Source organism: Paenibacillus sp. FW101-FHT12H11 (genome assembly GCF_058790355.1).
In genome coordinates this window covers 58,728-174,070 of record NZ_JBYTCO010000003.1, presented here as the reverse complement: position 1 = coordinate 174,070, position 115,343 = coordinate 58,728, and the positions used below count along the sequence as shown (strand labels likewise).

Sequence of the window (115,343 nt, the reverse complement as noted above, 5' to 3'; positions counted from 1 at the left end):
TGCAATTTCATGCTCTTACTCAGTTGAAAAATATCCAGAGAAGTTTAAGCTAACACGATGAGGGAAACAATTAAGAAAAATATATCGTATTTGTAGGTGGAAAAATGACAAAAGATCAATTACATGATATGCAGGAATCGCATGCACTTTTTGAATATCAACTATGGATAAATGAAAGTCTGTTTACTTGGACTTGGTGGTTTTTACTTGGAATGATCATTATCCCTTGGATCGTTCTCATAAAACTTATAGACCGCAAACGAGCGCCAATTATTTGGTTTTTTGGATTAATCGTGCTGATTATTTCAATTATTACAGACGAATTTGGTGCAGACTTTGGTATTTGGATCTATCCTACAAAATTAATACCGTACTCTATTTTCGAGTTACCTTTTGATTTTTCGATCGTACCCGTAGCTCAAATGTTGATTTTTCAATATTTTTCGACTTGGAAAACATTTTCCGTTGCATTATTCTTGCAAGCTCTTATTTTTGCATTTATTGGCGAACCGTATTCTATCTGGCTTGATGCTGTTGCTTATTATGGTTGGAACTTCTATTATTCGTTCATTTTCTATATGTTGACCGGAACTCTTACTAGAGCATTCGTCCTAAAGTGGATTCCAAAAAAAATCAATTAAACCTTATATTTTCAAAATTTAAGCTAATGACTTGAATAATTCAATTCGACAAATTTTCAAAGCGTTGATTTTTTTATTATTGAATGTTGGATGAATAATATTCATGTTAACGATGCCATACGTTTCGATATCCAAGGGTTCCATACAGAAGCACTCAATGTTATCAAAATACAACCCACCTGTGCTATGCCGGCTTTTACAGCATGAGCGCATGGGATTCCTTTGCTTGTGCAAAATCACAAGCACCATGCCCACAGGCAGTTCAGTACTTCATAACCGCAGGGTTGGTTGGGACTTTTGGTGTTATTCACTCCAGTTTCTTTCCATATTCTGTAATACTTAGCAGATTATCAATGATCATATTAATGCTGTTAGCTTCGAGTATTTATAAAAATAAATTCCTTACTATCACCCAACAAGGAAAAAGCCCAAAAGAGTAATCATTTCCTTCGGGCTTTTTTTGATTTAATTAGATTTTTAATATCTGAATTAATTTGATCAAAGATTTGGCGATGGATCCACTCATCATCATCAATATCTATATGTGACGCTTTCAATTTGACAACTTTTTTTGGCACCAGGCAATTTACTGATCTAATAGCTCCACTCCATGTTTTTAAGTATACTTCATTAATATTCTGCGCCCCAGGTACATTCTGATATCCGCATGAAATACCATTTTGGGGTGAAGTACAAGGAATACTACCTATGCCTGTGCATGGTTCCCCACCATTTATGCCATTCTTCTGATACCAATTAATCACTTTTGATCCTATTGGCACAGCGTTTGGAGACATAATATTGGAAGCACCATAAACAGGATCAATAAGCCCGATAAAATCCGGTTTAACAGCAGTAACTCTTGATAACTTAGATGCTGCCCAACCACCTAATGAGTGGCCTATGATTGCTAAATAACTTGGTTTATTGGTCCTGGAATTAATTCCTTTTTTTAAATCACTCATTAAAGGAGCACCAAAAGGATCACTATCTCTGTTTTTATTCCAACTTATTTGAAAAATATTATTTGAGGGTACTCCCAATGTTGCAAGCCTAGTACGGAGTGTATTTCTTAAACTTGTCATTCCGTTAGGACCAGATACGCCTCCACCCCGACCACTAATACAAGCAATGACTACATTCTCAGCAACATTATTCTCTTCTGGTTCAAAACATAATACGGTTTCTATTCTACTATCATTAAATTCAACTGTTCCATAATCAGTGCGCCCAGGGGGAATAGGAAGAAATATTCTTTTTCCTGTAATAGACGTTGGGGTAACAACATCTTTCCTAATATAAAAAATTATAAAGTTATTATCTGGTTCCCGTAACTCCATAAAAACCCAATTTAGTTCACAATCAGAAATTTTATTATAGATTTCTTCGGGACTGTACTTATTTGTGAGAGATTTCGATTTCCTTAGTCTAACTCGAGGACTTAATAGTGGATTACTTTTTCCATGGCGCTTACGCTTGTTCATTAATTTTTTCAATGCTTTTCGCAATCTTTAACGGTCAGATGCTTATCATATGTTCTAAACTTTTTGTAAGAATGATGAAATTGCGGAAGTTTTATTATTTTCAGGTAATAAGAAAAGCCCGGGGGAACAATTTTCACTTTTTATAAAAATTGATCAGATTAATAATCCAATATAATGACTGACCATGATTAAGAAAATGGAAGAAAAATTAAAATACTTTAAGTTGTACTCTAAAACTATCACCATTCCTATTAATCTACATATTTATGTAGTATCAATAATAAGGAGTGGGTAAAATGATTCAAAATATACTAACCATTAACGAAGATTTTGAAGATGATACAACTGCCCCGTGGCTATCTAGAAACACTAGGCTAATTACTGTACAATCTAATACTGGTAAAAAGCATATACGATTTCAAGCCCCAGTAAGAGGAAGCGAGACATCTTATCTAGCTCAACGAGTAACACTAGTTCCAAATCATGCATATAAAATTACCTTCTTTGCCAAATCAAAATCAAATACCGGAAAGCTAAGAGTAAGTCTAGTTGGTTCTTTTGATCCAGGAACATTAATCCCTATTAAAAAAATACCTTCTAGTTATAGAAGATTTACTGTGATCATTCCAGCATTTGCAATAGGAGAGAAAACAGATTTTGATTTAGAATTTCGTATAATTAACAGTAGTACCACAAGCATAATCTTAGATCTCGATACTGTTTCTTTGACTCAACTCTAATCCTTGGATCCGGAAGCATTTCAGTCGGAAAAAGTTATTAAACTTAAGGAACAAAGTTGGTAACTTGAAGTTACAACACCGCGAAGTATCTTCAAATACTTTCATGATGAAAAAAGACAATACAAGAACTTGATTCTTTTACAGGTACTTATATCAATCGGGTATATTAACACTTTGTTCTAAGTTGACATTTTAAACCTACGGATACAATTAAAAAACGCCTCACCCTTATCGTGGGTAAAGCGTTTTTGTCTTTTCATGAAAATTATTTCTTATAAGCCGTTGCCGCCCTCATCTCTTGGTGAGATGGCATTAAAATGCAATGGCCTATTAGTAATATATTAAAATAAATTTAATTTGACATAGGCTGCTGTGTATTCCAAAAGAATAACACGAAAAATCCACCTTTCGTACGACGAGGACAAAAAGGTGGTCAGAGGTTGAGTTTGACAATAATAATATATTCCTGTTTTTTTAAACGTTTCTCTGCAAGAAGCCCATTTTTGTTAAACAGTTCCAAGCAGCATCATAAAACACATGACTTCAAAATGCGTACTCAAAGCGGCGGCGTTTTTTTTCCCAATTGCATCCAGCCTTCCTTCGAAGGACCATATATCGCAGGTATAGGCAAACCAGCTTGACGCATAAGAATTGTAATTTGTCCTCTATGATGAATAATGTGTTTAATCAATCCCATAAAAATGGTAGCACTCGATTCCATTCTCCCGAATGAATTTTGTATTTGTTTTAATGAATCATCTGTCCACTGCTCCTTAAGGGCTATCACTACATTAGAACTTATTGTTTTAAAGTTTTTAGCTATTTCATTCGCAGAGGGTACTTCGTCTGAATTTTGCACCTTATCTAACGGAAGTCTAAACTCAGTTAAATAATCAGGGATATTCGTTACAAAATGCCACGCAATTCTCCCCAACGTTCGGCCGTCAGGATACACTTTCTGTATCAGCGCTTCATCTGTCAAACTGTCTAAAATTATCTGGGTTAAAGCTGCTTCATTTTTCCATTCTGTAATAAAATTCTCAACTGTGCTATACATCTTTAATCATCCCCTTGTTGCTTTAATAATGAAACCTAATTACTGCCTATTCCCGTCATTTTGTTGAGCAAGAAAATCATTCACAACTTGATAAAAACCATCTAAATCATCAGAGTGAACACCATGTCCACATTCGTCGAAAACTACAAGCTTAGTGTTAGGTCTTCGAATTTCCATCTGTTCTGCTTGTTTGATGTCAAGAAAAAAGCTTTTTTTACCATGAATCAGTAAAATAGGACATTTAGAAGATGACCAATCTTCCCACCAAACCCCATTTGATTGTGGTACGGAAACTTGAAGCCCCTTTATATCTGTACGGAACCCCCATCCCCGTTCATCCTCGAACACGCTTTCTGAAAAATAATCAATTGCTCGAAGCCCTACACTTCCAAGTGAATCTCTTAGTTCTTTTAAGGAAGCCGATCGATATGGAAGCTTATCGGCAAATGAAAAGTCCGCGTTTATTTCCGCACCGATATCCTCAACGATAATAGCCTCGACCCATTCAGGATAACGAGCCGCGAATTGATAAGCATTCAACCCACCTAGCGAATGCCCCAGTAGCGTTACAGGTTGTCCCCCGAGTTCATTTTGAATCAAGTTTAATAAGTCATTGATGTAATCATTTCTTGCGTACTCCATACCAGAAGGATGTTCACTCCAACCGTGTCCACGCTGATCTACAGCTATAACCCGCCAATCTTTAAATTTGACAGCCAGCTCCGAAAATGTTCTCGCATTAGCCATATAACCATGTAACATAACAAGCACTTTATTTCTTTCTCCACCAAAGTCAAGGTAGGAAAGCTCAAGATTATCTGATTTAAAATATTTTCTTATTGCCGGAATACTATCGTGCAAAATCTCCATCGTTATTCTCTCCCTTTATATAATAATCTTCTTAAAAACGAATTAGTGATCCATACTTTCGGAACGTAATGTAGGTGTCCCTATCACGCCTTGTTTCCTTCCGTATAAACAAGCAAACAAGGCGGAAAGCGCCATAAATAGAGCGCTGGATGTTACGCCAAATTCCAAACCGTATCGCTCGACAACCCAGCCTCCAACCAAGGGACCAATAATTTGCCCAGCTGCAAAAAAAGCGGTGGCTACGCTAAGGCATACCGCATAGATGCTACTTGGTGCATAACGGCGAAGAAGGGCGGTCGTCATCAACGGTGGGGTAATAAATGAAACCAACCCAATAATTACTGCGCCTAATGAAGTAAGGAGAATACGATTTGTGGTTACTCCTAATACACCAATCGTACCTAATGCTAACCCAAATGCAAGCGTATACCCGCTCGGCCATCGGTCAATGGCTCTGCCTCCAATCCAACCGTTGAATAAACCTGCAGATCCGATACCTGACCAAATTAGTCCAGCATAGATGGACGGAATTCCTTTATTCACAAGATAGGGAACCAAAAAAGTGAAATAAATGATATATCCCCAACCAAAGAAGAAATAAGATCCGAGTAAAAATAAAAATTTATTTGGACTAAACATGAGTCTGTATACACTCACTTGTTCTTGTTCCCGTGAATTCGATTCAAGTTGTGTGAATAGGGTACTCTCAAATCTTTCCTTTCTTGTTACCAACTCAAAGCCCACTGTACTAAGAATACCGAATATGCCCATAGCCAGCCAAGCATAGCGCCATCCATCCAAATGAGCAGGCTCTATGATATATGGTGCGAATAAGCCTGTAACTAGAATACCGGCAGATCCACCTAACCATATTAGACCTGAAGCTATTCCTCGTTCAGAGGGTTGAACGGCGTCCGTAGCAATAGACAAGACCAACACCGTTGCCAAAGCTGAAAAAAAACCAATCATGAACCGCCATAGTCCTAGTTGAATGAAGTAATCACTAGACGAAGAGCCTATCATGGCCAATCCAAGAAACAAACAAGAAATTCTATTGATTACATGCTTTTTATGCTGAATACGGGAAATAAATAGCGGTATATAGAGGGTTCCAAGCAAATAACCTATAAAATTGACGGTTGCTAGTATGCCTAATTCAGCGTAGCTTCCCCCTATCTCCCTTTGAATCCCTGGTAAGAACAATCCATAGGATAGCCGCGAAAATCCAAGGATTAAAGCAAATAATAGTGATGCCCATAAAGTGATCCAATTGAATGCCGATTTATAACCTAACCCCATAGCATCCCTCCTGCCTAAAAATTGTTCTTGTAACTATTGTAAGTTGGCATCAAAGTTTTGTAAAATTGAATTATCTGAATTAATTGTTCATATTTATTAAACTAAAGGATGAGGAACATGGATCTGCGAGCATTAACAACATTTGAAGCGATTTTGCGTCTTGGAAGCTTTCAGAAAGCTGCTGAAGAACTCCAATTTGCCCCCTCTACAGTAACACTTCAAATTCAGCGTCTTGAAGCTGATCTTGGGGTCACTTTATTCGTTCGTGATGGCAAACGCATGGTTGCTTCTGAAGCCGGCCGATGGCTCTACCAGGAAGCATCTGCTTTGCTGAAAAAAATAGGATCCATGAGACAAACGATCTCAGATTTCGGTACGGGGGATGGCGGAGCCATTCGTTTTGCCGCTATTGAACCTATCGCGAGTCAAACGATAGCGACTATCGTAGCTGATTTTTGTAAACTTCGTCCGCTAGTGCAGTTATCTATGGAGATTAGCGGTAGTAAATCTATCGCAGAAAGAGTTCGATCCGGTGAATTGGATTTCGGTATATGCGCATCTCCATCAGTAAACCTCATGTTGGAGTTTGAGCCGCTTATTGAAGAAAAATTGGGGGTATTGATGAGAACTGATCACCCAATGGCTAATCAAACTTGCTTCGAAGTGAACGACCTTGCCGGACTAACCATTCTGCTTAAAGAGCAAACCTGTATTTATAGAGAAATATCAGAAAAAATATTATGTCAAACTGGCCAAAATCCTTCTTTTGGTATAGAGGTGGGAAGTTTTTCGGTGATTCGGCAAATGGTCAAAGCTGGTCTCGGTATCGGAATTATTCCTATGTATAAAGGTTTGGAACTAGAAAGAACCTTGGTCATCAGACCTTTTGTTGATATAGATCCCACTGTCGCAATTGGCCTGGTTTATAAAGATAGCAACATCTTGGGAAGGGCATCATTATTATTAATGAATGCCTTAAGGGAGGTTAAAAAACAAAAATGATTTTCATTAGTGGTCGTTCATGGCTATGAGCACCTTAATTTCATTGAACTAACGTTCCCCCCCTACTAGCTGGTTTACTTTAACGAAAGCAGGGAACAGCAAAAGATAATTGATTAATTCTTCCATCTCAGTAGAATGCATGTTGTAATCTCCTTGCTTTTGTTTATTGATCTCACACTGGCCAGCATTTAGGACCTATAAATGAGTCCTGGGCAAGTTTACTACTCCGCTATTATCTCCGCAGTGGGATCGAGCAAGCGGCAGTCCCATCCCATCCCATCCCATCCTCACCTTAGGCATAGGCACTAAACTGACTGGGTAAGACGTCACTTTCGCACCATCCCCTCTGGGCGAAGGTTGATTCGATTTAAACAAAGCGCCGGACAAACCTTGACGATAGTGAGTAATAGATTGAAGCACAAAACAATTATAAAAACCAGAAATCTAGAGCATTCTTTTGTTCTAAATTTCTGGTTTTTATTCAGAGATATTCACAAAACAAAAAAAATTATTAACATTTTTGTAAGTCTAGTGCATAAATAAAAAACCGGAACCCCTTCAGGTCCCGGCCCTCATCCTATCCAACCTCACTCAACTTCCCATCCTGAAAATGCACAACCCGCTTCGCCTGCTGAGCAATCGCCAGATCATGCGTAATCAAAACAATCGTCCTCCCCTGCTCATTCAACCTCTTAAAAATCTCCAAAATCTCAACACCCGTCTTCGAATCCAGCGCTCCCGTCGGCTCATCCGCCAGAATAATTGCCGGATCTCCCACCAATGTTCGAGCAATCGCAACTCGCTGCTGCTGGCCACCTGACAGCTCCGAAGGCAAATGCCTTCTGCGTTCCACTAAGTCCACCGCTTCCAATGCCTGCATGACAAGCGGCTCCCTTTCACGCCGACTCATACCTCGGTAAATGAGCGGCAGCTCCACATTCTCATACGCATTCAGCCGAGGCAGCAGGTTAAAATTCTGGAAGATGAATCCGATCTTCCGATTCCTTATTTCAGCTAACTGTGCATCCTGGAGCCGATTAATGGCCTTTCCGTCCAGCACATAATCCCCGCGATCTGCTAGATCCAAACATCCGAGTATGTTCATCAGCGTCGACTTCCCCGACCCGGACGGACCCATGATCGCCACGAACTCGCCGTGATCGATATCTAATGAAACATCATCCAGCGCACGAACAGTTTCCCCGCCCATCACATAGCTCTTACTCACATGCTCAATCTGGATTAAGGTCATCCTCTTCGCCTCCATTATCTGAAAACAAATAAATGAAGTATGCGATTCATTAGATACGCTCGACCAACCTTACCGCTTCGCCTTATAAAACTCGTGATACAGCTTCATGAGCGCCCGCTTCTCAATCCGTGACACGTAGCTTCGGCTAATGCCCAGCTCCTTCGCTATCTCCCGATGCGTCCGCTCTTCCCCGCCTAGCTCCAACCCGAACCGCCCGACGACGACTTCCTTCTCGCGATCATCCAAAATCTCTAAGTTCCGATAAATCTTGCTCTTCTCTATTTTGAGCTGCACTTTATCTACGACATCGTCAGCTTCCGTACCGAGGATGTCAATCAAAGTGATTTCATTCCCCTCTTTGTCCGTTCCGATGGGATCATGCAGAGATACATCTTTCCTCGTCTTCTTAAGTGAGCGAAGTTGCATAAGTATTTCGTTCTCGATACAACGCGCCGCAAATGTTGCCAGCTTTGTCCCTTTGTTCGGGGAGAACGACTCAATGGCTTTGATCAAGCCGATCGTTCCGATGGAGATCAAGTCCTCCAAATCTTCTCCGGTGTTGTCGAATTTTTTGATAATGCGAACACATGCACTTCTGTCTTAATATTATTTACTCTTACAATTGGCTAAGTTTTGATAAATGCATTAATTTTAATTGCCACCCCTCCTTCTTACGGTTTTCCTTTTGTATTGTCATTAATGTATATCTTCTTTTCACATCGATAACTTTTCTAAACTTATGTATCTCTTGTTTCCGAATGAAGCCCCTAGCTGAAAATTCAAGGATTTTTATACTGTCTGCTCTAGCAGTTCTCAGTACAGTTTCAATCCCTAACTCGTCAAAAACTTTATCTGTTCTGTAGGTTAAAGGTGATTCTATAATCGAGAGTACACCGTGATCAAATGAATGTTTCTTGGATTTTTTCCATTCAGTTGAGAATTGTGCTTTTATCCTCTCCTTCTCCCAATTTATTTTTAGCAATGAGTACTTCTCATAAGCTTCTTTCCAGAGTGCAACTTTTTCTAACATACTGGTTTGTTCTAGATTGTAATCAAATAACTCATTAGTTTCTAGGTTATAGTTCTTTCCTGGGGAAAATTTCAAATATGATTCTCTTGGATATTGAAGGTCTTTTAATCTTGTTTTTTCCTCAGGCATTAGTTCATCTTGTCTAATGAAAGTAATAAATTGTAAAAGCCCTACATCATTAAGTAATATATTTATCTCCCTCTGATTATAGGAATATTGTTTGATAGTCTCGAACTCGCCAACAACTCCGATCTCCTTCCATACTATACGTTTTAAATTTAATTCATCTTGCTCAGTTCTAATCATATTTTTTAATACCCTTAACTTCTCCTTTTCACATTTAAGTTTCATATATAAACCTTCATGAATAAATTTTTTTATTTCTGCTAAGCCCATTATTCTCCATCCCTTTCTATAAGCTTAAGTCTTGCAAATTATTTTGATAAACCAATTATGCTTTGTTGTATCTTAGAAATCGTAGCTTCTTTAAAATAATATCGTTTTCTCCCATCTTTCATATGTAATATAAAATCTGCCGCGATGCCTTGCTCGTGAATTATTTTCCATAACCTTTTTTCACCTATCTTTAATCTCTTCATTACATCTTGAAAGAAGAATCCAACATGTTCTTGTCTTTTTCTTTTTATTAACTCTAAACAGGCTTTTATCTCGCATTCTTCATAATAATTATCTGCCAGAGTATAACCCTGAGTTGTTCGTATTGGCTTAAGATATCCAGATAATGTAAACCTAATAATATCTACTATTGTTAGATGACATGTCGAATATTTAGTAAGCGCATCATAAAAATTAATAGAGGATTGGTTAACTTCTGTCACAATTCTGCCCAAGCAGCAATCTACTAACTTTCTTACCTCTTCGATCTGAAATTTATTAATTGGCGAGTTAGTAGATTGAATTGGTGTTAAATAACCTGGATCTACAATTTTAGAAATTGAGTGTGAATTAACTCCTAAAATTAATCCAACCTCCTTTCTTGATAGGAGGGCCTGCCTATTATTCAAGTATTTCTCAAGTGTTTTTTTATCTATCAGATACCTTGATTGTCCATCTATTATATTTGTTTCGAGCTGCAACTCCTGGTTATTATTTAGTGCATGAATTTTGTCATAGGCAATTCCCGATATTGCTCTTACTTCTTCTCTTCGAATCATTGTTCTTTTATCTAACAAATCTGGATCTTTCTTAAATATTGAAAAATCCCTTCTAACACGCCCTCTATTGACTTGTTCTATAAAAAATGAATTATATGCCTCATGGATATTAAAAAATATTTGATCACTAAATAGTTCTTCAAATTTTTTCAATCTCTCGTATCTGGATTTTCCTTTACTACGAGATAAGAAATCATTAAGCATTATATAAAAGTGATTTGGATAATCCGAGAACATCCAATGTACATTTGCCAAAGCAACTGCTAAATTATATCCGCTTTTTTCTCCTTTTGATCTATTATAGAAAAGCATTAAGATTTTATCTGAGGAAGTTGTGTAGTTTTGCGCTCCATTAAGCAAATGAAAGCTATGGAAAGCCAGTTTCATAAAATGAATAATGTTAAATCTCTGAATTACAGATATCTCTTTAACCCATAACCCTTGAATTAGCAGTATTTGCGACTCTAAGAAATTACTATTATCAATACGCAATTCATTAATGTTACTGTAATCAAATAAACATTTGACGCATTTTCGTTTTATAAACGAAGTCATGTCAATTACAGTTCCACACTGTGGGCACTGATCTACTAGTTTGACCTTATGTTTTAAACATATACAAATCGGCAGTATTTGCCATGTAGTTCGATGATAATACTTCTCCTGAATACATATAGGACAAAATTTCGTTTTATTTTTCATTATAATTTTTGAATATAGATCAAACCCAAAATAATCAAGTAATTTGTAGCCATTGCTAGTTTCATAATAAACTTGTTCATTTCCATTCAGGCTCGTGAGCTTTCTTATTGCAATATGATCAAACTCGTTATTGTGCGCTTGATATGTAGTTAAACCTAGATACTCACTAAGAAAAGAGGTATTAGGGTAATAGTTTCGGTATGACAATCTATAAAGAAACCCCGAAAGGCTTTCATCTCTATACATACTAAGTTGATTTTTTAGGTGTTTTAATTGAGTACTGTTACTAATCATTTTTTAGCTCTCTTACGTTTTTTCAATTGATGCTTTAAAAACCTAATCTTCTCCTGATAATTACTTATATCCCGCTCATCCAAGACTTTTTCTTTATTGATTTTATAAGCTATCGTAAGACTGCTATCTTTCAACAAAACTAGAATATACTCGTCATCATAACTGTCAACATAAATAGAAATTTCATTAGAGATTATTTCACCTGGTAGATACCACTGCTCTTTAATCGCAATACTACATGTATAGAACTCACCATTAAAAAACAGTCCGTTTTCAGTTATCACAGCTTTTTCCAGTGGAAATAAATCAAATAACTTTTCCACGATCAACACCTCCTATTAATCTATTAATATTAATATCACCAAAAAGAAGATTAATAATACATATAAGTAGTAATTTATATATAATACTATGTTTCTTCACGTGTTTGACAACATATATCTTGTCTACACTTCAATTAGAGGTGTAGCTAATGGCAGATCCTACATTAAGATTAATTGGTGAACGTATACGAGACTTAAGGAAACAAAGAGGACTTTCACAGGAGCAATTAGGTGAGTTGGCTGACTTTCACTATACTTATATTGGTGGAGTAGAGCGCGCGGAAAAAAATATCTCAGTTCTAAATCTTGCTAAAATAGCGATTGCCCTCAATGTTGGACTTTATGATTTATTTGAATACACAAGGCTTAATAGCCGTACCAAAGATAAATCCGATGATTTAGAACATATTGTTAATCTTTTACTTTCCTTAAACTCAAGTGAAGTTAAAAAAGTAAAGAACATTCTAATGGAAATGTATGATTAAGAGTAAAAAAATGGCGACTGCTCTCAGTCGCCATTTTTTTGCTTCTTTTAAATACCAATTCAAAAATTTTACCAATTACTTTTTATTTAACGCTTGCTTAATAATTTCATGATGTCTATATTTCGAGACTTCTTTATTACTTTTATATGTATTAAATAGATTTATCACATGTTCTACATCTGATTTCAAGAAAAATGGGGAACTCTTAGTACCACTCGAAGGGTAATATACATCAAACTGCCCTGCTTTGAAAAGCTCAAAACCCAGTTGTTCAATTACATTGTATCTGTCCATATAATCACTTTTGTTATTACTTAAAGAACTAATAGCCATTGTCACATCTTCTTTTAAATATAACTGATCCCAGTAGAGAGTACTCGATCGAAAAACAATATTAACATTCATTCTTTTCAAGTGCTCCTTTAAGGTTTTACTACTCCAAATGCTTTTTTCTAAGAAATCACGAACAGTAAGATATTCACTTGCTTCTTTATCAAGTTTTTCTATTATATCGAGTTTGTAACATTCCTCTTCAAGTAATTGCTGCATTGGAACTAACTTCATCTCACATATCAATTTTACTGTGGTAACGCTGGTTCTCCATCTCATAGCAATAGAACTCAAGGAAATATACTCAATTTTACCATTATAATTAGAAAGCTCTAATTGCATTTTTTCTATGTAATTTTTATGAATCATTTTAAGTTTAAGTCTTGGGTGAGATTGAATGACTATTTGGTGTTGAGATATATATGTATGAATTAATTCATCAGAAATACTGAAAATTTCTATGAAATCTTCAATGAATAAGAAATTATGATCGAATTGTAGTTCTTCAAAATGAATGTTCTTAATGCCTTCCCCTCGTAGTGAATTTGTCAAAACACTTTTTATTGTTTTATTACTAATTAAATTTACTAACTTAGACATAAAATCTTTAGTCCTATAATACGAACCTTTATAATGCATATTTAAAAAAATTACTAATTTAGACGGCCAAGACGAAAGTAAATCAAATGCAAGTGACATCATTTGAAATTGCTTCACTACGTCATGGTAATAACCACTTGATGCAAAACGTTTTTTCTCGGCTTGGTTAAAATTTATACAAAAAAGATTAGTTTTTTCAACCAAAATGTATGAAAGCCACTTTGCTAAAAATATTTGTTCTCTAATATTTAGAGAATGCTGTAGAAATGGCGAATTAATCTGCTTAAAATCCCCATCCGCATTTAAGTAATGCTGATCTCCACCGACTTCCGAGATAGGAATATTCTTTAATATGTTATTACATAACCCACATTTTCCTTGTACTACATCTTTAACTGTTATTTTGTTCTGACAATTTGAACAGTACTCAATCATAAATGCTAAGTGTTTGTAACAATAACTATAGTGAGTAAGTGACCAATTCGCTCTATGATATGTCTTTTCTTCTAAACATGTAGAGCAGAAACGTGTAAATAAACTATTTTTCCACCCTGGAAGGGTTAGTCCTGAAAGAACCCAGTTATGGGTATTTAAAAAGTCATCAGTTATTATATGATCAGATAATACGAATATTTTATTAAGATATTCCTCAATCTCCTCTTCGGTCGATTTATGTGTAAGAGTACCTATCCCTAGCTCATTAACTTCGCGGTAATTAACTAAGGCCAATCTGCTCAGGAATCCCTCCAAAGATTCATCAGGATACTTTTCAATTAAATTACGTAATAAACGCATGTTAATCACTCATTTCTATGACAAAAATAAGGTTAGACGATAATATATCGTCTAACCTTATTTTTGTATAATTATTCATCATGATGTATAAATTTATCTTTCCATGGAATTCTGCAACAATCCGTCCAATGAATTCTGGAACAAATCTAAAGAATTCTGGAATTTGACAAAAAACTACAAAATTTGAAACATTTACAGTTTTTTTGAAAAATCAAAAAAAAAAAACCAGGGGCTCCCGCCCCCGGTCCTCTTACGAGCAGCGACTGTAGCCGCAGTTCGCGCAATTCTTGCATCCTTCGCTGTTAATCAGCGAAGCGGAACCGCAAGACGGGCACAAGTCCTTCGTCGCGGCGCTAGCAGCGTTGCTGCCATGAGCGCCAGGCGCGGCGTGCCCGCTAGAAACAGCCACCGGTGCCGGAGCTGGCGCATCCAGCACTTCACTCGTCGCGGTCACGTAGTTCCGCGCGTCGTCTTGCTCGTTCATCACTTCGTCGTGCTGCTCGAGCGCTTTGGCAACCGCGTCAGCGATCGACTCGACGCGGTTCGTGCCAAATCCAATGGCGCCAGAGCCGCCAATGCCTTTCAAGTGCTTCACGAGCAGCTTCACTTTGTCGCCGTGGTCGCCGTAACGCAAGAACAACGAGCACACGCGGCCTAGTGCTTCAGACATTGCAAAAACGTCTGATCCGGCTTTCCCCACGTTGAGGAAAATTTCACTCGGCGTTCCGTTCATATCATTAATCGTAATATATGCCATGCCGAATGGTGTATTCACTTTATAGGTTGCGCCTCGCAGAATTTGCGGACGGCGCTTATACTGCTTATCGAAAACTTGCTCTGTTTTGGCGTCAACATTCACCGCAAGCTTGCCTGAAAGATTCGTTAAGCTGGCTTCTTCTTTCACAGCCTCCGCAGCTACAGCAACAGGTGCTGATTCTGCCTTCTCAACTTTCTTCTCCTCTTTCTTATCAGAACTTGTGCTAAGAACTTGAACATCCCGGCTTCCATCACGGTAAATGGTGACGCCTTTACAACCCAGATCGAAAGCCAATTCATATAACCGTTTGGTCTCTTCAACAGTGAAATCGGATGGGCAATTCGCTGTTTTGGAGATCGAACTGTCAACCCATTTCTGGATCGCTGCTTGTGCGCGAATATGATCTTCAGCCGTCAACGTCATGGATGTTACAAAATAATCCGGTAATTCCTGATTCGGATTGGCGTCTTTCCATTCTTGAGCAATCGGTACATATTGTTTATCAAAGCCAAGACGGCTTTGGCGGAAATATTCAAAGGCAAAATACGGCTCAATCCCCGTCGAAGTGCCAACCATGGTTCCTGTGCTTCCAGTTGGAGCCTGCGTAATAACCGTTACGTTGCGCATACCGTTCAGCTTAATGGCTTCGCCAACTTCCGGGAATACCTTGGTCATATTTTTCATAAAGCCGCTTTCCAGGAACTTATCTGCAATAAACGCTTGGAAAGATCCTTTTTCAGAGGCGATTTCCGCTGATGCCAGATAAGCTTCTCTTGCCATGAATCCGTAGATTTTGTCCAAAAATACTAAAGATTCCGGACTGCCGTAACGAATTTTCAACTTAATCATGAGTTCCGCCAAGCCCATTGATCCTAAGCCTACGCGGCGTTCCTTCTGTTGATTCTCACGGTTTTCTTCGAAGTGATAAGGCGTTTTGTCAATGACATTATCAAGGAAACGCGTCGAGTAACGAACAACCGTCGCCAGATCCGCCCAGTCGACATCATGTTTCTCTGCATCATAAAATTTGGATAAGTTAATCGCCGACAAGTTGCAAACTCCCCAAGCCGGAAGCCCCTGCTCCCCACACGGATTCGTACAAATAATCGGATTGAAATACCAGCTATTCGACATTTGATTATAGTATTCCATGAACACAACACCAGGCTCAGCCGATTTCCAAGCGGACTCAATAATCGTGTGCCACACCTCACGGGCTCTTACTGTGCGGTACGGCTTGACGGCTTTGCCAAGCTGTTTCCAAGCTTCCAAATTGCCGTCCCATTTCTCGTTATATTCAGGATCCGTCGTATCCGGGAAGACGAGTTCCCACTCCAAATCTTCCTTCACAGCCTTCATAAATCCATTGCTTACGCAAACAGATAAATTGGCATTGGTAATTTGGCCCATCGTTGACTTCACCGTGATGAAATCTTCCAGATCTGGATGCCAGTCATTGATCATCAGCATGAGTGCGCCACGACGGCTTCCGCCTTGCTCAATCAGACCTGTTGTATAGCTGAACAAGCCGCCCCATGATACAGCACCGCTCGAAGAGCCGTTAACTCCTTTGACAACGGAACGGCGTGGGCGAAGCGAAGACAGATTGATCCCCACACCGCCGCCGCGTGACATGATTTCCGTCATTTCCGAAAGTGTGCTCATAATGCCGCCACGGCTATCGTGAGGAGATGGAATCACATAACAGTTGAACAGCGTTAATTCATCACTTGCATCCGCTCCTGCCGCAATCCGTCCGCCAGGAACAAGTTTCCAATCGTCCAAAATATATCTGAATTTCTCCGTCCATTCCCTGCGTTTCTCAGGTGTCGTTTCCACGGAAGCCATGGCTCCGGCCAGACGGTCCCACATTTCTTCCGGTGTCTTTTCTATGTTTAATGTAAGTTTCTCAACTGCAGATTTGACTGTCTCGCCACTGCGTGTTCTTACTTGCACGATGTCGCCTTCACGGCTAATAATTTCGCCTACTTCTTTGGCTGGGAATTTGGGATCATCCTTCGTCAATACGAGTACGGTGTCCCCCACTTTAGCAAAGCTCGTATCCGCATTCTTAAGTGCGTAGCGATCCAAAAATATTTTCTCGCTTAACCCTTCCAGCCTCTTACCTGATTGCGAAATCCCCATTGATAAATGCCCTCCCAATAAGCTACAGATTCAGCTCCAACTAAATTGAAAATTACAATATCTGGTGTGAGAAATCCATTATACAACACTAGATATGGACCTTCGAATGGCCAAAGGACCAATTTTGTTTAATAAGACAAGTAATGATCGCTTTAGCTAGATTTTCCTCGAAATCTCTCTTTATTTTATAGAAAGCGAGCTGGCGGTTCGTTGCTTTTGACGATGGCGTGTTCCTCTGCTAACCTATATTTAGGATACCACAATTCGCTCATTTTTAGAACATTTGTTCGTTATTTTTTTCTAAGGAGATGTCAAAGACATGTATTTTTATAAAAATGAATTTTTGAAAAAAGCGGACATTCAACTCTCGCCCGATGATCGCGGTTATTATTTTGGAGACGGTATATATGAAGTTTTCCGTGTCTATCAAGGTAAGCTGTATGAGCAGGATGCCCATATGCAGAGGCTTCAAAGAACCGCAAGCGAGGTGCGGCTTACACTCCCTTTTACCATCGAGAAAATCGGGCAAATTCTCATCGAGCTGGTGGACAAAAATAAGCTGATCGATGGCACCGTATATCTGCAAATCACCCGAGGCGAAGCTCCACGCGCGCATCCGTTTCCGGCTCAGGCAGAACCGATCATGCTGGCCTACTGCACGGAAGTGCCGAGACCGACGGCAACCATACATAACGGGATCAAAGCGATTACTTTTGCCGATATTCGCTGGTTAAGATGCGATCTCAAAACACTCAATCTGCTGCCCAATGTCATGGCCAAGCAAGCAGCGCTCGATAACAACGTGCAGGAGGTTGTGCTGCATCGCGAAGGTACGGTAACGGAGTGCAGCGCGTCAAACCTGATGATGATCAAGGATGGTGTGCTTTATACGCATCCTGCGAATCATTTGATTTTGCACGGAATTACCCGAGCAGTCGTCTTGCGTTTAGCCAGAGGTTTGGATATGCCGGTTAAAGAAGAAGCTTTTACGACGGAACAGCTTATGACGGCTGACGAGGCCTTTATCACAGGAACAACGGTAGAAATAACGCCAATTCTGGAAGTGGATGGCCGCAGGATTGGAGCCGGCACGCCAGGTGCACATACGCGCAAGCTGCAGGAGGAGTTTGTTCGCACGTTCTCATAATCAGCAAAAAACCTAAGGCATCTGCCTTAGGTTTTTTAAATCCTCATCATCATTATCGCCGCAAGTTCCACTCATCCGTCCCATACTTCTCTTGCACAAGACGATTGGTCAACTCGATCTCAAACGGTGTCAACGAGTCCTCAACCAGCTCCACGCCTAAACCGAGACCAATTTCACGGCGGAACGCTTCTTCAACTTGCCGCAAGGTAACGGCCTCTTTCCCCTGTGCCCGCAGCAGCTCGTTAATGGCCACCGCTTTTTTCAAAAAGCTCGTCTTCATCCGCTCCGCCACCTTCTCGTTAGAGAAACGCAGCATACGGAACAGTTGGTCCGTATCCATATCGAGCAGAATCGAGCCGTGCTGCAGCACGACGTTCTTTTGCCGTACCTGCGCGCTGCCGGCGACTTTACGCCCCTCAACCACGAGCTCATACCAGGACGGAGAATCGAAACATGCAGCCGAGCCCGCAGAGGCATATTTCTCTTTCTCCTCATCGCTTGCCAGCTGCACCATCTCGGCGTTAAGTCCTAACGCGCGGAAACCTTGCAGCAGCCCTTCGCTCAGGACGCGGTAAGCATCCGTCACATTTCGGGGAATACCCGGATAATCCTCGGCCACAATGATGCTGTAGGTCAGTTCCTTATCATGCAGAACCGCTCTGCCTCCTGTCGGACGGCGTACGAAACCAATCCCTTCATTCGCCACGGCCTCCTGATCGACCTCAGTTGCTTTTTGGAAATAACCGATGGACAGCGTTGCTGGATTCCATCCATAAAAACGCACCGTAGGAGGGACGATTCCCTCGCTATGAGCGGTCAAAATCGCTTCATCTAAAGCCATATTTTCAGCAGGAGAACGATCTCCCGTATGTATAAATCGCCATGCCGTCATCGAAATCTTCATCCTTTCTTCCCAACCATGCTTGTCAAAAGACAACCTCTATCATACCACATAACCGCCTTAAGTTACGATTCCGCTCCCTCTCCAAGCTCCCACCCTGATTTCCTCATCTGTTTTACCATGGAAAAAGTTATGAAAGCGCCTCTTATGGACATACTAACACGTATTCGGCGTTTAGCGCCCGTGCTTCATACAAGCTTAGGTTCACGAAGTCAGTTTTCTTACGAAAACTCTTAGGAGGGCACAACCATGCGTCAACATGAACAGCAAGAGAACATTCGCCCCATTCATCATCGGTTGGACATGCACTTTGAGAGGGACTGGTTTACTGAGCTGGATCATCGTGTGCGCGGAGGAGGGCCGTGGGACGATTGGACTTTGTACCAGCTTGCCTACGAATCGGAAGAGTCGGGGCTTATTTCTACATTTGATGAAATGCAGTGCCTCCCTCATTTGGGGCAGCTTGAGCCTATGGCTCATCAGATCGATACTGCGAAGCGAGTGCTTAATGAAATGCGCGGTCGAGCCATCTTGGCCGATGAGGTGGGACTCGGGAAGACGATTGAGGCTGGGTTGATTTTAAAAGAATACATGATCCGCGGATTGGTCCGCAAAACCCTTATCCTGGTGCCGGCATCCCTTGTCCTGCAATGGGTTCGTGAATTAAACACCAAATTCGGCATACCTGCCATCGCCCATAAAAAAGCGTACATGTGGCAGCAAAGCGACATTATCGTGGCGTCCATGGATACCGCCAAACGCGATCCTCACCGGGAAATCGTGATGGGTCTGGAATACGACATGCTGATTGTTGATGAAGCTCATAAATTAAAAAATAAAAAAACGACCAACTACACTTTCGTTAATGAGCTGCGCAAAAAATATTGCCTGCTGCTCACCGCCACGCCGGTTCAAAATGATTTGAAAGAGCTCTATAATCTCATCACCCTGCTCAAGCCCGGCCAACTCGGTGTTCACAGCTCCTTTAAATCTAATTTTGTTGTCGGCAAAAGGATTCCGAAAAATGAGATTCAGCTGCAACAGGAGCTATCCAAGGTAATGATCCGAAATCGTCGCGGCGACGGCGGTGTTCATTACACCAAGCGGGTGGTGAAAAATATCCCGCTGACGCTTTCACCGGACGAGCAGGCGCTCTATGACGGCGTCACCAATTTCGTCCGCACACGGTATGCGGAGAGCTCCGGTGATTTAAACAGCATGCTTTCGCTCATCACACTTCAACGCGAGGTCTGCTCCTCCAGGGATGCCGTCTTCATCACGCTCGTGAATTTGTTCAAAAAAACAGCGGAAGATTCGCCTGTACGCGCCAAAATATGGGAGCTTGTCGAGCTGATCCGCAGCATCAAATCGAATAGCAAAGCGGAAACCACCATGAAGCTCGTGCAGGAAATTAATGATAAAGTTATCATTTTCACCGAGTATCGCGCTTCCCAGGAGTATCTGCTCAACTATTTGAAAGAGCATAAAATTACAGCAGTCCCCTATCGCGGCGGCATGAACCGTGGCAAAAAGGATTGGATGATGGATTTATTCCGCAATCGCGTACAAGTGCTTGTTGCGACGGAAGCTGGCGGCGAAGGAATTAATCTGCAATTTTGCCATAACATGATTAATTTTGACCTGCCGTGGAACCCGATGCGCGTGGAACAACGGATTGGCCGTGTGCATCGGCTTGGCCAGACACATGATGTGAACATCTATAATCTATCGACAAACAATACGATTGAAGAGCACATCCTCTCTTTGCTGCATGAGAAAATCAATATGTTTGAGATGGTTATCGGGCAGCTCGATACGATTTTGGAGAAAATCGAAAAGAAAGGATCTCTTGAAACTTCCTTATTCCGCATGGTGATGGAAGCAGGGTCACGCGAGGATATTCGCAGGAAAATTGACGAGCTGGGTCATTCCTTTACCGAAATCAAAGAAGAAATCGAACACAATCCCGTGTATGGAACTGAGTTTCAACATATCCTTGATGCCGTAGGCGGCGCGCAAAGCGGTGAGGTCAGATCATGAACAAACGAAACGTTCATACCTTTGTCATGCGGTTTCTTGAAGCTTATGATTGCACCATTCTGGAGAAAAGCCCGTCTTACGTCACAGCCAAGCTGTCTCCGGAAGCAGATCGGGAAATGACGGGCCGACCTTATTATTGGAGTTTCGTGGAGCGAACCGGGACGCCTGCCGAAACCATGACCTATAAATTCGTATTCGACCCGGAACAAATGAGGCTCGATGCCAAGTCCAAGGCTGCACCGACAGCTGTGAAGAGTCCGCCCAATCCAGGCGCGCCAGCCTCACCGAACCAGGAGCAAGCGCCTGACGGCTCCTCCGACAGCATTCTGGGACGTTATTTCGGCTTCGTTCCGACAACAATTACAGCGCGTATTCCGCAAGATGATGTCACTTTTGGCAGCAGAAGGTTAGAACAAATGTTCGGAATTGTCCGAGAGCGCGGGAAATACGTTCATCTGTTTGAGGAACCGTTTCCTACGGGAGCCACCTATCATGCTGCGCTCGTATATGATACATGGTTTTGCATCAATTACAAGGTTGAACTCGCCTGTGACCGCAAACGAAGTGAAATCCACTCCCTTGCCGTTCAATTGAACAACGGCGAGATTCGCGAGAATTTTCATAAACATCTGCTGACCAAAGGTCTTTCTCCGAAGCTGCCGGCGAATAGTCATATTTTGCCGGATACGATATCGCTGATCAAAGCCGTGAACCTGCTGGAAACGACGCTTGAACGCAAAATTAGCGCCTATGACCATAGATGGGCGGACGAGGCGAATGAGCAGCACCGCAGCGAAATTGACCGTGTCGAATCCTATTACAACGGCCTTTTGCTAAACGCAGAGCCCGATAAAAGAGATGAAATCGAAACGCAATGCCGCAACCGCCTAAGAGAAATAGACTGGCAGCATAAGCCGCGCATCGCCGTTTCTGTCATCAATTGCGGATTGTTTCATTTAACCGCAGGGCGATCGCCTAGGAACTGACGATAGTCGCTAAAACCTCGCAAATTAACGCTGCAGGTTCTAACAATCTTTTTATAGCATAAGAATTACAATAGATTCATACAAATGAGAAGTTAGCGATAGGCAGGTGAACATGGATGAAGCTGTGGACTGCATGGACAGCAACTTGCTTCATATGTATTGGCAGTCTCTTATTCATACCCTCCCAAAGCTCAGCGGGCGATAATCCAGATCGGACAAGCCTCGCACAGCCTGTAGGACAACCCGCAGCTACCAGTCAAGTAGCTGAAACTGCAAAGCCCGTACCGGATTTGCGAAGCGAATCCACTTTATCGGCCACGGTTGAGAAGTGGCGGGTAGCGCTCGCTCGCGAAGAAGGGTTCCATAACTGGCAATCAGCAGCTTGGAACAGTTACCCGCTTGGTCCAGGGACACATGGCTGGGTCGTGATTCTCACGGATCATGGCGAGGATGTCGGCTATATGATCGTACAGTCTGTAGAAAATGGCTCCTTCCGATTAACGGAATACGGGACAGGCAAGCACCCTCTTTTCAGTTTGACCACGCTGTATCGTTCCATGGTACAGCAAGAACTCATTCCGGCAACACTTACTTATTCTGATTTTATCGCCAATGAAACGATCGTCAAAGACCGCTTATATATGGACGGCTTAACCGCTGTTTGGAGAATCAACCTTGATAATCAACTGTACTATGTGGATGCCAAATCAGGTGAGGTACTCCCTTTAAAAGATGACCCGACGCCAAAGCTTGGGGCCGATGATAGTACACTAATGACAACGGAATTAAAAGAAGCAAGCACCATTATGCATCCAGCCTTTGATCCTTATGAACGGATGCCTTGGATTGTCGGCTCGCCGCTGCCTATGACTGGACTGAGCGAACTCCAAAGCGCTCTTGCCGCCAATCAACATCTGACCTTTGTCACCGAGCTATACGATGGTCAGGTTACTCTGCCACTGGCCGTATTAGGCTATCAATCATGGCAGGATGGGTTACCTTATCTGGTTCTGGATCACGAAGGACCAAGATACATTCAACTGCCTGCCGCTCTTGCAATAGGGCATATTTATTAAATGGAAAAAGGACTCCCCGTCAAGTAGACGATTCTACTTCTCGGGCAGCCCTTTTTTTGTGACTTTTTATTTTTTGGTTCTAAACTGGTCAAACAACATCCGGGCTGCCAAGGGCAGCATGCCAAACCAACGCGTCTGCCAATGCTCCCGCTGCTCTTTATGCATCGCTTTTGCTTGTTGGCGAACATCTCTTGGCGTGTCTATAAACGTCACGACCTGCTGTGTTATGTACTTGACCAAGTCATCGCTTTTGGCCATACGCCCACCTGCCTTTTTCTCCCTATTGTAACCAGAGAGCCCCGGACTTAAACGGTAAGACAGGTGGAAGACATGGATTCAACTGACTCTTCCGCCGCTCTCCGAAATAATTTTATCCGCAAATGACTTAATCGTACTACAGCCGAGCAGCATCGGTTTATTATCGCACTGCAACAGCAAGGTCTGTGCGTTCATGTCCCAGGCGTATTGGAAACCAACGTTCATTCCCACCACGGTAATCATGAATTTTCCCGATGCAGCATTAGGAATGGTGAAGCCTTGTTTTTTGCCTACTTGTTGTAACGAACGAAACACTGAAGATGAAATCCCTCTATACGTCCAAGCATTGCAAGCCGCCATAGGTCAATCTCCTCTCTCCCCATATAGGATCACTAAATTGTATGAAGAGAGGGCTTAAATCGTGCTTGTTTCAAAAAAATCAGTCCGGCGCTGCATGCTTCCAAACCCGCTTCTAACCTCGTCCTTGCTGCATATATTAAAATAACTAGAGAGAAAGGGGTGCATCGAATGTGGGAAGAGATGCTCCTGACTGAACAGCTCAACATCCACATGGATAAAGCCAACCACATGCTGGAATTGAAGCTTCGAGACCACGAACAGGAAGATACGTTCTCCACAGTTCAGCTAAGCCATGCTGAGCTCATTTTACTTCTCCATACCCTGCTGGAAGTGAATCGGTGTTTTCGCGGGGATATCCCATATTTTCACAATTAAAAAGCACCTTCGATTCCCGCTAGCGGGTGTCGAAAGTGCTTTTTTCATAGCGATTCCTACCTCTTAATCACGGCTAACTCCAACAATGGAAGCCAAGAAGCGCAAGATGTACAAGAAGAGATTGATGAAATCCAAATAAATATTAAGTGCAGCGAGCGGAACCTCTTCGGCTGATACGCCATTGCGGTATTGAGCCACATCATACAACACCCATCCGCTGAAAATCAGAATGCCTAGCATTGACCAAATCAAATTCGTCATCGAACCAAAATTAACGAACATGCCAATGACACTCATTAAGACAAGGCCAATCGTTCCAGCGAACAAAAAGCCGCCGAGGAAGCTAAAATCACGTTGCGAACGGTGCGCGTAGAAGGCTAGTCCGCCAAAAATCGCCGCTGTCGCGAAGAATGCTCCCGACACCACATTAGCTCCGAGCATACCCCCGTATGCCATAATCACTGGATATAAAGTTACACCGGAAATTGCCGTAAAGGCATAAAGGAAACCATATCCGATATTTTTGCCGCGAATCCGAATCACGATGGCTGCCACCAGCATGACCACTTCGGCAATGACGAAAAGCATGATCATTGAAGGCGGAACGACCATAGCGCCGACTAGTGTCCCCAGGAAGGAAACCAAGAGGGAGATGGCAAATGTTTGAAGCACATGAGCAAAACTGCCTGAATGAGAAACCGTAACCGTTCTATCCATGAAACTGTCAACTCCTTCTATTAGAAAACATGTACAATCTATACTATGCATTATACCTAAACTTCATGAAAACCGCTATACGCCTGGACTTTAGGCATTATTTGAATGCGGAGATCATCTTTAGGAATATACGTTTCAAATGCGCTCGAAGTTTCGCAGGAAATCGCAGGATCAGACGCGTGCCCCAACCGTCATAAGTTCCGCCGACTTCTGCCGCTAGAACGAACAATTCTTTGGTTACCGCATTGACGGTCGGAACATCCAGCGTGTGTAATTTGCTCAAGTGAAGCACGTAGGGCTCCACCTGACGTGTCGTATCAAATTCGGAGACAATGATCCTGTAGCCAAGCGCGCCCACTTTGCTTTTCATCGCATCCATCCGGGTTGAATCCGGAAAATGCAGCCAATGCTGAACTTCCCTGGCCTTCTCCAGATTATCCCCCCGACGCTTCAGCGCATAGGCGATCTTGGCATTTCGCATCCACTGCTCTTCCAAGGGTGAAGGCGCCATTTCTTCCAGATAGAAGCTCCAGTCTGCGTCCAAATTCATCAAGAAATAATAACGGAAGTTAGGAAAATCCGCCAGTACCCGCTTCATTTCCCGCTCCCAATCCCAGTCATCCTTGGCGTAAAAGTACATTTCCATTTTATTATTTGAAGAAATGCGCCCGGCGTAAAGGGCATATCCCTGATCTTTCATCCGCGAAATAAGCTTATCTTCGAGCTCATAAAAGGCTTGCTGCGCCTTTGGAGTTGAGCTGTCCGAGAGGTCCCACAAGCTATACATATTAAATACGATTGTAATTCTTTGTCCATATCCTATGAAAGGAGCTTTCTGCTTCAAAGCAGTGTTCATAAAGACTAGAACCTGCTCCCGATCCCGGATGCGTTCGAACAAATTCCAATCTTCTTCCATAGGATGACCCCCTATTTCCTTCCAAGATAATATTTATTATATAAGTCTTAGGCCTAGCTGCCTACCCATCTGAGCATGATTTCCTAGGAAATAAAAAAACAACCCCTTCAGAACCTGAAAGGGTTGTTGCGGTTGATGCGATCAAGAGGACTCGAACCTCCACGGGGGTAAGCCCACACGGACCTGAAACTTGCGCGCTAAAGGGAAGCAAGCGGAAGCTATGTTCCTTTAGAGGAACCAAAAAACCACGAAAAGCCTATAAAATCAAGGGGTTTCGGCGTTTCACGCCACCCTTCCCTAGTGCCACAAGGCGTCTCGTAAATTCATCAAAAAGTGACTGAAATTGCACGTTTGAGAGAACTCGGAGAGAACGATACTCGAATCAGCCCTGCTCCACTACCATCGACAAATTATAGCGGAGCAAGAAATTAAATACCTTTCTTGTGTAAGAAGCCTAATACAATCGCTTGATTAGGTTGTTTCCCTAGTTGACGATTCTTATATAAGAACTTTTCACTAAGTAACTACGATTCTTGTATTTTTACGCACATATGATAAAGCCGTGTATTTTTACCTGAACGATTATGCGTAGTTGTCATGAATCTTATATCAGAGTATGAATAATCTTTATCAGCATTTGTATCAGAAGAGACAAGCATTACTGGATATTCACGTGTTTTAACGTAGTTGCAATACCTATCCCAAAAAGACCCAAAATCTTTAACTTTAACATATGACAAACATACATTGAATGCATTTCCTGTTGTATCGTAAGAATATATCTTGTCAAGATGAACATCAAGATAATTAGTATTTAAGCTATCCAAATTAAGGGCTTCAATAATAGTAAAAGGCATTCTATCGTTTTCAACAAAAATATCAATTTCGCCAGATGATTTACCACTAGCAGAACTTCCGCGTCGAGTTTGGTCTTTTATGCGATATCCGTTTGTCTCCAGTAAATCTGTAATAAAGTCATTACGCTCATCTTCTGTAGTGCTAACGTAAAGCTTACGTGCTTGAAGTTTGATGCAAGCCAAGTAAAGATCACGAATAAATAAATCGGTTAGTGACTCTGTATTTTGTGGAGGCTTGAAGAAAATCTCGTTTGTAATATTTATCACTTTTATTGCATAAATATTTTTACCTTCAATACTAAGTGTACCAAATTCTATTATTGGTTGCTCAGCTAACAAACTGAGTGCCCGTTTAATAGGTTCATCTAATATGAACCCATTACTTATTCCATTAATAGAGTAATTATCTGTATTTTTGCTTACCCCGATTACAATGTAGCCATACCCCTCTGTCATGTTTGACAGAGCAGCAATAAACAAAGCCAAATTTTGCGGTCTGAATTCTACGTTTCTACAAATAAGATTTTTTGAATCAGGGGATTGTAGTAATTGCTTTACTTCATTAATGTCAATCATTTTTCTCTTATGCTCCTAAGTGGAATCTTGTTAACACCAGTCAGCTTTAATATTTTCCCAAATGTAATTTTTTGCGGCTCGCTCTTATCATCTTCAACCCATAATTCACAATCCTTTTCATAGTCAAGCATATCCAACTCAGTATCATAATATAATATTATTTGACCATAATCAGACGGTCGAGTAATTAAATATATTTCAGTACCGTGTTTTTTTATTACGAAGATAGTATTACTAATTCTGATTGGATCTGAAACGTCATATTCCGATTTTTTCTTATCTAAAAATTCAAGGATTTTATTCTTGGAGCGCTCAAGAATATCTTGGACATAGCTGAATAATTCTGAATTGCGTTTAGAATCATGAATAAATTCTGGGCCAAACACATTATTTGCCAGAGCACGATTTAAATCTTCTTCAGTTGAAATACCCCATTGTGCAAGAATTTCCATTGAAATCTCCACCGTTTTACTAGAACTACTTTCAACATTTGAGCGAGATAATATCTGCTCTAATTCTTGCACTCCAGAAACACCATATTTCTCTAATATGTCGTTGTATTCTTCAATTTTCGACATATTTTCAGCAATATCATTATCATTATAAAACCAATGTAAATTAGTTGATAATTCTTTGAAGCACTTTTTTACCTTTTCATTAGCCAAATTTTCTCTAAGCCAAAGATACGTTTTATTAAATACTTCTTTTACATCAATATCGTTGTGCCCAATGCTGTTTTTATTTTCTTTCACATACTGTGTGATTTTCTCGGAAATATTCTCTAGGTAGACAGTTCTATTTTCAGGCAGATCTAAAATAATGTCTTTTGATAACAATGTTTTACGTACATCATATCCAGCATATTTAGATGCATCTTTAAGGATTTCATCAATTTCACCTGAATCCAGTGATAATTCTGCTCTCATTTTGAAATTTCCATATTGATCAGGCAATATAGCAATCCGATCCAATAAACCATCTTGCTCATATTTCACCAAAATTCGAACGAAATTTGACACCCACATCATCGCCTCATGCTCACTGGCAAAATTAAAACTAGAGGCAAAGATTCTTATACTTTCATAGGAGCTTATGTCCTTGGTTATTTTTTCCCTCCAGAATTTCAATGCCAATTTTAATAGCTCTTGTGAATGTTTCGATACACTATTCCTTATCCAGGCATCTTTACCTTGTAATTCATAAACAAGATCTAAAAAGTCATTTTGTTCGCTATTCTGTTTAGCTTGAAGAGAAATAATGCTCTTATAAAAGTCTTCTGCTGAAGGATGTGATCTATGCAATTTTTTTAGAATCTCTGAGAAAACATCATCTAACGTGAGTTTTTTTAAATTAGCAAGGAACTCACTATTAATTTCTCTATCCAATAATTCAATTTTAAAATCGAAATTTAATACAGTAGATATGTCTTTATAAATTTCATCAATACCGCAATCAAGTGATACCTCATCTAAAGTACGAAATTCACCGTATTGATTTGGCAAAATACGTGGGCTTCTGCCAAGGTTGTTGGTATACAAATATTCATTAGAATAGAATAATGCTAATAATTCATTTAGCCAGTCAGTTACATTACCATTAAGATGTTTTGATAACTCACTAATATTTTCAAATGCTTCTACTCGGTTAATTAAATCTAATAAACCGTAATTTCGGCATTCTTCCCATAAAGAATTGTACCAACACTCTAATTCTTCACGCTTTGTAATCATATGGGGAATGAGTTTGCTTGATAGTGTCCATACTTTTGCCCTGAGAGTTTCATCTAAATCTTTTGGAATGAATACACCTGTACCGCCCCATTCATCTATAAGAGGCATTTTGCCAGCATTATGTGTAGAAATGAGAGGAATTTCTATGATATGAGACTTTAGTTTATTAATTATTTCTTGCTCAAACCACTCTTTAGATAGCCAATCCTTTGCAGGCTGTTCAGGGATTTTAGTAATGTTGTAGATTCCCTCATATTCTTTTTCTAAAAAGTAGTCCACTATCTTAACATAAAATAGTGAAGCTTCCATTAATATTTGCTTATTTTCAGCTATTTGTTTATGTACTTTATCCGTTAAATGTATTCCGTTTCGTGGTTCTGTTGGATTAAACTTAGGACTGTTTACTACAACAGGAAATGAAAAATCATTTGTTCCTAAGAGAGGAAAGTCGCAAAATATTTTGGGTAATTGAGTATCGTACTTTGTTGTAAAATTGTTACCTGCTTGCTGTTCGACTTCTACTGCAACAGATAAGTCATTCGTTCCCAAAACAAAAATATATCTATCTTTTGTCATCCCCTTTGTTGCAATTACAACATTTGTCACACTCGCATCTTCAAGCTCAGTTTCAATCATTCTGCCGCGGCTAATTTTTTGTATATATTGACCGCTTGTTACTGTGATTGAACCTATCTCTGGAACAAATGCAAATACGTAAGGTGCAGCAATAAGCAGATTCTTCAGACCTTTCTTTGCTGTTGACACTCCAGATTCGTCCAAAACATAGGTGAAGCAAGTATTGAAATCTTCGTCATTTATTGTTTTGTCAGTAGTTATGGTAGTATTCTTATCTAACTGCGAACAACTTTCTTGTATGGCACTAATTATTGATTGCTGATCCATACCAGATCGGTCTAAAATAACATTAAAAGAACATGGTGATTCACCAGCATCCTGCAGATATCCAGAAACCCTAACTTTTTCTGAAAGCAAGTGAGTAGTTAAAAAGCCTGTTCCAAATTTCCCAGTAGTCTTCTTATTTTTTTCATTAGTTATTGTGCGATCTTTTGTTGACACTTGTTCTATAAGAAAAACAATATTTTCTGTCGAGAACAGTTTACCATTATGTTTGAATTCAACAGTCTTATTGCCTTCGTCAAAGTTTATAATTATGTCAACCATCCCACTTGTGTTAACAACGTCTTTCGCATTTTGTATAAGTTCCCAGATCCATCTATAAGAGGTTGTCTCATCATTCTTCAATTTTAACTCAGTCAGCATATCAATTATTTTATTTGCAGCTTGTGTCTCTTGGGCTTTATTTCGTAAATTACGTATTTTCTGCGAAAACTCCATCATTTCACTATCACCTTCAACTATTCAATTGGATTATTGCTCACTGATTCAGAAATATTGTCAACCGGAATAAAACCATATCTCCCCACACCAATTACTTTGCTAAAGTGAATATAGTTCATGTTATCCTGTACTTCTTTAATAGGGTCTATATTTTCAAAAATGATTACCTGAACATCATTTCGAAGTTTAGATAAATTTTTGAAAAAGGCTTGCTTCATGTCTAACGATATATCTTCTTCACTACTGCTTAGTGTTGTTTGATTGAGTCTTTCTTTGTAAGTAGTTAACGGAGAATCTAAAATAATCAGCCCAGGATGCTTGAGTCCAATACTTCTTGTATATTTCATAATAGCAATAACAAAAGCAGCATTTAATATTGCCCGATAACCTTTTCCATGATTTTTTCTTTTCTTACCTGAAACAATTAACTCCTGATCATCATAATCTATGCTTACACTTGTTAAATCAGGGTAGTTCCATCCAGCAAGTAACTCTTTCACTTCTGTAGCAAAATCATCATAAATTTCTGTTGTTATTTCATTAACGAATTTCATCTTCTGATTCTTTTTAGACAACTCCCTCATAATATCTAACTGGCTAGTTTGATACTCAGCAATACGACGTTCATTAAGTTCAATTTCTTGAAAAATCTTTTTTATGTTCAACAAAGTATCCATTCTTTCTTTCGTTAATACTGCAACTGGCTTTAATTCACGCTGAATAATGACCTCAATTTCCTTAATTCGTTGACTTAAAAGTTTAACTTTTTCATTGTTTTCTTTATTCTCATTTTGTAGATTTGTTAATGTTTCTCTAAGATCAATTAGCTGAGCGTTAATTTTATTACTTTCCTCAGAACACGCAATTTGTAAATCCTCTAAGTAAAAATCATGATTATGCTCAGTAGTTTTTGAGTTGAAAGGATTATTGCAAACAGGGCAATTTGAATCAAATAATTGTGAGATATAGTGATCCCCTTCAATAAGAAATTGAAGTCGATCTAAATCAGAAAGATAGCTTTTTTCAAGCAATCTGAATCTTTCTAATAGTTCTTCAAGCATTAAAATTCTTGATTTTATTTCTTGTTCTTGAATCCATATTTCTTTCTTTTGTCCCATCCTAAGATTAATTTCTTTGCTATTATTTGATAATGTACTCATTAATTTCTCAATCTCTTTTGTTAGTTCATTGGCATCATAGTCCTGAATTTGTGCGCCTTTTTCTTTCAATTCCATTTTCAATTTCTGCAACAAAGAGCTTACAAACTCCAACTTTCCTTCGAGTCGGGTTCTGTATATCTTAGGGTCTTCTATCTCTTCTCCATGATTATCGTCTACGCCTGTTAGAATAGTCTTAAATGCAGACTGTTCAGTCGTTTTATTAGAGGGTATACCTGAAAAAATAGGCACTTCCTCTGATATAATTTTTTCCTCATTAAGCATCATTAGAGCAACAAGATTTCTAAAAGAAAAAGATACTTTGGTTCCTCTTGCATTTTTCCTTAAAAGCATATCTTTGATTCCCGTTAAGGATAAGAGAAATGTTGATATATTGTCCTTGTCATCCTTATCATGCTTAGCTTTCAGTTTCACACAATTCTGCAGAAATGAAATATCATCAATTTTTGACTCATAGACAAAAATTGATGAATCACCAATTTCACGCTTTAATGTATAGCTTTCTCCTTCGTATTTCTCAAGTTCAATAAAAATAGTTGAATACCCAATACTTTCATCTATTTCTTTTGGTTCATCTTTACCACCAAACATATAGTTTATTAATTGAAATATGTAAGTCTTCCCAGTATCAGAAGCACCTGAGATAACATTAAGCCCTTTTTTGAGTACGATACTAGCATTTCTCTTATTTTTTCCTGTAAGTCGGATTTCCGAAATAAAAAAACCCTCTGTATTCATTAGTTGTCCCCCCTTACGAAAGCTTCTTTTACAAATTCTCCACCCCAGCGATCAATATTTTTCATTATAAAATTTTTGAGTTCCACATCAGTATAATTAGAGAATTTGTCGATCAGTAATTTATTCACATCCAGAAGCCGTAGCATATAGTTAGACTCAAAATGTTGAAGAAACGCTTTAGAGTAAGGTGTTGCTCCATACAAAATTCCGCTTTTTCCATATTCGATGTTAATAAGCTTTTTGCTAATCATTAAGTGAAGCCCTTGGCTTACTAAATCTCGCTTTATCAGTATTTCACCAGATCGAGATGGTGTTGAAGGATGCAGACTCTCAAATTCTGGCTCAACATCACCATAATGTGTTAATAGATAATCCAAATAAATCAACCTTTGAATATCTATAGCTTTATTTTCTAATCCTGCTAAAATCACTAAGCATCGAAGTCCAGTTTCTAATGGAGTATTGAATAGGTAGGTTTCTCTACTTAATTTTACCTCGTTCATTTTCTCACCCAGTTCAGAATGTCATTGTTCGCCAGTTGATGGCAAATTCCACTTCTATCACTTCCATCAATGTAGCTAATTAGTACATTGCTTGTAATCTCCAATTTTCTAGCTTCTTTTATTGTTTCCTTAACACATACAAAGCCGTCAGCATGAGTATCCTCTGCAGTGTCTATTACTCCTCTATAAATTTCATCCTGCAACTTTTCAAAGGGCTCGTCATAAGGCAACTCATCTCTAGCAAATCTTCTAAGTGATTCTGCTTTATAATAGTCTTCCCGCTGTCTATTAAAATGTCGATGCAGCGAGCTGTAGCTTTTCAACTCCTCAACACCAGCAATCTTTTTTCCAAGGTGATCTGAATATGCTTCAAATAGTTGTGAAACATATCTTACTTCTTCCGGTTTTATTGAAGGCCCTGGGGCCTCCGACTGAGGTCTAGGCTTATTTAACCCACCACCAAAACGATATTTATAAAAAGGTGTGCTGCTGTACTGTTCTATCAATTTCTGAGGAGGACAGTGATTTATTATTGAAAAGTCAAACTTTTGGATATATTCCAGCAACTCATTAGTTAAAGAAACTTCACTTACATTCGTAATCTTTCTCTTGCATTTATCTTCCCAAGCTGAGATTAATCCAGCATTCAGACGAGTCGGATACTCGATTAATTCTGATAAAGAAGTTCCCAAACCACAAGAAGAAATCAAATAGTACTTTCTTGGAATTGTATATTCTTTAATAAACGTGTAGTAGCATAGTTTCCCCAATTCTAACCATACATCACTTGGATAAAGCGGATGGTCATAATGCTTACATTGATAATTATCCCAGACATGATTCGGGGAATCATTATTTACAAATGCAACTATATCCCTTCCCTTATCACCTGCCGAGCCTGAGCGATACACAGATGTATACTCTTTTTTCAAATATCCATCGACCCATTCACAAATCATATCCTCAAATTGATCTGCTGAAAATGTTCGTAATCTATCTATAGGGGGGATAGGCAACCCAAAAAGAATATCGTAATTATCCGGCTTTTGCGGTAATTTGAATGGTTTTAATTCACTTAGAGTAGTTTCCATATAATCACCTTTCAACAAGAAATGCTACTTCATTAGGATATTCTACATTTTCCAAGCATTTCCTCCCTTTTCCGCAAAAATGCTGGTCATTAACTCAACTTCCGCAGGGCGAAAATCGACTTTGATCCTTTTTGTTGGTAGGTTATTGGCGGTTAGATAGTCCAATTGCAAAATAGAAAAACACCGCTTTGTATGGCAATGTGAGAGTATCGAGCTACCACTGCCTGACCGAAAGGTGTCTTCCATCTTGATAACCGAGCAACCTGAATGTTTTACCAGATGATTGTTTTCAGCGGAGGCTAGCTTGTTCGGGAAAGCCCTATTACTCCACTGGGATACAGGATACAATTGAACCAGAACGTTATTCCACCAAAAATAGGATTCCTTTTGCTCCACTGAAATACGAAAGTTCTACCCCTGAATATGAGGTCTGCCAAACAACACTTGCTTGTCCGAATCAAACAGATTGCGGTACACTACTTGTCCCCGGCTTGAGGAAGCATCTACAACTTTGCCATCCCCCGCATAAATTCCAACGTGGGTAATATCCATAAACCTACCATTTCGCTCATAGCTCCAAAATACAAGATCGCCAGGAACCAGGTCTGCCGCGCTTACTGTCAGGCCATTTTCTACGCAAAATCTTGCTTGTTCCGCTGCGGTTCGCGGCAGGTTAATGCGTAGCTGTCGATAAACCCACTGAACGAGATAGCTACAATCTGTAAAGTCATCCTGTCCGGCCTTCGGTTGACTGTACGGATCACCTAAACGAGTTAGCGCCAATTTGACGACTTCACTGCCTATTTCTCCCTCGGGCAAATGCTGCCCTATATCCGCAAGCTGTCCCGGCGTCAAGCCGACATCCGTTTCTTTACCGAGCATCTCAAACATGAGTGGCCGAAACTCCCCAGACATCATTTCTCTCATGATGTCCATCTGTTCATTAGTAAAGTGGTAGGAGTCAGCTTGTTGCTCCGCAGTTTTGCTCGAAACGGTAATATGCAAAATGTGTTCATAACTGGTAGTCGTCTCTTCGCTGGTACTCCCATCTTCATGCTCTACCGGAACGGTTTCCGTATGTTCGATCGTTTCAATACGGGATTCCAGTTGATTCATGTCCCAAAACACCGATTGGATGATCCCGATCCTTGTTGCATCAAGTGTTGCTACATCCATTCCGTTTTCTGAATCCATGACAGTCTTCACGGCAAAAACGGCTATAATATCCATCCAATTATCTATTCGCGTGTTATCCGCGCTGCCGGGATAATGAAACTCCACCCGGTCTACACGGCCAGAGGACTGCTGTATTTCTGCCAGTCGGTCGGCATACTCAATGTCCAGCTCTTGAACGATTCGGGAAAGCGGCTTTACATCGGCATCCGTATTTTCGCCGGATACAAAGATACTGAAAGGCGAGGAAATGACAGCAGCTATTGCCATAACAATGCACAATAATACAATAACGGAACTACTGATTCCCAAAAGCGCGGCTACTCCTTTGACAAGCAAAGCGGCTGCTTTTACTACCATTTTAATGATCCGAAGATTTAATCGCGCTGCAGCTTGTGCCCTTTGAATGGAGCGGCGGGCAGTCATCGCCATCTGTGCAGTCCGCTGCGCTGTCCTGGCGCTATTCATTTTTCCTTCCGCTTGATAATCAGAGTGGCTTTTAGCCTGTCCTAGCCGTTGTCCCGTTTTTATAAATGGCGATAATGTCTTAAATTTCCTTTCTTTACGTTTGATCGTATGGCTTGCTTGCTTTGATATAGCGAAGGGGATTCGGGATGACGGTGGCCTGAAATGCCGCTTCCTCATGCTTACGGACGTTAGCGCTTTTGGACGATTCACGCGTACATTTGCTGAATGAGATGCCGCGGCGGCTAATGCTCCTTTTTTCCCGGCCGGTTCTTGATCTCTACCTTCCCGATTTAGAATTCGGTTAGTAAAGCTATTTTTGCGAAGAGGATGCAAAAGCCGGGCATTGACCCGGCTCCGTATAAAGCGTTGTTTTCTTGATTGATGGTTAGCTGACAAGAGATATTTCCCATCTACCGGCTTGCGGAGATGCAACCTACGGGCAAGTCGCAATTGACGTGTACCTGAAGGCTTAGTAATTATAGCAGCGGGGTTCTGTATCGATACCGTATCCCCTTCTGACTTTGCCCGCCTTTTTTGAATGAGCCTTATCAATCTTTTGCTAGCAACCACGCCCATACCAATTTGAAAACGTACCGTTTTATCTATGGCCGATGCAGAATGGTGCTGCGCATATTCATTTGGAGATTGTGAAATCGTCTTGTCATTGTCTTTATGCTGTTTTGTGCGTGCGCTCGAATGTTTTACACGATCCATCAAGTTTGGCAGTTTGTCCAAACGTTTAATGTCTTTCACAACAGTCCTCGTTTTAATATCCTTCATCTATTCCACTCCCTTAACTAGTTGACATTCAGCGAACTTGTTCGTTCAGCCGCTTGAAATTCTTCTCCTGGCTTCGGCAATAATCCGGATAACGAAGTTGAATCGCTTCAAAAAAATAGGGAGCGTAGCTGCAATCGAATAATTCGTGGGGAGTAGAGTAGCGTTCCCCACCTTTTTCCGTCCAGCCATTCCACAGATTAAAAGCAAGCCTGCACACGCGGATAGAACTACCGGTTTGCCACGAGGCTGCGAGACCTCCGGGCTTAATGCCCCCATTAGAAAAATCAAACAAATCGCGGATATGACTCCGAGTATCGCGGGAAATACCTAATGTGTAGAAAAGTGCCCGATGATAGCCGTCGCTGCATTTCCTTTCATCAAGCATCCGATAGTAGAAACTTTCGTGTTCAGCATCTCGAAATCGAATCGGATTCATTGTTACCTGCCCCCCTCATGGAAAATGAGCGGCTGGTTATAACCAGCCGCCGCCTACATAAAGCTCTTTACCTATCTGTTCATTTTGGCAAGAAAATCGGACCCTTTGACCTACCGCAATCACATTTTTTTGAGAAACTGCGCCATTTGTTTTAAGCCGCGTTCAATAGATTTTCGTACTGCCCGTTCATCAACTTGCTCAGCTTGGGCAATCGCTACTTTGCTCATGTCTAAGAAGAAGTGAGCATAAATTCGTCTGAACGATTTTTCCGGCAATCGACACATAGCCGCATAAAGCTGCTCATTGGAAAGCTTACGCTCGTAATATTCCTCCGGGGAAATCGAAAGGAAAAGAACATCTTGTTCTATACCGTCGTTCCGATCAAGCGAGTAATAAGCGCGATGACGATAGGTGCGCAATTTATATGCACTTTCGTTTAAGTCGAAACGGCGGATTTCTTGTGCCACTTCATCATCTAAGTCGATCCATACATCCGTTTTGATAAAGGGATACATGTCCCGCAAATTAATCCTTTTCATATTCGTCCCTCCATTTTGGTTTGTGGGCAAACCAAAATGGAGGGGGAGAGCGACAGCCAACGCTCCCTTTAAAACGATTGTTGATTTTGTTACATAAATAAAAAAGACCTTGCCGCTCAGCAATCCAATGCTGATTTGCAGCCAAGTCTGATAGTAATATCCATCGTTGAGGCGTTATGAGCCATACGAATAGTAAAAACACATAAAAGGATCGTGGTTTGACATTGCATGCAACGTGGGGCACATAATATCAATTTCCCTCCTCACATGGCAACACCATTGCGAGAGGAATAGCCAGTCTGTTTTATGATGGTGTTGTCCTACGTTTTAGTTCAAACGCTCCTTTTTGACTGTCCCGTATCACATGCCTTCAGCACTCGTCACTGTAATAGCTACCTTCTTTTGGGTTTCAATCAGAAAATAAAAAAGAGCGCTTCGCTTCTTTTTGCTGATCATCACAGCAAAAAATGAAGCGGCGCTCAATGGCTGGAATGCAAAGTAATGCGCATAGCATAAATACAGATGTATCCAGTTCAGGATGCATTTCTACCTATTTCTAAAAAAACAGATTAATAGGAACCGCATCATCGCCCTCCTTTCATCGGTATGATTGTACGACTTAATGCGGAAACATGACGAAACCATGGAACAAGTTATGCCCGTTTCGTCAATCCTTGCTTCACAAACATAAAGGACAGCCGATGATCTTGTAGGCTGCCCTTAAGCTTGCTATACTATCATCGTATCAGGAAAATCGTGCATATCGGGTGCACAATTCGTGCAAAACAAGAGCAAATCTAGTGCAGCGTTCGGTGCATGTTCGGTGCAAGAAAGATTCACGGCATCTCATCTCTTGGTGAGGAGTTAATCGTACTCGGAGAGATTGAACTGACTGCTAAAAATGGGGGTAGACCCTAGAGCCTGTTTGAAAAGATGGGGGATTGAGGTGATATTCTTCAATTCACGAACCATAAAAATAGAAGATGCGTATGTGCATCTTCTGAAGTAATGATATGATCAGTCTTCTCCAAAGGAATCCAGTTCCAACAGGACCGCCCGATCTTTGATTTTTCGATATACTTTATGCAGAATTCGCTTCCGATGATAAAAGAACGCGCGGCGGGAAAGTGCAATGCGATCTATAATGACCGAAAGCGCCAGTTTATCCAAATATCGTAGACGAACGAACAAAATTTCCTCTGTGGTGAGAGCCGAGAAAGCGTAATCGATCAATCCGATTCTCGATAATAGCAACGGGATTTCATGTTCAGTGATCTCTATCCGATGAATGACCGTACGCAACAATGGTTCTTGTTTTCTTCCATTGCCATGATTCACCCACTCATGCAAAGCCCTCGTTAATCCCGGAATATGCTTAAGCTCTGCCTGCGCATATTCCAACCTTGCTTTCCAATCACTATAGGACATAAGCCATGCTTCAACTTTTTCATAGGGGATGGACTGTTGAGTAAGATTCATCAAACACCCTCCCCAATTCCAAGAAATACTACAACTCTCCTTCCGCAAAACTGCTGAATGAAGTGCAAATCAATCCATGTTAATAAACATAATTCACGCTCCGTTTCTAATTGATCCATGACGATCATCCCTTCATTGTTATATTGGGGACAGCCGCATAATTACGTAAGTTAAAGGCACCATCCTCTTCATTTTACGAGAGCCTGTCCCATTTTGATTTACTTCAGACTCCGATTCACGACAACAATCTCCAGCATTCATCTTTTTTCTCTCCACCTCCTTTGGTACGGGATAATATTCCTATTTTCCCTTAGATTACCCCTTCATTTTACCTATTATTAGTTCGAATGGGGAGGGTGATCTTTTTGTCACCCTCTGTCATGATAATTTTGTCGAAAATCCCCGAATTTTCCCAAAGCTTGTTTCAATTTCAGTCCCATTAACTCACGTAGCATAGTGCTGATCATACAGACCTCTTCGTTTCGCCTTCTCAGCAGCTTCTCGAATGGATCGGGTGTCGAATTTACGAGTGATATGCCGAACGTGCGATTTTAGGGTGTTCGAAGTAATGCCAAGTAATTCTCTGATAATTGTCTGTCGATAGCCCAAGCCTATGAGTTGCAAAATTTCTTTTTCCGTAGGTGTGAGCATGCAATGCAATTCTTTTCGCTTTATAAGCTCGATCTCACTACGGATTATCGTCGCGACATCCGCATGGAGAGAGGACTGACGTCGGTGAGCTTCTCTGATCGCAACCGGTATGTCCATATAGTTGGACTTTGTAATATAATTGACCGCTCCGGCAACAACTGCATCGACCATGACTTCCGGATCATGTATCGAAGAAAGGACAATAATCGGTAACTCTTTATTTCTGAGAATCTCCGCTGCGGCGTCCAGCCCGTCTCGTTTGGGCGAATTCAAAATCATTTCCAAGATCATTACGTCTACGTCTAATTGTACACTCGCTCGAATCGCTTCCTCTTTTGTCGAAACGATGTTAGATAAATAAATATCTGGCTCGGATTCAAGCAACATAGCGAGTCGCTGTTGCCAAGCTAGGTCACCATCCGCCAGTAATACTTTGATACTCCCGTTCCTACGGATCATATCTTTTATCTCTACAGAAAAGCTTGTTTGTTTGTTCATAATCGATCACCTCTTTTATTTTCAAATGACAAAAAGACACGCCCTCTCACTGGCGTGCCTGCTTGTCATCTTGGTGTGGTTTGAGAGGGTAACCCGGCGATCATTGCACTAGTGCAGAAGACCCGTGGCTTTGCGTCCCTGTCTTTCGATCAGGTTTGCCTTTTTTCCTAGTCTATTCGACATATTGAATTAATTTATTTTACCATATTTCAATAGATGCCAAAAAGTTTGCTTGGTGTCAACCTTAGTAACGTATGTTCGAACATAGCGCAACCCACTTCTTCTTTCGGGGGTCTCGCCAACATTTTAACGAAAATATACGCTAAGCAAAGGCGAAGGCGCTGCCAACTTACCGGCAGCGCCTTATTGTTTATGCCGAACATGTTCAACTCAACTCGAGCTGCAACAGTTCGGCCCTTCACGGCTCAAGCCTTGATGGCACGTATCGCGGCAGACACCAGGTATTGTTCGACATTTGCGCCGGGAATCCAATCCTTGATGAACGTCTGGGATTCGTCTTTAGGTTCGATCTCAATTTGGGTAAACCCGCTTTGCGCAAGCATGGCTTCCAACTCCCCGATAGAGGAAGCTCCTGAAATACACCCTGAATAGATACGGTCGATATCCTGCTTGATTTCTTCCGGAAAATCGGCTGTTGCCACGACATCCGATATGGCCAGTCTGCCGCCGTCACGCAGCACACGGAACGCCTCGTCAAACACCTGCTGCTTCGATGGGGACAGATTAATGACACAGTTTGAAATAATCACGTCAACCGAGTGGTCCTGAACCGGCAGATGCTCTATCTCGCCCAACCGAAATTCCGTATTGGTAAATCCGCTTTTACTGGAATTTTCGCGGGCGCGGCTGACCATTTCCGGTGTCATATCTACACCAATGACGCGGCCGGAAGCGCCCACCTGACGGGAGGCAAGAAAGCAATCAAACCCGCCGCCGCTGCCCAGGTCCAGCACGACTTCTCCCGGTTGCAAAGCAGCAATGGCTTGCGGATTGCCACAGCCGAGGCCCAGATTCGCCCCATCTGGAACGGCTGTTAATTCTTCTGACGAGTAGCCCATTTTAGCGGAAACATCCGCGGCCGAACCACAGCAATCATTGGCTGGCGCTGGCTTACAACAGGACCCCGCCCCTACGTCCTGTAAGGCGATTTCTTTATACCGATTCCGAACGTTTTGACGAATTTGATCATTACTTACTTGATTCATGAAAGTTCACTCCTTAGTTTTTTATACATCAACAGCAGCTCGTAACGCAGCAAGCCGTTGGTGTTGCACGAATGATTGGCCGTCGGTTAAAGAATCGGACCGATTGCTTTTGCATAGCGTCTGACCATTTCCACGCTTCTCTAGCAGATCGTTCGATTTCCCTTTGGCGTTGTTTCATAAGCATTTCCGCAGCAAACCAATTGAGGTTCAAGTCGGTCCCATCCTTTTATCAAAAAATGTAAGCATTCAGTGTTTAAGGTGATGCAAAAGCTTTTTAACAACAAACTGCGCGTCCGGCCCCCCCCCCTTATGGTAGCAGAAGCAAAGGAACGCTGCCCTTCCAGCCCCACATAATAAAGTCCCGGAACGTCGCTTATGCCTGCTTGATGTAACGGCCTTCCTTCCGAATCCAGCGCGCCAATCGCTTGAAGGTAGGGAAGATACGGCCGGTAGCCTGTCGCAAAGATCACCGTATCTACCGGCTCTTTTGTCCCGTTCGGCCAAATCACGCCATCCTCATAAAAGGATGTGAACATCGGTTGTTGATCTGGTTTTCCTGCCGCTACTTTTTCTTTGTACCCGCCCGAATCGTTCACCGCACTTGAACTCGGCGCGGTTTTCCCGAACCGCCAAAAAGGAAAGGTGTCAAACCCAATCAGTTTGATCCAAAAATGCACATCCTGATCCAACAGCCTCGATTTCATGAATTGGATCGGCCGGAGTACCGCTAAAGACGTCTTGCTCACCTCGGCCAGCTCAACTCCGATCTGTACGGCAGAATTGCCACGCCCGACCACCACTACGCGTTGATTGCGAAATGGCTCCGGATTCCGGTATTCGGAGGAATGAAGTGTGCGGCCTTGAAACGCCTCCTGCCCCGGTAAAACTGGCGTATAGGGATTGTGAAATGAGCCGGCCGCATTAATGATGGTGCGTGCCCGAAACGTATCCCCTACCATCGTACGGACCGTAAACCCTTCTCCATCCCTTTCGACCGATGCTACGCGTTGATTGGTTCGGACCGGCAATTGAAATTTTGCCCGGTAATCCTGTAAATAACGAATGACTTCATCACGCTTGGGATAGCCATTCGGATCGCCGGGGAATGTCATGCCTGGCATCGACGAGAAACGTGCCGGAGAGAACAGTTTGAGACTATCGTAATAACGCGGCCACGAGCCCCCCGCCTCGTCGCCCGCGTCCAAAATCAGATATCGAAGTCCTTTCTTCTGTAGATGATAGCCGGAAGCCAGACCCGCCTGCCCCCCTCCAATGACAATCGTATCCAATACCTCATTCATACCCAACACCCTCCGATTTATTTGCAAAATGCAAGTATTAGAGAAAAGAAATCACCCGATGGGGGTGGAACAGCAAAGGCTGGATTTTGACATAGCTTCATTCAAAAGCTTAATGGAGCGAATGACCGTTTCTTTTTCAAAATCGTTCATGTGAGAGAAAATCTCTGCTAAATAAGCGTTACATTGCTGGTCAATCGTTGTGGCTACATATTTGCCTTCTGTCGTGAGAGAAAGCACAAATACCCTTCGGTCGTTGGGATCGGGCGATTTTTTCACTAAGTTCATTTTGATTAACGATTGGATTTGTCGGCTAAAGGTCGTTATATCGGTTCCTAACGCCTCGGCTACCTGCTGAATGGACGGTTGATGCTGACGATCGATCTCGTAAAGAATATGGCTTTGCACTAAGGAAATATCGCAGCCACCGGCGGTGCAGCAATTTTTATTGAGAAACCCAAAACGGCGTGTCATGATCTGAAATAGTTCGCGAACATTTTCCACTGTGATTCACCTCATGTTTCAGTTATACAATATATATTTGCAAATTGCAAATATTTTTAATCGCACAAAAAGAAAACCACTCGGCTGAGTGGTCTCTTGCTTGCTTATTTACCGGGATATAGTTGGTGCAAACATTCTCTCTGTGATGGCTTAATATCAATGATGTTGCGAATGCTCTTTGCCTTGGCCTCGGCTTCGTCAAGCGTATCGCTTAATCCCAAGGCAAGCAAGGTGCCAGCGGCTACCGTACCGGTCCGTCCCTTTCCTCCGCCACAATGAAAAGCAACTTTCTTGTTTTGGTGATAAGCTTCGGTGACGGCCTGGATCGCTTGACCGAAGGCTTTTTCTTGCGGCATAGCGGCATGATCTGCTAACGGAATTTGAATCCATTTCGCACTCGCCGCTGGATAGGTGCATTCCGTCGCTTCGCCGCGAAGATCCACGATCACGTCGATACCTTCATTTTTTACCATCGATTCCACATCAGTTGCCGCGCCCATGAAAATTTTATCCGGAATCAAAGCATGGTAGGTTTTTTCAGACGCCATAGACTATACTCCTTTTTTAAACGATCCAAACTCAATCGGAACCGGGGCCGCTGGCGGCGCGCAGCAAAGGGACAAATCCCTGGCTTCTCCGGCGGATTCGAATTCGGAATCTTCTTTTGTGTAGAAAATCTCCCAAGCGTTGCCGTCCGGATCATACACCCAAACTTTATCCTGCACCGCATAGCAACATGTGGTATTCATCTCGTCAATCAGCAGCAGTCCGCTTTGACGAAGCCTCTCCCCTATGGCCAGCACTTCTTCCGTATTATTGACTTGGAAGCCCAAGTGATTCAGTACACCCTTTTGTTCGAAGGGGCGCACATTGAGCGAAAAATGCAGCGCCGGTTCTTCTAACTCGAATTTGGCGTAATTATCTTTAATCTTACTCGGTTCGGCCCCAAAAAAAGCGCGATAGAACTCCAGAGACTTGTTCAGCTCCGTACAGTTTAAAGCAACATGCATTCGTTTGATCATCGTCGCCACCTCATTTCCCTTCTTTGACGAATTGTTCAATCCGGCTCTTAATCGAATCGCGAACGGTGCGGAACTGGTTCATGATTTCTTCTTCGGTTCCGGTTGCTTTTGCCGGATCATCAAAACCCCAATGCCATTTCGTTACGTTCTTGTTGGAGATCACAGGGCAATGCTCGTCGGCGTGGCCGCATAAGGTAATGACATAATCGGCGCGATTCAAAATGTCCGGATCGATCACATCGGAGGTGTTTTTGCTAATATCTACCCCAGCTTCTTGCATGACTTGCACCGCACGCGGATTCAGTCCGTGTGCTTCAAGACCTGCGCTTTTGACTTCATATTTGTCGCTGCCTAGCGCGTTTAAAAACCCGTCCGCGATTTGGCTTCTGCAAGAATTTCCGGTGCACAAAAAATAAATTAACGGTTTTTTCTCCATGGTGAACAATCTCCTTTTGATTTCAATTCATTAATCGCCTTGATGAACTCTTTTCGCTTGTTTACTTCCCATAAAAGACTTCATGATCATTGCAACCACCACCAGGACGACCACAATCACCGCAATACATAGCCATACATTCACCTGTAGCGTCTGGAGAACATAAAGCCATACATAAAGACCGGTGAGCGTTATGAACAACGTGGGAATGGTTAACAAGATGCCGACTTTAAAATAATAGCCCCATCTGATTTTCACGTTTTTTGTGGATAGTACATGCAGCCAAAGCAGCGTGGCCAGGGAGCCGATTGGCGTAATTTTCGGCCCTAAGTCCGAACCGATCACATTCGCATAGATCAGCGCCTCACGAATGAATCCATCGGTTTGTGTACCTTGGATGGCCAACGCATCAATCATGACCGTTGGCATGTTGTTCATAATGGACGACAGGATGGCTGCAATAAAGCCCATCCCTACGGTAGCCACAAATAACCCTTTGTCTGCGACCGCTTGAATGACGCTGCCCAGTGCATCCGTAAGTCCGGCATTGCGCAAGCCATAAACGACCACATACATGCCGATAGAGAAGATCACGACAGCCCAGGGAGCGCCTTTTACCAGTTTCCAAGTATGAATCGCAGGGCTCTTTCTCGCCGCGAACAAAAAGGCAATCGCTGCAACCCCGGCAATAATGGATACAGGGATCGAGAAAAATTCGCTAATAAAATACGCAACAAGCAGCGCGGTTAAAATGACCCAAGATAACTTAAACAGCCGCATATCCTTGATGGCTTCCTTCGGCCTTTTCAGTTGCGTGAGATTGTAATTGTTCGGGATGCTTTTCCGGAAATACAGATACAGCACAATGAGGCTCGCTATGACGGAAAAGAAATTCGGAACAATCATGCGGCTCGCGTATTCCGCAAAACCGATGTTGAAATAATCGGCGGATACAATATTCACCAAGTTGCTGACGACAAGCGGTAAAGATGCCGTATCGGCAATGAACCCACTCGCCATAATAAACGGTAGGATCATCTTTTCATCAAACTTAAGCGCCCGGACCATGGCGAGCACAATCGGCGTAATAATCAAGGCCCCGCCGTCATTGGCAAACAGCGCGGCAACCGCCGATCCAAGCAGGATGATAAATACAAACATGAGTAGACCGTTTCCGCGTGCCAGCCGCGCCATATGCAAGGCAGCCCACTCAAAAAATCCGATTTCATCCAGCACCAGTGAGATTAAAATAATGGCCACAAACGCCAAGGTGGCATTCCACACGATGCCGGTTACGGTGCCGACGTCAGCGAAGCTGACCACGCCAAATATTAAAGCAAGGATCGCTCCGACACTTGCCGACCAGCCGATGTTTAATCCTTTCGGTTGCCAGATGACAAAAAGCAACGTTACCAAGAAAATGAAAATCGCTACATAAACCATATGCGTCCTCCTGAACTACGTACAGCAATCATTGGTTTCGCAAACGACAGGCTCAATCATCGCCGCTTGCGAAGGAATTTCCTTTAGAATATCCAAAATATAAGGCTTGTCTTCCAGGCAGAGCGAATAATAAACCCATTGCCCCCTGCGGGACTCTTTGACCAAGCCCCCGTCCCTCAGCTTGCGCATATGCTGACTGATATTGGGCTGGCTTGTTTTCAAAATGTCCACGATCTCGCACACGCACAGTTCCTTCACCTGCAACATGGCTACGATAGTGAGCCTGTTCCGGTCCCCTAATAGCTTCAAGGCATCCGCTACTTCTTCTAGTTTGCTCAACTGCTTCACTCCTTTTAAGCGACGGGAATGTCCATCCCTTTTAACAACCCAATCACTTTCTCCCGAATCTCGTCACGCGCTCTCTTCACGTCTTCCAGGCTGCCGCCGTCTACGGCCAACGGGTCAGGGATGTTCCACTCGACGTTCATGATCTTAAACGGTACGATAGGACAGCGCTCCACAATTTGTTCGCACAGCTTGACGATCGCATTCGACGCTAGAAAAAATTTCATATCAATTTTTTTGCAAACATGCTGGGAAAGATCGATGCCTACCTCACGCATAGCTTCAATGGTGTAAGGATGCACTTCTTCGGATGGATTTAATCCAGCACTCTCCACCACTACATGATCCCCGCCATAAAACTTGGCAAAAGCTTCGGCCATCTGACTTCGGCACCGATTTTGCCCGCAAAGGAAATAAATTCGTTTGACTTCCCGTTTCATTCTCCCACACTCCCCTACCCGCTGTAAATAGCCATATAATTATTTGCTTATTTCTATTATGATCATATACGCCAATTGTTAACGCAGTATCAACGTTGAAAAGAATATTTTAGATATGTTTGATAGATAATCAAATATACATTTGAATAATCGAAAAGTTTGTTGTATGATAACAATCAAATACTCGTTTGATTATAGAGGTGAGAATATGAGCGGTATGAAAGAAAAGGACTCATGTGAAATTTATTGTTATGACGAACCTAAAGTCCGAAAGGTACAACATGCACTTGAAGGACAAAATATTCAAGGCATGATAAAGATGTTTAAGGTTTTAGCTGACGAAACCAGAATGAAAATCGCTTTTGCCCTTTGCGAAGAAGATGAATTATGTGTTTGTGATGTGGCTAACATTATCGGTTCTTCGTTGGCAACAGCTTCACACCATCTTCGCACCTTAAAGCAGCTTGGCCTAGCCAAATACCGCAAGGATGGCAAATTAGTTTTTTATTCGCTAGAAGACGACCATGTTCGTCAATTGGTACAGCTAGCTTCTACTCATTCGCGGGAGTTGATCACCAATGGAAAATAAAATTGAAAACACAGAAGATAAAAACGTCTACAGAGTTCAAGGCTTTACCTGTACGAATTGCGCAGGCATTTTCGAGAAAAATGTAAAAGGTTTGCCTGGCGTTAAAGATGCTCAAGTCAATTTTGGAGCATCCAAGATTACCGTTTATGGAAGTACCACAATGGAGGATTTAGAAAAGGCTGGAGCTTTTGAAAGCCTGAAAGTCACACCTGAAAAACAACGGACGATTGAAAAGAAAAAGCCATTTTGGCAAGAGCATTGGAACGTGTTGGTTTCTGCCGTATTGCTTGCGGCAGGTTATTTTCTAGGTGAGGGAAGTATCTTATCCGCAGTCATTTTTGCGGCTTCTATTCTCATTGGCGGTTACGATCTATTCAAAAAAGGGCTTAAAAATCTCTTCCGGCTTCAGTTCGATATGAACACCCTTATGACGGTGGCCATCATCGGTGCCGCGGCGATCGGCAAATGGGGCGAAGGCGCGACGGTTGTGATCTTGTTTGCAATTAGTGAAGTTTTGGAACGTTACTCTATGGAGAAAGCGCGTCAATCCATTCGTTCCCTGATGGATATTGCACCGAAGGAAGCTCTGATTCGACGCGGTTCCGAAGAAATTACGGTAAGTGTCGATGATATACAGGTTGGCGACGTCATGATTGTAAAGCCTGGTCAAAAACTCGCAATGGATGGCGTGGTTATTAAAGGGACATCAACCATTAACCAAGCTGCGATAACCGGCGAATCGGTTCCCGTAACGAAAACAATTGATGATGAAGTTTTCGCAGGCACATTAAACGAAGAAGGATTGCTTGAGGTCAAAGTAACGAAGCATGTCGAGGATACTACAATCTCGAAAATTATTCACCTTGTTGAAGAAGCACAAGCCGAACGTGCACCTTCACAAGCGTTCGTTGACCGATTTGCGAAATACTATACGCCCGCGATTATGATTTTGGCATTAGGTATTGCCGTTGTTCCCCCTCTGTTCGTCGGCGCTGATTGGGGCGATTGGGTATATCGGGGATTAGCGTTACTCGTCGTCGGCTGTCCTTGCGCATTGGTCATTTCGACACCTGTTTCGATTGTTACAGCTATCGGAAACGCGGCGAAAAATGGCGTCCTTATCAAAGGCGGCATACACCTTGAAGAAGCTGGTCGCCTTGCCGCAATCGCATTCGATAAAACGGGTACGCTGACGAAAGGATTCCCGGAAGTAACAAATGTCCATACTTTCGGAACGAAAGACGAAAAAGAATTGCTTGCCATCGCGGCAGTTATCGAAAAAGGTTCGCAACACCCGCTCGCTTCCGCGATTGTTCGTAAAGCTGAAAATCTCGGAGCCGACTTATCCCTCACCGTTGAGGATTTCCAATCGATAACTGGAAAAGGCGTTAAAGCAAAAGTAAACGAGGAATTGTATTACGTCGGTAGTCCAAAACTCTTTGCAGAACTTCGCTCCGATATGAATGTTGAAACGAATCAACGTATCGAAGCTCTACAAAAACAAGGGAAAACGGTTATGGTCTTGGGAACGGAACAACAAGTTCTTGCCTTAATAGCCGTGGCCGATGAAGTGCGCGATTCCAGTAAAGACGTTATTAAGCAATTGCACGAAATTGGCATCAAGAAAACGATTATGCTTACGGGTGATAATCAAGCAACCGCCGAAGCTATCGGGAGCCGGTTGAATGTTACAGACGTTAAAGCCGACCTCATGCCGCAAGATAAATTAGATTACATTAAGCAGCTTCGTAAAGACTATGGCAATGTCGCAATGATTGGCGATGGCGTCAACGACGCGCCCGCGCTTGCGGCTTCAACGGTTGGTATCGCTATGGGAGGCGCGGGTACGGATACGGCGCTTGAAACGGCGGACATTGCACTTATGGCTGACGACTTAGGTAAACTCCCGTATACGATTCGGTTAAGCCGTAAAACCCTTGCGATAATAAAGCAAAACATTACGTTCTCGCTCGGGATTAAACTTGTCGCTTTGGCTTTGATTGTTCCTGGATGGCTTACGCTATGGATGGCTATTTTTGCAGATATGGGAGCTACCCTAATTGTTACTTTGAACAGCTTACGTTTGTTAAAAGTGAAAGGGAAATGATCGCCTATGAATAACCCTTGGAATAAAGTGATTTATCGGGTATGGGCACCCTTTATGATTATTTCTTTAATTCCGGGCCTTTTCTAAAGGCTCGGAAAAAGATTTTTGAGGACGTCGACATTAAAGCTAACAGCCAAATTCTTTTTGTGGGCGTCGGGACAGGTGCAGACTTGCGGTTCATTATGGGGAAAGATATTTCTGTAACTGCAATCGACTTGTCACCCGAAATGCTTGGCCGAGCTAAGAATCAATATTACTCTCCTAACGTTACTTTCATGGAAATGGATGCACAAAATTTGACCTTTTCACCGGAATCATTTGATATGGTCATTGCGAATCTGATCTTATCTGTGGTCCCTGATCCGAACCAATGTTTTCAAGAAATGATTCGGGTTACGCGAACTGGGGGACGTATTCTCATTTTCGATAAGTTTGCCCCTCCATCTCGGGAGTTGCCTGTAATGAAGAAAATTCTTCGCCCCGTCGTAGCATTGATGGGTACAGACATCGGTCGTCATTTTGAGCAAATCATTATGCCGTACGAGAAACAAATTCGAGTGGAAGAAGATGCATCAGCCCTATTTAACGGTATGTATCGAAAAATCATAGTTCGTAAACATCAAACTTAACTAGGTATCTCCTAGGCCAAGGTATTGAGGGGGAAATGTCCCCATGTACTTTACGGGTGGTGTCAGCTTTGTTTGCTGGTACTACCCCATCATTGGCCGCCGCGGAACTGACGATAGCTTAGAACGGCTCATTGATTTCCTCGTATTCCTTCACTCGCCGGTAAAATGTAGGCTTTTTCATACCGATCCGACGTATAGCGTCCGTCGCGGTAATCTGGCCTGCTTTCCATTCCCGGTACGCCTCCACATTTTCCATCGATCTCCTGCTTGGGTCGGCCGAATACAACAGCCCTCCTCTCGGGGAACCTCGATTCCTTCCGCCTGCCGCTGCCGGTTCTTCTTCCGCTCTTGCTCGGCCACATAGCTAATACAACCAAAATAAAATTATTTCGGAACTTTAAGGAAATAAATAAAGATGTCTTGACTATGTATCATGGTACAGGGTTTACACTTATGAGGGAGGTGAACCATGAGGTATCATTCAGGAGATATATCCAAATTATGTAATGTGAATAAAGAAACGCTTAGATATTATGAACGAAAAGGTCTGATTGCTGAACCTGTAAGGTCGGATGCAGGTTACCGGCTTTATCCGGAAGATGCGGTAAAACGAATCATGTTCATTAAACGTATACAAGAGCTTGGTTTTACGTTATCTGAAATTGATAAATTGCTTGGTGTCGTTGATAAAGACGATGTGAGATGTGCGGATATGCACGATTTTGTTGTTCAAAAACTTGAAGATGTTCGGTTGAAAATAAGAGACCTTGAGCGAATCGAATGTATGCTAAAAGATTTAAAAGACCGCTGTCCAGATGAAAAGGCAATTCATGAATGCCCAATCATCGAGGCGTTAATTGACAATGAGGAGGAAATCCTGTGAAAGACAATACAAAGAAAATGGGATGGGGCTTTTTAGCTCTGCTTTCCTGCCCTTGCCATCTCGTTTTGATTCTTCCTCTGCTTGCTGGCACAACACTGGGTGCGTATTTTGCAGCCCATCAAGGCGCCGCTAGTGCTATTTTGGCTATTCTATTTGTGATTTCCCTTTGTATGGTATTCAAAAGGACGAATATACAAGAAAAAACCGATGTGACACACGATTGCTGCTCAGTACCAGGGCAAAAACGAGGTGAATGATTTTGAGAGAAAAACTAACGAGCTGGGGGGCGGTATTATCTGCCTTTCTTGCTGCCTCGGACCCTTAATTCTCATTCCACTCGGATTATCCGGTTTGGCAGGTACACTCGCGATTATTTCAATCAAGTACCAGATGTTTTTAATGATCACGGGTACGGCAGGCGGCAGCAATGAAAATCATCGGCAGCAGTGCAAACTGCAAGTACAACTGTTGCAAATCAATCGGCGACGTTCACGGTCACGGGATTAGAATGTTGCCCACCTTCTGTGATTCAAGATTTAATTTCAAGGTAAACGGAGTCAGCAAAGTAGAAATTGAACCTAAGGGAAGCACTGGAAAAGTGACGGTTTCCTTTGATGATCTGAAAACCGATGTAAAGCTAATCCAATCATCGGTTACAAAATATGGGTTTGATGTAATGGGAGGATAAAAAATGAAAAAATACCGAATCAACGTTCAAGGCATGACATGCAGCGGCTGCGAAGAACACGTAGCAACCGCACTTAAAAACATTGGAGCCGCCAATATCGAGACGAGTTTTCACCGTAATGAAGCCACGTTTGAATTGCCCGATGACGTTATGATCGAAACCGCCCAAAAAGCCATTAACGAGGCAAAATATCAATCCGGAGATGCGGAAGTGATAGAAACTCATGATGCTCCGGTTCTCGGCGATGAAGGCGACTATGATTTTCTGATCATCGGTTCCGGTGGAGCAGCTTTTTCCGCAGCGATTCAAGCGGTGGAATATGGCGCAAAGGTCGCGATCATTGAGCGGGGAATTGTTGGCGGAACCTGCGTAAATGTTGGCTGTGTTCCATCAAAAACGCTGCTTCGTGCCGGTGAAATCAATCATTTAGCCAAAAGCAACCCATTCTTGGGACTAGCCACATCAACAGGAAAAGTAGATTTGGAAAAGTTGGTCGAACATAAAAATGAACTGGTAGCCAGTATGCGAGAACAGAAGTATGAACATTTGATTGGTGAGTACGGATTTGAACTCATTCGAGGAGAGGCAACATTCGTAGATGAAAAAACCATTGAGGTAAGTGGACGACTGGTTACAGCGAAACGATTTTTAATTGCCACAGGAGCTTCTCCGTCCATTCCGGATATTCAAGGATTAAGGGACGTGGATTATTTAACAAGCACATCACTACTTGAGCTCAAACAATTGCCTAAAACGGTTGCCGTCATTGGCTCAGGCTATATTGCAATGGAATTGGGTCAACTCTTTCACAATCTAGGGTCAGATGTTACGCTGATGCAAAGAAGTCCTCGCATTTTGAAAGAGTATGACCCTGAAATTTCCGAAGCGGTGACAAAGGCTTTAACGGAGCAAGGGATTCACTTGATTACCGGTGTAACGTATGATCGCATAGAAGCAAGTGGCGATCTAAAACAAGTGCATATTTCCGTAGATGGCGAAAAGAAAGTCATCGAAGTCGAGCAGCTGCTTATTGCAACCGGTAGAAAACCAAATATTGAAGCACTAAACCTTAATGCTGCGAACGTAAATATAGGTTCCAAAAGCGAAATCGTCGTCGATGATTTTTTAAACACTTCGAATCCTAGAATTTATGCTGCAGGCGATGTGACGATGGGGCCGCAGTTTGTATATGTGGCTGCTTATGAAGGTCGCATCGCGGCCGATAATGCAATAGGCGGCTTAGAGAAAAAGGTAAATCTTGAAGCTGTTCCAGGTGTTACGTTCACTTCTCCTTCCGTTGCTACTGTAGGACTCACGGAAGAGAAAGCCAAGGCAAAAGGGTATGAGGTTAAAACGTCCATTCTTCCTTTGGATTCGGTGCCTAGAGCACTTGTTAATCGCGAAACAACCGGCGTTTTTAAATTAGTGGCTGATTCCAAGTCGTTAACGGTGCTTGGTGTTCATATTGTCGCTGAAAATGCCGGAGATGTAATTTACGCTGCGACACTTGCAGTCAAGTTCGGTTTAACGGTCGAGGATCTACGCGATAGCCTAGCACCGTATTTAACGATGGCTGAGGGATTAAAACTAGCAGCTCTTACGATCAATAAAGATGTATCTAAATTATCCTGTTGTGCTGGATAAGATATTGGCCAAGCAACCTTGATCGTAAAGACAACTGTTCTCAACTGATCGTTTATCGATAATGAAAACCAGTCAAACACTAATTTTCGTGTTGACTGGTTTTTGCATTCAACCGACTGCAATTATATTACCTCTTCGTTTCAAGCGCTTTGGAGTCCTCCAAAAAGCGACTTTCTTAGCTTCTTATGGACTCTCGGGTTCCGTTTTTCTAATTACGTGTCTTTCCATATCTCTGCAAACTTGGTCAAAAATCAATGTCAATGGCTGTTCCGATATAAAATATCTGGATAGGAAATCAAACCAAAGATTATCGAAGGAAACGGCAATTCCGCCGTAAAAATCACGAACCGTTAAGTACTGGTCCCATAGCTTCACTCGGAATTTTTCCAGTTCAGCACATCGCCCCATAGAAATTCCGTATCAAGCAGCAGGGCCGTCGTTGGATTTTGTAGCAGCTTTCTCTCTTTCTTCAACCAAGCCTTGAAAATACTTGGCCCGTTCCAAATGAAACCCGCGCAACTGTTCTTGATAATGATGCAGGTTTCATATGCCATTCGTACATTTGTCTATAATAAGTGGCATTGTCTTGCGTGTACATCGGCATCGCATAGTGGACGAAATGATTCAAAGGAAATTCCCTCCTCGTGTGTTTGAACGTCTTCGTATTTCCACATTAGTCTATGGAGGGATACCTATAACGAGCACGGCATTGGCCTAGAGTAACCAGATTTACGGTACTGATACAACCGAATTTGCCATAGTGCCCATTTCGAGCATCGTAATATCAATGGTGACGACATCCGGCCGAATATTCCTGTAACAGTTGGACGGCTTCTTCCCCATTCTCTGCTTCTTTAAATTTATATACTTTAAATAAAGTTCCTACATGAGTGAGTACAGAATTTTTTCTACTGCGTCAGTTTAACCAAGAATTGCTACTTTAAGCAATTGAAAAGATAGAACACCGAAACAGCCTATCCCCAGAGTGGGATAGGCTGTTTTCGCCTTGTTTCAGCTTGCCATAGCTCGGCAAGCTTTTGCACAGGAGAAACAAGCATCGGCACAGCGCTGACAGTGTTCATGCTCGTGCTTTTTGCACTCATTCCCGCATGCTTCGCAAACATCGGCACAAATCCGGCAAAGCTCCTTCACATAGGAACTGTGATGGGACATCGCTTGCGCAGCAAAGGCACAAATGTCGGCGCACTCCCGATCCAACCGGATGCACTCTTTCATCCCCTCAAGGTGATCTTCATTCAAGCAGGCGTCATAACAGTGATTGCATGCCAGCATACACTTTATGCATTCATCAATGCAATGTTGAAATTGCTCATGTGACATGGGTTGTTTTACCTCCAATTTGAAATTTGTACCTTTTATGTTTTACCCAAACGAGCTGCGATATACTACAAACGAGTTTTTCTTAAAGCAAGCCTTACCGCTATATAAACGGCGACACCTATGATCGCGGCCATGAACAATGCACAAAACAGCATCATGACCCATGACCATCCGTACATCATCCCCATCATAATCAGACACCTGCTTTCTTTTGGAAATTTGTGTTCGACCTGATAATCAATGCTTCATGCCCGGCATATAGCCGCCGGTTGTGCCCTCACTTGGTTTAGGGGACGGTTCTGTCTTTGTATTTCCGCCGCCATGCCCGCCATGGCCTTCTCCGGTCTCCGATACGATCTCCAGCATGGAATCGATCTCCCCTTGCGCCACGGCGGATAACGAATCCTCGCTCCCCGTTAACCAAGCATGATTGTAAGGCCCTTCCGTTGGCTCCTTTTTATATTTCGGTTGAATCGACATGACATAGGACATCACCGTATCCGGCAGTTTGTCTTTGTCCGTCCAGAGAAGCGGTGCATGTTTGCCTAAATGCGAGAATGGAGCTGCCGCGAGTGCCAAGGCTGCGGAATCTTTATTGACGAACGAAAAGTTATGACCCGGGGTTGTAATCCCCCAACCAAAACCGGTTGTGGAATCTTTATACTTCGCGAAGGCAACGGCATTCGCATATGGATCGTTGCCCGCAATACGAACCACTTTCCCGTACTGACCCAATTGTTCTTGGACTTTGGCCGAAATAATCGATTCTGGCCCGAGCAAATAAATATTGGCTTTTCCGCCCCGTTTCTTTAAAGCATCCACGGTTTCTTGCGGAACCTCATCCTTTTTAACATAAAGTAGCGGCTCAGGCATATGAGAAATCCAATTCACTGCTGGCATTGAATATTCTTCGCTGTCCATAGAACCAATGATGACCGAAGGCGGATTTTCCATCGCGACAGCGGTATAATAAGCATCTACGGCTTTGGCTACGGCCGCCGGGTTGCCCCCTGCAATCTTGTCCGTCTTATATCCAAGCGCCTTTACCTGCTCCTCTACCTTGGGGTCAAGATCCCCGACCAATATAACCTGGGTTCCTTTATTCATGTCCGTCCCCATTGGTTTTAGTCTTTTCAATTCGTCCAGCGTTACATCCGGTACACTGTCTTTATTCACAAACAGAACTGGACCGTTATTCGGGTGATGAATCAAATCTGCACTAACGAGGGTCGTTTGCCAATCTTTCGGGTTCGCCAGAATGACGCCTCCGGGACGGTTCGCATCACTGGTTGCCATCCACAGCGTTTTTGAAACCAGCACCGCAGCTTCCACCGGCTCACTTGTATTGATGCGCGTCGTGTTTTTTGAGGCAATCCACGGCAAAGATACCGCACTGGCTGGGCTTTGTGCCGAACCAGTTTGCTGGCCCATGTTGTTCATATCGTGTGGAGTGGAAGAATTGGATTTGTTAAAGCATCCGGTCAGGGCCAGTGCTGTAGCCGCCGAAATAATACCGACTTTCAAGCTTTTTTTCATGCTTAAAAACCTCCTATTTTCGGTTGATAGTTTTGCCTTTATCTGCAATTTGTATCCATGTAGCGCCGCGATCGGTAGAAAGAAAGACATCTTTTGGCTCCGTTGCGATGGCCAGCTCTTTCGGATTCGCTGGATTCTGGACAACATAGGTGATCGTATCCTTGCTTGGCGTCTGAATCACCAACGATTGCTTGCTCTCTATATTAATTTCAATCAGCGAAGCATTGGGGCCGGAGGTAGCTACTAGTACGTTACCGGAATCCGTGAAAGCCAGGGCCGAAACCGGTTGTTCCGGAACCAATGCGGTAAACCTCTGGCCGTAATCCTTCGACAGAAAGGCACCTGTTGTCGTGCCGACGGCAGCAATTGCTGCATCAGAAGGGTGAGCTGCGATTGCCATCATCTGCCCTTGGAGCCCGGTTGCAGGACTGCTTGTCCAGGTTTTCCCCTCATCCTTGCTATAAAACAGCCCTGCCTGTTTCATTTTGGTGTTAGGTTCCGGGTTCACCACGTATAGCACATGCGAACGATACCCGGCTGTCATACCGTGTAGATCGACTTCTCCCTCAAGTGCCAGGACCGTGATGGTTTTCCCGTCATTCGTACTTTTCACAAGGCCTAATGGATTTTTAAACTTCGAACCCGGTGCTGGATGGCCGCTGCTGTAAAATCCGTCATCGACAGCGGTGAACCCCATATAATCGTGCTTCACCCCCGGACCTTCACTCCATAAACCATCTGCATATAACTGTAGTCCGTTGTGAACGGGAATGAAAAGCCGTTTTCCGTCTGCGGAGTAACCAAGGCCATGTAGGTGCATAAAAGTGGTACTCGCATTGGAATTCGGCCCTTGCTCTGCCTTTTTCGAGCATGCCGTGGTCCCGATCAAGAGTACTGCCGCTAGTGCAAGCATCGTCATCTTTTTCAAAAAAATTACCCCCATATCTAAAAAAGAGACCTGAATTCAGTGTCCCCCATGTATTTCCAAACCATTCGATAAAAATGCAAGTCATATACAGTGTAATCGATACTTTTGAAGATTCGATGTAGAATGCTTGCTCTATTGTCTTTTGGGAATCCGAATTGTAAAAGCGGCACCTTCCCGGTTCTCGGCCGAAATTTCCCCGCCGTGGGCTGCAACCAACTCCTTGACGATGGTTAACCCCAGGCCGCTGCCGCCGGTCTTCCGATTGCGGGACTTATCCGCCCGGTAAAATCGCTCGAACACATAGGGCAAGTCCTCCTGTGGGATTCCCGTTCCCGTGTCTTGAACTCGGATCCAAACATGTCCGCTGTCTTCACTACCCTCAATTCGCACTTCTCCGTGTTCAGGAGTAAATTTCAATGCGTTGCTAAGCAGATTCACAAGCACCTGAATCATGCGATCATGATCGACAAAAACATCAATATGAGGACTTACGGAACACCGTAGATGAACGTTTTTTTCACGATAGGCAGCAGCAACCAGTTCTTCGCCTCTCTCGATGATGGCCGTCAATGATTCTTCTTTTCGCACCAATTGAAAACCGGGGGACTCCACATGCGTCAAGTCTTCCAACTCGGCTACTAGCTGCGTCAATCGTTCGATTTCTTCGTAGCAGGAATGGATACGCTCCGGCGTAGGCTCCCAAATCCCGTCTTCTAGGGCGCGCATATGACTTTTGAGCGTAGCCAAAGGGGTTCGTAGCTCATGCGCGATGTCTTCGGTCATCGTGACGCGCAGTTGCTCATGCTGCTGCAACTGCTCTGCCAGCGTATTTAGCGATGCGCCCAAGTCTGCAAGCTCATCTTTCCCTTGAATGTCCACTCTCGTACTCCATTCCCCGTCCGTCATGCGTTCCGCGACTCGCTTCATATGAATGAGAGGAGCCGAAATTCGTTTGGCTACATAAAAACCGAGAAATACGGCAAGTACAATCGCAACTAAACACGTCCAGATGATCGTTTGCATCAACGCTTGTTCCAAATGATAATTCAGTTCGGGTAATTCGTGCGTCATACCGGCTTGAGCTTGATACAAGGAGAAATGATAGTGTGTCGTCAAAATGACGCTAATGGTTGTAATCAGGACAATGCCAGCAGCAATCCCGATAATAATCAGAGCCAAACGGGTATGCAGACGCTTATTCATGTTGTTCCTCCTGCAAACCGATAGCCGGTTCCATACACCGTCACAATATATTTTGGGGACTTGGGGTCGCCCTCTATTTTTTGCCGGATATTTTTTACATGCTGATCGATCGTTCGGATATCACCGTCAAAATCATAGCCAAGCACGCGTTCTACAAGCTCCTCTCGTGAAAAGTGACGCTGCGGATGCTTGGCCAGGACAAGCAGCAGCTTATATTCATTCGGGGTCAGGTTCACCGGTTGGCCGTCGCGGAATACTTGCTGCTTTAACGAATCAATGATAAGTTCCCCTTGATTAAAGGCCAGGCGATCCGCAAGCAAATGATATTCGTCCGTACGCCGCATAATCGCCCGAACCCGAGCCACTACTTCGCGTGGGTCAAAGGGCTTGATCAAGTAATCGTCGGCCCCCATGGATAACCCCTTAATCCGATTGTTCTCGGAAACCTTGGCGGTAAGCATCAAAATCGGAACAGAATGGATTTGACGAATCGCTTGGCAAACCTGCTCGCCCTCCATATCCGGAAGCATAAGGTCCAGGATGACAAAATCAATCGATTCGTTTTGCACGCGCCGAATGGCCTCGCTGCCCGTTTCGGCTTCAACGGTCTGAAAACCGTCTTTTTTCAAATAGGATACAACCACATCCCGAATTTTCGATTCATCATCGACGACCAATATCGTTTTCATGACCATCCTCCGCGAATAACGCCTCTATGTATCACTTTACCCATGACTTATGTAGAACTGATGTAGATGCAGAGATGCCGTGCAGAAACAACAAAAGGGCGACCCTAATCAGCCCGAATCAGTCCCCTTTTCCTCTATAGTATTCATCAGTCGGTTCCTTTTTATAAAGGGATTCCATCCAGCGAAGCCATACTCGATAGCCTGCGTATACAACCACCAGAAAGAACATGTAAATGAACAGCGTCCGTAGCATAACGGGCCAGTTTGAATCCAACTGACTCCCCATGAAGGCAAACACAACCATGACCGGTACTTTCCCGACCGCAGTGGCCATAATAAAACTTCCAAAGGACATTCGGAAGAGAGCCGCACCGATATTGACGATTACCGCGGGGACGAATGGTAGCAGGCGAGCCAGTATGACCGCAAAGAATGCATTACGCTCCAGAAGGAAGATAAACCGTTCTGCTCCTTTCACCGAAGCCATGAGCTGACGGCCTCGTTCCTGAAAAATCAACCGAACCGCCCAAAAGGTCAAGGCTGCCGCGGTGGTTGAACTGACCACATTGATCAAACTGCCCCAGACCGGCCCATACGCGGCCCCGATGATTCCGGCTACAATCCCAAAAGGAACGAGCGGAATCATCGCAAGAAGGATCGCAGCCCCGATCATCCATGGAAGACGCTCCACGCCTCCAAGAGAGAGCCATGAAAGCAGAGATTCCTTGAAGATTATGACGGCGGCAATCACGACCCCATAAAGAAGAACAACCAATCCTTTTTTCATCATGTTTCCATTCCGTTCTCCAAAGGAAAGCTGCGTAAGCCCATTTATTTGATCCCCACAACCAGGAGTGATTCCGATGGCCCTTCAAATCCTTCTGGCCCTTCGAATGTCTGCAGCGCACGAACAATTTCCATATGCATCTTTTTGCGTTCTTCCTCACTGAGCCGTTTAATGATTTCACCCAGCGGACCGGCGGATACGTCTTCTCGCCCACGACGGCTAAACTCCACAGCCGAAGCATAGCGGTGAATATGCGGGACAGCCTGCACCGTTACATCCCGGAAGCCCACTGTCTGAAAGGCTTCTGCCAGTAAGTCGGGGTTACCAAGTGAGAACACGCCTGGTTTTTTGCCGCCTTCCATAATCGGGATGCCTGCATATCGTGAAATGATAGAAATCGGCAGGGACAAGGTCGGGTTCTTATCCGGACTCGACCATACGAGTGCCGCGAATTTACCGCCCGTTTTCAACACCTCTCGGATACCCGTCAAGGCTTGCCCCAGCTCTGGAACAAACATCAAACCGTGACGGGATATAGCCGCATCAAAGGTGTCTGTCCGCAAATCTACATGCTGGGCATCCATGACATGCGTTTGAATATTAGTGAGCGTCTCTTGTTTCGCGATCTCGGCAAGGACCTGCAGCATGGTCGCTGAGATATCGGTAGCAACAACATTTCCTGCCGGACCGATCATCCGGGCGGCCATGAACGTCTGGTCCCCCATCCCCGCCGCTATGTCCAGAAGCTGCGTTCCTTCCCTAACGCCAGCTTCCCGCAGCATAAGCTCCGTCGCTTCCCCTAGAAGCCTTTCTCGATCGTCACTGCTTCGATTCCAAGCCGCTACTTGCCCTGCGGTTTCCCATGATTTTGATCTTTCTTCATTTTGCTCGGACGCCACGATAGTACCTCCCCTTATGAATGCTCCTAACATTCGGATTAAGGCAACCACTCTTTAGTCACGGACACAAATAGCAGCCTGCGCGAGACACCTATAAGTTCTTAGCCTACAAGGAGTTTGCTTATTTCATTCAAGTTCTCGGCAAAACCGACAAATACCTTGTCTTTAATGACGATGGTCGGTACGACCTGCTTTCCTGTCAGCTCCAGAACTTCTTTCGCATATTCGATATTTTCTTCACAATTGTAGTCAACATAGGGAACTTGATGCTCATTGAAATAGCGCTTGGCAAAGTGGCAGTCGCTGCAGGTCGGGATCGTGTAAATTTTGATCGGATCTTTCGGATCGATTTGCGACATGGAATTTCTCTCCTTTACGCGACGATTTGTTTCAACTGCTCCATCGTGATCCGATCCACGAATTTGCTGAACTTCTCTTTTCCTTTTGCTTGTTGCTTATAAAAATCAATAAGCGTGGATACAACAGGAACAAGTCGTTCCTCTGTTATGCCGGAGACAAGCAACCGCCCCGTCGCAGCTTTGATGCCTTTAGGTTCTCCTCCAACGTAAATATCGAACGTATCCCGCATTTTGACGACAGCGATATCTTTCAGCAGCGGTTCACTTGTGCCCAGCGCACAGCCTGCGTAGCCAATCTTCAGCGGCGTGGGCGTCGCGATGCCAGCGATCGCCCGATTCAAGATGCGAGCCGTCTCCAGACCGGCTTCTTCCGCACCTTTGCAGAAGTTGCAGGCGATCAGGCTCTTGGTCGCAAATCCGGCCGGATATACTTCCAGACCGGCACGCTCCAGTTCTTCCTGGATGGCTTCTCGCTCATCAAGAGGCACTTCCACGTAAAGCTGCTTGAACGAGGTCATTTCAATTTTGGCGTCTGAACCGACAACCGTACCGATCTTGGCAAGTTGATCCGGCGTAAATAGGCTTCCCCCGACTTGAATCGCAGGCGATACCGCCAGTTTCGTCTTATCTCCCATGATCATTCTCCTCTTCGATCCGTTATCTCACATTGACGACGAAGGGGACGGTGAACACCTCGCCATTGTGCTGAAATTGTCCCCAAATTTTGAACGTGCCGCTTTGCGGAAAAGAAGTCGCGAATTTCGCATCCGGCCCGGTCGCTTTCTCGTCGATCGGATGAACATGAAGATACTGATTCGCATCTTCCGAAAGAATTACGACATGGCCAACCGCACCCAAATAAGGCTGCAGATTATTGATCCCCTTCTTCGTCTTCGCGTCGCGAATGTTGAAGGTCAATGTCACGTCTTCTTTCGGTTTGGCGGCACTCATAGAGAGCTCAATTTCCTTGCCATCGACTTCTTTCACAAGATTTGCGTCAGCTGCAATCGCGGCATGCTTGCCTTCTTTGCCTTCCACCTTCACCCACTCGCTGAGCGTTGTATTGGCCCCGCCAGTCGGAATAAAATCCGCAAACACTTTGTACTCACCGCCAGCCGGGAACGACGTATTCACCGTAAATGTGCCGTCACCCTTAAACTCGGGGTGAATGTGGTTAAAGAACGATAAATCGTGATTGACGATAATGAGATGAAGCAATTTCTCGTGATTGACATCATATTTATTGACCGGTTTCCCGTCCTTATCCTTCACTTGAATGGTCAATTCCGTTTCTTCATTTGCTTTTGCGGCGCCTGCGGGGAAGGCAAATGATGCTTGAAGATTCTCCGCAGCAGGCTTCGCATCTGCGCCATGGCCGCCGTGGCCGCCTCCATGATCCATCTCTCCCGCCTCCTTTTTCTCGTTTCCTGCAGGCTTCTCGGCGTTCTCTTGCCCGCTGATGGCTCCATGACCGGCATGATTATTTCCGCCTGCGGGTTTCTTATCCCCTGCTTTGCCGCATGCGGCCAATATGCTTAACACAAGTACCGCCGCAGCGACGAGGATGATTTTCTTCTTCATGGTTTATATCAACTCCACTTCATTACAAGTTCGATGCAGAGCGTACTTTGACACGCTGCAGACGCAAGGCGTTAAGGACGACGGACACGGAACTGAGCGCCATCGCCGCGCCCGCAACCCAAGGGGCCAGCAGTCCAATCGCGGCAATCGGAATGCCGAGGGTGTTGTAGCCGAGCGCCCAGAAGAGGTTTTGGCGGATGTTACTCATCGTCTTGCGGCTCATGTAGATCGCATCCGGAATGCTCGTCAGATCGCCGCGCATCAAGGTGACGTCGGCGGCCTCCATGGCCACGTCCGTACCGGTACCGATCGCCATGCCGATATCTGCCATCGCCAGCGCGGGGGCGTCATTGATGCCGTCGCCGACCATCGCCACTTTCTTACCCTGCGCTTGCAGCTTCTTCACTTCTTCCGCTTTGCCTTCTGGAAGCACTTCGGCGCGAACATGATCGATGCCGACTTGCCCCGCAATCGCCCGTGCGGTGCGTTCGTTGTCTCCCGTGATCATGATCACCTCTATGCCCATTTCTTTCAGCCGCGTTACAGCCTCTTTCGATGTTTCTTTAATCGTATCGGCCACCGCGACGAGACCCGCATACGCTCCGTCAACCGCGATCAACATCGCCGTTTTTCCATCTTCTTCAAGCTGCGTCATCCGATCAAGCGCCTGTTCAACCGAAACGTCATATTTCGCCATCAGCTTGCGCGTACCGGCCAGAACCTCTTTGCCTTCAACGACGGCACGAATACCAAACCCTGGAATCGCCTCAAACTGTTCCGTTGCCGGAAGCTCGATGCCTTTAGCCCGGATTCCGGCAACGATCGCTTCCGCAAGCGGATGCTCGGAATCCTTCTCGGCAGCGCCAACTAAGCGGAGAAAAGCATGTTCGTCTATATTTGCGGCGGCAACATCCGTAAGTTCCGGTTTCCCCTTCGTTACGGTGCCGGTTTTGTCGAGAATGATCGCATCGATTTTGTGCGTGGATTCCAGATGCTCGCCGCCTTTGAACAGCACGCCAAGCTCCGCGGCGCGGCCGGAGCCCGCCATAATCGATGTCGGTGTAGCGAGCCCCAGTGCGCAAGGGCAGGCGATGACCAGGATCGCAATCCCTTTCTCCAGCGCATTTGCGAAATCGCCGGGTGTCACCCAGAAGTACCAAACCAGAAATGCGGCAACCGCAATCCCTACGACGATCGGCACGAAGATTCCGGAAATGACATCCGCTACCCGTTGAATCGGCGCTTTCGAGCCTTGCGCTTCTTCCACGACCTTAATGATTTGGGCAAGCGCGGTTTCCTTGCCGACTTTGGTCGCTTTCAATCTCAATCTGCCGTTTTTGTTGACGGTAGCACCGATCACGCTGTCTCCGGCTTTTTTCTCGACCGGGATACTTTCGCCGGTCAGCATCGATTCATCGACCGACGAACTTCCTTCCAGCACTTCCCCATCCACCGGGATCTTCTCCCCCGGTTTCACCACCACGATATTGCCGACGAGTACGTCTTCGACCGGAATCGTCATTTCCTGCCCGTCCCGAACAACGAGAGCCGTTTTCGCCTGAAGGCCCATCAACGTCTTGATCGCTTCAGATGTACGGCCTTTAGCCAGCGACTCGAACAGCTTCCCGAGAATAACGAGAGTGATGAGGACCGCGCTCGTTTCGTAGTACATCGATGGACCGTGATGCGCCATGCTGCCCATTGAGGCCCATTCAATTGTTAAGTATAAGCTGTAAAAGTATGCAGCTGACGTTCCGAGCGAGACGAGTACGTCCATATTGGCGCTCTTATTCCGGAGCGCTTTGAACGCGCCCACATAGAACTGTTTGCCAATGTAAAATTGAACTGGTGTAGCCAACGCCAATTGAAACCACGGATTCATGAAGAGCTCCGGCATCCAGATCCAGGATAAGAACGAAAAGTGGCTGACCATGGACCAGAGCAGCGGCAGCGAAAGAACGGCGGAGATGAGCAGTTTGCGCTTTTGTTGTGAAATGGCTTTCTCGCGATGCTCCGAAGGATTGGCTTCGTCTTGCTTCGGTATCGCTTTATAGCCCAGCTTTTCCACGCGTTGCTGCATATCGGAGATAGATACATCGGCCGCGTTGTACTCGACCCGAGCGGTTTCCATCGCGAAGTTAACGGAAGCGTTCGTGACGCCGGGCAATTTTCCAAGGCCTTTCTCAATCTTATTCGCGCAAGCCGCGCAGGTCATGCCTTCCAGTTTGAAATCAACGACTTCTTTTGCCGTACCGTAGCCGAGTTTTTGAATGCTTTGTTCCATTTGCGCGACATTTACTTTTTTCGGATCGTACGTAACCGTCGCCCGTTCCAGGGCAAAGTTCACGTTCGCTTCCGTCACGCCTTCGAGATTATTGAGTCCCTTCTCAATCCGGTTTGCGCAAGCGGCGCATGTCATACCGGTTAATTGCAGGGACGTTTGCTCCGTTTCCAGCCTGACTGCTTCCATCACGAACACCTCGTTTCTTTTCCGATTCGTTACACTACGTCGTATCCTTGTTCTTCAATAGCTTCCTTAATGGCAGTTATCGTCAGTTGGCTTTCATCGTACGCTACAGCTACCGTTCCTCCCGAGAGATCGACTTTGCCGCTTGCCCCAATTGTTTTCAAAGCCCCTTCAATCGAATTGACACAGTGTCCGCAAGACATACCTTCAACTTTCAACGTTACATTTTTCATGGATTCATTCTCCTCGTATAGTATGTTTTGAAAGCTTTTGAAGGCTAGCTTCCAGCCCCCGAGGGAGCTGGAAAACGCCTTCCAAATTCCCAGTGCTTCGTTCTTTGAAAATTGAAATGGGACTGGACTTTCCGGCATGCCTCTGGACAATGGAACGTAGGGTCCATTCGGGGAAATTCTTTTGTCTCCTGTAGCATCGTCTACATCCAAAGTCTGTTTCTCCGGTACGCGTCTGAGCTTCTGACCCGCTGGCCGTTCCCTTCGACACCCCATGCCCGGCTTAGCAAACCGGGGCAGCTCATGGACCGAAGCGTGTTCTTATAGGCGAGGGTGATTGATCTGCGTGTGCGCCGGAGGCATCCCGGAGCGTCCATTCCCTGAATCCCCTATAGAGAGGAGGAATTCTATTTTGAAGCTGTTTGTCGGTATTGACGTCAGTTCGCAAGAACTGGAAGCGTGTTTCATGAATTCGGATGGCGACAAGCTCGAGACGCTCACCGTAAAAAACAATCTCGAAGGCGCATCCTATCTGCGTGATCGTATTGTTGCTGCAGCGGACAAGCACGTGTCATCCGAGATCCATATTGGTCTGGAAGCGACATCGGTCTATAGCTGGCATCCGGCGATGTACATGCATCAGGATGCCGCGCTGCAGAAGCGCAAAGCCAAAGTCTTCACCATCAATCCGAAGCTGGTCAGCAAGTTCAGGGAAGCTTACTCGGATCTGGATAAGACCGACCGCCTCGATGCCTGGGTCATCGCGGACCGCCTTCGTTTCGGCAGGCTGACGACCACCGTCGTCATGCAGGAGCAGTACGTTGCGCTCCAGCGCCTGACGCGCATGCGGTTTCACCTGATCCACAACCTGACCCGCGAGAAGCAATATTTCTTGCAAAACCTGTTCTACAAATGCAACGCCTTTACCACCGAAGTGGAGAGCTCCGTATTCGGTCATGCGCTCATGGAGATGCTCTCCGAGAAGTATAGTCTCGATGACATCGCGACCATGGAGGTCGCTGATCTAGCTGACTATCTGCGGGACAAGGGGCGCAATCGCTTCCCTGACCCCGAGAATGTCGCGCGCTGCATTCAGAAAGCCGCTCGCGCCTCGTACCGCCTTGGGAAAGTCGTCGAGGATTCCATCGACCTGGTGCTCGGCACGTCCATTCAAGCGATTCGCAGCATCCAGTCCCAGCTGAAGGACCTAGACAAGGCCATTGAGCGGATTCTGGACGGCATCCCTGGCGCCAAATGCTTGCGTTCGATCCCGGGCATCGATCGGGTGTACGCCGCCGGCATTCTCGCGGAAATTGGCGACATCGACCGCTTCGGCGATCAGGCCGCTGTAGCCAAATACGCAGGCCTGACCTGGCGCAGGCACCAATCTGGACCGTTTGAAGCCGAGGATACGAAACGCATCAAATCCGGCAACCGATTCCTTCGCTATTACCTGGTTGAAGCTGCCAACTCGGTGAAGAACCGCGATGAAGAATTCGGCGCGTACTACCGGAAGAAATACAAGGAAGTACCCAAGCACCAACACAAACGCGCCCTCGTCTTAACGGCAAGAAAGCTTGTGCGTCTGGTCGATGTGCTGCTACGCAACGGCCAACTCTATACGCCGCGAAGGAAGGTGACGCCCGCGAAGGATTAACGCCTCCTTTGCTAAAGTCCATGCAATTTCCCAGTTAAAATCTGGAATTATGCTTGATTTTCGACTGGGTTTGATTGGATGTGCCTATTTTTCGTGACTGATACGCTTTACAGCCAAGAAAATTTCCAGATCTAACGGATCAGGGGCTTGACATCATACCGCTGGACTTTGACTGTTTATTGGTTTTTATTTCATCAGCTTTTGAATGGTCTGCAGCAGCTCATCTACGACTTCGGCATCGCCTTGTTGGATGCGCTCCACCACACACTCTTTAAGGTGTCCTGTTAAAAGAACTTTTCGCACGCCGTTTAGTGCAGCTTGGATGGCGGCGATCTGATTTAACACCTGATCGCAATAAGTGTCTTTATCAATGAGGCCTTTCACACCGCGAATTTGCCCTTCAATACGATTTAGGCGAACGGTCAGGTCCGACTTTACGGCAAGTGAATGGTGACTTCTTCGGCCATCTTCGGACGAACAGCATGCTTCTTCAGCCTTCACTTCCATAACGTCCATCGTCAGCACCTCCTTGATTTATAGTATACCCCCCTATACTATATGTGTCAACACTTATTTTACATTACCCCCCAACCCTATTTTTGAATCCAAACAAAAGGGATTCTCACGAATCCCAGGCCATTCCTTATTTCATAAGCTTATTAATGGTGACTAGGAGCTCGTCGATCACTTCGTTCTCTCCATCTTGAATACGTTCGATCACACAACTCTTCATATGGTGCTCCAAAAGAAGTTTTCCTACACCGTTCAATGCGGACTGGACCGATGAAATTTGATTTAGCACATCGTCGCAGTAAGTATCCTTCTCAATCAAACCTTTAAGCCCCCGAACCTGACCTTCGATTCTGTTGAGGCGGCTTATCAAATTGTTTTTCGTCTTTTCAGAATGGTGACTTTGCCGTCCGTTCGTGCAGCATGAATCGTGGGTAGGCGTCTGGGCATCATCTTGCGTAAGTTGCTCCATCCAAATCACTCCTTTCTCTCACTATTGTACCATAGTCCCCCTACCCTATACAAAGAAAACAAAAAACGACCCAGCCGAAGCTGAATCGTCATCGTCAAATTCTTATTGCTTCGGTTTCCGTAAGAAAAGTAGCGCAATGAACGCGCCTGCGACTGCGGCTATTGCCGCGCCGATAAACGCCGCATGGAAGCCGGTATTCAGTGCGGCAATTTGCTCTGCCCCTTGCTCAAGCTGCCCGCCTGTCCAGGAGGCTGCCACCGCAGACATGATGGCAAGACCAATCGCAGAACCGATCTGATAGCTTGTATTGGCGATCCCTGATGCGAGGCCCGTTTCTTCTGGCTTCGCCCCTGACATCGAAGCAATAGTGCCGGGGATGAAGGCAAGCGCCATTCCCAGTGCGCCCAGCAAAGATGCCGGAAGCACATTGGCCACAAAGTTCCCGTTGATCGGCGTATAGCCAGCTAACAGGAACAGAGAGCCTGCCAGAACAAGAAGCCCGATAACCAGAATGCTTTTAAAACCAAATCGTCCGACTAAACGCCCCGTTAATCCGATCATGACAACCATGACTAGAACCGTCATCGGGACAAGAGCTACGCCGCCAGCAAATGCTGAGAACCGCAATACTTGCTGCAAATACAAATTCAAGAAAAACCATAACGGAATCCACGCACCCGCCAGCAGGCCAAAAGCAATGTTGCCGACAAGTAAGTTCGGCGCGGCAAATATGCCAAGCGGTATAAGGGGCTCTCTCTTTACTTTTTGAATCACAAAGAATACGAATAACAGCAATGCGGCAATAAGAAGCAAGGTAATCGTCTGAACGGATCCCCAGCCAACTTGCTCCGCCGTAACAATAGCATAAACAGCGAGCACAAGCGCCGCTGTGATCGCCAGCGCGCCGATAACATCAACGCTCCCCTTCTGACGAACTCCGGCTGGAAGAACCCTCATGCTATAAATCAATGCGAATATCCCTACCGGGATATTGATGAGGAATGTCCAGTTCCAGCTGAGCCACTCGGTAATGACACCGCCAAGAAACACTCCCGCCGTACCACCAGCTGCCGCTGAGGCTCCCCAAAAACCGAGCGCCTTATTCAGTTCTTTCGGGTTATGACTGAATAAAATCATCACAATCGTCAGCGCGGCTGGCAAAATGAACGCCGATCCTAGCCCCTGCAGGGCTCTACCGGTATTCATCGCTGCCTCCGACCAGGCAAGACCGGCCAGCAAAGACGCCATGGAAAGAATGAGAAAGCCCAGCATAAACATTCTTCGCTGGCCAAACAGATCAGATAGGCGTCCGCCAAGGAGCATAAGGCCCCCCAGGAATATAACATATGCGTTGAATATCCACTGCAGGTTATCTTGAGAATAGCCGAGCGCTTCCTTTATAGCCGGAAGCGCCACCCCGATAATGGATGTATCCATAATCACCATGAATTGTGCGAGACAAAGCAAAAATAAGGCTCTCCATCTTCGTGCATCCGGCGCTGCAATTACATTTGCTTGCGTTGACATTTTGATTTCCTCCTTGCTGAAATTTTGAATTGGTTTGGTCAGTGCACTGACCACCTTCGATAAAATAGTATAGCCCCCTACCCTATTTGTCAAGAAGATTTTGTAAGCGATTTTTGTTCACGCAAATTGAAAAAAGACAGCCCCTAACGTAGGAGTTGCCTCTTCGCAATTATATATCTTCGCCGGCCTTCAAAATTCCGAACACTATGTTTTTAAGACTGACTACTCCTTCACGCGCCCGGGAAAACGTTATCTTCCTAATTCCGAACATTAATTATCAAATTACTGCAACACCTTGTAGCCTTCTGCCACCTTCCTTGCAAAAGAAAGCGTCTCTTCAACAGAAGTATAATGCGCATAAACTAGATTTGGATTGTTCATTAACCAGTGATTATGCAAGGTGGATAACATGATTCCGTTTTTTTGCAAATTCCAGGTAAACGGATAAACTTCATCCTGAAGAAGTGCCGTTTCCCCCAAGTTTAAGGTCCTTCCTTGTAAATCCATTGATTCAAAGGACCACATGGAATGAGGAGCAAGCCTCGCGTATCTTTTTATCAGCTTATGCCTACCTTCACAAATCGGTGTACTGAAGTATAAAGAAATAAACCTGTCTCTGCGAACTCCTTCTCGCTTCTTCAAAAGTTCTACATAGGCTTCGGCTATGATTGATCTATAGGAAGTTCAGATACAGAAAGGAATGAATATGAATGAAGCTTAGCTGGAAGCTCAAAAGTATAATTGCAGTCGGAGCTTTATCTGTTGTATTGGCTGGTTGTTCCGGTTCGATGAGCGGAATGGATCACTCGAAAATGAATATGGAGGGAACAAAGGAGACTGCGAAGACGACAAATACTCAAACAGAAAAGTCCGTTGTATTAACAGGAAAAGAATTTAATTTGACTGCCTCCCAAAGCAATCAGGAAATTGCTCCTGGAAAAACGTTGCCGGTTTGGACATTCAACAATTCCGTTCCTGGTCCACAAATTCGGGTTAAGCAAGGAGATACGATAAAAGTCAATCTGAAAAATCAGTTGCCCGAGCCAGTCACCATTCACTGGCACGGCGTTCCTGTACCCAACGCTATGGACGGCATTCCGGGCGTAACGCAAAATGCCGTTCAACCAGGTCAGTCGTTTACGTACGAGTTTAAAGCAGATGTCCCTGGCACCTATTGGTACCACTCCCATCAGGATAGTGTGAATCAATTGGATCGCGGATTATATGGGGCATTCATCGTTGAACCGAAAGAAGGTACCGACGTTGACCGTGATTATACACTTGTCCTCGATGAATGGATGAGCTCCGGAGAAATGTCCGGCATGAATATGTCCGGAGGCAACATGTCGGAAATGGATCATAGCAAAATGAATATGGGCAGTTCGGATGGCAAAGACAATAAATCCAGCATGAACATGTCTGGCAATTTGTCGGGCATGGATCACAGTACGATGAATATGGGGAACGAAAACAAAGCGTCGACCAATACCGATAATAGTTCCATGAATATGGGACACGATATGAGCATGTACGATCTGTATACCATAAATGGAAAATCCGGTTCGCTGGTAGATCAGCTCCCTGTTAAGGAAGGAGATAAAGTTCGAATCCGTTTGATTAATGCGGGCTTTCTGTCTCATCAAATTCATTTGCACGGACATGAATTCAAAGTTATTGCTACCGACGGACAACCTATAAACAATCCAGGTATCCTGAATGATAATGTCGTAAGTATTGCTCCAGGAGAGCGTTACGATATTGAATTTGTCGCCAGCAATCCGGGCCAATGGTTGATCGAGGACCACGGCGACAAAGCTGCTGTTAAAGGGATGAAAGCCACGATTGCTTATGAAGGAGCTCCCGCCGGTTCCGACAAAGCGAATGAAGCAGAGAAGCTGACGGCTGTCGATATGAGCCGTTACGGCCAAGTGGGCAAAGCCAACTTTAAGTTAGATCAGAAGTATAATTTGGAATACACGATGAATTTGAACACCGAAATGAAAAACGGCGAAATGGTCTACACCATAAACAGAAAAACGTTTCCGGAAACCGAACCGATAAACGTCAAAAAAGGAGATACCGTCAAGGTTCGCCTTGTCAATAACTCGAAAACTGACGACCATCCGATGCACTTGCACGGTCACTTCTTTCAAGTGCTAAGCAAGAACGGGAAACCGCTTGAAGGATCTCCAATCATAAAGGATACGTTGAATTTGAAGCCGGGCGAAGAATACGTTGTCGCATTCGAAGCAAATAATGAAGGGAACTGGATGTTCCATTGTCATGATCTGCATCATGCTTCTGCCGGCATGGTAACGGAGCTGAAATATACAGACTATAAGACAAATTTTGTTGCAGACCCGAATGCAGGGAATAAACCGGAATAATGACCAGGGGATGGCTTCAAGCCATCCCCTGATTCCCATTCTCTGCATCGTCCTTTGAAGCAACGGGCGATTGCTTGTTCTGTCCATTTGCTCCCTCATACTCCCTCACCCGCCGGTAAAACGTCGGTTTTTTCATACCAATTCTTCGCATAGCCTCGGTTGCCGTGATTTGCCCTGCTCTCCATTCCCGGTATGTCCGGATAAACTTATCGTCAATTTCCTGCCTTGGCCTCCCGAACGTTACGCCATCCGCTCGGGCAACTTCGATCCCTTCCGCCTGCCGCTGCCGATTCTTTTTCCGTTCCTGCTCGGCCACATATGCCAGCAGGCTTAAAAACTGGTCCTCCATGACTTTGCCGAAATCACCCATTTGTTTGAACTTTTTGGAATCGAACAGCGTTTCGTTATCCAGACATACGATGTCTGCGCCGATCTCTCGTGTAATGGCTTTCCATTCGGCAATTATGCCGTCGTAATCTCGGCCCAGCCGATCCAGCGCATCCAGGTAAACCAGGTCGCCCTCTCTAATCATCAGACGCATTGCCTGATAGCGCGGCCGCTCAAAATCCTTGCCGCTCTGCTTGTCAACAAATATGTATCTTTCATCAACGCCCAGCTCCCGGAACTTGACGAGCTGCCGTTCCGGATTTTGGTCTTTTGCCGATACCCGATACATTTTGATACGTATAAACAGAGCAAAAAAATATGTATCAAAAAGCATGCAATTTGAAATGATGAATTGGATAAACTACCCATTAATGTTTTGTAAAGAAGTGACAGAAACTATGGAATGCGAATGCTCGGCAGAACATTGTAAGTTTCCTAACAGCCAAGATTTACTGGTGAAGAGTCCATGAGAGATGTATATTAGTGCTTAAGCGGCTGATCCTGTTTGCGATCAGCCGCCTACTGCTGTTTATCCATTACTCTCCGGGCTTCGTTGTCATTAGGCCATACAGTTTCGTGTGCCGCGGGAACTTGTCGGTAAACGGTACGAGGGAGCTGCCGACCTTCATCAGACCATTCCCGGCGTCAACATTCGTAATGTAAGACAGTTGCAGATCCGAAATGTTGAGCAACTCGGCAAGCTCCATCCGGTCGGTGCTTGCCTGATTCAGCATGACGATGAATTCACTGTTTGCGAGCATGGTGCGGGCTGTATGGCTTTGCAGCAGATCGTCCACATTTTGCGTAATCCCTGTGCAAAAAGCGCCATACTTTCGGACACGCTTCCAGAGCGTGAAAAGAAAGTTGGCGCTATATTCGTGCTGGAACAGAAGGTAGATTTCATCAATAAAGATAAACGTATTCTTGCCTCTGGCGCGATTTTGCGTAATCCGATTCAAGATGTTGTCGAGTACGACCAGCATGCCGATGGGAAGAAGCTGCTTGCCCAAGTCGAGAATATCGTAGCAAATCAGCCGATTGTGGACGTTGACGTTGGTCGATTGGGCGAACGTATTCAGACTACCGGAAGTAAATAATTCAATGGCCAGCGCGATGTCCTGCGCCTCCGGTTCTGCTTGCTTGAGCAGCTCCGCGCGAAAATCCTGCAATGTCGGCGGCTGTCCCTTATAGTTGCTCCGCAAATACTTGCGGTACACAGCGGCGGTACAGCGATCGATGAGCGACTTCTCCTTGGCTCCAAGTTGATGTCCTCCGATCAACTGCTCGCACAACGACTGGACGAATTCCGATTTAAGAATGATCGGATTGGCTCCGTCGCCATAATCCCGGTTCATATCCATTGCATTGATATGGTTCGACGAAGTAGCAGATATATGAATCGTCTCGCCACCCAGCGCATTTACCAGAGCGGAATACTCCCGCTCCGGGTCAATCAGAATAATGTCGTCATCGCTCGCCAATATCTGGTTGACGATTTCCCGTTTCGCGGCGAAGCTTTTACCGGAACCGGATACGCCAAGGATAAAACTGTTTCCATTAAGCAGTTGCTTTCGATTGGCGACGATCATATTTTTGCTGATGACGTTTTGGCCGTAATAAATGCCGTCTGGATGCATGATCTCCTGCGCTCGAAACGGGATAAAGACAGCCGTACTTTCAGTCGTGAGCGTCCGCAAAGCATGAACCTTTCGCAGCCCATACGGCAGCACCGTGTTCAAACCGTCCATTTGCTGATAGGAGAGCGTGGAAAACTGGCACAAATGCTTGCGGGCCGTAGTGAGCAATGTCTCCGTATCGCTATCGAGTTGTTCTTTGCTGTCCGCGACATGCACCATCGTAAGTAGTCCAAACATCATCCGCTGGTCGCGTGTGGTCAGGTCGCTAAGAAATTCCTTGCTCTCTTTGCGCTGCTGCTCCATGTCGTAAGGGATGACAGCAGAAAAGTTGTTGTTGCGATTTTGCCGTCGCTGCCAATTCGTAATGTTCGTTTCCACGCCGAGCAGTCGATTCTCCACTTCACGGACAGCTTCGTCGGTCGGAATCGGGATCACATCGAGCGACAGCAGCAAGTTGCGGTTCAAGTCGCACAGTTCGGCTACCATGCTGTCCTTGATGTAGCTGGCGTAATCACGCAGAAAGATGACCCGACCGTAGTATTCGCCCATCCGAAAATGATCTTTGGCAAACTCGAAGGTGTCCGGGCAAATGTAATCTTTGAAATCGTGTCCCTTGCGCATCATCTCCTGCATGTCGAAGCGAAAATCGGCTTCCTCGCCAATCCGGAAGAAGTCATGCAGAATGCGCAGGCGGTCAGTCGCATCAAGCTCGGTACATTTCGAGCCGAGACGAGAGAAATGCGCCGTCAACTCCGTGCCGACCCGCGCGAAGTAATGGCGAGCTTCATCCACGTTCTTTTTAACCACGGAGATGGTGATGTATTTCTCTTGAATCGTCCCATTGGTGTTGCCATCCGTCGCTTTGCCAAGCAACATGTCGTTGTACTCCTGCCGATACACATCCAGCCCGTCGTGCTGGAGCGGAATAAGAATGGAACGTTCCACATCTGCCTGATTCAGCCGCCGATTGTGAATCGTAATCTTCGTCGTCGCGCCGCTGTCAAAAGAATTAAGCAATTCGGAGTAGGAAAGGAACATCGTCTCCTTGTCCTCTCTCGATGCGACAGCGTAGTTGATGTCCGCGAAACGGAACGACTTCGAGAATTTGTTGCCGACAGCAAAAATCCCGTCCGGCCAGATGGCGCGGATCGGGATCGCTTGTTGTACGCTTTTGGGAATAACAGACCGTTCCTTGTCCTGCTTCATGGTGCGCCTGAGCGTCTTAATCATTGCGCTTCATCCTTTCTTGCTCACACTTGTGCAGGCTTCCTTTCAGCGCTTCGTAGTATATGTTGGTCGAGCGGAAGACAAGCCGTCTTGGCATCAGAAACTCCGACTTCACATACGCCCACAATAGTTGCTCCGCCGTCATACCGTGATAGCAGATAAATCCGAGCGCGGCGCAGGGAGCTGCCCCCAATATGCACATCCAACTGAGCGTTTCCAGTCCGAAATGACTGCGCAGCCCGAAATACAGTCCAATTGCCGCTGCGACCGCCAGAACAGAAAAAAAGAACTGCCGCAAGGACAGTCCGAAGAACAAGCTTTCCGTATAATCCCGGATTTCCCGGTTGATTTTCACTTCCACTTTTATCCCTCCCGGATGAGCAGTCTACGCCTCAGGCTCGTTGCTTTCAGGTTTGAACAGTGTGTCGTCATCAAATGGCACAGGATTGCTCAATAGTTCCACAGCAAGCTGAAAGCCATCCTTCATCCCTTGCAAATATAACCACTCATTGATAATCGATTGTTTAAAATGATGTCTGTCCTCCCAAGCTTCAAATTCAGGCATACGACCAATATCCATACCAACAAACAAGACTTGAAAAGCCTTCTTTTCTTCAGCACGAACACGCTTGAGATCAGGATGATGCTCGAATCGTGCAGAAACGTAGTCCAATCGACCTTGAATAGCTGTTCGAAACCACGGTGGAATTTCCATTACCTGCTTCCCCCCACAACTCTTTTACCTTACCCGCTGCTTCTGCTTGGCTTTCATGTGATGATAGCAGGCTACTAGCTGATCGACCTTCTGACTTTGCTCTTGAAATGCTTGATGGCCGGATAAAGAAATGGATTGCTTTATTAACTGTTCACCAAGCGAATTCAGCTTTCGCCGCTCCTCTTCCAGCTCTCTTAACAATTCGTTCATTTATCCATCCTCCCGTTTTTATTGTGAGAGCCGACATTTTTGAATGAAACACGGTGTATGTTAGAAGACTACTTCGATGGTAAGTTTTAATCTCATTTATGTCAATTGTGTACTCCTCCATAATGGGAGTTATAAACTCAACCCCTGTAAAGAGGTGACGCTTGATGATTGGTTACGATAAAAAGAAGGTGGGGCAACGCATTCGGAAGCAACGAGAGGCATTGGAAATTTCTCGTGAACAACTGGCTGAACGAGTTGGACGGGTCCCAAGATTTTGCGCCGATATTGAACGAGGTAAAGCCGGGATGTCCATTGAAACGATGTTCAGTATTTGCAATTTGCTCAAGCTTTCTCCTAATGAATTGCTCCTGGGTCAAGAGGAGAGCGCCACACCTTACGATGAAACGGCATTGATTATGGCTGCGCTCAATCAATGCACAGAGAAGCAGCGCAAGGATGCTCTGGCGCTATTGAAGCTATTTTTGACCGCAATCCGATAACTCCCATCATTCACAAGGTGATTACAGTCCCATCATTTCGCGCACGATACGATCTGCCATCTTCACCGTACCGACAAGAACGAGCATGTTGAAAATGAGTTCCCCGATATACGTCCACACCATCGTAACCGCGCCCGCACTAGAATCGACGGCTGGAGGAGCGGTAGCAAAGGCGGAATAAATGATACACGCCAGTACAATAATCGCGCCTTCCAGACACGCTGCCGCGTATCCTTTCAGGAACGACTTGCCGATATTTTGGCTTGGCTCCCCCGCAAATGCGGACAGCGGAACGGGGGCTATTGCCGTATACAAATAGATACGGAAAAAGCGCCCGTACACCGAAAGGATCATCACAAAGGATAGCACCGTAATGAACAAACTGCCGAGAATGGTGACGATCCACAGCGGAATGCTTTGCCAGAAGCCAACGTCTTCAATCGCTTGCGCTACCGTATCCGGCAAGGCCATAGCCTCTGTCGTTCCAAACCCGGAGCGTCCCATCATCGTTGAGATGATCCCCTGTACAATCGTAAAGAGAGCCATCATCAACTCCAGACCATAGGTTACGACCGCCTTGGCGAGCACAAAGCGGATAAACAGCTTGACGGCCATCTCCGGCCTTTTCACTTCCGCAAAACTGCCGGTCGACTTCACCACGCCAATCACAAAAAACAAGACCAGAAGCGCCAGTCCCGTCGCCTGCAACGCACCGTGAATATCTGTGATGACACGCCAAACGCCCCCACCCTTAAAATCCGCTGGCGATTGCGTAACGAGGCTCCAGATTTCATTCATCTTATCGTTCCAGGTATCCAAGGCATTTTCGAGGTTGTCGATCACCCAACTGTTTTTTGACACATGCTCACCCCTTCCGTAAACGGGGAACAGACGAAACGTCCGCCCCCCTTCATGCAAAGCTTCAGGCTCATCCGGCAATCAGGGTAAGAATTTCCTTCGTAAACGTAATAATGACCCCTCCGGCGAGCGTCAGAAACCCGTTTGCGCGCTGAGAAGGGTCATGGGATTTTAGCGACAATCCAATTTGAACAATGCCGAAACCGAGAATAATCATGCCAATCGCACGGATTAAACCGAAGATAAAAGTAGACAGGTTGTTGACTGTCGTCATCGGATCGCCCTCTGCATAAGCAGTGGAGACGAATACAGTTCCCGTTAAGATCAGCACGATGTACAGGGCCAGCAGCCGTTTCGTTTTCATTTTCAAGTTCATCATTCCCTTCGTAAAAATAGCGACTCTACTTCTTCTTCCGAAAGAAGTTCATAATCCCCGTCTGCATGAAGGAACACGGATTGCCAGTCCAAAGCGTGTTCCGTGCCGCCATGCTGATAGGGAAGACCGTTACCATCCGTCGTGAGCGAGACATGAGGATGCCTGAGCAAATCATATTTGTCGTCCTGGACTGGATGTTCGCCACGGATAAAGAGCAGGCAAAAGCGGTTATCCAGCAACCTCACCTCGTCTGGTGTGAGCAATTCGCGGCCTGATTGCTGGTAGTTGATCGAGTAGCTGCCGTTTCTCCCCTTACTCTGGCCGTAGGTATTGGTATCAATCGTTTCCTTGCCAAGCAGCTCCGAGACGTATTTGTGGGTAGACTGTTCGTTGCCGCCCAAGTACAAAAATTCGTCGCAGTTGCCCACAATCGATTCCCACGCATCCTTGTACAGCGCCTTGAGTTGCGCTAAATTTTGCAAAATGATAGAAACGGAAATTTCCCGGCTGCGCATCGTGGAGAGCAGCTTGTCAAATTCGTCGGGAAGCGCTACATTGGCGAACTCGTCCATGACAAAGTGAACATGAACCGGCAGGCGTCCGCCATGCCGATAGTCCGCCTCGTACATCAAGCATTGAAAAAGCTGCGTGTAGAGCATGCCGACAATGAAGTTGAAGCTGCTGTCGTTATCGGGAATGACGGCAAACATCGCCGTCTTCTTCTCCCCCATAACGGGCAATTCCATTTCGTCGACCATGCTCATCCCCGCAATCGTATGCAAATTGAACTTCTCCAATCGAACGCCGAGGCCAATTAAAATGGACTTGGCCGTCTTGCCCGCCGCCAGCTTGAAAATGTTGTACTGCTTGACGGCAAGGTGTTCCGGATCGCGCATGGCCAGCCGCTCGAATAGTTCATCGAGCGGGCTTTGGTACGTTTCGTCCTCCTCCCGCACCTCCGCAGCCGCGATCATTTCCATGACCATTGGGAAGTTTTGCTCCTCGGGCGGTGCTTCATATAGGAGGTATAGCACGAGCGCTTCCAGCAAGGCGGTCTCGGATCGCTCCCAAAAGGGATCGTTGGTATTGCTGCCCTTCGGTGTCGTATTGCGGATCAGATTGGTGACCAGCTTGAGAACATCCTTGTCGTCTTGCAAATAGGCGAATGGATTGTAGCCATGCGAACGGTGTTGATTGATGAGATCCAGCACCTTGATGTCATAGCCTTCGGACTTGAGTAGATGCCCGGTATCGCGCAAAATTTCGCCCTTGGGATCGAGCACGACAAAGGACGTATGCGCCTGCATAACGTTCGGCTTGGCGTAAAACCGCGTTTTGCCGGACCCGGAACCGCCGACGACAAGAACATTCAGGTTCCGGCGATGCTTGCGGCCATCCAAGCCGATGCGTACCTGCTGCGTCAGAATCTTATTTTGTTCCGGTTGCTTGTCGCGATACTTGGCATTTATCCGTCCGGCCTTGCCCCATCGTGCGCTGCCATGCTCTTCGCGCCGCCGATAGTTGCGCGGGGACGCCAAGTAGATGCCGACCGAAATCCCATAAATCAACGTGAACAGCAACAAGCTTCGCGGCGTATCCTCGACCCATTGAATCTGGAAGGGATTGTTAATCGCCTCGCTGAGATACAGCAGAAGTGCCGGTAATCCCTTTGACAAAGCGGGGGCGGCAAGCAGCGCCGCCCACACGACCGGAATAAAAAAAACCGCAAAGAGTAAAAGATTACTCCTTGCGGTTTCAGCGCGCCGCATGATGACTCCGGCGCTTTATTTTTTGATAGGGAGCGTCAATCGCTTTGAGCAGTAAATCGTCAACAGGATCGGTCGGCCGCTGCTGGCCGATCAAGTCGTTGCGGAGCGCATTCAAGGCGTTGATGACAATGCCATGCTCGTAATGATCCATTCTCAGGATGCGTTCTTCCTCTTTCATCGCCACTCCTCCCAACAGAAAAATGAAAAGCATGCCACGACTAGCGGATGGAATCGCTGCGATTCGGTTGCTGCTGTCGCTGCTGGGCCAGCATACGGTGTATACGACGGGAAATGTCGTGTGCCGCATCCTTCATCACCGTCAGCTCGGCGCGAATATGCTGCGGCTCCAACTCCTTGAGCCGTTCGTGAACCTGGCCGAAGCGGAAAGAAGCCGTCTCGACGCCGAACTTTTTGCAAAGCATATACGCAGCGCAATAAGCTTGGAAATTGTAATGGGAGCGGCTGTAGTCGTTATGGCCGCGATCAATCTCCGCATGCGCCAACTCCTGTGCGAGCGCCCGAAAAATGTCACTGGCCCCAAGCCCGTGACGTATCACGATGTTTCGCGTATCCGGCTGATAGAGCGCATGAACCTCCGCAGGCAAGGCATCTCCAATCGTAATCGTAACAGGTGAGCGGTCCATCAATGCCTTGATGCGCGTGCGGTCATCCGGGTAGATCGGCGATTCCTTTTTCGGTGCGGTTGTTTGCGCAACATCGAACATCTTCTTGGGGTTGTAGCTGATTGCGGTACTCCCATCTTCTCGCTTGTATTCCTCGCCTGGCTCCAAGATGTAAAATCCGGATTCCTTGCGACGGATATAGACGCCTTGTTCTTTCCAGCTATCAAAATCAGCAATGCGAGTGGCATCCGGGCGCTGCGCGAAAATAAGCAGCGCATTCGCGACGCTGTAGAGATCAAAACGGCTTTGTACGTCCAGATAATGCTGAAATTGTTCGCCGTTTTGCGTAATGGCGGCTGTGGCAGTATCAATCGTCTCATACGTCCACTGCCGCAGTTCTTGCTTTTTTTGCGCCCACGCTTCTTTGTCGAACGGCTGCTCACGCTGACCGGAGGCCGTCGTGACTTGGGGCTGGAATAACTCGTCCAGTTCGCTCATTTCGATTTCCCTCGCTTTCGACTCCCGGCCATCGGAACGGATGCTTTACTGCCGGACGCCGAATTCCCGCGATCTCTGCGCTTAGGCAACGACGGTTCCTGCACCTGCTGCCGCCGTCTGCTCTCTGCCGCCCGGTTTTCCTCCCGAATTTCACGCAGCAATTGGCGGACGGACACTTTTTCCTTCGGCTTTTCAGGGTCAATCGTAACCCTTTCGTATGCCGCGCTGCGCTCGGAGGTAGGCGCGGACGGAGAGGATGGTTCCGTTGTCCTCTCCTCCTGTGTCGGCGGGAGGGGAAGCGGACGCTCCGGTTCCGTTCGCTCGACCTCCCACGCCTCGGCCGCCGGTTGATCGGTTCCCTGCTGCTCGTTTACCGGCTGCACCTCCGCCGCCGGCTCGGGCTTTCCCAACAGATCGTCCAAAAAATCTTCGCTCACTACCGCTCCCTCATTTGAAGCTGGCGACTCGTTGGCTCCTTCTTCGGGTGTCCCGGCATGTTGCTCCGGTGGTTGCGCCGCCCCTTCACGCTCGACCGACTGCTTCTCGCTGCGGGATTTCACAATCTCCTGCTTGATGCTGGCCGTATCTACGGTCGCCAGCTTGAAGCGTTCAACGATTCGGTTGATCTTGGACGCATCCTCGGCCCGTACCATGACGTCGCAAAGCCCGTCCACATTTTTCTTGTCACGCAGCGCGCAATAGAGGACACCATACCGCTTCGCTTCTTTGCAAAACGTCGGCAAGTCTTCATTTCGTACTGCAAATACCTTCAGTTCCTTACCGCTGCGCAGCAAGCTTTCCAAACGAATGCGGCCTCTTGTTCGTTTTTGCCCTTGCAGGGCGGCGAACAAATAAACAGCCAGATGCTTCGCGCCTTCGCCGGAAATTTTCGCCATGACTTCAATGCCACGAAGACTCATGCTGACGACCTGATCGGCCGCCTCGGTTCCGCTGCTCATGGACATTGGCCTCCCTTCGTGTCGATTGGTCTTCCTCGTTACGTTGCAGCTTGTTTGCCAGTTCGTCGGATCGGGCAAGAACGCCCGTACAAAGCCTCACCTCCTTTCGGAGCTTCGCAAGCTGACGGGAAAGTTCGGCAATTTGCGATTTATACGACTCGATTTGCTCGGGAAGCTGACAGCGGCGAAGCCGGTTGTACAGCATTTTGCGGGAGCCGTATCCTTGTCGCAATTCCGTTTGCAGCCCGTCAAGATAACCCGTCAATTGATCCGTATTGAAAATTCGATGACGGCATAACAGCTTGGTTTGCTCCGTGATGGCCGTCAGATATCGTAAGTCTTCGCGCAATAAAAAAGACGTCCGTTTGAGGGACGCGCGGGAATGAGGCAGAATCCCCATCTTGAATAAGTACCGCAGATACAAGGCTTGCAGACCGCTAAATCTACGTCCGATATGCAGGGTACTGCGAACGATGACGGCTCGTCTGCGCCGCGGCAACGGCATCGGTGGCTGACGCTGCGGTAACTGGTTTTGCAGAATACGCTCTTTTATCGCATGCTCCGTGTAATCGTCGCCAAGACTGCGCAATCGAACAAACCGCTCTTTGCCCGGCGGGCGTACCGCCAAATGCTTGACGTTCGACTTCATTTCATAACCCTGCTTCTGAAGGATCGCGAAAAATTGCGTCATCGTCATGGCAGCGGCGATAGCGGCGTCGATGTCCTCGCGTATCAAGCCGCGCCAAGTCGGCTTGCTTTCCTGTTCCGCTCGCCACTCACCGTAATGCTTGGCCTTACCCGGTTCCGGCTGCTCGATGACCGATAAGGCATGCTCCCGGCAAAGTCGATCGGATGTTTGCCGCATCAGCGCGTAAGAGGCTTTGTTATCGTAGTAGCGTTTACCGTCCAGGAACGACACCGCATTAAGTACGAAATGATTGTGCAAGTGCTCCTTGTCCAAATGGGTTGATACAACGACTTCAAAGCGCTCCCCCCATAGCTCCTGCGCCAGTTTGATGCCAATGGCATGTGCCACCTCCGGCGTCGTTTCGCCCGGTGCAAACGCCTGATACCCGTGAAAAGCCACAATGCCATCAGTCTTTTGAAATTGTCGTTTGGTTCGCTGCATTTGCTCGTAAGCGGTAAGCGGATCGCAATTGATCCCGCTCACGTAAAGCTGTTTTTCCGTTTTGGCATCCGCGCTGGTATAAGCGAGCACCTGCTGTAAATCATCATGCGCTACACGCGCTTGATCGGTCTTATCAGGATTGGTGGCGTAATCCAGCACACGCTTGAGGCGGTCGGTAACGTCCCATATTGCGGTTGTCGCCATGTGCGCTGTCCCCTTTACGGTGGATGTACGTTAGAATTTCCTTGTAGCTCGTTTCTCGGTTCCGGTGCGGTCACGGCTTGTTGAATCTGCTGGACGGCGCGGCGCAAGTGGTCTGCTTCCTGCTGAAAAGCCGCTCGATCCAGATGACCTGTCGCATGGGCCTTCGCTGCGAGTTGGTTAAGGTTATTGCCGATGGCGTGAAGCTCGCGCATCATAGCGAAATAGTCCGTTGGCGGCATCGCCTTCGGGACATATCTATTAATCAGGGATCGAATATAACCTTCCTGTGAAAGTCCCGATGTCTTCGCACTCGCTTGGAGCTTTGCGTTTTCATCATGGTTCACCCATACCTGAATGCGAATCGCTCGTCTTCTCATCATGTTCACTCCTTCTTCAAAGGACATGGCTCGCACGAAATAGCTGAATGGTTTCTGCTGTTTCTGAAAGATACCGATCATTGTTGAAACCTATATTCTTATTAAAAGAGCGTGTAGCTGAGGCAGGGGTATTAGGGGCTTGCCCCTAACAAGCGAATTTGGGAGACCAAATTCAGTGCTTGCTGCAACACGAGACATTCGTCTCGCGTCGCCCTGAAGGCACCTGCCGGGAAAAAGGGGAGGGGCATCGAAACGACAAAAAGACGCTGATCGCTCAGCATCATCGAAAAGACATGATTCACTTACAGCCGATCCCCGTACCCATCGCTAACGCGTTAGCTCAGAGCGATGTTTTCGATAAGCTACCAGTTCATCGTTAACATCTTCACCTTTAGGTAGCTCGTCGGAAATGGCATAAGCGGTGCCAAGCAAACGAATAATCATATTTGCCGCTGAACGGCCCGGATCGTTGTTATCTAAATGAAGCACCAGACGATTAACCTTTGGATAGCTTTGCAAATAATGAGTGAGTGCAGCCGGTGTCGTATCTTCATACGTATTTTCTTTTGGACCATATATCCCTCCAAGTGATAATTGATGAGATAAACGCCAGTCCTTTTCAAAGATTGAGGCAAGAGTACAATACGATAACAGATCAATCGAACTCTCAAATACATGCAGTTCAGAGCTGTTCCCAATGGCGGGGATGGAGAACGAATACCGTTTGTCACTACCTGACGCTTCGCTCCTGTATCGGGTTTTGGTTGTTCCTCGAATCGCTGCGTACCGTGGGGAACCTTTCAAATCAAATCCCACAAATACTGCGTTATGGTACATTCGGCTTTCGTAAAGACGTCCCGAGTCGAGACAGAATTCGATTACGTCGCGAGAAATGCCGCGTTTGCGAAGATAAGCGATGACGCGATTCGAATTCTCATACGGTTCGGGAAGCTCCAGCCGCGCATTTGAACCATCCTGCTGAATGGCAGGGGTAGCTGGAGCCATGTGAACGGGTGGATTACCGTCAATTTGCAGCACCGCATCGGGAAACGACATGCCTCTTACTTTAATGAGGTAGTCCAGCGCAGAACGACCGCCGATCCCCCTAGACCACCAGAACCATTTACCGTTGGAGATTTTAAGGCTGTCGTGGGAGCGGGTCGAATAGGCGTTGCGCGAGCACCGCACCAGTTCGTATGGCTCGAAACATTGCAAATAGGTGAGCAGGTCCAATTGCTTTGCACGTTCGATTTGTTCCTTGCTTACATAGCTCATTGCCGTAGTTCCTCTCGAAAAAAGTAAATTAGACACAACGGGCTTTAAAAATCGTGTCTCTTAATTGTAAGGCTGATTTTCTTTCATCCTGCTTCATTTGTTCATCGTGCCTTACCCTTCTTTTTGGGATACAGATAAGCTCTTCTTTCCCTCAACTCTGAAGCGCCTTTCTTTTTCATGAATGCGTCTAACTCGCTTTCATAGACTTGACTGGTCACCCCGTTCGAATCACGGATGTAATAATACGTGTCTCCAAATCAGTTCTTCCCTTTGGATATCAATTCCAATTCCGGCATGGTTTCTCCCTCCTCGGTCGGATCGGTTCCATAACAAATAGGCGGTAGAATCGGGCAAAAGCATCCGCCGCCGCTTGGGATGGCATACAACATGTGCGTACCTCCAGAAATGCGAAAAGGACCCCAAAAGCCGGAGTCCGTTTCGTCCTGTGATTTATACCTTTCCATTGCTGTTATCGCTCTCGATCCGCAACCCGCCGTTCGGGTGCTTCCGGTTCTTCATCCGACACGCTGTCCACGGCTTCGTTTTCCCTTTTGTCCATGTTCAGCAGCACATTTAACTCCGCGAGCCGCGCGGACTTCGTTTGCAATTCCTGCTCCTGCTTGAACGGTGCCTCGATCTGCTCCTTCGCCGTTACCATCTGTTGCTTGAGTGTTGCGAGCTGGTCACGGCAATAGGCGAGCTTATTCGGCAAATCCGACAAGGTGTTGTTTATTCGACTCATATTGCCGCCTGCATCCGGTCCTAACGTAATCGTATGGCCCAAAGCGCCGCGCAGCGTCACCTTGTATTCCTTTGCAAAGCTATCAAACGATAGCCATAAGGAAAAGCCCATGTAACTGCCTGCATCCTGCGGATCGGGAGAGGTCATGCCCTTGCAGGCTTCCAGCAGGGCAACGCCCGCCGTAGCACGTTCCGAGTACGTGTAATCTTTGATGGTCATACCGGGAAAACGGGAATCGTCGCTGCTAGCCTTTTCCGACGCTTGGGCGCGCATGAACAAGGCCACGTCCTGCTCATACCCAGCAATGCGTTCCTCCGTTGACTTGAACTGTTGCGGCAGCATTTTGAGCAGCCGATCCTCCAGCGCATAACGCTGGCTTAAATGATTCGCCTTGAGCAGCTTGAGCTTGGATACCTGGATGTCGAGGTCCATCTTCTCCTTGATGTACGGATTTCCGGTCGCCAGCGCTTTAACTTCAGCATAGGACAAAGCCGTCTCATCAATGTCCTCGGCAGAACGAACCGGCGATTTGCTGGTCATGATCTGCGAGATAAACCGCTGCTTGTTCTCCAGCGTTTGATAGAGGTAAGCGTCAAACGTGTTCTCTGTGACATAACGGAAGATGTGAACCTCGCTGTTCTGGTTGCCTTGCCGAATAATCCGCCCGCTGCGCTGCTCCAGGTCGCGTGGTCGCCACGGACAATCGAGGTCATGAAGCGCGATCAACTTGGTCTGAACGTTCGTTCCCGCACCCATCTTAAACGTCGATCCGAGCAATATGCGAATCTGTCCCGTTCGCACCTTGGCAAACAGTTCCTTCTTCTTCACTTCTGTATTGGCGTCGTGAATGAAGGCGATCTCCTCAACCGGAACGCCTTTCTCCGTCAGTTTTCGCCGCAGCTCGTCGTACACATTAAAGGTTCCGTCCTGCTTAGGAATAGAAAGGTCGCAAAAGACCAGCTGCGCGAGCCGCTGATCCCGACTGTCGGCCCATTGCCGAAAGACGTTATCCGCGCAGGCGCTTACTTTACTGCCTTCGTCATCGGGTAGCATGGCGTTTGCCAGCCGCTGATCGAGGGCCAGCTTGCGTCCGTCGTTGGTGATCTTGAGCATGTTGTCTTCATGCGGCTCTACTCGCTTCGCTCGCACCAGTTCGGCGCGGCTGGCGAGATCCGCGACCATCTCACGCTGAAAATCGCTCGGCGGAACAGCGACGTTGTGGAAGTGGGCTTTGGGAACCGGAAGCTGGAGCATATCCGCTGTCTGAATGTCCGCCACTTCCTTAAAGACGTTCATCAGCTCCGGCAAATTATAAAAACGGGCAAACCGCGTTTTCGCGCGATAGCCCGTTCCTTCCGGTGCCAATTCGATGGCAGTAACTGTTTCGCCAAATGTTGAAGCCCACGAATCAAAGTGCTGCAAGCCTTGCCCGCGGAGCCGCTCGTATTGCAAGTAGCGCTGCATCGTGTACATCTCGGTGATGGAGTTGGAGATCGGCGTACCCGTGGCAAAAATAATGCCCCGTCCCTCGGTCAATTCATCCAAATAGCGGCACTTGGCAAACATGTCCGATGACTTTTGCGCTTCGGTTTGCGATAGCCCGGCGACATTGCGCATTTTCGTATAAAGGAATAGATTTTTGTACGAGTCTGCTTCGTCGACGAACAATCGATCGATGCCGAGTTCCTCAAAGGTAACCACATCATCCTTACGGCTCGTGTCGTTCAGCTTCTCCAGCTTGACCTGCAGCGTCTTCTTTGTCCTCTCAAGCTGCTTGATGGCGTACCGCTCGCCCTTGGCTTCCTTTAGCTCGCGGATGCCGCTGGTGATTTCGGATATTTGCTCGTAAAGCTGTTGCCGCTGGCGCTCCGCCGAGATCGGAATTTTTTCAAATTGCGAGTGGCCGATAATAATCGCGTCGTAATCGCCGGTGGCAATCCGTGCGCAGAACGTCTTCCGGTTCTTCGTTTCAAAATCCTTCTTGGTGGCGACAAGTACGTTCGCGGACGGATAGAGCATCAAAAATTCCGCAGCCCATTGCTCGGTCAGATGATTAGGAACAACCAACATGCTTTTGTTGCACAGGCCCAAATGCTTGCTTTCCATTGCCGCGGCGGTCATCGCAAAGGTTTTGCCCGCGCCGACGCAATGGGCGAAAAGGGAATTGCCGCCGTAGAGCGTTCGGGCAACCGCATTGACCTGATGCTGCCGCAACCGGATTTCCGGGTTCATCCCGGTGAAGCGGATATGACTTCCATCATATTCGCGCGGACGGATGGAATTAAATCGATCATTGTACAGTCGCGTGAGCTGCTCCCGGCGCTGCGGATCTTGCCATATCCAGTCTCGAAACGCTTCCTTCATGGCTTCCTGCTTTTGCTGCGCGATAGCCGTTTCCTGCTTGTTCAGCACCCGCTTTTCCACACCGTTTTCAACGGCCGTATCGAATATCCGTACATCCCGCAGATTCAGCGTGTCTTCGAGAATTTTGTACGCATTGATGCGATTCGTACCGTAGGTGACATTGGCCTTAATATTGTTACTACGATCATCGCTTTTGCCTTTAACGTTCCAGGCTGCTGTGTAGCCGGAATACATCACGTTGATGGAGGTTTGGTACATATACGGCGTATCCACCAGTTCGAAAATGAATGCCCGAATGACTTCCGGCGGCAGCCAGGTTGCGCCCAGTCGTACATCAATCTCGGAAGCGTCCAAGTCCATCGGCTGCACGGCTTCCAGCGCTTTAACATTTTCAGCGTACCGCTCGGCGTCAAAGGCCGCAAACTGTTTGGCAGTGCGCAGCTTTTCACGAACATTGCCCGATAAATACGCATCCGCTGTTTCGTATATCGGTTGTCCTTCTTCGTCCAGATTTTCAGGATTCGGGAAGATCACGCCGCGAAGCTCCTGCACAAGCAGTTCCTGCGCGAGTCCGGTCAACTCTGCCATATACGGCAAATCGACGCGAGCTTTCGTACCGATGGAAACCGCCAGCGCCTCCGAAGCCGTATCCACCTGTTTTATGTTGGTGCGTTGCCGAATGGTACGCTTCGTGAACATATCCGCCTTACGTAGCAACCGTCCTTCCTCATCTATGACTTCCAACGAACAGAGAAGGAAGTACGAGCTGTCATCCGAAAAGGCAAGGCTATTGGCGCGACTGTTAATCAGGCCGTATTGCGTTGTGAACCGTTCGTATTGCGTATCCAGCTTGCGCTGTTGCTCCCTTATCGCTTCGTCGCTGTAATCCTCGGTTTGGTATTCGATCAGTTCGCGCACCGTGTCCCGAAGCTGAATCATGCCCTTGATACGGCCCGCCGCAGTTGCTGATGTTTCAACCGGTCGCATCCGGCTGTTTTCCCGAAAATAGATGCGTCCTTCGACCAGCGCAAAGCTGAAATTACGAACGGACGGGTCGGCAGGCAGGGAGACTTCCTCCTCCTCCGGCTGTTCCTCCCGTTCCAAGTCGAACCACTCCGCATGGATGTTCGCTAGCGCCTCACGCAGCAGCTCGTCCAAAGGAGCGTCCGGGTAGGGACGACAGGTCGTTTCCTGTTGATTGCCGTACATCCGATCATCGTAGGCCATCGTACCAAGAACCATTTCGGGGCGGGCCGCAAAGTAGCTATTCACCGGTACATCCTCTGCCGTAACGCCGAGCGAAAGCCATTCCTCGGTGTGCTCGCTGACGGCCATCTTACGGTCCCGTTTTTGCAAAAACAAAATGTCGGCGGTCACTTCGGTTCCGGCATTCGCCAGGAACGCATTATTAGGCAGACGCACCGCGCCAAGCAGCGCGGCCCGTTCCGCGATGTATTTTCGGACGGTTGGGTTATGTTTGTCCATCGTTCCTTTGGAGGTAATAAAGGCGATGATGCCGCCCGGACGAACCTTATCCAGCGTCTTCGCAAAGAAATAGTCGTGAATCAGAAACTTGTGCTTATCGTATTTTTTGTCGGCCACGCCGTAGCTGCCGAACGGGACGTTACCAATCGCGAGGTCAAAAAAGCTGTCCGGCAAGCTGGTTTGCTCGTAGCCGCTGACAGCAATCGATACTTGCGGGTAAAGCTGCCGCGCGATGCGCCCGGTGATGCTGTCCAGCTCAACGCCAAACAACCGAGCGTCCTGAAATGACTCCGGCAATAGACCGAAAAAATTGCCGATGCCGCAAGACGGCTCCAAAATATTACCGCTACGAAAGCCCATTCTCTCCAGGCAATCGTACATCGCCTTGATGACGGTTGGAGAGGTGTAGTGCGCATTTAGCGTGGAGGCGCGGGCGGATGCATATTCCTCCGGGTCCAGCAAATCTCGCAGCTCCGCATATTCGGGTCCCCATTGCGGATTCCCATCATCAAACGCTTGCGGAATCCCGCCCCAGCCCACATAACGGGCAAGCACAGCCTGTTCGTCCGCTGTCGCCTGACGGTTATCCTTCTCCAGTTTCCCGAGCAGCCGAATCGCTTCCACATTCCACTTGTACTTGGTTTTCGCGCCGCCATGTCCCAATTCGTTGTCCATGATTCGGTAGTTGCTGACCGGAGCCAATTCATGCCGAAGCTTGGGGGCAGCGGAAGGAGGAGAGGGAGTCAATCCCTCACCTTCATCATGTGCCGCTTGCTCCGGTTCGTCCACCAGTTCCGTATCCCATTCCGCGTGTTCCGAATCCGATTCCTGCTGGCCGGAAATCAGATGATCGTTCAGCGGATTCTCGCGCAGCATGCGCTCGAAATCCCGGCGATTCATTTCCTGCATGAATAACGGAAATTGAACGTCCTGCAGTACAACCTTTCGCGGCTCCATCTGCGCAATTTCGTATTCATCCGCACCGATAAATACTTTGCTGCCCTCAGTATACGCATAGTGCGCCCGAGCCCGGTTGGGTATTTGCTGCGACTCATCCGGCTGCACTTCCGAAAGCGGCAGATTGTGTTCCGTCTTTTCCGCCGCGCGCTGCCTGCGCTTCTCCTCCTGCTGCTCGGCATAGGCAGGCAATCGTTCTTCTTCCTGGCGGTTTAGATAACGGCCCGCTGCCAGCAGCTCGCCGATTCGCTTTTGCACCTTGATCCATGGCAACACTACTTTAACGTCCGGGTTCATAATAGAACCTCGTGTCACCGTAATTCCCTTACTATCGTGATTTTCATGAATATCGGTGCCGATCAGAGCAGGGAGGCGCCCGCCAGTGCCATATTCCCGTTTCAGAAAATCAGCGTTTTCCTGCGCCGATAACGACTGTTGGAAAAATAGCGCGATGCGATGCTTTCCGCTCTCAAAACCACTTCCACCTTGCAGAACAGCGTCGATGGCCGCTTGAGGAAGTGAAAAAGCGGAGGCTTTTTCGTCCTCCGCTTGCTTCATCCATAATGTCTGCTGCTGAATAGAAGGCACCGATGTACGAACAGGATCAAACTCGTTAAGGATCATCATGCTGGCGAAATGCCCGGCAATCACCGACCAATCGTAAAAGCTCTGCGCCGTCCGCTGCTCCGCCGATCCCGTCCAAAGATGCAGTACGTTGCGGTACGGCTCAAAACCGGCCTTTATGTCATCATCTAGCGTTAACTCCGTGATTCCCGGAGGGAACAGACTGCGTATATACAGCGTCCGTTCCCGATCTTCCTTATTCACATCAAAAAAGGCTTCGATAGCCGCCTTGCTCTCGGAAAGCGGCGCGGCGCGAAGCATATCGTTGATGATCGCTTGGTCATGAAAAAACGGAAGACTTCTGTCCTCCGTTTCCCGGTCGTACCATTTTAGTGATAAATCAGCTCCGTGAGAATCAGTTCCTCCGCTTGCTGCTTCAAGCTGTTCATGTGACTCGTCCAGCCCATCGGGTCGGTCGCCTTGTCCGGGGCCGGGTGCTGCCGAGTCAGTTCCTGCATCGTCAGGTTGATCTGCTCCCGTGCTGTCCGGTCGATGTCCGCCAGATGCCGGGTCAGTTGCTCCGACAGCATCAGGTGCGCGTAGGTTCCCTTCCGCTGCTCCTTGAGAAACGTCTTGTGCAACATCCCATATTTCCCGATGCTCATCGGTTCGGTCAGCGTCAGGTCGGGCAGCAGGTAATCCCCGCTCGGCGTGTAGGTCAGTTCCATGCTCAATCATCCTTTCGCGTAATTTAGCTTCATTTTGCGGCAAGGATTCTGGCCTTGCAACGGTACGACTCGCCTGTCGCTCTTTTTTTCGCTGCTCATCGCGGCGCATCGCCCGAACGGTGGATTCAATCTCGCGCAGCATCGTTTCAGCTACGTCGCTGATCGCCGCGCCCAAATGTGACAGCGCAGGGAGCGTATTGAAATAGCCGACACCGGACAGATCGTCAACGCTGATGTAACGGGAGGGTTCCAGACCGCAGCGTGTCAGCGCCATAAAGGTGACCGCGTGTTGAGCGGCTTCCCTGAACAACAGTTCCACATGCGGCTCATCCAGTTCTTCCAGCAGGCTGTTATCGCGTTCGGCCAGCAGCATCCGCACGTAATCGGCGCTGTGATCCTCCACCGCGTCTCGGGCAGCAGACAACAGCGTGTCAACCAACTCCATACCAGGCTCTCGTTCACTGCCAAATGCATTTTCCAGCGTTTCGATGACGGCTTCCGTATCCGGCTCCTCCATGCGCCATAGGGAGATGGGTTGTCGGCTGCGGCTCTGCGTGTCCGACACATCGAAGACATGACGCAGCCCCAGATGACTGCCCCGATCCTCGATCAGCGCGATGCCTTTTGCGCCGCGCTTTACCCAACGGTTCAACCGCTTGTTCCAGATTTCAATTGAAGCACAGGCCGTAGCATCGGGGCGCTGCGCGTAAATCAAAAGTTGATCTTGAAACGGATACTTGTAGTTCCAGGCTGCCGTTCGCAGAAAATCGGCCCAGCGCTCGGGGTGATCCGAAACCGCATGGGCCGTACTGGCGGCAAGCTCGGACATTCGCTGCAACTTGGCTGTCAAAGGTCGCACCTCCTCATACGAAGGTAATTTGGTTCGTCAGACGAATGCCTTCCTCGGAATATCTTGGCGTGAGCCGAATAAGTCCATTTTGCTGAAGCCGATGCAGGTTGCGACGCACAGCAGAAGTGGAAAGACCCACCTCTGATGCAAGTCGCCTGGACGAAAGCAGTACCGCGCCGTTTCGCCCGCCTGCACGATCCAGCAAATAGCTGTACAGCAGCTTCGCTGCAGGGGGAATAGATGCTCCGGTCAGCAACCGGTAACGGGCAAGATCATTCATAGAAGTGCATCCTCCTATCGTTCCAGTTCAGACTTCTGCTTTAGTGGTGCCGATGAAGGGGAATGGAGGGGCGACGACAATTCAATTATTCGCTCCGGCCGAGTGAAGCAATATAAATAAAAGTTATAGTCGCCGGCACGCGGAAAGCATCGCAGATAGTAACGATGCTTTGCCGTCTGTAAACAAAAGCCATAGACATCGCTGTGCCGCGCGCTTGGTAGACGGGCCTCTGGATGTTTTATACAAAAATCGTGCATGCCACTGCGGTTTTGAAGCAGCCCCTGTTCCGTCAACGCTTGAATGACCGCTCCAAGCTCCTCCCGAAAATCAGGAGTTTTCAACGAAGAGATATGTTCGAACCAAGTCGCCCAGAATGCCTCCCCATCTTTGCCGAAATCACCGCGCACATGCCCAATACAACCGCGCTCCGTATCCTTCTCGATGGAGGCGGAATAAAAATAAGCCTCATCCTCAGATGTGGCAATCTTCAGCTTCTCAATCATGCTCTTTTCCTCCCAAACGGTATGCTGTTTTTAATGGGTGCCGCCCGTACCAAAATCGTCGTAGCTGGACAAGTCGGCGTGATAAAACACAACATCCCCGTCTAGCAATAAGAACATCCCCCCGTAAGGATCGACAAAACTGCGCTGAAAACCTTCCATATGCCACTGGTTGTCCAGCGGCGCATTTTTATACTGCAAATGCGGGTGAGCGATGTCCTTATTGCGAATGGTTTCGATGTTAAAATTGACTACAAAATAGCCGTCACGCAGGAAGATCGGCGCATTGTCGTCCAGCCGGTGGGTACGTCCGTACTCGGCCAGATTCATGCCTGCTGGCACTGCATAGGGAGCAGCGGGAAGGCTATACTCGCCAAACCAGCGCTGCACCGAGGCATTAGCTCGTGCAGTATCAATGCCGGACGGCACCTGCATACTGCCGATAAACGTCCGGAGCTGCGAAGGAAGCAGCATGCCGTCGTAGCCACCGACGTAAATCCGCTTTTGCGCCGCTTCCCTCAAATACTGCTGTACATACGATGTCTGACTGCCGGAAGAACCATTCACCCTCCAAAGTGAACTGGCAGTATTGGTTAACTCCTGCTGCGACACATTGCGCAGACGGGTATCCAGCGTCACCAGCCGCTGCTCGGTGTCTTCCGTGGAGCCGATCCGAATAAACCGCTTGGTTCCCGAATGATAGTACAAGTCCACCTGTTGTCGGTTTTTGCCCTGCTTGTCAACGAAGTAAAAGGTAGGCGTGATTTTAATCCCGTCGCCCGCGCTGAACATGTTGCCGAGCGTTTTGACCTCAAATTTGAAGTGATAGCCTGTTTTTACGACAACATTTTTCTTTCCGCTCTCCGGGTGACTGCCGGGCCGAATCGGCAGCACGTAAGGGGCCGTATTGCCGCGCGCCGCGCCGTCGATCCCTTTTGTACCAACCCAATAGCTATTTCCGGTCGGCGTCGCACTGCCTGCCGCCGTTCTGAACACCTTTTCCCACTGGTAGTCGGCAACATCGGTAATTCGGAAGTCGAACAGACGGCCAATAACCTCAACCGCCACAACTTGTGTCGCCACATGATTAGTTAAGTCCAAATTGGCATTACTTTGTGATGTGAATGAAGCCGGACTGTTTTCGGCAAACGTGCGGAATAGTACATCATAATTTCCCTCATCTACCCAAACGGGCATGTAAAAAGTGGTTGTAAGCTGGCCGACAGGAATCGAAGTCCAGGTGTCCTTCGGAATCAACGTTGCGTGGTCAGCCTTGTATACATCGAATGGGAACCTTACCTGCTTGTCTCGCACATATTTGGCATAGTCCCGATTGCCGTAGCCGGTAATGTCCCGGTGCGGCCCGCTGGTAGGAATCGTCACGGTAAAGGGACGATCCAGAATAAGCGCCGAACGATCGGCTGTCGGCACCGTTTTCTGATTGTGCGCCTGATCGTTGGCTACTGATGCCAGATTGACGACGGGGGTATGCACCGTCACCGGATTGATGTCATTGATCGGGAAGCTTTGGTTCGATCCGCCGCCGATGCCCTTGACCAGCGTATAATAAATCGTGCCCGTGCTTGGCTGGCTCGCCTTGTTCGTTTTAGTCGGATCAATGACAAAGCCCGAACCATATAAAACGTCCTGCCCGATCATGGGAGATGCGGGAATCGCCTCCGGAGCGGGAGCCGTTTCCTCAACCGTCCGATTATCCATGATCGTTTGTCCGTTAAAGACGACCGTATCGTTTTTGACCTTGATTTTACCGACTGCATTTTCAGCCTCAGACTTCCAGTTCTCGCTTGGAACCGAAGGTCTACTGGAGCCGCCGTAAACCGTTTGTCCGGAAAGCACAACGTTGCGATACACCGGGTCCGTAATATGGGACGTAGCGGCTACATCATGGGTGGCGGAAACAGACGGTGTGGAATACCCGTTTGCTTGAAGCGTCACCGAACCGGAGGGAAGCGCGTAATTGACGACTGTCACCTTCTGTAAGCCATACACTTCCAAACGGTCTACCAGCCAATAGCTGTACTTTCGCTCCACGTTGTAGCTTTGGGTGACGGTTTGCGTGTCGGATCGGGATACCGGAACCGTGGTCGAATGGCCTTCGCTATCCGGCGGGCCGGGAACATATTCCGTCCAACTCAGCGTATACGTGCGGCTGACTGTAATCGGGTAAGATTTCGAGCCTTTCACTTCCGTGAATGTGTTGCGATACAAATACGCTTTGGCGCTCGCGTTAACATAAAGGCTTTCTGAGGTCGGAATGCCCTTCAAAACGTCAAAGCGTTCTGCGCCGCGCGAATCCGCCTTGATGATCGCCGATGCCGTGGCATCCATCGCCTCGGCTTGCTGGCTCGTGCCGGGTGACGAGGTATCGCCGCCATTGTCGCCTTTGCGTACGGTGTGATCCGAGGTGGAATCTCCGCTGTTACCATTAGCATCTTTCACGACGACCGTGATTTTGACGGTAATACTGGAGCCGGATGTGAATGGAATTTTGATCGGCAGCGATTTACTTGCCGTCAGCCCGCTGAGTGAGCCGGACTTATCGCTAGGCGTAACGAATGTTGCGTTCTCTATTTTTGTGATCTCATACGTTTTGAGCGGCACGGGTGACTTCGCTTCAAATACAAAATTTCCATCCACAGAGGTGACGGAAGCATCGACGTGATCTGGCGCGTCAATACGAGAGGTCACGGTAATCGGGGAAGGAATTTTATAGATGCCGACGAAGTTGGAGCCGCCAGAGCCAACCAAGATGGAGCGTTCGAGCAGCTTCGCGTCGCCTTTTTCTTGTATGAATAGCTTCTCATCCGGCTTCTTGTTGTTTGTGATATAAGTGCGAACAATTTCATATGTCTGGCCGCCAGATGTGAGCTGCGGATCAAACGTATAGTTCACTTCCTCTCCAGTCTCGTAGACGCCTTTGTCGACTTCCTTGAGTTTCGTACCATCTTCCTTTTGATAGATCGCCTTTACCGGGTTATTTTCAGCGTATTCGGCAATCGCTTCCGTTCCGCCAAGCGCAACCGTGAAGCTTCGCGTTCTCACCTTCGGATTCGTATCCGGATTTTCCTGCAACCAGCTTTTCTGCGTTAGGTCCTTCTTCGGCGATAGGTAGGAGCGGACAATACTGTACGTTTTCCCGTTATCCTCAATCGTCGCAGGAAACTCGTGGTTGATCGTCTCGCCGACTTTGTAGTCGCCCTTATGGAACGTGACCTCAGGCTGATTGAGGATCGTTCCTCTCACGGTTTTCGCAACGACATCGACAGGAAAATTCGCGCTGCGATAGGGGACGTGAATCCCAAAGTAATCATCGAGATCATCCGGGTGCGCCCAAGGTTCAGCGTTCTTGATTCCTTCTAACGTGTAAAATGGTCCTTTGCGCACGTTTCCATTGCCATCGACGGATACCATAATTGCGTACAAGTACAGGTCGTCGTTGTCCTTGATGTCTCCCATGCCTGCTTGCCACATGCCGTCCGTTACTAAATCTTCACTGACTTCGTAGTAGGTCGTGACCGGCTCTCCGGGAATTGGGGGGTTCGGATTTTGCGCGACTTGACGCACCTGTTGATTGACAAATGATGCGTGACTGCCGTTACGTGGATCACTACACTGTTTGGATGATGTATTCGTGCAGAGTTGGTCACGACGCACCGTCCAACCTACCGTTCTGTAGCGGATGGACGAGGTTGCTGCTGTGCTAGTGATTTCAAATTTGATCTTACCCTCATCTACCCGGACAGCCGGTGTCGCAGCATTCATAAGAAACGGAAAGCACGACAATAAAAAAGAGCATGCCAGCAGCATGCTCAACGTGATTCGTATGAATTTATGTTTGCGCATCTAGTTCGAGTCCGCCTTTCTAATGATATGATTGCGGAACAAACTTGCATTCGGATCGACCTTCAACGTACTTCCCCAATCGCCGCCTACATTAGTGGATAGAGAAATATCGGCGTAGCCTTCGTACCAAACACCTTTCTCAAACGTTTGTTTATTCGGGAACCACTCATCGTAAAGCAAGTCATTGCTTGCCTTGTACGAGACGAATTTAATCCTGAACTTGGATCGCACAAAGTTGTTGCCAAACCCATCTTTATAAATCATGGATGGCTCGGGATCAAGATAGCCTTCCATCTGGATTTGGTTCTCTTTGACCCATTCTGCGTAGCGGCGAATATGTTTCAGTTCGGCATCAGAGTTTTGCATTTTGGTAGCAAAAACCGCCTGCGCCCAAGCGTCATCAATCGTGTTGTAATTTACATTCAGCCAAAGCGCACCGAATGCTTTCAGTCTTCCCATCCAAATATCCACGTTCTTCTTGTTGAATTCCGGCTTCGTCGAGTAGAGGACGGATGAAACTTTGCTGTCTGTTGGATGCGAAAATGGATAGCCCATCTCGTACATTTCGTTCGGAACGTCCGCAAGAATGTATGGATAATCGCTCGCATTCTTCGGTAAGTCGGTCGTGCGAATCAAGCGCCCCCATTGGTCGATCTGCCCCGCGCTATCTTCGCTGGTCTTGATAAACACGGTGTCTGTCGGATTGTCCCAATCCACCTTCGCACCTAACACCTCGCTGACGAAACGGAGCGGCACAAACGTTCGACCGCCGCTCAGGATGGCTTTCGTATCCAAAGTGACCGCTTTGCCATCTACCTGCACAACATTTTGGTCAATCGTCAGAACGATAGATTGATCGTCTCTCGTAATCGGAACCGTCTGTGTTTTCGATTCCCAGCCGACTTTCGCTCCGAGCGATTCGGCGACAAAACGTACCGGGACGAGCGTTCGCCCGTTCTCATCAATAAACGCCTGCGCGTCGGGAAACCAGATTTTTTTGCCGTCCATGACGACGCTGACAAAGGTTGGCGGTTTACTGGCTGCGCTTGCCGTCAAACTGAATATACTTCCGAAAAGTGTCACAATGAGGAGGGATACTAACCTTCTTTTCAAATGCCTCACTCCCTAAAGAAATTGTGCGGAACTGGAAAAACTTGCTGTTGCCTACATCATAGTGCCGATTCTGTTGCCTGTCCACTGTCCGGCAGTCTGTCCTCTGCAGGAACCAGGAGCCGCTCGTTACTCCGTGCGCGAAGCCCTTCTTCTTATAACAACAACGACGATGACAAGAATCAGCAGCAAGCCCCCGTAGACGAAGGATGGGCGCAATCCAAATGAACCTTCATGATGCGGAGAAATGTCCCCAGTAGCTTGAATCACGGTTCCTGAAGGCATAGTCCGACCGTCCGTTACTTCAAAAGGGAATTCCTTCTGTTCTGTGCGGTCACCCAGCGTTGTCTTTACTTCCGCCATGTAAGAACCGGGAGAAAGCGGCCTGTTTAGGTCCGCCATGTACTGTGCGACCGTGCCTGCATAAATGGAATCAACCGTTGATTTCCTTTCAAACAAAAGCTCGCTGGCATCGTCCTGACGTTTGAGCCGCACCTCGATCTCCGGTTCGGACAAGCTATCGCCTTCATTGACCAGCAAAATCGTCAGGCTCGCTTTTCCGTTCTCCAGCGTATATGCGGCCGCGTGCGGGACAGCCTCAGGAGGCTTCGCTTCGTCCAACTTGTAGTTGAGGACGACCTGCAACCCGATTTTACGCGCCGCCGATTCCCTCATACTTTGATCGTAGACGCCGATGACGGACACGTACTGGCCCGGCTCCACACTTTCAGGTATCTGCATTTCCATTGTAAAGCTTTGCGTCTCGCCAGCCTTGAGGGTTATACTGCGATCCGGCGCCCTGTACCATGCAGCCGAACCGGTATCGGGATCGCTCGGTAAAGTAAAATCCTTTCCGCCGCCCAATGCAGGCATGGCATCGGCCGCATAGAGCAGCGCTGTTATTTCCTCATCAGTGGGATTCGTGACGTGAACCTTGTACTCTCGCTTATCGCCGGGTACTATATCCTCGACATAAGCGCCCAACTCCGGATTGATCCGGTCGGAATCCCCACTGATGACCAATTGCTGCCCGTCCATAGGGTTGGTAAATCCGGCGGCTATCCAAAAAACGATTGCCGCCAGCACCAGTCGAATCCACATGATTGATGAACTCCTTTGCTTGTATTCCGCTTGCCATCGCTTACATGAGCGAATAGGCATACGTTCCTGCTAGAAGGCCGAGCCGAGGCAAGTCAGGGGCATATATCCCTTGCGTGCGGCTGCTTGCTCGCTGGCAAACGTTTCTTCGGTCGGATAGGTGTAACCGCAGGAACTGCGGTAGTACACCTTCATACTGCCTCTCCTTGCCCCGATGATCGTTGGACGTTTCACGATGCGGCTCCCGCCAAGCGCATAGTTGTTGTACACCTTTGCTCCCATCGGGATACCTTGTACAAAAGCCAAAACGCCCACATCATCCACCGTATTGTGCCAGTCCTCATCGGAGATCAGAGGCAGGGTGAACGTGTAGGACAGGCCATTTCGAGAGACTGTTTCGTTATATCGATTGATCCGGTAGGCCAACTCGTCCTGGATCGCCCGGACAATCGTGCTTCGTCGTACCTGCTCGAAGAGCGCAGCATCCTGCAAAAGCGGTATCGTCGTTTGCTGCCGGATGTCCTGCCGCAAGCCCTCATGCCAGCTTCGGCTGGCCGCATCGTAAGCGAGTACCTGCTGGTCAAGCGTAAAGGACAGGCTGTTACCCGCCGCATCGACATACGCATAAGGCTTCTTCGTTCCCCAAGCCGGATTCATGACGGTTTTTCCGTCAGCCCCCGTCCATTCTTGCTCGGAATAGACGTAAAAGCCGTCGTAGCCGACGATCACGATAGCCGGAATGTAGCGATGCAGGACACCTTGCGACACCAGATCATCCGCAGCGCCGAAGCCCGTGTCCAGCGTCCGGTAGAACGCCGCTAGTGCTTCTTCCTTGTTCAGCGCGAAATGCTTGGCCGAGGCATATTGCGCTTCCTGCTGCTGGCTTGCGTTAACGACGAGCAACCTCGCGGCGTCGTCCACCGCCGCATCTAGTGCAGCATCGTAACTCATCTCCGACAGCACCGTCCGTCTCAGGGTATCCGTCTCATTCCGATTGACGATCGCGAAGGGAAGAAACAACAGCGCGCCGACGATAGCCCATTCAATCCATTTCATTGCGCACCACCCCGCCATACGGAATCACGATTTTTTCATTCGGGCTAATGGTATTGTTCAGAAAATCAAAGAACAACGTGCCTGCCGTCCGGTTCGTATTGCGCACAATTACCGAAAAGCTGTCGCCCGCGCGCATCCGATAACGACGGTTTGGGTCATCCTTTGCTGCCAGATTGTCGGGGAACAGCTCCGGCAGGATCTGCGCATTGAAAAACGCATCGTACTGTACCTCGTAGTTGCCCTTAAAGGTTTCGGGCCGTGTCGGATCGTCGTAAACCGGCACGTACTTCTTGCTGTCATGCTCCATCTGAACGTCGAAGGTATTGCCGGTCGCCGCAAGCGCGGTCATGAAATCGTTGTACATCGTTGGCGTGATGCCGCCTTTGTCCCGAACCGCATCGACGAAGGCTGTCGTCGCGCGCAAGGCAACAAGTTCCGAAATATCGTCCTGCTGGTCAAAGGCGGCAGAGAGCGGGTAGAGATAGAGCAGCAGAACAGCGATCAATACGGCGAAAATTTTGATCAGACTGTTCATGGCAGGCTCCTTAGTGTCAGGCGCTGCAAGTGACCAGAAACGTCCCGTTCATAGGCGGGCTGATAACGCCCCTTTAGACGTATGCCTGCGGACGAAAGCTGCTCCCGTTCCAGCGGCGGCGCGAACCGAACGCCGTCTACCACCATTTCCGCATCTCCTTCATCTAGGCGAGCGATAGCTTGCAGCACTTCCGCACCGGATACCGAACCGTCGCCCGAGAGCGGTACAGCGATTTGCTGCAAGTTACGATCCTGCGATTGGCCGGTTACATAGGCAAGCGAATTGAGTGAGGCACCGGTCTGAAACAAAATCAGACCGCTGCCTGCGGCCATGAGGAAAACGAGCAATGCTGCGCTCATCTCCAGCATCGTTCTTGGCGCATAGTTCATGTGTTACACCTCCTTCATGACGAAAGCGTCCAACCTGGGCCGGACGCTTTCGTAACCTCATCCGACCTTATTGCTGCCGGAAGACGATGCCGCGAATGACATTGCTGCTGTCCAGCACCAGCGTGCTGCGGAACTTGCCGCTTGGATTAACGTAGTTGATATCCGCTTCGTCTACGGTCTGGCTAATCTGGCCGGGTGCGGCTCCGACGATTGCGCCGTAGGTGATGCTATCCAGAGGCACACCGGTATTGATAACCTTGCCGTACCACTGACCGGTCGGGTTTTTGCCGGTAACGATCTGGATGCCAAATTGGTCCTGATCGCGGAACTTGCGAAGCGCGTTGACAACCTGACTGCCCGATAGCGTCGTATTGTCATACACCGTAAACGCCGTTTGTGAAAGCTCCGTCTGGATATTGCTAAAATTGCTTTGAGCCGCCTTGGTCGAATCCTGGGCGGAAATAAACAGCACGACAGCCAGTGTAATGAGTGCGATGGCAAGGAAGATTCCTGCTGCCATGACAAGTGCCTTCTGCGCATTGGACATGTACAATTCTCTCCTTTGATTAGGGGATAAAAAAAACGCCTTCCCGCTGATGAAGGAAAGCGTCTATATGGGTTACTGGATGCGTTGAAGCTGATCGTAGTACACGGTCATCTGATGTAGGCTGACGACGACAAGCGGAATGACCAAATACCCGAATATCAACGTCATCAAGGGGGCAAACCCGATCCAGCGTCCCCAGCCTGCCTTTTGTTCAATTAACTGTTCATACTCCTGCTTGCGCTGCTCCCGCGCAAACGCCTGCTCTGCTTCGAGATCGTCGAATGCCTGCCGGATCGTCAAATGCTGCGAAGCCATTTCCAGCTTTTCCACGATCCGAACAAAAGGTAGAAACGGTGCATCTTCTTTGAGCTGCGCAAGCGCCTGCTCCTCACCCTGTTCAAAGTGAAGAAGGCAGGCTTGCAGTGGCTCCTTGAAGACCTGCGCGAACTGCTCCATCCATAACAGAAGCTGTTCAACCGACATCCGATCCATCCCGGCGAGCATGGCAATCACGGCCTGCAACTGATCCACCTCGTGTTTCATCTCCATCTGCCGCATACGCCGCTGGAACAGCCGAATACCAACTGGCAGCGTGTACCCGCCCCATCCTGCGGCGAAAGCCAAAAACGCTTCCCACCACGCCAGAAAAGGCTTATTCAGCTTCTCCAGCTTGCCCAGGATGCGCCGCGCCGCCTCTCGAAGCTGATCCTCCTTGACCTGTGCAGCCGGGTCCTTGCGCAGCAGGCTGATGACGCTATTTTCGCTTCGCGGCCTCACCTCCTTTAATTGATCGAGCATCCTGCGATCCAGCGCGGCGGCTTCCCGTGCCTTCGTTTCCTCCTCCGGGGACAACTGCCCGAAAAGTGTTCCCGGCTTCACAGGTGAATACAGCACCTGATGCCGCTCCGCTGCATGCAAGGACACGAATAAGCCCAGCACCGCCAAAAAGGCTGCGAACCCGGCTACGATCCGCTGCACGTAAAACCATTCGAGACGTAAGGGAGAGGCTGTATCCTTGAGCAGCCGGGTTATCCGTTCCGCTTCTCGCGAGCCGGGAACCGGCCCCAGCCGGTGGGCCAGCCAGCGCATCCACGGCCAGCCATAAACCCGTTGCTCCCATCTTTTTCGGCTGGTGGGCCTTGCTGTCGCATCCAGCTCCGACAGGTTGCGCAGCAGCACGTAGCATAGCCACACGACGACAAGCAGACAGAGTTTGGCGGCCCAACCGAAAGCGCTGGCGTAGAACGTGTCCATTGCCGGAAAAAAGTGGCTAGCCCAGGCTTCAATCGGACGGGTAAATAGCAGCGGCAGCAGCGCGATAACGGTCAGCCCCTGTAATAAGAAGCTGAGACGCTCGCGACGCAGCAATTCCAGATTCAGTTCGATGGACAGCTTTTCCAGTCCCTTGAGGTAGACCGAACCGCTTTCCGTTTGCTGATCGCCATGCTCCTTGATGAGATATGACAATCCCGCAAGGCCCTGCAAATAACGATTCGGGGCATGCTCCACATATTGCGCCAGTTTATCTTCGGCGTCGCTGTCCGTCAGCATGTCGTACAGCTCTTGCCCGTGCAGCGCCATTTCATACGGCGCGCTGTCCGCCGATTCATAGACGGCTTCATCTACCATCCCGTGACGATGGTAATGATGTCTCACATCCCCAAGAAACAGACGAAGTTGTCGCAGCAGCCGCATTTCGAGCCGATAAACACCCATATCCGAGAGGATGCCGTGGCCGACCCAAAGACCAATGCCGAGCATCGCCAGCGTGTAAGGGTCGCGCACCGCCAAAACAAGCGGAATCGCGGCCAAAAACAGGACAAGCCACATCAAGAGCGCCGATTTCATCACCTCAAGCCGCAGCTTCCATTCGTCCCCGAGCCGCAGGATGACCAATCGCCTGCGAAGGTGCAGCAAGTACATCCTTAAAACCGGCATCTGCTCGCAAACGCTGTATAGCTGCTGCATGAAACTGTAAACCGCCTGCTTGCGAGGCGCTTGCCCCGGCTTACGCAGCGCTTCGTAGCGCCGGACTGCCGCCACCTCCGAATCACGCCGGGACAGCCACAGGAAGGCCGCGACAGCGGCAAGAAAGAGCACGGTTGCGATGCCGAGCAGAGGGGAGAGCCATTCCTGAATCATGTCTCATCCCCCCAATGGGATGCCAGAAACGCATCAAAGACGGCCTTATCGGGGCCGCTCAAGTATTCCGCAATCTCGCAGCGACTTTGCTCGGACAGGGGATGAACGGCAGCGTAACGGCCGTCGCGGTATTCGACGAGATTTCGGGCGGTGTACAGCGGGCGATCCGTCGAGCGGCGGAAGTATTCGAGCGTCGTTTCCATAAAGGCTGCCATCCGTTCGTCCTTTGTCATTTTCCCGCGAAAGGCTTCCGGGTACGCCGTCTCCTGCGGCACTGGGACGCATTCCGTAATGCGCTCGATATAGCGCCGTCCGTCCAGGTCGCGGCGGAGGTGAATATCGAAATTGACGACGCTGACGACCTGCTGCTCCGCCACACGCTCGTTCGTAAACACCTTTGTTTTCAACAAGGAATTGCGGAGAGACAGCACAAGGTCACGGAAGGTTTTGGCGTGATGCGTGAACAAGGTGAATAATGACGCCACCTGTGCCATCTGAACCATCCAAGCGGCGACCGGGTCGGTCGCTACCTCGCCCAAAATATTGACAGAGCCGTCCGTCTTCTTCTGGATGTCCAGCCCCTGTTGACCGGAAATCGTCTCGGTTTCGCGCAGGCTGACGATGTTGCGTTCTGGATAAATTTTGCGCAATTGAAGCTCAAAGCTCATTTCCTGTACCCGGATCGGCAGCACTTCTGGAATATGACGAACCATCGCCATAAGCAGCGTTGTTTTGCCGCTGCCCTGCGCGCCGGTAATCGCGGTGATCCGCGCACCCGATACCAAGTAACGAATGAGGCCAATCGGCAATTCCGCGCCTTCGTCCTGAATCAACTGCTCTAGTGTCGCGCTTTGCACGTCGAATTTGCGCACAAAAAAAGCCCACGATTCACTGAATCGGGGGCGTAGCACGACGACGCGGGAGCCGTCTGCCATTTCATTGACCTTAAATCCGTTCGCCTCGGACAACTGGCCGGGAAAATTGTGCTTGTAGATGATCTGGCAAACGCGTCGCAGTTCCTGCTCGGAGCCGAAGGACAAGAAGCTCAGGTGGATGGACTTCCCCTTGTAAAACAGCCATATGCTGTCATGCGAACGGGGCAGCGACTGAAGCTGTGCGTCCTCCTCCAGCGACCATTCGCCCTCCCACATGAGCGGCGGCAGACCGGATACGCCCCCGGATACGCCGTCCACACGCATGTCGCGCAACTCGTCCACGACGCTGAATCCCTTGTAATGCTGATAAATCCGCTGGACGACAAGTTGGAGCTTATCGTCCGTCGTCAAACGCGGCGCTTCACGGGCGAAGACGCTACGAATATCCTCCGCCGTAATCCGGTACGTTTCAAGCTGGCCTTCCTCGTTTCGTCTTTGCCGATCCCATTCATAGGTTTGAACGAGCCGGTCGAGCGCATGAAGCCCGGCTTCCTTTTTATATGTGTAAAGCAGAATATCAAACTGGTCTTGCGCGGAGAGGGACTCCGGCTGATGAAATGGCAGCAGGAGGTTCAAATTCGCATCGTCCAACTCATAGCGCTGCACGAGCAGGTCGGCAATGATCTCCTTGACGTATTCCTTGTCCCGCAGATCACCGGAGGTGCAGCCCCGCAGCGCCTTTTTCAGCTCCGCCCGTTTGCTTTTTCGGCGGCGGTATTCTTCCTCCGACAAACCGAAGTCGGCTAGGTTGCTGCTGGTTAACTCGTGTAGCGTTGCTTTTACGAAAGTGGTCATCGCTTCCAGCGTATATACCGATGTGTCGTCCGTCCGTTCCGGCAATCGTCGGCTCAGGCGCAAATAAAGGAAGAAGATTGAAAGCAACAAGAGCGCGATCAGGATGAAGGCATTGAGCAAAGCCGTCATGGCGTGTCGCCCTCCTTCCCTTCGAAAAGGTGCTGCCTTGCGCCTGCGCTTTCTATCACAGCCTGCGCCAATCGTCGCACCTGCTGCACGAACAGGTGGTTCTCATGACCGCTTGCTATCTTTCTGTTGCGAAACCAGAAAGGATTCGCTTCGCCATGCTGTGCCGCATCCATCCAGCCTGTATTATGTGCAACAGGGTACACGGTCGGTCCTATACGGAATTGACGCATGAGATTTTTAGAAGTGAGCGTCGAATAAGGGTCGTACTGTCCGAACACGAGCAGCGTTCTTCGGCCTTGCAGCATCGCTGCTTCTGCCGATTGAAAAAATCGCTCTAGAAGGAGACGGTTTTGCGGCAGGCAGACGACCCATACGTCCGCCTGCTGCCGCAGCATTTCGTCCCAAGCCGACCCGCTGCCGCTCCCCCCATCCAACAGCACTACATCGTAAGCGCGGCGGGCAACCGCAAGCAGCGGTGTGAGCCATTCCTTTGCCGTTTCGATAAAGATATCCTCTTGCTTGATGGAGCCGGGCAAAATATCCAGGCGATCCCGCAGTAACGGATGGGCATAGTCACGCAGCATGACAGGCTCCAGCTTGCGGTTTTTCAGCAGACGCAAGAGCGCATCAATTCCCGTGTCCGGGGTATGCATGTCCTCTCTTCCGGCAGGTCGATAATAGGCTCGTTCGACAGCGGCGTAACTGCTTAGCAAATGCCCAAGCAACAGCAATCGCGCCGAATATTCCAAACCCATGCACGTCGCCGCGGCGAGCAGATTAGTCGTTGTCCCGGCCTGACCTGATACAGGACTCCAAAATACAACGGTAGCTCCCATAAACGTTCTCCTTTCTACCACACCCGCACCCGTTTACGGGCGATTGCCCAGGCTCGTCGCGCTGTCTTGCGGTCGCAATCGCCAAGCTGCTCCAGCATCGTCAGCAGCATCTCGCGAAACGCCCCGGTCAGCCCGCGAAGGTCGATGCGGCCGTGGTGTTGATTGTTCAAATCGACGGCTGCATCGCGTTCGTCAAAAGGGAAGCGAAACACCGTATCCTCCAACTGGATATGCCGCAACCGCTTTTCGGCTCGCCACGCTGCCAACTTTCCCGGTATGTCAGGGGAGAGCAACTCGAAAAACGAGATAGGCTCTTCCGTGTTCTGTAAGCCGAGACGAAGCATCAGCTCCTCGTTTTTCTCCAGCGATAACCGCCTTCCATCCCAGCACCACACCCGCTTATCAAACTGGGACAGGTTGTGGTGGAAAACAAATTCCGTATGGTCAGTGTCCACCAGCATGATGTCGTATGCCGGTGTCGTCCCTGCCTGTGCCAAGCCTCGTTCAAGCTGTTCGGGAGTGAGATAGCCGTAGGCCACATCCATACCTTCATAATCCTGAACGGCGCTATTGGCATAGGCGTGCGGCAGATAACCCCGAATCGACTGCGTGACGGTGGAATCCACCAACAGCACTTTATTCCCCAAGGCCACAAGCAAGCGGCCAAGCACCAACAAAGCATGCGTCTTGTCCGCTACGCCGATAAAAACAATTTTTTTCATATCCGCACTCCTCATTGATTGAAGATGTTTTCCCACTTATCTTCGCTTGCCGGAGGCGCTTCGGTTGCAGGAGGCATACCCGATGGCAGCGACGGCGAAACGGCAGGAGGGGGCGTCTGTTGATTTTTCGGAGATTGAGTAGCTGCTGCACCAGCAGCATCACTCACGCTAGGCTGCGGACCATTCGTCGAAACTGCTGATTCTCCAGACTGCGGTGTGCCTACTGGCTGTGTTCCGCCCATGGCATTGCCCTGCCGCGTCGTCATCCGTTCGTTTTGCAACTGCTGCTGCACGGTTACACTACCGCTGGTGACGCGAAGTTTGTCCGAGTCGCTGACCGCCTTCAAATTGCCATCCAGCGTTTGACGCAGCGCGCGGGCAAGTTCGATTTTTGCGGTTTCGAGCAGATTGGGATCGACCGCCATCAGGTTCAATACCTTCTGATTGGCCGGATAGTTGACCACAGCCGCTTCCTGTAAGCCCGGCTCGATGTACGGGAGGGCATACAGCCGCGCTCCCTGCAAGTACGCATCAATAATTGCGCTGGACGTTTGGAGGATGTCCATCTCATTCAGTTCCAGCCACACAACCGTACCGGACAGCTCCTGTACCTTCTTTTTAGATAAAAGAACAAAGTCCTCGCCGGTTGGAAAGCCGATGCGAACGTCTATATATTGGTTAGGCTTGAGATTAGAGGGAAGCTGAATGACCTGAAACTCCTGTATGCGCAAATCCTTCGGAATGGGCTGTCCTTCGTACAATAAAGAGGAAAGTAGCGGCATTCCTGATGCAAGCTCGATCTTGGCGTTTTTGCCGATGATGCTTTCCCGGTCGGTGATTACGCCCGGCGGAACCAAACTGACGGGCATCGGAACAGCCTTGAGGTCATCCGCTTTGAGCGAGACGCCTGCCGGTATCGTTTTTGCAGTCGTCCAGACATTTCGGCTGTTTTGCTGCTCCTCCTTTTTCAATTGCTGAATCTGCCGCTCATACTCCTCTTTCATCTGTTGCTGCTTTTGCTGCTGGTCGGTGTGCTGCATCAGCATATACAAGGCCGCTGCTACCAGAAGCGCCACGCTGATCGCAATGGCTCCCATGATGAGCGTCTTGCGGTGTCGATACGTCCATGACATCGTTCACGATCTCCTTTCATTTATATAGAAGATACCTTGCGCTTCTCTTAACGCGCTTCGCCTCGCGGACGCGGCTTTGATGGGGCTTGCTCCGCTTGTCGTTGTGCCAGCTTCTCGGCCGCCCATGTGGGCGTATGCTCCGGCTTCAGGAACCCCATCAGGTCTTCCCGGTTATAGCGGTATTCATCGCCGGAATAGAGGGTTTCCGCATAGACCGCCCGCCCACGTGAGTTCCCCGAAGCCCCGAAACCTCCCGTTACCCAAATCAACTGATGGTCTGCCGTGCGAAATTCCGGCCGCAACCAATCCAAACGGGTCACAACAATTCTGCCGCCGAGATCATCGTCACTTTTGATGGGCAGGCATTGGTCCGGTTGAATGGGAGGCATCGGCTCCGTGATCGTAGCGCGCTCGGTCTGGAGTTTCTCGATTTCCCATTGCAATAGCTTGGTAAATTCCTGCATTGCGACTAGGTAATCCTCATATCCTTCTGCACCGTAATACTGATCGATACCAAACAAATTATTCTGCGAGCAGTAGCAAACCAAATAGGGCTTTTCGGTATTCGTGATGTCGATGCCTAAAACAACCTCCACCCTGCCAATGGGTAGCGCTTGATAGACTTCGTAGTCACCGGCCATTCGTTTCTCTTGCTCCATCGTCAGCCCTCCCGGTTCTTTTTGCGGTCACGTTTCTTGTGCCAGCCTTCGGCTTCCTGAGCCTGCTTGCGCAGTTGTGCTTCTTCCTCCTCAGATGGCCTACTACGCGCAAAACCCGGCTTTTCTTTCATCAGACGTTCATACTGACGCCGTTTTCCTTTCGTAAAGTCCATTGGATGATCTCCTCCCCGAAAATGGGCATAAAAAAAGCTCTCCGTCAGGGGAGAGGGTGCATGAACAAGGCGGCAACGGGGGAATTACCGTTCGTGCTCCCTCTGCCGCCTTTTGTACCAGCTTTCCAGCAGTTGCACGATCAGGTCTTCCTTTTGTTTTTCCGAGAAGTCTCGTGGGAAAAAGCGGTCGATTCGTTCTCGCTGAATACTCATTTTTTCTTTCTGATTCGGCTTTTCCTCCGTTAGTATGGTGTAAATGACATCTGTATTCAGCCTGCCTTCTTGACTCATCTTTTTCATACGCTGAGCCTGTGCAAGTGAAGGCGTGCAGTCCTCTGCCTGCATGGTATCGAATAGGGCTTGCTGTTCTTTCTCGGCCAAGTAAGATAACTCAACGGCAGGATTAAAGGCAATCCGTTTGTCGTCTACCATTTCGAGAATGTGAGGAGTGAGTTCGGTTAGGCGAACGTATCTAAATATTTGGTTTTTGCTTTCGCCCATCTGTTCTGCTAATATCTCGCTTGATTTCTTTGCAGCAGACTTGTTCCCAACTTGGGAACGAGTTAAATCTGTTCGTTGTCCTTGTCTGTTCATTGCTTCCAATTTCATTTTGTAGGCAAAAGCTTTTTCACTCGGAGAAATATACTCCCGTTGCAGGTTGCTATCCACCATGATGATAGTCGCCTGATCGTCATCCAACTCGCGAACGAGACATGGAATTGTCTCCATACCAGCCAATTCACTTGCCTTCTTTCGACGATGGCCGGATACCATCTCGTATCCACCGCCTACCTTTGGCCGAACTAAGCCGGGAACAAGGACACCATACTGCTTGATACTATCCGCCATTTCTAACATCGCTTCATCCGCCCTTACCTTAAAGGGATGACCGGGAAATTCACTAATTTCAGCCAATGGAATATCCATCACCTTTTCCCGTTGCGAATCGTTGCGGCTTTCCTCTGTCGAGAATAAATCATCGACTTTGGTCAGCTTTATGCTGGCGAGCCGATCTTCTTTCGCTGCCAATATCCTGCACCTCCTTCGTAAGTGCAGCGTAGGCTTTAGCAACCTGTCCGTTCGGATCGTGGGCGTAAATGCTTTTACCCTTGGCGCTTGTTTCCGCCGCGCGGATGGACAGGGGGATTTCTGTATTGAATACACGCAGCTTATCCCCATAATCCCGACGCAAAACTAAAGAAATGTCTTTGGCGAAATTGGTTCGGCTGTCTACCATCGTGAGCAGCACACCGTCCACAGCCAGCTTCGGATTAATTTGACGCCGAACGCGGGCAACCGTCTGCAAAAGCTGCGTCATGCCTTTGGCGGGCAGATAGTGTGCCTGTACCGGGATGATGACGCTATCCGCCGCTGCCAATGCGTTGATCGTCATCATGCCCAAGCTCGGCATACAGTCGATCAGGATATAATCGTAATCTGCTTTTACGGAATCGATGTACGAACGCATAATCGTTTCCCTGCTCATCGTATTGACGAGCGCCACTTCGACCGCCGATAATTCGATGTTTCCCGGCATCAGGTCGATACCTTCGTGATGGTGCAAAATACCTTCCCTCGGTTCATACGGCTCCTCCGTCATGCCCTTCACTAGCATTGTGGCGAGTGAAATGGACAGACTATCCGGTTCATGGAAGCCTAACGAATCCGTCAGGTTGCCCTGCGCATCCGCGTCCAGCAGCAAAACTTTCTTACCTTCAGCCGCTAAGCCAATACCGAGATTGACCGCCGTTGTCGTTTTGCCGACGCCACCTTTCTGATTGGCGAGAGCGATTACTTTGCTCATCCAACAACTCTCCTTTCACGCAAAAAAGCCGACTGCACTGAACATTCAATAGTTCAGACAATCGGCTTTTTTGAAAAGTATCTATATAAAAAGAGAACGCCCCCGAAAGTGGAAGGCATTCTCTTGGACATTCATCGAATATAGCAATCTGGCATCAAAAACAAATCGCGAAACTATTCTCTTTCGTTCAACATATCTACCCATCCCACGCCCAAATCCAAGTCACTTGACCACAAGGATATTTCTTAATACGTTGATCGTCCAATGATCTCGGTAACATTATCGTATAAATTATCGAAGTGAAGAAGACTAATTTTATCGTTATCCTTCATATTGCGTTGAATCCAGTAAGTATTTTCATCAAAATCTTCGCGGCGTCCCGCTACAACTGTGTAATGAATCCGCGTTTTATCTAGTTTAAGAAATTCGCGGGGTAGTTCCATGTTCGGATGTTTGTATTTGTTAAACGATTCTTCAAGCGTGGGAAAATTAGGTTCAAGGTATCGTTTCCATTCGTTAATTTGCTTAATCCCCTTACGAAACGCCGCACCTAATTCGCCGTCTTTAATGGTAATGTCTTTTTTGGGGTGTTCCAATTCAACGAGAATAAATTCGTAGCCGCCTGATCTCTTCCCAATTATCAGATAATCAACGCGGTATGTATTGCCGAACCAAAATTCCGGTATAACGTAGGCTTCATGATGCCCGAAGTTGTGGTCTTTGAGAATGGAACCAATTATAAAATACGCTTGGTTCTGTTTTATAAACCTCATGATCGAAGCTTCGGTGGCATCCGGCTTGTCTAGTTCAACAAGGAACTTTTCCGTTAGATGGTTCAATCTATCTTCTTCTCTCAGTTCTTCGACATCCAAAAAATTGTTTGGAAATAAGCTCATGAAATGCCGCGCTGCCTTCGGATATTCTCTATAACGACTTCTTTTCCGCCATCTTCCTGTGCCTATTTTTTCATCTTGTTTCATCGCTTCCCATGTAATTCTTTCTTCTTCGGTAAGTTTCGTATAATCTCGCGAATACAATGACATTTTAACGATTCACCCCTATTAAAAACCGATCATCGATCTAAATGGCGTATATCCAGTTACAATCGTAACAATTGAACTGACTAGACCTATCACACCAATAAGAAAGGAAAGCAGCTTGACTGGATAGTTATTTGAAAGTGTGTTGTACATCCTATATCGTACTAATCCTGACCAATACATCAAAGATATTGGACTTGTAACAACAAAGCGGACCCCTTCACGAAGCCATATTAACGGGTTCTTCACTTCCTTTTGTGCTTCATTCACCCAGCCTTCTGCGGCGCCTATAAACGTAAGCAACACATCGTCTATCGTACTGATAACTTCCTGCAATATTCGACGTTCCAAATCCAAACTATAACTATTAACCATCTCTGAATAGTTTTCTCTAATGCCACTTATTCCGTTTACGATAATTTCATAGTTCCTAAAATAATGATTCGCGCCGGGTGGTTTATACACCGATGCTATACCGAATGACCCCATTAACGTTTGCATCTTTGTTGATTTCATTTTTAGCCATTGGTATTTGTCGCCGTTGAATGTGTTTTGAAACAACGGCGAACAAAAATCTCTATAATTATTCATAAACTCGATAGCGAAGTTTTCGTTTTTTACTGTGGTTCGAAGAGTAGCAACTGTTTTGACGAAACCAATAACAATAATTAACACGACAATAATAAATGGTAGCCAGTTGTTCAACGACACGACTCCTTAACATGTTATATGGACGGACGATATGTATAATATTGTATCATATTTTGACGCTTATCCGGGAAAGCCTTCATCGTAAAATAACCTATTCAACACGTCGATCAATTAAAATCACACATAACAGATATGTTACTTTCAATGATAATAAACTCATCCAGCGAACGGCGGTTAACCGTCCTCATAGGCTGTCGCCCCTTCCAGGATCACTGCAAGCCGCCCCCATTGCGATAACTATGGCTAGACGGAAGTATCATTATCCCGCCGCATAGATTATCGCCAAAATGATACCATCATTTATTTTTGCATAGGTAAAGATCGCTCGCACCCCAAATAAAGGATGGTCGTGGCGCACCTGCAAAATGGCTTTCCCTTTCGGGTATGCGGGGAACGTACCGGATGAGTGGTTATGTTATTGTCAAAGAACGGTGGAGGGATGTATCCCCTCTACCATCCGTTTCATTTTTGAAGCCAAACCGGACCCTTCTCTCAAAAAATATTTATGAAAATAAAAGCGGCAGCATCAAACTCTTCATAGAGCTTGGTGCTGCCGCAAATTATTGTGTGTAACTGCATCCTTTCCGTATGTTTGAAAAACTCTTTAATATAAGATATGTTCTAGTGTTTTAGGACATTGATCATTTCATAGCATTCGCGCAGGTGCGAGTCCTCCTTCAAACACAGGTTTACAAAGGTTTTCATTTCCTCTATTGACCACCGCACATTCCCCAGAATTTCACAACAGACATGAACTCCATACTCACGCCCATTCTGTTTTCAGCGAATAAAGTAAATTTTTTCTCGGAAGTGTCCGATTTCCCCCAAAAAATGAAACGGATAGTAGAGGGATATTTCAGAACCTCATCTCAATCGAATTATGTTGAATAAGGAGTTCGCCCATGCCACACAATCAAAATCAACCAGTTCTTGAACCTGATCCTTACCAACTTCTTTTTCAGACCATGCCTGATGTCGTAAATGTCGAGCAAATGTGTACCATGTTAGGCGGCATTAGTACCAAGACAGGCCGCAAATTACTCCAATCAGGGCGCATCGCCCACTTTCGCATCGGGCGCTTCTACAGAATCCCGAAGCTGAGCATCATCCATTATTTACGGGAAATCATGACCCCCGGCACTCCACTCGACTATGACGCTTTACAGCATTGAACTAATCTTTCTATGCCTGTTATCATTAAAGTGTCGATGGTAGGAAGCCGGGCTGCTATCCTGGGAGGGATTACGATGGTAGCAGGCCATCTGCAAGAAAAGAAAGGGAATTATTATATCGTTCTGAATTACAAAGACGAAGAGGGCAAGCGGAGAACCAAATGGATTGCAACAGGGTTACCGACAAAGGGGAACAAGAAGAAAGCAGAAAGCATGCTGCAAGACGCACGCAAGAGCTTTGAAATTCCTTCTGAAACGATTGTCGAGGAAATAACGCCGCCGATTGAGAAGAAAGCCACTCCAGACGCGGACAGTCCAGCCGGTGTTCTTTTCAGCGATTTCATGTTGGAATGGCTGGAAATGATGAAGCATCGAGTCGAAGTCACTACTCATGCCGCGTACACCTTTGGGGTCAAAGGCCGAATCGTCCCTTACTTTCGTGAAAAAGGATTTCGACTGCTGGAGATACAACCCAAACACTTGCATGATTTCTACCAGCACATGTTAAAGGAGTTCAAGCTTTCTACAAGTACCGTACAACACTTTCATGCCTATATCCGTCAAGCTCTGCAACACGCGCTTAAAATGGATATGATTTTAACCAATCCGGCTGATAAAGTTGAGCGCCCAAAAAAGAACCATTTTGTAGGAAGCTTCTACAACGATCAAGAGCTTCAGGAGTTATTCGAGGCAGTAAAAGGCGATCCAGTCGAGCTTGCCGTCCTACTGGCCGCTTTCTATGGCTTACGGCGCGGCGAGATTGTAGGGCTCAAATGGCAGGCGATCAACTTTCAGAACCAGACACTTACCATCCAGCACACCGTCATTCCTGTTTCCTATGAGGGCAAACAAATCACAATCGCAAAGGACCGGGCCAAAAATAAATCCAGTCGTCGCACCCTTCCCCTCGTCCCGGCGTTTCAGGAATTGCTTTTGCGATTACTTGAGGAACAGCAGCGAAATCAGGCGCTCTACAAAAGTTCGTACTCCAATGACTACAAAGACTATATCTATGTAGATAAGCTAGGGCAATTGATAAAACCGGGGTATATTACGCAGCACTTCCCGATTGTGCTAGAGAAGCATAATTTGAGAAGGATTCGCTTTCACGATCTTCGGCATAGCTGCGCCAGCTTATTGCTGGCAAATGGCGTTAATATGAAGGACATTCAAGAATGGCTTGGGCATAGCCATTACTCCACAACGGCTAACATTTATGCTCATCTTGACTACAGTTCAAAGATTTCGTCGGCACAGGTCATGAGCAACACTTTACAAATCCCAATCATGCAAAAAGCTCCTGAATCGTCACAAGGACAAATTCAAGAGCTCGTTAATTGTTAGGGTGGTGCGGTCAAGAGGACTCGAACCTCCACGGTATTGCTACCACTGGCACCTGAAGCCAGCGCGTCTGCCAATTCCGCCATGACCGCACATTTTTACCCTCATGTGCCTCTCGGAAAACGGAGAGAACTACAGGAGAGAACTTGGAACCAATACTTCAGTAAAACCGCATAACCACAAGGGTTTTGGGGAATCTCAACCAGCTTTCGCACAAGTACCTGAAGCCAGCGCGTCTGCCAATTCCGCCATGACCGCACATTTTTACCCTCATGTGCCTCTCGGAAAACGGAGAGAA

At 46.9% G+C, this 115,343-nt stretch carries 110 protein-coding genes, 1 tRNA gene, 2 pseudogenes and 1 riboswitch; of the genes and pseudogenes, 21 read left to right on the top strand and 92 right to left on the bottom strand.

From position 1 onward, the window contains the following. Positions 1 to 104: 104 nt before the first annotated feature. The gene (locus AC3WTJ_RS11005) at positions 105 to 641 is read left to right on the top strand and encodes a CBO0543 family protein (RefSeq protein ID WP_492521751.1); all 537 of its coding nucleotides are present in this window, start codon (positions 105 to 107) and stop codon (positions 639 to 641) included. Positions 642 to 1,081: 440 nt separating this feature from the next. Here AC3WTJ_RS11005 and AC3WTJ_RS11000 read toward each other — a convergent pair whose 3' ends face one another. Further along, entirely contained in the window at positions 1,082 to 2,137 is a 1,056-nt protein-coding gene (locus tag AC3WTJ_RS11000) for a hypothetical protein (RefSeq protein ID WP_492521750.1), read from the bottom strand. Between the two features lie 284 nt (positions 2,138 to 2,421). Here AC3WTJ_RS11000 and AC3WTJ_RS10995 point away from each other — a divergent pair, with 284 nt between their 5' ends. Further along, complete coding sequence (locus AC3WTJ_RS10995; RefSeq protein ID WP_157325524.1) at positions 2,422 to 2,865, top strand: carbohydrate binding domain-containing protein; 444 nt, start codon at positions 2,422 to 2,424, stop codon at positions 2,863 to 2,865. A 556-nt stretch (positions 2,866 to 3,421) separates the two neighbouring features. On the opposite strand, the gene AC3WTJ_RS10990 is transcribed toward AC3WTJ_RS10995, so the two are convergent. The 3 genes from AC3WTJ_RS10990 to AC3WTJ_RS10980 are packed head-to-tail and all read right to left on the bottom strand — an operon-like array spanning position 3,422 to position 6,091. Beyond that, positions 3,422 to 3,922 carry a DinB family protein gene (locus AC3WTJ_RS10990; RefSeq protein ID WP_492521749.1) on the bottom strand — a complete coding sequence of 167 codons (501 nt, stop codon included), beginning with the start codon at positions 3,920 to 3,922 and terminating at the stop codon, positions 3,422 to 3,424. 39 nt (positions 3,923 to 3,961) lie between these two features. Further along, positions 3,962 to 4,792, bottom strand: a complete 831-nt coding sequence (locus AC3WTJ_RS10985) for an alpha/beta fold hydrolase (RefSeq protein ID WP_492521748.1) — start codon at positions 4,790 to 4,792, stop codon at positions 3,962 to 3,964. A 42-nt stretch (positions 4,793 to 4,834) separates the two neighbouring features. Further along, a complete protein-coding gene (locus AC3WTJ_RS10980) occupies positions 4,835 to 6,091 on the bottom strand; it encodes a YbfB/YjiJ family MFS transporter (protein WP_492521747.1) in 1,257 nt (418 codons plus the stop codon). A 117-nt stretch (positions 6,092 to 6,208) separates the two neighbouring features. Here AC3WTJ_RS10980 and AC3WTJ_RS10975 point away from each other — a divergent pair, with 117 nt between their 5' ends. Beyond that, positions 6,209 to 7,093, top strand: a complete 885-nt coding sequence (locus tag AC3WTJ_RS10975) for a LysR family transcriptional regulator (RefSeq protein ID WP_492521746.1) — start codon at positions 6,209 to 6,211, stop codon at positions 7,091 to 7,093. Between the two features lie 577 nt (positions 7,094 to 7,670). Here the strand turns inward: AC3WTJ_RS10975 and AC3WTJ_RS10970 are convergent. The 5 genes and pseudogenes from AC3WTJ_RS10970 to AC3WTJ_RS10950 form a co-directional block, all read right to left on the bottom strand. Then, positions 7,671 to 8,345 carry an ABC transporter ATP-binding protein gene (locus AC3WTJ_RS10970; protein ID WP_492521745.1) on the bottom strand — a complete coding sequence of 225 codons (675 nt, stop codon included), beginning with the start codon at positions 8,343 to 8,345 and terminating at the stop codon, positions 7,671 to 7,673. 69 nt (positions 8,346 to 8,414) lie between these two features. Beyond that, positions 8,415 to 8,924, bottom strand: a pseudogene (gene sigK / locus AC3WTJ_RS10965) (RNA polymerase sporulation sigma factor SigK); the annotation flags it as partial. Between the two features lie 37 nt (positions 8,925 to 8,961). Further along, positions 8,962 to 9,771: a hypothetical protein gene (locus AC3WTJ_RS10960; protein ID WP_492521744.1), complete on the bottom strand. Its 810-nt coding sequence runs from the start codon at positions 9,769 to 9,771 to the stop codon at positions 8,962 to 8,964. Positions 9,772 to 9,809: 38 nt separating this feature from the next. Beyond that, a complete protein-coding gene (locus AC3WTJ_RS10955; RefSeq protein WP_492521743.1) occupies positions 9,810 to 11,546 on the bottom strand; it encodes a TniQ family protein in 1,737 nt (578 codons plus the stop codon). Further along, positions 11,543 to 11,869 (bottom strand): hypothetical protein, encoded by a 327-nt coding sequence (locus tag AC3WTJ_RS10950; RefSeq protein ID WP_492521742.1) that lies wholly within the window; start codon positions 11,867 to 11,869, stop codon positions 11,543 to 11,545. Before AC3WTJ_RS10950 ends, AC3WTJ_RS10955 begins: the two co-directional genes overlap by 4 nt. Positions 11,870 to 12,018: 149 nt before the next feature. On the opposite strand from AC3WTJ_RS10950, the gene AC3WTJ_RS10945 reads away from it, so the two are divergent. After that, a complete protein-coding gene (locus tag AC3WTJ_RS10945) occupies positions 12,019 to 12,354 on the top strand; it encodes a helix-turn-helix domain-containing protein (RefSeq protein ID WP_492521741.1) in 336 nt (111 codons plus the stop codon). Positions 12,355 to 12,429: 75 nt separating this feature from the next. Here the strand turns inward: AC3WTJ_RS10945 and AC3WTJ_RS10940 are convergent, their stop codons facing one another. Continuing rightward, positions 12,430 to 14,079: a TniQ family protein gene (locus AC3WTJ_RS10940; protein WP_492521740.1), complete on the bottom strand. Its 1,650-nt coding sequence runs from the start codon at positions 14,077 to 14,079 to the stop codon at positions 12,430 to 12,432. 250 nt (positions 14,080 to 14,329) lie between these two features. Next, positions 14,330 to 16,981 carry an adenosylcobalamin-dependent ribonucleoside-diphosphate reductase gene (locus AC3WTJ_RS10935; protein WP_492521739.1) on the bottom strand — a complete coding sequence of 884 codons (2,652 nt, stop codon included), beginning with the start codon at positions 16,979 to 16,981 and terminating at the stop codon, positions 14,330 to 14,332. Positions 16,982 to 17,300: 319 nt separating this feature from the next. Between AC3WTJ_RS10935 and dat the strand changes: the two genes are divergently transcribed. Beyond that, positions 17,301 to 18,128, top strand: a complete 828-nt coding sequence (gene dat / locus AC3WTJ_RS10930) for a D-amino-acid transaminase (RefSeq protein WP_492521738.1) — start codon at positions 17,301 to 17,303, stop codon at positions 18,126 to 18,128. A gap of 52 nt (positions 18,129 to 18,180) precedes the next feature. Here dat and AC3WTJ_RS10925 read toward each other — a convergent pair whose 3' ends face one another. After that, the gene (locus AC3WTJ_RS10925) at positions 18,181 to 19,020 is read right to left on the bottom strand and encodes a lipoate--protein ligase family protein (protein WP_492521737.1); all 840 of its coding nucleotides are present in this window, start codon (positions 19,018 to 19,020) and stop codon (positions 18,181 to 18,183) included. 258 nt (positions 19,021 to 19,278) lie between these two features. Between AC3WTJ_RS10925 and AC3WTJ_RS10920 the strand changes: the two genes are divergently transcribed. From AC3WTJ_RS10920 to AC3WTJ_RS10910, 3 genes are all read left to right on the top strand, one after another. Beyond that, on the top strand, positions 19,279 to 21,069 hold the full coding sequence (locus AC3WTJ_RS10920; protein ID WP_157325725.1) for a DEAD/DEAH box helicase: 1,791 nt from the start codon (positions 19,279 to 19,281) through the stop codon (positions 21,067 to 21,069). Next, on the top strand, positions 21,066 to 22,055 hold the full coding sequence (locus AC3WTJ_RS10915) for a YqhG family protein (RefSeq protein ID WP_492521736.1): 990 nt from the start codon (positions 21,066 to 21,068) through the stop codon (positions 22,053 to 22,055). Before AC3WTJ_RS10920 ends, AC3WTJ_RS10915 begins: the two co-directional genes overlap by 4 nt. Before the next feature lie 116 nt (positions 22,056 to 22,171). Next, on the top strand, positions 22,172 to 23,131 hold the full coding sequence (locus AC3WTJ_RS10910) for a hypothetical protein (protein WP_492521735.1): 960 nt from the start codon (positions 22,172 to 22,174) through the stop codon (positions 23,129 to 23,131). A gap of 66 nt (positions 23,132 to 23,197) precedes the next feature. Here AC3WTJ_RS10910 and AC3WTJ_RS10905 read toward each other — a convergent pair whose 3' ends face one another. Together AC3WTJ_RS10905 and AC3WTJ_RS10900 are read right to left on the bottom strand one after the other, a co-directional pair. Then, a complete protein-coding gene (locus AC3WTJ_RS10905) occupies positions 23,198 to 23,389 on the bottom strand; it encodes a YqzE family protein (protein WP_492521734.1) in 192 nt (63 codons plus the stop codon). Between the two features lie 78 nt (positions 23,390 to 23,467). After that, a complete protein-coding gene (locus AC3WTJ_RS10900) occupies positions 23,468 to 23,749 on the bottom strand; it encodes a hypothetical protein (protein WP_127458551.1) in 282 nt (93 codons plus the stop codon). Positions 23,750 to 23,917: 168 nt separating this feature from the next. Here AC3WTJ_RS10900 and AC3WTJ_RS10895 point away from each other — a divergent pair, with 168 nt between their 5' ends. Beyond that, the gene (locus AC3WTJ_RS10895) at positions 23,918 to 24,124 is read left to right on the top strand and encodes a hypothetical protein (RefSeq protein ID WP_127458552.1); all 207 of its coding nucleotides are present in this window, start codon (positions 23,918 to 23,920) and stop codon (positions 24,122 to 24,124) included. A gap of 63 nt (positions 24,125 to 24,187) precedes the next feature. Here AC3WTJ_RS10895 and AC3WTJ_RS10890 read toward each other — a convergent pair whose 3' ends face one another. The 22 genes and pseudogenes from AC3WTJ_RS10890 to AC3WTJ_RS10785 all read right to left on the bottom strand — a co-directional run bounded on the left by AC3WTJ_RS10890 (position 24,188) and on the right by AC3WTJ_RS10785 (position 46,527). After that, positions 24,188 to 24,841, bottom strand: coding sequence for a Bax inhibitor-1/YccA family protein (locus AC3WTJ_RS10890; protein ID WP_492521733.1), 654 nt, complete (start codon positions 24,839 to 24,841; stop codon positions 24,188 to 24,190). 97 nt (positions 24,842 to 24,938) lie between these two features. Further along, entirely contained in the window at positions 24,939 to 25,757 is an 819-nt protein-coding gene (locus tag AC3WTJ_RS10885) for a DUF695 domain-containing protein (protein ID WP_492521732.1), read from the bottom strand. 524 nt (positions 25,758 to 26,281) lie between these two features. Further along, on the bottom strand, positions 26,282 to 27,190 hold the full coding sequence (locus tag AC3WTJ_RS10880) for an AlbA family DNA-binding domain-containing protein (RefSeq protein ID WP_021877435.1): 909 nt from the start codon (positions 27,188 to 27,190) through the stop codon (positions 26,282 to 26,284). After that, positions 27,187 to 30,279 (bottom strand): sacsin N-terminal ATP-binding-like domain-containing protein, encoded by a 3,093-nt coding sequence (locus tag AC3WTJ_RS10875; protein ID WP_198156122.1) that lies wholly within the window; start codon positions 30,277 to 30,279, stop codon positions 27,187 to 27,189. The genes AC3WTJ_RS10880 and AC3WTJ_RS10875 overlap by 4 nt, the downstream gene beginning before the upstream one ends. Positions 30,280 to 30,296: 17 nt before the next feature. Then, on the bottom strand, positions 30,297 to 32,195 hold the full coding sequence (locus tag AC3WTJ_RS10870) for an SMC family protein (RefSeq protein WP_048744030.1): 1,899 nt from the start codon (positions 32,193 to 32,195) through the stop codon (positions 30,297 to 30,299). Further along, positions 32,195 to 32,698, bottom strand: a complete 504-nt coding sequence (locus AC3WTJ_RS10865) for an ABC-three component system middle component 2 (RefSeq protein WP_069202419.1) — start codon at positions 32,696 to 32,698, stop codon at positions 32,195 to 32,197. The genes AC3WTJ_RS10870 and AC3WTJ_RS10865 overlap by 1 nt, the downstream gene beginning before the upstream one ends. Next, positions 32,695 to 33,807, bottom strand: a complete 1,113-nt coding sequence (locus tag AC3WTJ_RS10860; RefSeq protein WP_153783395.1) for an ABC-three component system protein — start codon at positions 33,805 to 33,807, stop codon at positions 32,695 to 32,697. The genes AC3WTJ_RS10865 and AC3WTJ_RS10860 overlap by 4 nt, the downstream gene beginning before the upstream one ends. A 393-nt stretch (positions 33,808 to 34,200) precedes the next feature. Further along, positions 34,201 to 36,210, bottom strand: coding sequence for a C40 family peptidase (locus AC3WTJ_RS10855; protein WP_021877430.1), 2,010 nt, complete (start codon positions 36,208 to 36,210; stop codon positions 34,201 to 34,203). Between the two features lie 28 nt (positions 36,211 to 36,238). Then, positions 36,239 to 36,646, bottom strand: a complete 408-nt coding sequence (locus AC3WTJ_RS10850; protein WP_021877429.1) for a DUF6075 family protein — start codon at positions 36,644 to 36,646, stop codon at positions 36,239 to 36,241. 119 nt (positions 36,647 to 36,765) lie between these two features. Further along, positions 36,766 to 37,185: a sigma factor-like helix-turn-helix DNA-binding protein gene (locus tag AC3WTJ_RS10845; protein ID WP_048744023.1), complete on the bottom strand. Its 420-nt coding sequence runs from the start codon at positions 37,183 to 37,185 to the stop codon at positions 36,766 to 36,768. A gap of 1,017 nt (positions 37,186 to 38,202) precedes the next feature. Then, a complete protein-coding gene (locus AC3WTJ_RS10840) occupies positions 38,203 to 38,664 on the bottom strand; it encodes a hypothetical protein (protein WP_021877427.1) in 462 nt (153 codons plus the stop codon). A gap of 444 nt (positions 38,665 to 39,108) precedes the next feature. Continuing rightward, the gene (locus tag AC3WTJ_RS10835) at positions 39,109 to 39,813 is read right to left on the bottom strand and encodes a response regulator transcription factor (protein WP_048744021.1); all 705 of its coding nucleotides are present in this window, start codon (positions 39,811 to 39,813) and stop codon (positions 39,109 to 39,111) included. An 84-nt stretch (positions 39,814 to 39,897) separates the two neighbouring features. Next, positions 39,898 to 39,983, bottom strand: a riboswitch (cyclic di-GMP riboswitch). Positions 39,984 to 40,238: 255 nt separating this feature from the next. Beyond that, complete coding sequence (locus tag AC3WTJ_RS10830) at positions 40,239 to 41,039, bottom strand: arsenite methyltransferase (protein ID WP_021877425.1); 801 nt, start codon at positions 41,037 to 41,039, stop codon at positions 40,239 to 40,241. A 28-nt stretch (positions 41,040 to 41,067) separates the two neighbouring features. Next, on the bottom strand, positions 41,068 to 41,250 hold the full coding sequence (locus tag AC3WTJ_RS10825) for a hypothetical protein (RefSeq protein WP_492521731.1): 183 nt from the start codon (positions 41,248 to 41,250) through the stop codon (positions 41,068 to 41,070). Positions 41,251 to 41,285: 35 nt separating this feature from the next. Continuing rightward, positions 41,286 to 42,340 (bottom strand): annotated as a pseudogene (locus tag AC3WTJ_RS10820) (flavin-containing monooxygenase). Positions 42,341 to 42,391: 51 nt separating this feature from the next. Continuing rightward, complete coding sequence (locus tag AC3WTJ_RS10815; protein WP_048744016.1) at positions 42,392 to 42,841, bottom strand: MarR family winged helix-turn-helix transcriptional regulator; 450 nt, start codon at positions 42,839 to 42,841, stop codon at positions 42,392 to 42,394. Between the two features lie 104 nt (positions 42,842 to 42,945). Beyond that, a complete protein-coding gene (locus AC3WTJ_RS10810; protein ID WP_021877422.1) occupies positions 42,946 to 43,389 on the bottom strand; it encodes a protein-tyrosine phosphatase family protein in 444 nt (147 codons plus the stop codon). Positions 43,390 to 43,392: 3 nt separating this feature from the next. Further along, on the bottom strand, positions 43,393 to 43,863 hold the full coding sequence (locus tag AC3WTJ_RS10805) for an ArsI/CadI family heavy metal resistance metalloenzyme (RefSeq protein WP_028598746.1): 471 nt from the start codon (positions 43,861 to 43,863) through the stop codon (positions 43,393 to 43,395). 10 nt (positions 43,864 to 43,873) lie between these two features. Beyond that, positions 43,874 to 44,299: an arsenate reductase (thioredoxin) gene (arsC, locus tag AC3WTJ_RS10800; protein WP_048744013.1), complete on the bottom strand. Its 426-nt coding sequence runs from the start codon at positions 44,297 to 44,299 to the stop codon at positions 43,874 to 43,876. A gap of 30 nt (positions 44,300 to 44,329) precedes the next feature. After that, positions 44,330 to 45,742, bottom strand: coding sequence for an arsenic transporter (locus AC3WTJ_RS10795; RefSeq protein WP_021877420.1), 1,413 nt, complete (start codon positions 45,740 to 45,742; stop codon positions 44,330 to 44,332). A 15-nt stretch (positions 45,743 to 45,757) separates the two neighbouring features. Next, positions 45,758 to 46,081: an ArsR/SmtB family transcription factor gene (locus AC3WTJ_RS10790; RefSeq protein ID WP_048744011.1), complete on the bottom strand. Its 324-nt coding sequence runs from the start codon at positions 46,079 to 46,081 to the stop codon at positions 45,758 to 45,760. Positions 46,082 to 46,095: 14 nt separating this feature from the next. Beyond that, entirely contained in the window at positions 46,096 to 46,527 is a 432-nt protein-coding gene (locus tag AC3WTJ_RS10785) for an arsenate reductase ArsC (RefSeq protein ID WP_021877418.1), read from the bottom strand. A gap of 217 nt (positions 46,528 to 46,744) precedes the next feature. Here AC3WTJ_RS10785 and AC3WTJ_RS10780 point away from each other — a divergent pair, with 217 nt between their 5' ends. Genes AC3WTJ_RS10780 through AC3WTJ_RS10770 form a run of 3 tightly spaced genes read left to right on the top strand, consistent with a single transcriptional unit; the run spans position 46,745 to position 49,852 of the window. Beyond that, positions 46,745 to 47,116, top strand: coding sequence for an ArsR/SmtB family transcription factor (locus tag AC3WTJ_RS10780; protein ID WP_048744055.1), 372 nt, complete (start codon positions 46,745 to 46,747; stop codon positions 47,114 to 47,116). Then, complete coding sequence (locus AC3WTJ_RS10775; RefSeq protein ID WP_021877416.1) at positions 47,106 to 49,223, top strand: heavy metal translocating P-type ATPase; 2,118 nt, start codon at positions 47,106 to 47,108, stop codon at positions 49,221 to 49,223. The genes AC3WTJ_RS10780 and AC3WTJ_RS10775 overlap by 11 nt, the downstream gene beginning before the upstream one ends. A gap of 41 nt (positions 49,224 to 49,264) precedes the next feature. After that, a complete protein-coding gene (locus AC3WTJ_RS10770) occupies positions 49,265 to 49,852 on the top strand; it encodes a class I SAM-dependent methyltransferase (RefSeq protein ID WP_328805261.1) in 588 nt (195 codons plus the stop codon). A gap of 118 nt (positions 49,853 to 49,970) precedes the next feature. On the opposite strand, the gene AC3WTJ_RS10765 is transcribed toward AC3WTJ_RS10770, so the two are convergent. After that, positions 49,971 to 50,108, bottom strand: a complete 138-nt coding sequence (locus AC3WTJ_RS10765) for a hypothetical protein (protein WP_021877414.1) — start codon at positions 50,106 to 50,108, stop codon at positions 49,971 to 49,973. 213 nt (positions 50,109 to 50,321) lie between these two features. Between AC3WTJ_RS10765 and merR the strand changes: the two genes are divergently transcribed. The 4 genes from merR (at position 50,322) to merA (ending at position 53,067) form a co-directional block, all read left to right on the top strand. Further along, on the top strand, positions 50,322 to 50,735 hold the full coding sequence (gene merR, locus AC3WTJ_RS10760; protein ID WP_021877413.1) for a mercury resistance transcriptional regulator MerR: 414 nt from the start codon (positions 50,322 to 50,324) through the stop codon (positions 50,733 to 50,735). Further along, on the top strand, positions 50,732 to 50,992 hold the full coding sequence (locus AC3WTJ_RS10755) for an Uncharacterized mercuric resistance protein MerE (protein WP_021877412.1): 261 nt from the start codon (positions 50,732 to 50,734) through the stop codon (positions 50,990 to 50,992). Before merR ends, AC3WTJ_RS10755 begins: the two co-directional genes overlap by 4 nt. Before the next feature lie 170 nt (positions 50,993 to 51,162). After that, on the top strand, positions 51,163 to 51,423 hold the full coding sequence (locus AC3WTJ_RS10750) for a heavy-metal-associated domain-containing protein (RefSeq protein WP_021877411.1): 261 nt from the start codon (positions 51,163 to 51,165) through the stop codon (positions 51,421 to 51,423). A 3-nt stretch (positions 51,424 to 51,426) separates the two neighbouring features. Further along, the gene (gene merA, locus AC3WTJ_RS10745; RefSeq protein WP_021877410.1) at positions 51,427 to 53,067 is read left to right on the top strand and encodes a mercury(II) reductase; all 1,641 of its coding nucleotides are present in this window, start codon (positions 51,427 to 51,429) and stop codon (positions 53,065 to 53,067) included. Between the two features lie 469 nt (positions 53,068 to 53,536). On the opposite strand, the gene AC3WTJ_RS10740 is transcribed toward merA, so the two are convergent. The 13 genes from AC3WTJ_RS10740 to AC3WTJ_RS10680 all read right to left on the bottom strand — a co-directional run bounded on the left by AC3WTJ_RS10740 (position 53,537) and on the right by AC3WTJ_RS10680 (position 65,090). Then, positions 53,537 to 53,695, bottom strand: coding sequence for a hypothetical protein (locus tag AC3WTJ_RS10740; RefSeq protein WP_492521730.1), 159 nt, complete (start codon positions 53,693 to 53,695; stop codon positions 53,537 to 53,539). A 383-nt stretch (positions 53,696 to 54,078) separates the two neighbouring features. Next, entirely contained in the window at positions 54,079 to 54,408 is a 330-nt protein-coding gene (locus tag AC3WTJ_RS10735) for a four-helix bundle copper-binding protein (RefSeq protein WP_083436180.1), read from the bottom strand. 237 nt (positions 54,409 to 54,645) lie between these two features. Continuing rightward, on the bottom strand, positions 54,646 to 55,944 hold the full coding sequence (locus tag AC3WTJ_RS10730; protein WP_048744006.1) for a cell wall-binding repeat-containing protein: 1,299 nt from the start codon (positions 55,942 to 55,944) through the stop codon (positions 54,646 to 54,648). Between the two features lie 13 nt (positions 55,945 to 55,957). Beyond that, positions 55,958 to 56,863, bottom strand: a complete 906-nt coding sequence (locus tag AC3WTJ_RS10725) for a F510_1955 family glycosylhydrolase (protein ID WP_374725869.1) — start codon at positions 56,861 to 56,863, stop codon at positions 55,958 to 55,960. A gap of 141 nt (positions 56,864 to 57,004) precedes the next feature. Beyond that, positions 57,005 to 58,075: a sensor histidine kinase gene (locus tag AC3WTJ_RS10720; protein WP_048744001.1), complete on the bottom strand. Its 1,071-nt coding sequence runs from the start codon at positions 58,073 to 58,075 to the stop codon at positions 57,005 to 57,007. After that, positions 58,072 to 58,764 (bottom strand): response regulator transcription factor, encoded by a 693-nt coding sequence (locus tag AC3WTJ_RS10715; RefSeq protein WP_048743998.1) that lies wholly within the window; start codon positions 58,762 to 58,764, stop codon positions 58,072 to 58,074. The genes AC3WTJ_RS10720 and AC3WTJ_RS10715 overlap by 4 nt, the downstream gene beginning before the upstream one ends. Positions 58,765 to 58,882: 118 nt before the next feature. Next, positions 58,883 to 59,539, bottom strand: coding sequence for a TVP38/TMEM64 family protein (locus AC3WTJ_RS10710; RefSeq protein WP_492521729.1), 657 nt, complete (start codon positions 59,537 to 59,539; stop codon positions 58,883 to 58,885). A 56-nt stretch (positions 59,540 to 59,595) separates the two neighbouring features. Next, positions 59,596 to 60,450, bottom strand: a complete 855-nt coding sequence (locus AC3WTJ_RS10705; protein WP_048743993.1) for a class I SAM-dependent methyltransferase — start codon at positions 60,448 to 60,450, stop codon at positions 59,596 to 59,598. 101 nt (positions 60,451 to 60,551) lie between these two features. After that, on the bottom strand, positions 60,552 to 60,809 hold the full coding sequence (locus AC3WTJ_RS10700) for a glutaredoxin family protein (RefSeq protein ID WP_021877401.1): 258 nt from the start codon (positions 60,807 to 60,809) through the stop codon (positions 60,552 to 60,554). Positions 60,810 to 60,823: 14 nt separating this feature from the next. Next, positions 60,824 to 61,444: an NAD(P)/FAD-dependent oxidoreductase gene (locus AC3WTJ_RS10695; RefSeq protein WP_153783394.1), complete on the bottom strand. Its 621-nt coding sequence runs from the start codon at positions 61,442 to 61,444 to the stop codon at positions 60,824 to 60,826. A 22-nt stretch (positions 61,445 to 61,466) separates the two neighbouring features. Further along, a complete protein-coding gene (locus AC3WTJ_RS10690; protein WP_021877399.1) occupies positions 61,467 to 62,390 on the bottom strand; it encodes a DUF8832 domain-containing protein in 924 nt (307 codons plus the stop codon). A 22-nt stretch (positions 62,391 to 62,412) separates the two neighbouring features. Then, positions 62,413 to 64,860: a heavy metal translocating P-type ATPase gene (locus tag AC3WTJ_RS10685; protein WP_049867110.1), complete on the bottom strand. Its 2,448-nt coding sequence runs from the start codon at positions 64,858 to 64,860 to the stop codon at positions 62,413 to 62,415. 29 nt (positions 64,861 to 64,889) lie between these two features. Then, on the bottom strand, positions 64,890 to 65,090 hold the full coding sequence (locus tag AC3WTJ_RS10680) for a cation transporter (RefSeq protein ID WP_048743986.1): 201 nt from the start codon (positions 65,088 to 65,090) through the stop codon (positions 64,890 to 64,892). Positions 65,091 to 65,499: 409 nt separating this feature from the next. Between AC3WTJ_RS10680 and AC3WTJ_RS10675 the strand changes: the two genes are divergently transcribed. After that, positions 65,500 to 66,744 carry an IS110 family RNA-guided transposase gene (locus AC3WTJ_RS10675; protein WP_168907279.1) on the top strand — a complete coding sequence of 415 codons (1,245 nt, stop codon included), beginning with the start codon at positions 65,500 to 65,502 and terminating at the stop codon, positions 66,742 to 66,744. A 186-nt stretch (positions 66,745 to 66,930) separates the two neighbouring features. On the opposite strand, the gene AC3WTJ_RS10670 is transcribed toward AC3WTJ_RS10675, so the two are convergent. The 4 genes from AC3WTJ_RS10670 to AC3WTJ_RS10655 form a co-directional block, all read right to left on the bottom strand. After that, positions 66,931 to 67,260: a metal-sensitive transcriptional regulator gene (locus tag AC3WTJ_RS10670; protein ID WP_048743983.1), complete on the bottom strand. Its 330-nt coding sequence runs from the start codon at positions 67,258 to 67,260 to the stop codon at positions 66,931 to 66,933. Positions 67,261 to 67,387: 127 nt separating this feature from the next. Then, positions 67,388 to 67,726 (bottom strand): metal-sensitive transcriptional regulator, encoded by a 339-nt coding sequence (locus AC3WTJ_RS10665; RefSeq protein WP_048743981.1) that lies wholly within the window; start codon positions 67,724 to 67,726, stop codon positions 67,388 to 67,390. Between the two features lie 102 nt (positions 67,727 to 67,828). Beyond that, the gene (locus AC3WTJ_RS10660; protein WP_049867109.1) at positions 67,829 to 69,253 is read right to left on the bottom strand and encodes an MFS transporter; all 1,425 of its coding nucleotides are present in this window, start codon (positions 69,251 to 69,253) and stop codon (positions 67,829 to 67,831) included. 282 nt (positions 69,254 to 69,535) lie between these two features. Further along, entirely contained in the window at positions 69,536 to 69,895 is a 360-nt protein-coding gene (locus tag AC3WTJ_RS10655; RefSeq protein WP_228551418.1) for a DUF1259 domain-containing protein, read from the bottom strand. A 68-nt stretch (positions 69,896 to 69,963) separates the two neighbouring features. Between AC3WTJ_RS10655 and AC3WTJ_RS10650 the strand changes: the two genes are divergently transcribed. Then, complete coding sequence (locus tag AC3WTJ_RS10650; protein WP_021877391.1) at positions 69,964 to 71,640, top strand: multicopper oxidase family protein; 1,677 nt, start codon at positions 69,964 to 69,966, stop codon at positions 71,638 to 71,640. 16 nt (positions 71,641 to 71,656) lie between these two features. On the opposite strand, the gene AC3WTJ_RS10645 is transcribed toward AC3WTJ_RS10650, so the two are convergent. The 5 genes from AC3WTJ_RS10645 to AC3WTJ_RS10625 form a co-directional block, all read right to left on the bottom strand. Further along, positions 71,657 to 72,316 carry a recombinase family protein gene (locus tag AC3WTJ_RS10645; RefSeq protein WP_374725868.1) on the bottom strand — a complete coding sequence of 220 codons (660 nt, stop codon included), beginning with the start codon at positions 72,314 to 72,316 and terminating at the stop codon, positions 71,657 to 71,659. Positions 72,317 to 72,563: 247 nt separating this feature from the next. Then, complete coding sequence (locus AC3WTJ_RS10640) at positions 72,564 to 74,894, bottom strand: VirB4-like conjugal transfer ATPase, CD1110 family (RefSeq protein ID WP_021877388.1); 2,331 nt, start codon at positions 74,892 to 74,894, stop codon at positions 72,564 to 72,566. Next, the gene (locus tag AC3WTJ_RS10635; protein WP_049867107.1) at positions 74,887 to 75,252 is read right to left on the bottom strand and encodes a PrgI family protein; all 366 of its coding nucleotides are present in this window, start codon (positions 75,250 to 75,252) and stop codon (positions 74,887 to 74,889) included. Before AC3WTJ_RS10635 ends, AC3WTJ_RS10640 begins: the two co-directional genes overlap by 8 nt. Positions 75,253 to 75,276: 24 nt before the next feature. After that, positions 75,277 to 75,606 carry a hypothetical protein gene (locus tag AC3WTJ_RS10630; RefSeq protein WP_021877386.1) on the bottom strand — a complete coding sequence of 110 codons (330 nt, stop codon included), beginning with the start codon at positions 75,604 to 75,606 and terminating at the stop codon, positions 75,277 to 75,279. A 24-nt stretch (positions 75,607 to 75,630) separates the two neighbouring features. Continuing rightward, positions 75,631 to 75,816: a hypothetical protein gene (locus tag AC3WTJ_RS10625; protein WP_021877385.1), complete on the bottom strand. Its 186-nt coding sequence runs from the start codon at positions 75,814 to 75,816 to the stop codon at positions 75,631 to 75,633. Positions 75,817 to 75,980: 164 nt separating this feature from the next. On the opposite strand from AC3WTJ_RS10625, the gene AC3WTJ_RS10620 reads away from it, so the two are divergent. Beyond that, positions 75,981 to 76,316, top strand: coding sequence for a helix-turn-helix domain-containing protein (locus AC3WTJ_RS10620; protein WP_036684668.1), 336 nt, complete (start codon positions 75,981 to 75,983; stop codon positions 76,314 to 76,316). 21 nt (positions 76,317 to 76,337) lie between these two features. Here AC3WTJ_RS10620 and AC3WTJ_RS10615 read toward each other — a convergent pair whose 3' ends face one another. The 32 genes from AC3WTJ_RS10615 to AC3WTJ_RS10460 form a co-directional block, all read right to left on the bottom strand. Beyond that, positions 76,338 to 77,177 (bottom strand): VirB6/TrbL-like conjugal transfer protein, CD1112 family, encoded by an 840-nt coding sequence (locus AC3WTJ_RS10615; RefSeq protein WP_228551416.1) that lies wholly within the window; start codon positions 77,175 to 77,177, stop codon positions 76,338 to 76,340. A gap of 67 nt (positions 77,178 to 77,244) precedes the next feature. Continuing rightward, on the bottom strand, positions 77,245 to 77,538 hold the full coding sequence (locus tag AC3WTJ_RS10610) for a glutamyl-tRNA amidotransferase (protein ID WP_256715116.1): 294 nt from the start codon (positions 77,536 to 77,538) through the stop codon (positions 77,245 to 77,247). An 11-nt stretch (positions 77,539 to 77,549) separates the two neighbouring features. Further along, on the bottom strand, positions 77,550 to 79,319 hold the full coding sequence (locus tag AC3WTJ_RS10605; RefSeq protein WP_048743973.1) for a VirD4-like conjugal transfer protein, CD1115 family: 1,770 nt from the start codon (positions 79,317 to 79,319) through the stop codon (positions 77,550 to 77,552). Next, on the bottom strand, positions 79,306 to 79,497 hold the full coding sequence (locus AC3WTJ_RS10600; RefSeq protein WP_021877380.1) for a hypothetical protein: 192 nt from the start codon (positions 79,495 to 79,497) through the stop codon (positions 79,306 to 79,308). The genes AC3WTJ_RS10605 and AC3WTJ_RS10600 overlap by 14 nt, the downstream gene beginning before the upstream one ends. Positions 79,498 to 79,537: 40 nt before the next feature. Continuing rightward, positions 79,538 to 80,440: a hypothetical protein gene (locus tag AC3WTJ_RS10595; protein WP_048743968.1), complete on the bottom strand. Its 903-nt coding sequence runs from the start codon at positions 80,438 to 80,440 to the stop codon at positions 79,538 to 79,540. Next, complete coding sequence (locus AC3WTJ_RS10590) at positions 80,437 to 81,399, bottom strand: PcfB family protein (RefSeq protein ID WP_069202417.1); 963 nt, start codon at positions 81,397 to 81,399, stop codon at positions 80,437 to 80,439. The genes AC3WTJ_RS10595 and AC3WTJ_RS10590 overlap by 4 nt, the downstream gene beginning before the upstream one ends. Next, a complete protein-coding gene (locus AC3WTJ_RS10585; protein ID WP_021877805.1) occupies positions 81,341 to 82,732 on the bottom strand; it encodes a relaxase/mobilization nuclease domain-containing protein in 1,392 nt (463 codons plus the stop codon). The genes AC3WTJ_RS10590 and AC3WTJ_RS10585 overlap by 59 nt, the downstream gene beginning before the upstream one ends. Before the next feature lie 14 nt (positions 82,733 to 82,746). Further along, complete coding sequence (locus AC3WTJ_RS10580; protein ID WP_492521728.1) at positions 82,747 to 83,112, bottom strand: plasmid mobilization protein; 366 nt, start codon at positions 83,110 to 83,112, stop codon at positions 82,747 to 82,749. Positions 83,113 to 83,240: 128 nt separating this feature from the next. After that, on the bottom strand, positions 83,241 to 83,411 hold the full coding sequence (locus AC3WTJ_RS10575; protein WP_492521727.1) for a hypothetical protein: 171 nt from the start codon (positions 83,409 to 83,411) through the stop codon (positions 83,241 to 83,243). A 25-nt stretch (positions 83,412 to 83,436) separates the two neighbouring features. Further along, on the bottom strand, positions 83,437 to 84,384 hold the full coding sequence (locus tag AC3WTJ_RS10570) for a DUF3991 and TOPRIM domain-containing protein (protein WP_048743965.1): 948 nt from the start codon (positions 84,382 to 84,384) through the stop codon (positions 83,437 to 83,439). A gap of 257 nt (positions 84,385 to 84,641) precedes the next feature. Then, positions 84,642 to 84,773, bottom strand: a complete 132-nt coding sequence (locus tag AC3WTJ_RS10565; protein ID WP_492521726.1) for a hypothetical protein — start codon at positions 84,771 to 84,773, stop codon at positions 84,642 to 84,644. Positions 84,774 to 84,853: 80 nt separating this feature from the next. Continuing rightward, a complete protein-coding gene (locus AC3WTJ_RS10560) occupies positions 84,854 to 92,074 on the bottom strand; it encodes a helicase-like domain-containing protein (RefSeq protein WP_437348426.1) in 7,221 nt (2,406 codons plus the stop codon). 13 nt (positions 92,075 to 92,087) lie between these two features. Further along, a complete protein-coding gene (locus AC3WTJ_RS10555; protein ID WP_084781212.1) occupies positions 92,088 to 92,354 on the bottom strand; it encodes a helix-turn-helix domain-containing protein in 267 nt (88 codons plus the stop codon). A 14-nt stretch (positions 92,355 to 92,368) separates the two neighbouring features. Next, positions 92,369 to 92,857: a hypothetical protein gene (locus AC3WTJ_RS10550; protein ID WP_049867106.1), complete on the bottom strand. Its 489-nt coding sequence runs from the start codon at positions 92,855 to 92,857 to the stop codon at positions 92,369 to 92,371. A 30-nt stretch (positions 92,858 to 92,887) separates the two neighbouring features. After that, the gene (locus tag AC3WTJ_RS10545; protein ID WP_492521725.1) at positions 92,888 to 96,718 is read right to left on the bottom strand and encodes a DUF5704 domain-containing protein; all 3,831 of its coding nucleotides are present in this window, start codon (positions 96,716 to 96,718) and stop codon (positions 92,888 to 92,890) included. Beyond that, complete coding sequence (locus AC3WTJ_RS10540; RefSeq protein WP_049867105.1) at positions 96,719 to 97,831, bottom strand: copper amine oxidase N-terminal domain-containing protein; 1,113 nt, start codon at positions 97,829 to 97,831, stop codon at positions 96,719 to 96,721. A 126-nt stretch (positions 97,832 to 97,957) separates the two neighbouring features. Next, positions 97,958 to 98,929: a DUF916 domain-containing protein gene (locus tag AC3WTJ_RS10535; RefSeq protein ID WP_049867104.1), complete on the bottom strand. Its 972-nt coding sequence runs from the start codon at positions 98,927 to 98,929 to the stop codon at positions 97,958 to 97,960. 69 nt (positions 98,930 to 98,998) lie between these two features. After that, positions 98,999 to 99,982, bottom strand: a complete 984-nt coding sequence (locus AC3WTJ_RS10530) for a hypothetical protein (RefSeq protein WP_049867103.1) — start codon at positions 99,980 to 99,982, stop codon at positions 98,999 to 99,001. Continuing rightward, positions 99,969 to 100,517, bottom strand: coding sequence for a hypothetical protein (locus AC3WTJ_RS10525; RefSeq protein WP_049867102.1), 549 nt, complete (start codon positions 100,515 to 100,517; stop codon positions 99,969 to 99,971). The genes AC3WTJ_RS10530 and AC3WTJ_RS10525 overlap by 14 nt, the downstream gene beginning before the upstream one ends. Further along, a complete protein-coding gene (locus AC3WTJ_RS10520; protein ID WP_049867101.1) occupies positions 100,514 to 100,906 on the bottom strand; it encodes a hypothetical protein in 393 nt (130 codons plus the stop codon). Before AC3WTJ_RS10520 ends, AC3WTJ_RS10525 begins: the two co-directional genes overlap by 4 nt. 67 nt (positions 100,907 to 100,973) lie before the next feature. Next, positions 100,974 to 101,453, bottom strand: coding sequence for a hypothetical protein (locus AC3WTJ_RS10515; RefSeq protein WP_049867100.1), 480 nt, complete (start codon positions 101,451 to 101,453; stop codon positions 100,974 to 100,976). Between the two features lie 72 nt (positions 101,454 to 101,525). After that, positions 101,526 to 103,595, bottom strand: coding sequence for a hypothetical protein (locus AC3WTJ_RS10510; protein WP_049867099.1), 2,070 nt, complete (start codon positions 103,593 to 103,595; stop codon positions 101,526 to 101,528). Beyond that, entirely contained in the window at positions 103,592 to 105,454 is a 1,863-nt protein-coding gene (locus tag AC3WTJ_RS10505) for a Flp pilus assembly complex ATPase component TadA (protein ID WP_049867098.1), read from the bottom strand. Before AC3WTJ_RS10505 ends, AC3WTJ_RS10510 begins: the two co-directional genes overlap by 4 nt. After that, positions 105,451 to 106,290 carry a CpaE/TadZ family protein gene (locus AC3WTJ_RS10500; RefSeq protein WP_048743945.1) on the bottom strand — a complete coding sequence of 280 codons (840 nt, stop codon included), beginning with the start codon at positions 106,288 to 106,290 and terminating at the stop codon, positions 105,451 to 105,453. Before AC3WTJ_RS10500 ends, AC3WTJ_RS10505 begins: the two co-directional genes overlap by 4 nt. A 14-nt stretch (positions 106,291 to 106,304) precedes the next feature. Then, complete coding sequence (locus AC3WTJ_RS10495; RefSeq protein ID WP_021877788.1) at positions 106,305 to 107,012, bottom strand: hypothetical protein; 708 nt, start codon at positions 107,010 to 107,012, stop codon at positions 106,305 to 106,307. An 11-nt stretch (positions 107,013 to 107,023) separates the two neighbouring features. Beyond that, on the bottom strand, positions 107,024 to 108,052 hold the full coding sequence (locus AC3WTJ_RS10490; protein ID WP_492521724.1) for an SAF domain-containing protein: 1,029 nt from the start codon (positions 108,050 to 108,052) through the stop codon (positions 107,024 to 107,026). A gap of 140 nt (positions 108,053 to 108,192) precedes the next feature. Then, positions 108,193 to 108,804 carry a hypothetical protein gene (locus AC3WTJ_RS10485; RefSeq protein WP_049867097.1) on the bottom strand — a complete coding sequence of 204 codons (612 nt, stop codon included), beginning with the start codon at positions 108,802 to 108,804 and terminating at the stop codon, positions 108,193 to 108,195. Positions 108,805 to 108,806: 2 nt separating this feature from the next. Continuing rightward, positions 108,807 to 108,977 carry a hypothetical protein gene (locus AC3WTJ_RS10480; RefSeq protein ID WP_021877785.1) on the bottom strand — a complete coding sequence of 57 codons (171 nt, stop codon included), beginning with the start codon at positions 108,975 to 108,977 and terminating at the stop codon, positions 108,807 to 108,809. Between the two features lie 84 nt (positions 108,978 to 109,061). Continuing rightward, the gene (locus AC3WTJ_RS10475) at positions 109,062 to 110,006 is read right to left on the bottom strand and encodes a ParB/RepB/Spo0J family partition protein (protein ID WP_048743941.1); all 945 of its coding nucleotides are present in this window, start codon (positions 110,004 to 110,006) and stop codon (positions 109,062 to 109,064) included. Further along, a complete protein-coding gene (locus tag AC3WTJ_RS10470) occupies positions 109,954 to 110,781 on the bottom strand; it encodes a ParA family protein (RefSeq protein ID WP_021877783.1) in 828 nt (275 codons plus the stop codon). The genes AC3WTJ_RS10475 and AC3WTJ_RS10470 overlap by 53 nt, the downstream gene beginning before the upstream one ends. A 245-nt stretch (positions 110,782 to 111,026) precedes the next feature. Beyond that, positions 111,027 to 111,824: a Shedu anti-phage system protein SduA domain-containing protein gene (locus tag AC3WTJ_RS10465; protein WP_069202412.1), complete on the bottom strand. Its 798-nt coding sequence runs from the start codon at positions 111,822 to 111,824 to the stop codon at positions 111,027 to 111,029. A gap of 18 nt (positions 111,825 to 111,842) precedes the next feature. Next, a complete protein-coding gene (locus AC3WTJ_RS10460; protein WP_021877781.1) occupies positions 111,843 to 112,532 on the bottom strand; it encodes a hypothetical protein in 690 nt (229 codons plus the stop codon). Between the two features lie 902 nt (positions 112,533 to 113,434). Between AC3WTJ_RS10460 and AC3WTJ_RS10455 the strand changes: the two genes are divergently transcribed. Continuing rightward, positions 113,435 to 113,704: a helix-turn-helix domain-containing protein gene (locus tag AC3WTJ_RS10455; RefSeq protein ID WP_048743932.1), complete on the top strand. Its 270-nt coding sequence runs from the start codon at positions 113,435 to 113,437 to the stop codon at positions 113,702 to 113,704. 75 nt (positions 113,705 to 113,779) lie between these two features. Then, complete coding sequence (locus tag AC3WTJ_RS10450) at positions 113,780 to 115,048, top strand: tyrosine-type recombinase/integrase (protein ID WP_083436177.1); 1,269 nt, start codon at positions 113,780 to 113,782, stop codon at positions 115,046 to 115,048. A 2-nt stretch (positions 115,049 to 115,050) separates the two neighbouring features. On the opposite strand, the gene AC3WTJ_RS10445 is transcribed toward AC3WTJ_RS10450, so the two are convergent. Further along, positions 115,051 to 115,137: transfer RNA gene (locus tag AC3WTJ_RS10445), tRNA-Leu, on the bottom strand. Positions 115,138 to 115,343: the final 206 nt, after the last annotated feature.

Excerpts from the sequence above, each read along its gene's own strand:
- AC3WTJ_RS11005 (WP_492521751.1), top strand. The coding sequence starts at position 105 with ATGACAAAAGATCAATTACATGATATGCAGGAATCGCATGCACTTTTT.
- AC3WTJ_RS10995 (WP_157325524.1), top strand. The coding sequence starts at position 2,422 with ATGATTCAAAATATACTAACCATTAACGAAGATTTTGAAGATGATACA.
- AC3WTJ_RS10990 (WP_492521749.1), bottom strand. The coding sequence starts at position 3,922 with ATGTATAGCACAGTTGAGAATTTTATTACAGAATGGAAAAATGAAGCA.
- AC3WTJ_RS10985 (WP_492521748.1), bottom strand. The coding sequence starts at position 4,792 with ATGGAGATTTTGCACGATAGTATTCCGGCAATAAGAAAATATTTTAAA.
- AC3WTJ_RS10980 (WP_492521747.1), bottom strand. The coding sequence starts at position 6,091 with ATGGGGTTAGGTTATAAATCGGCATTCAATTGGATCACTTTATGGGCA.
- AC3WTJ_RS10975 (WP_492521746.1), top strand. The coding sequence starts at position 6,209 with ATGGATCTGCGAGCATTAACAACATTTGAAGCGATTTTGCGTCTTGGA.
- AC3WTJ_RS10970 (WP_492521745.1), bottom strand. The coding sequence starts at position 8,345 with ATGACCTTAATCCAGATTGAGCATGTGAGTAAGAGCTATGTGATGGGC.
- AC3WTJ_RS10960 (WP_492521744.1), bottom strand. The coding sequence starts at position 9,771 with ATGGGCTTAGCAGAAATAAAAAAATTTATTCATGAAGGTTTATATATG.
- AC3WTJ_RS10955 (WP_492521743.1), bottom strand. The coding sequence starts at position 11,546 with ATGATTAGTAACAGTACTCAATTAAAACACCTAAAAAATCAACTTAGT.
- AC3WTJ_RS10945 (WP_492521741.1), top strand. The coding sequence starts at position 12,019 with ATGGCAGATCCTACATTAAGATTAATTGGTGAACGTATACGAGACTTA.
- AC3WTJ_RS10940 (WP_492521740.1), bottom strand. The coding sequence starts at position 14,079 with ATGCGTTTATTACGTAATTTAATTGAAAAGTATCCTGATGAATCTTTG.
- AC3WTJ_RS10935 (WP_492521739.1), bottom strand. The coding sequence starts at position 16,981 with ATGGGGATTTCGCAATCAGGTAAGAGGCTGGAAGGGTTAAGCGAGAAA.
- dat (WP_492521738.1), top strand. The coding sequence starts at position 17,301 with ATGTATTTTTATAAAAATGAATTTTTGAAAAAAGCGGACATTCAACTC.
- AC3WTJ_RS10925 (WP_492521737.1), bottom strand. The coding sequence starts at position 19,020 with ATGACGGCATGGCGATTTATACATACGGGAGATCGTTCTCCTGCTGAA.
- AC3WTJ_RS10920 (WP_157325725.1), top strand. The coding sequence starts at position 19,279 with ATGCGTCAACATGAACAGCAAGAGAACATTCGCCCCATTCATCATCGG.
- AC3WTJ_RS10915 (WP_492521736.1), top strand. The coding sequence starts at position 21,066 with ATGAACAAACGAAACGTTCATACCTTTGTCATGCGGTTTCTTGAAGCT.
- AC3WTJ_RS10910 (WP_492521735.1), top strand. The coding sequence starts at position 22,172 with ATGAAGCTGTGGACTGCATGGACAGCAACTTGCTTCATATGTATTGGC.
- AC3WTJ_RS10905 (WP_492521734.1), bottom strand. The coding sequence starts at position 23,389 with ATGGCCAAAAGCGATGACTTGGTCAAGTACATAACACAGCAGGTCGTG.
- AC3WTJ_RS10900 (WP_127458551.1), bottom strand. The coding sequence starts at position 23,749 with ATGGCGGCTTGCAATGCTTGGACGTATAGAGGGATTTCATCTTCAGTG.
- AC3WTJ_RS10895 (WP_127458552.1), top strand. The coding sequence starts at position 23,918 with ATGTGGGAAGAGATGCTCCTGACTGAACAGCTCAACATCCACATGGAT.
- AC3WTJ_RS10890 (WP_492521733.1), bottom strand. The coding sequence starts at position 24,841 with ATGGATAGAACGGTTACGGTTTCTCATTCAGGCAGTTTTGCTCATGTG.
- AC3WTJ_RS10885 (WP_492521732.1), bottom strand. The coding sequence starts at position 25,757 with ATGGAAGAAGATTGGAATTTGTTCGAACGCATCCGGGATCGGGAGCAG.
- AC3WTJ_RS10880 (WP_021877435.1), bottom strand. The coding sequence starts at position 27,190 with ATGATTGACATTAATGAAGTAAAGCAATTACTACAATCCCCTGATTCA.
- AC3WTJ_RS10875 (WP_198156122.1), bottom strand. The coding sequence starts at position 30,279 with ATGATGGAGTTTTCGCAGAAAATACGTAATTTACGAAATAAAGCCCAA.
- AC3WTJ_RS10870 (WP_048744030.1), bottom strand. The coding sequence starts at position 32,195 with ATGAATACAGAGGGTTTTTTTATTTCGGAAATCCGACTTACAGGAAAA.
- AC3WTJ_RS10865 (WP_069202419.1), bottom strand. The coding sequence starts at position 32,698 with ATGAACGAGGTAAAATTAAGTAGAGAAACCTACCTATTCAATACTCCA.
- AC3WTJ_RS10855 (WP_021877430.1), bottom strand. The coding sequence starts at position 36,210 with ATGAAGGATATTAAAACGAGGACTGTTGTGAAAGACATTAAACGTTTG.
- AC3WTJ_RS10850 (WP_021877429.1), bottom strand. The coding sequence starts at position 36,646 with ATGAATCCGATTCGATTTCGAGATGCTGAACACGAAAGTTTCTACTAT.
- AC3WTJ_RS10845 (WP_048744023.1), bottom strand. The coding sequence starts at position 37,185 with ATGAAAAGGATTAATTTGCGGGACATGTATCCCTTTATCAAAACGGAT.
- AC3WTJ_RS10840 (WP_021877427.1), bottom strand. The coding sequence starts at position 38,664 with ATGAATCTTACTCAACAGTCCATCCCCTATGAAAAAGTTGAAGCATGG.
- AC3WTJ_RS10835 (WP_048744021.1), bottom strand. The coding sequence starts at position 39,813 with ATGAACAAACAAACAAGCTTTTCTGTAGAGATAAAAGATATGATCCGT.
- AC3WTJ_RS10830 (WP_021877425.1), bottom strand. The coding sequence starts at position 41,039 with ATGAATCAAGTAAGTAATGATCAAATTCGTCAAAACGTTCGGAATCGG.
- AC3WTJ_RS10810 (WP_021877422.1), bottom strand. The coding sequence starts at position 43,389 with ATGGCGTCTGAAAAAACCTACCATGCTTTGATTCCGGATAAAATTTTC.
- AC3WTJ_RS10805 (WP_028598746.1), bottom strand. The coding sequence starts at position 43,863 with ATGATCAAACGAATGCATGTTGCTTTAAACTGTACGGAGCTGAACAAG.
- arsC (WP_048744013.1), bottom strand. The coding sequence starts at position 44,299 with ATGGAGAAAAAACCGTTAATTTATTTTTTGTGCACCGGAAATTCTTGC.
- AC3WTJ_RS10795 (WP_021877420.1), bottom strand. The coding sequence starts at position 45,742 with ATGGTTTATGTAGCGATTTTCATTTTCTTGGTAACGTTGCTTTTTGTC.
- AC3WTJ_RS10785 (WP_021877418.1), bottom strand. The coding sequence starts at position 46,527 with ATGAAACGGGAAGTCAAACGAATTTATTTCCTTTGCGGGCAAAATCGG.
- AC3WTJ_RS10780 (WP_048744055.1), top strand. The coding sequence starts at position 46,745 with ATGAAAGAAAAGGACTCATGTGAAATTTATTGTTATGACGAACCTAAA.
- AC3WTJ_RS10775 (WP_021877416.1), top strand. The coding sequence starts at position 47,106 with ATGGAAAATAAAATTGAAAACACAGAAGATAAAAACGTCTACAGAGTT.
- AC3WTJ_RS10770 (WP_328805261.1), top strand. The coding sequence starts at position 49,265 with ATGGGCACCCTTTATGATTATTTCTTTAATTCCGGGCCTTTTCTAAAG.
- AC3WTJ_RS10765 (WP_021877414.1), bottom strand. The coding sequence starts at position 50,108 with ATGGAAAATGTGGAGGCGTACCGGGAATGGAAAGCAGGCCAGATTACC.
- merR (WP_021877413.1), top strand. The coding sequence starts at position 50,322 with ATGAGGTATCATTCAGGAGATATATCCAAATTATGTAATGTGAATAAA.
- AC3WTJ_RS10750 (WP_021877411.1), top strand. The coding sequence starts at position 51,163 with ATGAAAATCATCGGCAGCAGTGCAAACTGCAAGTACAACTGTTGCAAA.
- merA (WP_021877410.1), top strand. The coding sequence starts at position 51,427 with ATGAAAAAATACCGAATCAACGTTCAAGGCATGACATGCAGCGGCTGC.
- AC3WTJ_RS10735 (WP_083436180.1), bottom strand. The coding sequence starts at position 54,408 with ATGTCACATGAGCAATTTCAACATTGCATTGATGAATGCATAAAGTGT.
- AC3WTJ_RS10730 (WP_048744006.1), bottom strand. The coding sequence starts at position 55,944 with ATGAAAAAAAGCTTGAAAGTCGGTATTATTTCGGCGGCTACAGCACTG.
- AC3WTJ_RS10725 (WP_374725869.1), bottom strand. The coding sequence starts at position 56,863 with ATGACGATGCTTGCACTAGCGGCAGTACTCTTGATCGGGACCACGGCA.
- AC3WTJ_RS10720 (WP_048744001.1), bottom strand. The coding sequence starts at position 58,075 with ATGAATAAGCGTCTGCATACCCGTTTGGCTCTGATTATTATCGGGATT.
- AC3WTJ_RS10715 (WP_048743998.1), bottom strand. The coding sequence starts at position 58,764 with ATGAAAACGATATTGGTCGTCGATGATGAATCGAAAATTCGGGATGTG.
- AC3WTJ_RS10700 (WP_021877401.1), bottom strand. The coding sequence starts at position 60,809 with ATGTCGCAAATCGATCCGAAAGATCCGATCAAAATTTACACGATCCCG.
- AC3WTJ_RS10695 (WP_153783394.1), bottom strand. The coding sequence starts at position 61,444 with ATGGGAGATAAGACGAAACTGGCGGTATCGCCTGCGATTCAAGTCGGG.
- AC3WTJ_RS10690 (WP_021877399.1), bottom strand. The coding sequence starts at position 62,390 with ATGAAGAAGAAAATCATCCTCGTCGCTGCGGCGGTACTTGTGTTAAGC.
- AC3WTJ_RS10685 (WP_049867110.1), bottom strand. The coding sequence starts at position 64,860 with ATGGAAGCAGTCAGGCTGGAAACGGAGCAAACGTCCCTGCAATTAACC.
- AC3WTJ_RS10680 (WP_048743986.1), bottom strand. The coding sequence starts at position 65,090 with ATGAAAAATGTAACGTTGAAAGTTGAAGGTATGTCTTGCGGACACTGT.
- AC3WTJ_RS10670 (WP_048743983.1), bottom strand. The coding sequence starts at position 67,260 with ATGGACGTTATGGAAGTGAAGGCTGAAGAAGCATGCTGTTCGTCCGAA.
- AC3WTJ_RS10665 (WP_048743981.1), bottom strand. The coding sequence starts at position 67,726 with ATGGAGCAACTTACGCAAGATGATGCCCAGACGCCTACCCACGATTCA.
- AC3WTJ_RS10660 (WP_049867109.1), bottom strand. The coding sequence starts at position 69,253 with ATGTCAACGCAAGCAAATGTAATTGCAGCGCCGGATGCACGAAGATGG.
- AC3WTJ_RS10650 (WP_021877391.1), top strand. The coding sequence starts at position 69,964 with ATGAAGCTTAGCTGGAAGCTCAAAAGTATAATTGCAGTCGGAGCTTTA.
- AC3WTJ_RS10645 (WP_374725868.1), bottom strand. The coding sequence starts at position 72,316 with ATGTATCGGGTATCGGCAAAAGACCAAAATCCGGAACGGCAGCTCGTC.
- AC3WTJ_RS10640 (WP_021877388.1), bottom strand. The coding sequence starts at position 74,894 with ATGATTAAGACGCTCAGGCGCACCATGAAGCAGGACAAGGAACGGTCT.
- AC3WTJ_RS10630 (WP_021877386.1), bottom strand. The coding sequence starts at position 75,606 with ATGGAAATTCCACCGTGGTTTCGAACAGCTATTCAAGGTCGATTGGAC.
- AC3WTJ_RS10625 (WP_021877385.1), bottom strand. The coding sequence starts at position 75,816 with ATGAACGAATTGTTAAGAGAGCTGGAAGAGGAGCGGCGAAAGCTGAAT.
- AC3WTJ_RS10620 (WP_036684668.1), top strand. The coding sequence starts at position 75,981 with ATGATTGGTTACGATAAAAAGAAGGTGGGGCAACGCATTCGGAAGCAA.
- AC3WTJ_RS10610 (WP_256715116.1), bottom strand. The coding sequence starts at position 77,538 with ATGAAAACGAAACGGCTGCTGGCCCTGTACATCGTGCTGATCTTAACG.
- AC3WTJ_RS10605 (WP_048743973.1), bottom strand. The coding sequence starts at position 79,319 with ATGCGGCGCGCTGAAACCGCAAGGAGTAATCTTTTACTCTTTGCGGTT.
- AC3WTJ_RS10600 (WP_021877380.1), bottom strand. The coding sequence starts at position 79,497 with ATGAAAGAGGAAGAACGCATCCTGAGAATGGATCATTACGAGCATGGC.
- AC3WTJ_RS10595 (WP_048743968.1), bottom strand. The coding sequence starts at position 80,440 with ATGAGCGAACTGGACGAGTTATTCCAGCCCCAAGTCACGACGGCCTCC.
- AC3WTJ_RS10590 (WP_069202417.1), bottom strand. The coding sequence starts at position 81,399 with ATGAGCAGCGGAACCGAGGCGGCCGATCAGGTCGTCAGCATGAGTCTT.
- AC3WTJ_RS10585 (WP_021877805.1), bottom strand. The coding sequence starts at position 82,732 with ATGGCGACAACCGCAATATGGGACGTTACCGACCGCCTCAAGCGTGTG.
- AC3WTJ_RS10580 (WP_492521728.1), bottom strand. The coding sequence starts at position 83,112 with ATGATGAGAAGACGAGCGATTCGCATTCAGGTATGGGTGAACCATGAT.
- AC3WTJ_RS10570 (WP_048743965.1), bottom strand. The coding sequence starts at position 84,384 with ATGAGCTATGTAAGCAAGGAACAAATCGAACGTGCAAAGCAATTGGAC.
- AC3WTJ_RS10565 (WP_492521726.1), bottom strand. The coding sequence starts at position 84,773 with ATGTTGTATGCCATCCCAAGCGGCGGCGGATGCTTTTGCCCGATTCTA.
- AC3WTJ_RS10555 (WP_084781212.1), bottom strand. The coding sequence starts at position 92,354 with ATGAATGATCTTGCCCGTTACCGGTTGCTGACCGGAGCATCTATTCCC.
- AC3WTJ_RS10550 (WP_049867106.1), bottom strand. The coding sequence starts at position 92,857 with ATGATTGAGAAGCTGAAGATTGCCACATCTGAGGATGAGGCTTATTTT.
- AC3WTJ_RS10545 (WP_492521725.1), bottom strand. The coding sequence starts at position 96,718 with ATGCGCAAACATAAATTCATACGAATCACGTTGAGCATGCTGCTGGCA.
- AC3WTJ_RS10535 (WP_049867104.1), bottom strand. The coding sequence starts at position 98,929 with ATGTGGATTCGACTGGTGCTGGCGGCAATCGTTTTTTGGATAGCCGCC.
- AC3WTJ_RS10530 (WP_049867103.1), bottom strand. The coding sequence starts at position 99,982 with ATGAAATGGATTGAATGGGCTATCGTCGGCGCGCTGTTGTTTCTTCCC.
- AC3WTJ_RS10525 (WP_049867102.1), bottom strand. The coding sequence starts at position 100,517 with ATGAACAGTCTGATCAAAATTTTCGCCGTATTGATCGCTGTTCTGCTG.
- AC3WTJ_RS10520 (WP_049867101.1), bottom strand. The coding sequence starts at position 100,906 with ATGAACTATGCGCCAAGAACGATGCTGGAGATGAGCGCAGCATTGCTC.
- AC3WTJ_RS10515 (WP_049867100.1), bottom strand. The coding sequence starts at position 101,453 with ATGTCCAATGCGCAGAAGGCACTTGTCATGGCAGCAGGAATCTTCCTT.
- AC3WTJ_RS10510 (WP_049867099.1), bottom strand. The coding sequence starts at position 103,595 with ATGATTCAGGAATGGCTCTCCCCTCTGCTCGGCATCGCAACCGTGCTC.
- AC3WTJ_RS10505 (WP_049867098.1), bottom strand. The coding sequence starts at position 105,454 with ATGACGGCTTTGCTCAATGCCTTCATCCTGATCGCGCTCTTGTTGCTT.
- AC3WTJ_RS10500 (WP_048743945.1), bottom strand. The coding sequence starts at position 106,290 with ATGGGAGCTACCGTTGTATTTTGGAGTCCTGTATCAGGTCAGGCCGGG.
- AC3WTJ_RS10495 (WP_021877788.1), bottom strand. The coding sequence starts at position 107,012 with ATGAAAAAAATTGTTTTTATCGGCGTAGCGGACAAGACGCATGCTTTG.
- AC3WTJ_RS10490 (WP_492521724.1), bottom strand. The coding sequence starts at position 108,052 with ATGCAGCACACCGACCAGCAGCAAAAGCAGCAACAGATGAAAGAGGAG.
- AC3WTJ_RS10485 (WP_049867097.1), bottom strand. The coding sequence starts at position 108,804 with ATGGAGCAAGAGAAACGAATGGCCGGTGACTACGAAGTCTATCAAGCG.
- AC3WTJ_RS10480 (WP_021877785.1), bottom strand. The coding sequence starts at position 108,977 with ATGGACTTTACGAAAGGAAAACGGCGTCAGTATGAACGTCTGATGAAA.
- AC3WTJ_RS10470 (WP_021877783.1), bottom strand. The coding sequence starts at position 110,781 with ATGAGCAAAGTAATCGCTCTCGCCAATCAGAAAGGTGGCGTCGGCAAA.
- AC3WTJ_RS10465 (WP_069202412.1), bottom strand. The coding sequence starts at position 111,824 with ATGTCATTGTATTCGCGAGATTATACGAAACTTACCGAAGAAGAAAGA.
- AC3WTJ_RS10455 (WP_048743932.1), top strand. The coding sequence starts at position 113,435 with ATGCCACACAATCAAAATCAACCAGTTCTTGAACCTGATCCTTACCAA.
- AC3WTJ_RS10450 (WP_083436177.1), top strand. The coding sequence starts at position 113,780 with ATGGTAGCAGGCCATCTGCAAGAAAAGAAAGGGAATTATTATATCGTT.